Raw genomic sequence first — 115,343 nt, 5'->3', positions numbered from 1 at the left:
GCCGAGCACGTCGCCGGGGACGAGGACCTCGGCCGCCGCTTCATCGAGCTGATCGACCCGCTGCGCTACCCGCCCGCCGGGCTCGACGAGGACGCGGTCCGCGAGATCAGGCGGCTGAAGGCCCGCATGGAGTCCGAGCGGCTGCCGCGCGGCGCCGACCCGAAGCTGCACGCCAAACTGGGCCCGGGCGGGCTGTCCGACGTGGAGTGGACCGTGCAGCTGCTGCAACTGCGGCACGCGGCCCGCGAGCCGGGACTGCGGACGACGCGGACCCGGCCGGCCCTGACGGCGGCCCGGGAGGCGGGGCTGATCTCCGCCGAGGACGCCGCCACCCTGGACGAGGCGTGGGTCCTGGCCACCCGGGTGCGCAACGCGGTCATGCTGGTCCGGGGGCGGGCCGGTGACACCTTCCCCACCGTCCCCCGGGAACTGGCCGCCGTCGGCCGCTACCTCGGGCACGGCCCCGGCCACGCGGGCGACATGCTCGACGAGTACCGCCGCACGGCCCGGCGGGCGCGGAGCGTCATGGAGGAACTCTTCTACGGCGGGGACTGAACCCGGCCCGTCCCTACGGCCTCCCTGGGGCCGGGGCCGGCCCCGGCGGCCGACCCCTCCGCCGGCACGGCGGCCGACCCCCGCGACCGGGAGAAAGCCGGCCGTCGGCCCGCGTCGCCGTGAGGGCCCCGCGGGCTCCCGCTCCGGCTACGGTGTGCTCCGCCCCGTCCCGGACAGGGCGTCGGCCTCGGAGGCCGTCCCGGGCCGGCCCGTCCCCTCCCCGGTGTCCGTGCCGCTCCCGCCCGCCGCCGATCCCGTGCCCCGGCCCGTGTCCTCGGCTCCGGCGGTGTCCTCCGACGCCCCGGTCGACGGCGGGGCGGCGTCGGCCGTCGTCCGGGCGGCCTGGGCCACGACCGCCGGGGCTGCCGGAGCGGCGGCACTCCCGGCGCCGGTCCCCTCGCCCGTCCGTCCCGGCCGCCGGTCCGCCACCTGCCGGGGCAGCGCGTACGGGCCGCTGCCGTACCAGAGGCGGGCCACCGCGTAGCCGAAGGCCAGGCAGAGCACGCCGCCCACCGCGTCGAGCCAGAAGTGGTTGGCCGTGGCGACGATGACCACCAGCGTGAGCGCCGGGTACAGCAGCCCCAGCACGCGCACCCACGGGACCGACGCCAGCGCGAAGATGGTCAGACCGCACCACACCGACCAGCCGATGTGCATCGACGGCATCGCGGCGTACTGGTTGGACATGTTCTTCAGGTTGCCGGAGGCCATGGAGCCCCACGTCTGGTGCACCATCACGGTGTCGATGAAGCCGCCGCCGTTCATCAGGCGGGGCGGGGCGAGCGGGAACAGGTAGTAGCCGACGAGGGCGACACCCGTGGTCGCGAACAGCACGAGTCTGGTGGCCGCGTACCGCCCGGGGTGGCCACGGTAGAGCCACACCAGCACACCCAGCGTCACCACGAAGTGCAAGGTGGCGTAGTAGTAGTTCATGCCGACGACCAGCCATGTCACGGAGTTCACGGCGTGGTTGACGGACTGCTCGACCGCGATGCCCAGGTTCTGCTGGACCTCCCAGATCCAGTCGGCGTTGCGCAGGGCCTGCGCCTTCTGCTCGGGCACGGCGTTGCGGACGAGGGAGTACGTCCAGTAACTCACCGCGATCAGAAGGATCTCGAACCAGAGGCGGGGACGCCGTGGCCTGCGCATCCGGCGCAGGAACGCCCGCCCCGTCCGGTCACCGACGGGACGGGGAGCGGCCGATGTCCGGCCGTTCGGCGCAGTCACGGTCGTGTCACCCATAGGCACAGAGTCTGCCAGAAAAGACCTTGCCCACAGATCATCCCTCCGTCCGGCAGCGCCCGCATGTTCTGCCCCGGTCCGGGCAACGCCAACTTCTGCTGACGGCAGGTCCGGTCGGCGGCGCCGGGCACGATGTCCCCGCATGCCTCAGGAGTTGCTGACCGTCCTCAGCCAGGTGTCCCAGCGAGGTGCCCCAGCCCCGAATGTTGCCGCAGCCAGGAGTCGCTGACGGGCGTCACAGCTGGGAGAGTCCCTTCTGCAGGTCCTCCGCGTTCATCACCGGAATCAGCTCGACCTCCGCGCCGAGCTGTGCGAAGAAGGGCTCGCCGGTGGTCGCGATCTGCGAGCTGTCCTGCAGGTCGAGCACGAGCAGGCAGGTCCGCCGGCCGCCGAGCGGCCCGAAATAGGCGGCCTCGGGGTGCAGCCGCCCCAGGGTCTCCTTCATCAGCTCGGGCATCTTCCCGCTGCGGATGACCTCGTTCGACTTCTCCGTGTCCAGCGTCGCCTTGAGCATCACGCGCATCGCACTCACCTTCTCCGGTCGACGCACGCTGCGGTATCACCCCAGGCTATGCCCGGGTGCCGGGGTGCGCGCGGGCACCGGCGCACCGTGGGGCGGGCCCGTCAGGGCCTGTCGGCCGGCCGGTTCCGTTCCCCGGGGGCTCCGGGGGCGGAGGCGGTCGAGCCGCGTACCACCAGTTCCGGCATGAACACGAACTCGCTGTGCGGGGCCGGGGTTCCGCCGATCTCCTCCAGCAGGGTGCGCACCGCGGCCTGGCCCATGGCCGGGACCGGCTTGCGGACGGTGGTCAGCGGCGGGTCGGTGAAGGCGATCAGCGGGGAGTCGTCGAAGCCGACCACCGAGATGTCCCTCGGCACGTCCAGACCGCGCTGCCGGGCGGCCCGTATCGCGCCCAGCGCCATCATGTCGCTCGCGCACACCACGGCCGTGCAGTCGCGGTCCATGAGCGAGGCCGCCGCGGCCTGCCCGCCCTCCAGCGTGTACAGCGAGTGCTGGATCAGTTCCGTCTCCACGGTCTCGGCGGCGAGGCCGAGTTGCTCCTGCACGATGCGCACGAAGCCCTCGATCTTGCGCTGCACCGGCACGAACCGCTTCGGTCCGAGGGCCAGGCCGATCCGGGTGTGGCCGAGGGAGGCGAGGTGGGTGACGGCGAGGGCCATGGCCGCGCGGTCGTCGGGGGAGATGAACGGCGCCTGCACCTTCGGCGAGAAGCCGTCCACCAGCACGAACGGCACGCCCTGGGCCCGCAGCCGGTCGTAGCGCTGGGTGTCGGCGGTGGTGTCCGCGTGCAGTCCGGAGACGTAGATGATGCCGGCGACGCCGCGGTCCACGAGCATCTCGGTGAGCTCGTCCTCCGTCGATCCGCCGGGCGTCTGGGTGGCGAGCACCGGGGTGTAGCCCTGCCGGGTCAGTGCCTGGCCGATGACCTGGGCCAGGGCCGGGAAGATGGGGTTCTCCAGCTCCGGGGTGATCAGCCCGACCAGGCCCTCGCTGCGCTGCCGCAGCCGGACCGGCCGTTCGTAGCCGAGGACGTCGAGGGCGGCGAGGACGGACTGGCGCGTGGTGGCGGCGACGCCCGGCTTGCCGTTGAGGACGCGGCTGACGGTGGCCTCGCTCACCCCCGCCTGGGCAGCGATGTCGGCAAGGCGTGTGGTCACAGCACCGGACTGTATCGGCCGCACCTCTCCCCGCGCACCGGCGGGACGCCTGGCCCGTGCCGTGGAACGGCTCGTAGCGGGCTGCTGGGTCATCGCGGTCCTCACCTCGTGGTCGGCGTCCTCGCAACGGATGATTCCCGCGGCGGCAACGGATGGCAAGTGTTTGCAGAGTCTTGCACAAGCGTCCGAACCCGTGTCGTACCGGTGATGATCCGGGTTGCGCGGGGGTCTAGGAGAGGTCACGGCGGAGTAACCTTCGGCGCTTCTTGCAAAATTTTTCAGCAAGGGCTTTTGTAGCGCTTGCATCGCTGTTACTTTCCAGTCGCCCGGCGGAACCGCGATTCCCGGCCAGTTCCGAGGACGCGGGGCCGCGGCGGCAAGCCGGCAAGCCGGCAGGGCGGCAGACGGGGCCGCTCCCTGTGCACGGCTTTCACCCTCAAGGAGAACTCATGCGGCGTGGCATAGCGGCCACCGCGCTGGTGGCGTCCCTCGCCCTCGCGGCGACGGCCTGCGGCGGAGACAGCGACAGCGGCGACAAGGCCGACGGCCCGGTCACCATCACCTGGTGGGACACCTCCAACGCGACCAACGAGGCGCCGACGTACAAGGCCCTGGTCAAGGAGTTCGAGGCCGCCAACAAGGACATCAAGGTCAACTTCGTCAACGTCCCCTTCGACCAGGCGCAGAACAAGTTCGACACCGCCGCCGGTTCCAAGGGCGCCCCCGACGTGCTGCGCTCCGAGGTCGGCTGGACCCCCGCCTTCGCCAAGAAGGGCTTCTTCCTGCCGCTGGACGGCACCGAGGCCCTCGCCGACCAGGACAAGTTCAAGTCCAACCTGATCGAGCAGGCCAAGTACGAGGGCAAGACCTACGGCGTCCCCTTCACCACAGACACCCTGGCCTTCGTCTACAACAAGGAACTGTTCGAGAAGGCCGGCGTCGAGGTCCCCAAGACCTGGGACGACCTGAAGAAGGCCGCCGCCACCATCAAGGACGAGACCGGCGTCGACGGCTACTGGGGCTCCACCCAGTCCTACTACGCCCAGTCGTTCCTCTACGGCGAGGGCACCGACACGGTCGACGCCGACGCCAAGAAGATCACCGTCAAGTCGCCCGAGGCCGTGAAGGCCTACGGCACCTGGCTGAGCCTGTTCAAGGGCAAGGGCCTGCACAAGGCCGACACCACCGCCGACGCCTACGCCCACATCCAGGACGCGTTCGTCAACGGCAAGGTCGCCTCGATCATCCAGGGCCCGTGGGAGATCACCAACTTCTACAAGGGCACCGCGTTCAAGGACAAGAACAACCTCGGCGTCGCCACCGTCCCGGCCGGTTCCGCCGGCAAGGCGGGCGCCCCGACCGGCGGCCACAACCTGTCCGTGTACGCCGGGTCCACCGAGGCCAAGCAGAAGGCCGCGCTGAAGTTCGTCAACTTCATGACCTCGGCCAAGGCGCAGGAGACCATCGCGCTGAAGAACTCCACGCTGCCCACGCGGGACGACGCCTACACCGACGAGGTCAAGGCCGACCCGGGCATCGCCGGCTACCAGACGGTCCTCGAGGCCGCCCAGCCGCGCCCGGCACTGCCTGAGTACAGCTCCCTGTGGGGCCCGCTGGACGACGAACTGCCGCAGATCGCCGGCGGCAAGAAGTCCCTGGACAAGGGGCTGACCGACGCGGAGACCGCGATCGCGAAGCTGGTGCCGGACTTCAGCAAGTAATGCCCGCGTGGCCGCCGGACCCCCTCCCCGCACGACGGGTCCGGCGGCCACCGGCCTGTGTGCCTACCCCTTGACCACCCAGAAGGTGCCGAACCATGACAGTCGCCATCGACCGCGCGACCGGCAAGCGCCGCGGTGACCGCGCGCCCCGCCCCGGACCGGTCCGCAGGCTGAAGCACGCCTACCAGAAGCACTGGTACGCCTACGCCATGATCCTGCCGGTGGTCGTCGTGCTCGGCGTCATCGTGCTGTATCCCCTGGCGTACGGCCTCTACCTCACCCTCACCGATGCGGACAGCCTCAACTCGGCCCGCACCATCGGCGTCAACGAGATCGAGGCCACCTACAAGTTCATCGGCCTGGACAACTACGCCGAGATCCTGTGGGGCGAGACCGCCTACGAGCGCTTCTGGTCCAAGTTCCTCTGGACGATCTTCTGGACCGCGGCCTGCGTCACCCTGCACTACGGCATCGGCCTGGGCCTCGCCCTGCTGCTGAACCAGAAGCTGCGGGGCCGCACCCTCTACCGGCTGATCCTCATCCTGCCGTGGGCCGTGCCGACCTTCGTCACCGTCTTCGGCTGGCGCTTCATGCTCGCCGACGCCGGCATCATCAACTCGGGCCTCGACTTCCTCGGCCTGCCGACCCCGCTGTGGCTGGAGGACACCTTCTGGCAGCGGTTCGCCGCCATCATGGTCAACACCTGGTGCGGAGTGCCGTTCATGATGGTCTCCCTGCTCGGCGGCCTGCAGTCCATCGACGCCAGCCTGTACGAGGCGGCCGAGATGGACGGCGCGAACGCCTGGCAGCGCTTCCGCCACGTCACCCTGCCCGGCCTGCGCTCGGTCAGCTCCACCGTGGTGCTGCTCGGCGTCATCTGGACCTTCAACCAGTTCGCGATCATCTTCCTGCTGTTCGGCAACACCGCCCCGGACGCCCAGATCCTCGTGACCTGGGCCTACCAGCTCGGCTTCGGGCAGCAGCCGCGCGAGTTCGCCGAGTCCGCCGCCTACGGCATGCTGCTGCTGGCCGTCCTCGTCGTCTTCACCTCCTTCTACCGCCGCTGGCTGAACCGCAATGACCAGCAGCTCGCGATCTGAGGCAGGAGCCCCCATGAGCACCACTACCGTCACCAAGGCCGCCCCGGCGGACCTGCCCGCCGGAGCGCCGGCCCCCACCGGGAAGGCGCGTCGGCGGGGGGAGACAGGCCCGCTCGGCAGGCTCACCTCGCACGGCATCCTGATCGTGGCGAGCCTCATCGCGCTGTTCCCGGTCGCCTGGCTGGTCTACCTGTCCCTCGGCCCGGACAAGGACGACTACCTGCGTCCCGGCGGCATCTGGAACAAGATGACGCTGGACAACTACGTCTTCGTGCTCCAGGAGTCGAACTTCTTCCACTGGCTCAAGAGCTCGCTGATCGTCTCCCTGGGCACCACCGTCATCGGGGTGATGGTGGCCGCCACCACGGGGTACGCGGTGTCCCGGATGAGGTTTCCGGGATACAAGAAGTTCATGTGGGTACTCCTGGTGACCCAGATGTTCCCGGTGGCCGTCCTGATGGTCCCGATGTACCAGATCCTGTCGCAGTTCGCGCTCATCGACAGCTACCTCGGACTCATCCTCGTGTACTGCTCGACGGCGGTGCCCTACTGCGCCTGGCTGATGAAGGGCTACTTCGACACCATCCCGTTCGAGATCGACGAGGCGGGACGGGTCGACGGGCTGAACCCCTTCGGCACGTTCGTGCGGCTGATCCTGCCGCTCGCCAAGCCGGGGCTCGCGGTCGCCGCCTTCTACAGCTTCATCACGGCGTTCGGCGAGGTCGCGTTCGCCACGACGTTCATGCTGGACGATCAGAAGTACACACTCGCCGTCGGTCTGCAGAGCTTCATCAGCGAGCACGACGCCCAGCGCAACCTCATGGCCGCCACCGCGGTCCTGATCGCGATACCCGTCTCCGCGTTCTTCTACCTCGTGCAGAAGAACCTGGTGACCGGCCTCACGGCCGGCGGAACGAAGGGCTGACCTCCTTCGCGGACGACTCCCGCGCGCCTGACGCGCGGGGTGGCGGCCGCGGTGTCGATTCCGACCCCGCAGGCACCGCGGCCGTCACGTCCCCACCGCCTTCCCCACAAGCCTCTTGAGTACAAGGACGACATGAGCCAGCAGCACTCCACCCCGGACCCCTCGACCGACTCGGCCGTCGCCACCGTCGACGGGCACCGTGACTGGTGGCGGGACGCGGTGATCTACCAGGTGTACCCGCGCAGCTTCGCCGACAGCAACGGCGACGGCATGGGGGACCTGGAAGGCATCCGCTCCCGCCTGCCGTACCTGCGCGACCTCGGCGTGGACGCGGTGTGGCTGAGCCCGTTCTACGCCTCCCCGCAGGCCGACGCGGGCTACGACGTCTCCGACTACCGGGCCGTCGACCCGATGTTCGGCAACCTGCTCGACGCCGACGCCCTGATCCGCGACGCCCACGCCCTGGGCCTGAGGATCATCGTCGACCTCGTGCCCAACCACTCCTCCGACCAGCACGAATGGTTCAAGCGCGCGATCGCCGAGGGCCCCGGCTCGCCGCTGCGGGAGCGGTACTACTTCCGACCGGGCAAGGGCGAGAACGGGGAGCTGCCGCCCAACGACTGGGAGTCGATCTTCGGCGGCCCGGCCTGGACGCGCGTCACCGAACCCGACGGCACGCCCGGCGAGTGGTACCTGCACCTGTTCGCGCCGGAGCAGCCCGACTTCAACTGGGAGCACCCGGCGGTCGGCGACGAGTTCCGCTCCATCCTGCGGTTCTGGCTCGACATGGGCGTGGACGGCTTCCGCATCGACGTCGCCCACGGCATGGTGAAGGCCGAGGGCCTGCCCGACCTGGGGTCCCACGAGCAGCTGAAGTTGCTGGGCAACGACGTCATGCCGTTCTTCGACCAGGACGGCGTCCACGACATCTACCGCGAGTGGCGGCTGGTGCTGGAGGAGTACGCGGGGGAGCGCATTTTCGTCGCCGAGGCGTGGACGCCGACGGTGGAGCGCACCGCCAACTACGTGCGCCCCGACGAGCTGCACCAGGCGTTCAACTTCCAGTACCTCTCCACCCCCTGGGACGCCGAGGAGCTGCGCGCCGTCATCGACCGCACGCTGGACTCGATGCGCCCGGTCGGCGCCCCCGCCACCTGGGTGCTGTCGAACCACGACGTCACCCGGCACGCCACCCGCTTCGGCAACCCGCCCGGCCTGGGCACCCAGCTCCGGGAGCCCGGCGATCGCGAGCTGGGCCTGCGCCGGGCCCGCGCGGCGACCCTGCTGATGCTGGCGCTGCCGGGGTCGGCGTACATCTACCAGGGTGAGGAGCTGGGCCTGCCGGACGTCGTGGACCTGCCGGACGAGGTGCGCCAGGACCCGGCGTACTTCCGCGGCGCGGGCCAGGACGGCTTCCGCGACGGCTGCCGCGTGCCGATCCCGTGGACCCGCGAGGGGTCGTCGTTCGGCTTCGGGGACGGCGGCAGCTGGCTCCCGCAGCCGGACAGCTGGGGCGAGCTGAGTGTCGAGGCGCAGACCGGTGTGCCGGGCTCCACCCTGGAGCTGTACCGGGCGGCGCTGGCCGTCCGGCGGGAGCAGCCCGACCTGGGGGCGGGGGAGTCCGTGGAGTGGCTGCGGGCCCCCGAAGGGGTGCTGGCCTTCCGGCGCGGTGACTTCGTGTGCGTGGCGAACACCACCGGCGAGTCGGTGACCGTGCCGTCCTACGGGCGGGTGCTCATCAGCAACGCCGAGGTCGGCGAGACGGCGTCCGAGGCGAAGGTGCCGGCGGACACGACCGTGTGGTGGACCCGCGCCTGACCTCCCGCTCCGCGAAGAGGTCCGTCCGGCAACTTTCTTGCTTCAACTTCGTACGGCCCGCTGCCCTTTCGGGTGGCGGGCCCTTAACATCTGCGTAGCCGCAAGGTTTCTGAAGGTTTCTGCAAGCGCCTTCACCCGGAAACCGGGCGGTTCCCCACATGCCTTCGACGAAGAAGGAACCCCACATGGCACGCAGAACCCTCTCCGGGGTGGCCGCCCTCGCCGCGGCCGCCCTTGTCATGACCCCGACGCAAGCGTCGGCCTCCCCTCCCGGCTCGAAGGACGTCACGGCCGTCCTCTTCGAGTGGAACTTCGCCTCCGTCGCCCGCGAGTGCACCACCACCCTCGGGCCGGCCGGATACGGCTACGTCCAGGTCTCCCCGCCCGCCGAGCACATACAGGGCTCGCAGTGGTGGACGTCCTACCAGCCGGTGAGCTACAAGATCGCCGGACGCCTCGGCGACCGCACCGCGTTCCGGAACATGGTGAACACCTGCCACGCGGCCGGCGTGAAGGTCGTCGTCGACACCGTCATCAACCACATGTCCGCGGGCGCCGGCAACGGCACCGGCACCGGCGGTTCGCGGTACACCAAGTACGACTACCCCGGCCTGTACTCGTCGTACGACTTCGACGACTGCACCACGCAGATCACCGACTACCGCAACCGGTGGAACGTCCAGAACTGCGAACTGGTCGGCCTCGCCGACCTCGACACCGGTGAGGAGTACGTCCGCCGGACCATTGCCGGGTACATGAACGACCTGCTCTCCCTCGGCGTGGACGGCTTCCGCATCGACGCGGCCAAGCACATGCCCGCCGCCGACCTGGCGAACATCAAGTCCCGGCTGACCAACCCGTCCGCCTACTGGAAGCAGGAGGTCATCTACGGCGCGGGCGAGGCGGTCCAGCCCGGCGAGTACACCGGCACCGGCGACGTCCAGGAGTTCCGCTACGCCTACGACCTCAAGCGGGTCTTCAACAACGAGAACCTCGCCTACCTGAAGAACTACGGTGAGGGCTGGGGCTACCTCAAGAGCTCCAGCGCCGGCGTCTTCGTCGACAACCACGACACCGAGCGCAACGGCAGCACCCTGTCCTACAAGGACAACGCCACCTACACCCTGGCCAACGTCTTCATGCTGGCCTGGCCCTACGGCGCACCGGACATCAACTCCGGCTACGAGTTCACGAACCACGATGCCGGACCGCCCAACGGCGGCCGGGTGGACGCCTGCTGGCAGAACGGCTGGAAGTGCCAGCACAACTGGCCCGAGATCAAGGCCATGGTCGGCTTCCGCAACGCCACCCGCGGCCAGGCGGTCACCAACTGGTGGGACAACGGCGGCGACGCCATCGCCTTCGGCCGGGGCAGCAAGGGCTTCGTGGCCATCAACCACGAGTCCGGCTCCCTGACCCGCACCTACCAGACCTCCCTGCCCGCGGGCACGTACTGCAACGTGCAGAACAACACCCCGGTCACGGTGAACGGTTCGGGACAGCTCACCGCCACCCTGGGCGCCCACACCGCCCTCGCGGTCCACGCGGACCGTCGCGGCTGCTGAACCCCGCCCGGCCGCCCCTCCGTTGACCGGACGGAGGGGCGGCCGGCCCCCGGTCTGCAAATGCTTGCCGTTTCTTTCACAACCCTTGCTGTAAACCTTTCAACGGCGGTACGGTCACGGCCGGTGCCCCGGCGATGTGGCCGAAACAGGCCGTCGCCGCGGCGTGGGGTCGGACCCAACGAGCCGTACGCACAGGGAGTTCACGCCTTGATACCCAGATGGCCCGCGCCCCCGGGGCGCCGCACCGCACGGGGCCGGCGCATCGCCGCCGTCACCGTCGCCGCCCTCGCCGCGGCGCTCGTGCAGCCGCTCGCCGCCCGCGCGGACGCCCCGCCGGCGCCGCCCTCGGACGCGGCCCTCGCCAAAGCCCCGGCCCGGCACGACCTGACCCGCGAGCAGTTCTACTTCGTCCTGCCGGACCGTTTCGCCAACGGTGACCGCACGAACGACCGCGGCGGACTGACCGGCTCCCGCCTCACCCACGGATACGACCCCACCGACAAGGGGTTCTACCAGGGCGGCGACCTCAAGGGCCTGACGCAGAAGCTGGACTACATCAAGGGCCTGGGCACCACCGCCATCTGGATGGCCCCGATCTTCAAGAACCAGCCCGTCCAGGGCACCGGCAAGGACGCCTCGGCCGGCTACCACGGGTACTGGATCACCGACTTCACCCAGGTCGACCCGCACTTCGGCACCAACAAGGACCTCGAGAGACTCATCGACAAGGCCCACGCCAAGGGCATGAAGGTCTTCTTCGACGTCATCACCAACCACACCGCCGACGTCATCGACTACGAGGAGAAGTCCTACGAGTACCTCTCCAAGGGCGCCTTCCCGTACCTGACGAAGGACGGCCGGCCCTTCGACGACTCCGACTACGCCGACGGCACGCGCCGTTTCCCGCGCGTCGACGCCGGCTCCTTCCCCCGCACCCCCGTCGTCCCCGCCGACAAGAAGCGGCTGAAGGTCCCGTCCTGGCTCAACGACCCGGCGATGTACCACAACCGGGGCGACTCCACCTTCGCCGGGGAGTCCAGCGAGTACGGCGACTTCTCCGGCCTCGACGACCTGTGGACCGAGCGTCCCGAGGTCGTCCGCGGCATGGAGAAGATCTACCAGCGGTGGGTCAAGGACTTCGACATCGACGGCTTCCGGATCGACACCGTGAAGCACGTCAACATGGAGTTCTGGACCCAGTGGGCCACCGCCCTGGACGCCTACGCGGCGAAGCAGGGCCGCAAGGACTTCTTCATGTTCGGCGAGGTCTACTCCGCCGACCCGGACGTCACCGCCCCCTACGTCACCGAGGGCCGCCTCGACGCCACCCTGGACTTCCCCTTCCAGGAGGCGGCACGCCAGTACGCCTCCCAGGGCGGCAGCGCGAAGAAGCTCGCCGCCGTCTTCGGCGCCGACCACAAGTACACGACCGACAAGGCCAACGCCTACGAACAGGTCACCTTCCTCGGCAACCACGACATGGGCCGCATCGGGACCTTCCTGAAGCAGGACAACCCGAAGGCGTCCGACGCGGAACTGCTGAAGAAGGGCCGGCTCGCCAACGAGCTGATGTTCCTCAACCGGGGCAACCCGGTCGTCTACTACGGCGACGAGCAGGGCTTCACCGGCGCCGGCGGCGACAAGGACGCCCGCCAGACCCTCTTCGCGTCCCGCACCGCCGACTACCTCGACGACGACCTGATCGGCACCGACCGCACCCACGCCGAGGACACCTACGACACCCGCTCGCCGTTCTACCGGCAGATCAGCGCCCTCGCCAAGCTCCGCAAGGCGCACCCCGCCCTCACCGACGGCATCCAGCAGGAGCGCCACGCCGCCGACGGACCCGGCGTCTACGCCGTCTCCCGCACCGCCACCGGCAAGGACACCACCGAGTACGTCGTCGCCTTCAACAACGCCGACGAGGCGAAGAAGGCCACCTTCGCCACCGGCTCCGCCCGCATGCCGTTCAAGGGCATCCACGGCACCGACGCCACCGTCACCAGCGGCGCCGACCGGAACATCACCGTCACCGTCCCGGCGAACTCGGCGATCGTCCTCAAGGCCGCCCGCCCGCTCGCGAAGCCGGACGCCAAGCCCACGATCTCCCTGAAGGCCCCCGAGGCCGGCGCCACCGGCACCGTCGAACTCACCGCCGACGTCGAGGGCGGCCAGCTCAACCGGGTCGTCTTCGCCGCCCAGACCGGCAACGGAAAGTGGCGCGTCCTCGGCTCGTCCGACCACGCCCCGCACAAGGTCACCCACACCATCGGCGAGGACGTCCCCGCCGGTACCGCCCTGCGCTACAAGGCCGTCGTCATCGACTCCGCCGGCCGCACCGCGAGCGCCCTCGCCACCTCCACCACCGGCACCCCGCCCGTGGAGACCCCGCCGTCCGCCGCCTCCCGCGACTACGCGATCGTGCACTACAAGCGGGCCGACGGCGACTACGACGACTGGGGCCTGTACGCCTGGGGCGACCTCGCCGAGGGCGAGGCCACCGAATGGCCAGCCAGCCACCCCTTCACCGGCCGCGACGCCTACGGCGCCTTCGCGTACGTCAAGCTGAAGCCGGGCGCCTCCGACCTCGGCTTCCTGGTCGTCGACAAGGACGGCACCAAGGACGTCGACACCGACCGCACCATCGACCTCACCCGCACCGGCGAGGTCTGGATCGAACAGGGCAAGGAGACCGTCACCACCGAACGGCCCGAGTACCCCGCCCAGGACACCACCAAGGCCGTCCTGCACTACCACCGCGCCGACGGCGACTACGACGGCTGGGGCCTGCACACCTGGACCGGTGCCGCCGAGCCCACCGACTGGTCGAAGCCCCTGGAACCGGTGAAGACTGATGCCTATGGCGCGGTCTTCGAGGTGCCGCTCGCCGAGGGTGCCACCAGCCTCAGCTACATCGTCCACAAGGGCGACGAGAAGGACCTCCCGTCCGACCAGTCGCTCGACCTCAGGGCCAACGGCCACGAGGTGTGGCTGTTGAGCGGCCAGGAGAAGTATCTGCTGCCGCAGCCCGCCGGGTCCGCGGCAGCCCTCGACCTGTCCACCTCCAAGGCGGTCTGGATCGACCGGAACACCCTGGTCTGGGGTGGCTCCGACGCCGCCGCCTCCACCCAGCTCCTCGCCTCGCCCACCGGCACCGTCACGGTCGAGGACGGCACGCTCCGCACCGGCGACGCCCGCTGGCTGCGCCTGGCGCGGACCACCCTCACTGACGCCCAGAAGGCCCGCTTCCCGCACCTGAAGGACGGCACCGCCTGGTCCGTCGACCCGCGCGACCGGGACCGGGTGCGCGCTGCCCTGCGCGGCCAGGTCGTCGCCACCCAGCACGCGGCCAACGGCGCCGTGCTCGCCGCCACCGGCGTACAGCTCGCCGGGGTCCTCGACGACCTCTACGCCGCCCGTGCCACCAAGGCGGACCTGGGACCGGTGTTCCGCAACGGTCGGCCGACGCTGTCCGTGTGGGCGCCCACCGCGCGCGACGTCGCCCTGGAGATCGACGGCCGCACCGTCCGCATGCACCGCGACGACGCCACCGGCGTCTGGTCCGCCACCGGCCCCGCCTCCTGGAAGGGCAAGCCGTACCGGTACGCCGTCACGGTGTGGGCGCCCAGCACCCGGAAGATCGTCACCAACAAGGTCACCGACCCCTACTCCGTCGCCCTCACCACCGACTCCGAGCGCAGCCTCGTCGTCGACCTCGGCGACCGGAGCCTCGCCCCCAAGGGCTGGTCGGGGCTGACCAAGCCGAAGGCGGTGCCGCTCAAGGACGCCCAGATCCAGGAACTGCACATCCGCGACTTCTCCGTCGAGGACCGCACGGCGAAGCACCCGGGCACCTATCTCGCGTTCACCGACAAGGACAGCGACGGCAGCCGGCACCTGCGGAAGCTGGCGCGGTCCGGCACCTCCCACGTGCACCTGCTGCCCGCCTTCGACATCGCCACCATCCCCGAGAAGAAGTCCGACCGGGCGAGGGTCGACTGCGACCTCGCCGCCTACCCGGCCGACTCCCCGAAGCAGCAGGAGTGCGTGGCGAAGACCGCCGCCAAGGACGCCTACAACTGGGGCTACGACCCGTACCACTACACGGTCCCCGAGGGCTCCTACGCCACCGACCCGGAGGGCACCGCCCGCACCGTCGAGTTCCGCCGCATGGTCAAGGCGCTCAACGAGGAGGGCCTCGGCGTCGTCCTCGACGTGGTCTACAACCACACCGCGGCCCACGGCCAGGCGAAGACCTCCGTCCTGGACCGGCTCGTGCCCGGCTACTACCAGCGGCTGCTCGCCGACGGCTCCGTCGCCGACAGCACCTGCTGCTCCAACACGGCGCCCGAGAACGCCATGATGGGCAAGCTGGTCGTCGACTCCGTCGTCACCTGGGCCAAGGAGTACAAGGTCGACGGCTTCCGCTTCGACCTCATGGGCCACCACCCGAAGGCGAACATGCTCGCCGTCCGCAAGGCCCTCGACGCCCTCACCCTCAAGAAGGACGGCGTCGACGGCAAGAAGATCATCCTGTACGGCGAGGGCTGGAACTTCGGCGAGATCGCCGACGACGCCCGCTTCGAGCAGGCCACCCAGGCCAACATGGCCGGCACCGGCATCGCCACCTTCTCCGACCGGGCCCGGGACGCCGTGCGCGGCGGCGGTCCCTTCGACGAGGACCCCGGCGTGCAGGGCTTCGCCTCCGGCCTCTACACCGACCCCAACACCTCGACGGCCAACGGCACCGAGGCCGAGCAGAAGGCCCGCCTGCTGCACTACCAGGACCTCATCAAGGTCGGCCTCTCCGGCAACCTCGCCGACTACACCTTCACCGACACCAGCGGCAAGGAGGTCAAGGGCTCCCAGGTCGACTACAACGGCTCACCCGCCGGATACGCGGCCGTCCCCGGCGACGCCCTCGCCTACGCGGACGCCCACGACAACGAGTCCCTGTTCGACGCGCTCGCCTTCAAGCTGCCGAAGGACACCCCGGCCGGCGACCGGGCCCGCATGCAGGTCCTCGCCATGGCGACGGCCACCCTCTCGCAGGGCCCGGCCCTCTCCCAGGCGGGCACCGACCTGCTGCGCTCCAAGTCCCTGGACCGCAACTCCTACGACAGCGGCGACTGGTTCAACGCCATCCACTGGAACTGCGCGGCGGGCAACGGCTTCGGCCGCGGGCTGCCGCCGGCCGCCGACAACGAGGACAAGTGGCCCTACGCCAAGCCCCTGCTGGGCACGGTGAAGGTCGGCTGCCCGCAGATCGAGGGCGCCTCGGCCGCCTACCGGGACCTGCTGAGGATCCGCACGACGGAGAAGGTCTTCTCCCTCGGCACCGCGGACCGGGTGCAGTCCCGGCTCTCCTTCCCGCTGTCCGGCAAGGACGAGACCCCCGGCGTGATCACCATGCGCCTCGGTGACCTGGTCGTGGTCTTCAACGCCACGCCCGAGGCGCAGGACCAGCGCGTCACCGCCCTCGCCGGGACCGGCCACCGGCTGCACCCCGTGCAGGCGAAGGGCGGGGACCCGGTGGTCAGGACGGCGTCCTACGAGCGGAGCACCGGCACGTTCACCGTCCCGGCCCGCACGGTCGCCGTGTTCACCGCGGCGGGCTGACCCGCCGGGCATCACGGACACGACGTAGGCTGAGCCCTCCTGGAACCATCGCAGGAGGGCTCATGCCGCAGATCACCGTCGACTACTCCGACAGCCTGGCGGACGGCTTCGACCGGCCCGGCTTCGCGCGGGCCCTGCACACCGCCGTGGTCGACATCGCCGCCGCCAGGCCCCCGGCGTGCAAGACCCAGTTCCGCCGGACCGAGGACACCGTCGTCGGCCCCGACACCACGGGCCACGCCGTCGTCCACGTCACCCTCGGGCTGCTCGCGGGCCGCACCGAGGAGACCAAGGCACGGCTCACCGAGGCCGTGCTGGACCTGCTGCGGCAGTTCGTGAAGCCCGGCGGGGGAGTGGCCCTGCACGCCTCCGCCGAGGTGCGCGAACTGGACCCGTCCTACCGGAAGTACGAGGGCGAGTAACCGGGCGCCCCCGGCGGGCCCGTGCCCTCAGAGGTCCGGTCGGCCCAGCCACGACGGGCGGACGGGGACGCCGTCCTCGTCCAACTCGCCGGCAGCGTCCGGCCCGCCCGGGGACGGCCCGCCGACGGTGTCGGGCCCGCCCGGGGGCGACTCGTCCGGGGACGGCGGGTCCTGGGGTGCCGGGGCGGAGCCGGGCGCGGGGGCGGCCGGCGCGGGTTCCCGGGTCCCCCCGGGGCCCGGGTCCGGGGCGGCGGGCGCGTCCGAGTCCGCCAGCAGCTCCGCCACCGTGAACCGGGTGCCGAACGACTGGTACGCCCCGTCGACGACGAGCAGGAAGCCGTCGTCCACCCGCAGCAGCCGGCGGCGCTTCGGGCTCGTCGGGTGCCACGGCTGGTAGGCCCGGGCCCGCCGCTCCAGCTCCTCCAGCGCCTCCGCCCGGGAGCCGGTGACGTGGGCCACCACCTGTGCCTCGGTGTGCTTGCGCTGCCCGGTGCCCACGGTCGTCTCCACGACCAGGCCCCACGTGACCGTCCCGCTCACCCCGAGGCCAGGTGGACCAGCCGGGTGACCAGATCGGTGAACGGGCCGTCTCCCGGCTCGTGCCGGAGCAGGTCCCGCAGCAGCGCGGCCAGTTCGGCGTCGGCGGCGGCGGCCACCGCGGCCAGCGCGGCGAAGTCCTGCACCAACTGCTTCTCCAGCTCGGCGCGCGGGATCCGCCGGCCGTCCAGCCAGATCAGGGCCGTCGACTCGGCGAGCGAGATCCAGGACCGCACCACGAGCTCCAGGCGCGCCGGGGCCGGGCCCGCCACCCCCAGGTGCGACAGCATCTGCTCGTACGCGGCCTGCCGGACGGCGTCGATCATCGCGTTGGTGGTCGAGGAACCGACCGCCGGGCCGCCGCGCATCAGCGCGGAGAAGCCCGGGCCGTGCTCGTCGACGAAGTCGAAGTAGCGGCCCATCACCCGCCGCAGCCGCGCGCCCAGCGGCCCCTCGTGCGGCTCCACGAACCGCGACGCCAGATCGTCCGCGGCCCGCTGCAACGCGGCCTCGTACAGGCTGAGTTTGCCGGGGAAGTAGTGGTACACCAGCGGGCGCGAGATGCCCGCCGCCGACGCTATCTCGTCGATGGACACCTCGTCGGGCGAGCGGCGGCTGAACAGTTCGAGGGCCACGCCGATCAACTGCTGCCGCCGCTCGTCGACTCCCATTCTGCGGCGTACCCCGGTAGTCATGCGAACACCATACCGATCGATTCCAGCCGCGAACGGTCCGGACCGAGCGCGGGTGTTCGGCGACCGGTCAGCCGAGCCCCCGGAGGGTCCCGCCGTCCTTCAGGGTGCCCTCCAGGTCGGCACGGGCGCCCTCTTCGGCCTCGACGGACAACAGGTTGCCCCGCGCGGTGCCCCGGACGCCGCCCGTCGCCGTCACCGACGCCACGTCGCGGCTCCCGGCGGCCAGCAGGTGCCAGGTCCCCGTCTCCTCCGCCTTCCACAGCACCCCGGCCAGCACATGCGGGGAGCGCGCCCCGCACGCCGGGACGTCCTCGGCCTTCGCCGTCACCGCGCCGGTCGACCCGCCCGGCGTGCGGAACTGCGCCATCACCCGCGCCCCTTCGCCCCGCCAGGTCTCGCCCCGGGTGCACACCCACTGCGCCGTCGCCGCCGCGGACCCGGGGAGCGCGGCGGCTCCGCCCGCCCCCTGCGCGCCGGGCATCGGCTGCTCGGCGAACGCCCAGGCGTTCACGCTGCGCACGCCCGCCGCCCGCATCGCGGTCAGCGAGCAGGCGTACGGCGCCCAGGTGCGCAGTGCCGCCGCGCCGGACGCCTCACGCGGCGCGGAGGGCCGGCCGGCCGTCAGGTGGGCCGGGACCACCTCGCCGAGGTCGGTGACCAGCCGGCTGCCGGTGCCGTCGGTCAGCTCCAGCACGTTCCACGACGAGCACGCCCCCTGCTGCAGGGCCGGGCTGGCCAGGGGTGACGTCACCCCGTCGGTCAGCGGGAGGTCCATCGCCGCGGCCTCCGGCTCGCGCAGGTCCCGCTCGCCCGCCGACCGCACCCACGGCGCCGTCAGATAGCGCACGTTGCCGTCGGCCCGGCTCAGCACCACCGCGCTCGCCTCCGCCCGGCCGGCACCGTCGACCCGGGCGAAGTCCAGGGCGGCGCCGTCGGTGCCGTCCTTGGGTTCCGCGTACCGGACGACGCGCAGCCCGTCGTGCAGGATCACCACCCGCGCGTTGTCCACCGCGCCCGCGTACAGCAGCTGGGGCGGCCCGGCCGGCCCGCCGGTGGGCGTCCCGGGCGTCGCGGACACCTGCACCCGCTCGCCCGGGCGGGCCCACACCGCCAGGGCGCGGCGCAGCAGGGCGTCGTCGTCCACGCCGTCACCGCGGGCGGGCCAGACGGAGAAGTCGGTGCGCGCGGACGTCTTCCACGTGCTGGGGGCGACCCGGGTGAGCTGCCCGGGTTCCAGGGCGGCCTGCGCGGCCGGGTTCTGCGCGTACGGCGGCGCCGCGGCCCCGTCGGGACCCCAGCCCTCGCCGGGCAGCCCCAGCAGCGCACCGCACACCACGAGCGCCGCCCCGGCGACCAGGGCGGCCTTCAGGTGCTGCCGGCGGCGCAGCAGGTCGGTGGGGCGGGCCTGGAGCGCGCACGGGTCGAACTCCGGGGAGCCGAGCAGCCGGTACTCCGCCGGCACCCGGTCCGCCTCCCGCAGCGCGGCGTCCGGGTCGGCCACCCCGGCCTCGGTCAGCGCCGCGCGCACCTCGGCGTCCGGCAGCCGCTCCAGGCCACGCAGCACGTACGCGGCACGCGCCGCCCCGGACAGCTCGCCCAGCCGCTGCTCCAGGGCGAGTTCCCCGGCGCCGCCCGAGCGGGGGAACAGCCGCAGGCCCCACACCTGGGGCAGCAGCGGCGGCAGCTGGGCCCGCTTCGGCCACGCCCGGCGCTTCAGCGGCCGTCCGGCCTCCAGCGCCGCCCGCAGCACCTTCAGCCGCACCAGCGCGTACCCGGGGTCGGCGGCCCGGCCGGTGGACTGGGCGGGGATGACGGGCGCCGACGTACGGCTCCGGGGCAGCGCCCGCTGGGTCAGCGCGTGCGCGGTCAGCACCCGGCGGCTGCGGCCGACGCCGGGCGGCAGCACCAGGTAGGCGAGCCGGACGAGCCGCGGGTAGTGCTCGACGAGGGCGGCCTCGGCATGCTCGACGTCGACGGCCGGACCGGCGGGCGAGGAGGCTGCGGGGCGCTGGGCGACATCCTGTGACTGCACGTATCGCAGAACGAGCGAACCCGTGCTTGGTCACCCGGACGGCACGTGTCACCACCGCCCGCTCCCGGCCGCACGGGGCGTGGGCTCCGGTCCCGGCCCGGTCGGCGGGGGCCCGGTCGGCAGGTGTTCCGCGGCCGGGCGTGCCCGGATTTTGAGCGTCCCGGGCGTTCGATCCGTATCTGAGGCGGAGAGCCCCTCGCCGGGGCTCCGTGCGGCATGTCGCCGGAAGGACCGGAGGAACATCATGAGGCTGACCCGACCGACGCTCGCGCTGACCGGCGTGGTGACGGCACTGGCGCTGGCGGGCTGCGGGGCCGGCGACGACGGGGAGCGGGACGTGCCGCCCACCGCCACCGGAAGCCTGGAGCACCTGGCCAGCGAGGTGAAGTGCGACCCGGACATGCAGACCGACGCGGACACGATCCGCCAGGCGATCTGCAAGAAGGGCAAGGAGAAGTACATCCTCGCCACCTTCGCCACCGACCGCGGTCAGCGCGAGTGGATCGACACGGCCAAGGACTACGGCGGTCTCTACCTCGTCGGCCGCAAGTGGGTCGTCGTGGGCCACGAGAAGGTGCTGGAGGACCTGCAGGGCCGGCTCGGCGGCGACGTCGAGGAGGGCATCGACCACAGCGGCCACGGCGGCGGTGACGGCGGCGACCAGAAGGGCGGGCACGGCGAGCACGCCTCCGGCCACGCCGGGCACGGCGGCTGAGCCGTTCGCCGCGCGCGGGGTCGGGAGAACGCCGGCCCCCCGCCCCACCACCTCGCCCGCGGCCGTGCGCCGCGCGCGGGACGGGGAAACGCCGGAGGGCCGGTGGCGGGAGATCACTCCCGCCACCGGCCCTCCCGTCTGTGCGACGAGGGTGGAACCGCGACTACGTGCAGTCCCTACCGGTGTTGATGCACTCCACCACCTCGTTCATCAGGTCCTCGTCCATGACGTTGATGAAGTCGTTGTGGTCGGTGATCGGCTTGTGCAGCTGCTCCGGGAAGCTGTCCACGGCGTACGGGTTCTGCACCTGACCGTTCTCGATGGTCGGGGTGGGGATGTCGTACACCAGCTTGACCTGGAGCTGCGGGATGGCCTGGAAGCCGTTCGGGCAGCTGCCGTCGGCCTGGACGAAGGCCATGTGGTCCCGGTGGTTGGCGCTGTCGATGTTCTGGCCGTCCCAGCAGCTCTGGAAGTTGGACGTCCGGACCACCTGGCTGCCCTCGGGGCACAGCGGGTACTTGTCCGTCGACTGCCGGTCCTCGAAGCCGGTGCAGCTCCACGAGGTGTTGGCGTTCGCGGTGCCGTTGACGAAGGACTTGGCGTCACCGGTGATGATGCGCAGGAACCTCGGCATCGCGACGACGTCGCCCTGCTTGTTGCCGACGAACTTCAGCTCGGCCTGGGCCGGCTTGAGGATCCGGCCGATGTTGCCCTCGGCGCCGCCGCCCTGGTCGTTGGCGTCGAACTCCTCGGTGCCGTCCTGGAGGCGCAGCACCGGCCAGTAGTAGGTCGACTTGTCGCCCTGGTTCTGGCAGGAGGTGTCGGCGTTGGCGAGGTCCTCGTCGCTGGAGAACGCGTCGTTGTCCTGGTTGCCGACGTAGTCGTGCACGTGGTGCGCGCCGTTGTCGACGCCCGGGGCGGCGATCAGGTTGTCGCTGTTGAACAGGTTGTTCTCGTTGGTTCCGCAGTCCGTGGTGAACGTGCCGGTGGAGCCGCTGTCGCCGTTGGCGGGCAGCCCGTTCGGCAGATTGCGGGAGTTGGGCTGGACGTCCTCGATCTTGATGAAGTCGTCCGCGACCGGCCCGGCGACGCCGTTGCCGTTGTCGTCCGGCTGACCGCCGCCGTCCTGGCCTCCGTCGTTCTGGCCGCCGTCGTTCTGGCCTCCGCCGTTCTGACCGCCGGCCGGGCGGCCGGTGCACCGTGCCAGCCGGTCCAGGTCGCCGGGAGCCTTGCCGCCGGCCCGGTTGATCTGCAGCTTGATGCGGTCGATCAGCACCTTCCGCCGGTCCTTGAGCGGACCCAGAATGGAGTTCTGGACGAAGTTCGCGTCCCCGGCCTGCGCGCGGCGCGTGGTGACCAGGCGCTGGTAGGCGTCGGTGATCTGCTGGTCCATCGAGGCCAGTTCACCGTCGACCTCGCCACGGGCCCGGTCCGGCACGTTCCGGAGCTTCTGGCCCACGTCCGGACAGTAGATCGTGACGACCTGCGACACGTTCCGTTTCGTCCGGTTGTCCGGCGCCTTCTCGTGCGCCGAAGCGTAGAAGTTCGCCCAGATCAGCCCGCCCCCACCGAGCGCTAGGGCCGCCGATGCGGCAATGGCCTTGGTGGCCAGCGGCGTACGGCGTTTTCTTGTGTTGCGTCCCATGGAACTCCTCTGACTTCCTTGCGGGGCATCCCATTGCGGGGCATCGAGGCGCCCGACAGGAGTGAAGCGGCGCCCTTGAATACGGGAGCCGCCTCGGGGGTGTTCACCCGTCCCGGAAATCGCCGACAACTTCGTACGGACCAGGGGTTTCAACGGCCCCTGTAATACCGGGAGTTGTGAATCACCCACCCGGAGTGGGGGACTGGGTCCGCCATCACCGTCCACGGCCGGTGATGCCGGACCCCACGGGTGAATAGCGGGACAACGGCCCCCGCGCGCCGGTTGTCGCTGTCCGGGAGACCCGTTCCGGTTCGCGGAGTATGTGCCTCCCGGGGTACGGCCGGCCTCCTACGCCCGGCCGGTCCGTGCGAGCACCCTCGCCTCCACCTCCGGGTCCAGCCAGGTGTAGGTCCGCTCCGGATGCCGGGGGACCGTGCCGCCGAGGCCACGCAGCCATCGCCAGGTGTCGGCGACGGTGTCGGCCACCGGACGGCAGCGCAGACCGGCGGCGACGGCCCGGGACACGTCCGCCCCGTAGAGGGCGTCGTACCCCTCGCTGCCCGGCGGCACCCACACCGGCAGCCCGGTCCACGGCTCGATGCCCGCCGCGAGGATCACCTCCGGGTCGGTCCAGCGCAGTTCGGCCGCCCCGCCGGTCACCTCGGCACACGCCCGCAGCAGTTCCTCCGTCGTCGCGTGGCCCTGCGGGGACGACAGGTTGTACGGCCCGCTCAGCCCTTGCTCGGCGGCACCGAGGATCCAGGCGGCCAGATCGCGGGCGTCGACGTACTGCAACGGCAACTCCCGCGGGCCCGGGGCGAGGACCGGGCCGCCGCGCGCCATGCGGGTCAGCCACCACGGCAGCCGGCCCACGTTCTCGTACGGCCCGAGGATCAGCCCGGCCCGCACCAGCACCGACCGGTCCGCGCCGAAGGCGTCCACGGCGGCCAGCTCCCCGCCCCGCTTGTCGCGCGCGTAGTCGGTGCGGTCCGCGTCGGCACGGGCGCCGTCCACCACCGGGGCCCGCTCGGTGTACCCGGCGGGCGGCGCCCACGCGTACACCGAGCAGCTCGACACGTACACGTACCGGGCCGCGCGGTTTCGCAGCAGTCGTGCCGTGTCCCGCACGGCCTGCGGCGCGGTGGACCAGGTGTCGACGACGACGTCCCAGTCACCGGGCGCCTCCTCCAGTGCGGCGAGCCCGTCCGGGGCGGTGCGGTCGCCTCGCAGGGACCGCACGCCCGGCGGCGCCTCCTGCCGCCCCCGGTTGAGGACGGTCACCTCCCAGCCGCGGCCGAGGGCTGCCTCCACCACGCTCCGCCCGACGAACTCCGTACCGCCCAGCATCAGAAGTCTCATGCCGGTGACTCTGCCCGGCCGGGCGGCCGGGACGAACGGCACTCTGCCGACGGCAGACGGCAGACGGCAGACGGCAGACGGCGGGCGCCTCGCGGGGCCTTCGGCGTGCCCGGGGTCAGTGTCCGGCCGGCGGCACGTACTGGTAGCCCACGCGACGCACCGTGCGGATGGCCCCGCGGTGCTCGGCCCCCAGCTTGCGGCGCAGCCGCGCGATGTGGACGTCGACGGTGCGGCCGTCGCCCACGTGGCCGTAGCCCCACACCGTGCCGACCAGCTGCTCCCGGGTGTGCACCCGGTGGGGGTGGCCGACGAGATGGGCCAGCAGCTCGAACTCCAGGTAGGTGAGGTCGAGTTCGCGGCCGTCCACGGAGGCGGTGCGCCGGGCGGCGTCGATGCGGATCAGGTCGTCGCCCCCGGGAACGGCGCCGTCGGCACCGGTCCGGTCCGCCGGGTCCGGCCCGGCCACCGGGAACGGCGGCTGCTGGTCGGCGGGGACCAGCACCAGGTAGCCGACCATCGGCGGCTGCCCGGGCAGGACCGGCAGGGTGTGCCGGGGCGCGGGCAGCCAGGTGGCCCCCGGCGGCAGCAGGTCCGCGACGGTGACCACGTCGTCCCGGTCGACGGCGCGCAGCCGGTGCCGGGGACGGCCCGCTGACGCGGCGGGGGAGACGGCGGAGGAGACGGCGGGGGGCGCCTCGCGGGTGGCGGTGGCGGTGGACAGGGGACGGGGGAGGGAACGGGGGGTCGCCATGACGGATCAGCTCTTTCGCGCGGAGGGACGTGCGTCGGGAGGGACGACGGCCGCGCGAGGAGAGGACCGGGGCGGACCGTCGTGGACGTACGCGGTGCGCGCCGGGAGACCGGAGGGGGTGGTGCGGTGCTCTACCGGGCCGGCGCGTGGGACGCGCGACAACACACCCGGTCGAAGTCGTGGTGCTGCCGGGAGGGCCAGAAGGGCTCGAGGTCGTGGCGACCCGTCGCGACGGACTTCCGGTGGCTGGCCATGCCCCCATTGAAGCAGACCCGGCCCGCCCGCAGGAGCCCGTTCCCACGGCTCGGACACCCGCCCGGCCCGCGACGCCGCGAGGGGACGCCCGCCGGTACGGCGGACGCCCCCTCACGGACGGCTGACGGTACGAACCGCGGAGATCAGACCTGGCCGGCCTTCTCCAGCGCGGTGCAGCAGGTGTCGACCAGCAGGCGCGTCACCACGTACGGGTCGACGTTGGCGTTGGGGCGGCGGTCCTCGATGTAGCCCTTGCCGTCCTTCTCCACCTGCCACGGGATGCGCACCGAGGCACCGCGGTCCGAGACGCCGTAGGAGTACTGGTCCCAGGGGGCCGTCTCGTGCAGGCCGGTGAGACGGTCGTCGATGCCGGAACCGTAGTTCTTGACGTGGTCCAGCGGCTTGGAGCCCTCGCCCAGCGACTCGCAGGCCGTGATGATGGCGTCGTAGCCCTCGCGCATGGCCTTGGTGGAGAAGTTGGTGTGGGCGCCCGCGCCGTTCCAGTCGCCCTTGACCGGCTTGGGGTCGAGGGTCGCGGCGACGCCGAAGTCCTCCGCGGTGCGGTACAGCAGCCAGCGGGCCACCCACAGCTGGTCGGCGACCTCCAGCGGGGCCAGCGGGCCGACCTGGAACTCCCACTGGCCGGGCATGACCTCGGCGTTGATGCCGCTGATGCCGAGCCCCGCCTTCAGGCAGTTGTCCAGGTGCGCCTCGACGACGTCCCGGCCGAAGATCTCGTCGGAGCCGACACCGCAGTAGTAGCCGCCCTGCGGCGCGGGGAAGCCGCCCTTGGGGAAGCCCAGCGGGTGGCCGTCCCGGAAGAAGGTGTACTCCTGCTCGATGCCGAAGATCGGCTCCTGGGCGGCGAACCGCTCGGCCACCTCGGCCAGGGCGGCCCGGGTGTTGGACTCGTGCGGCGTCATGTCGGTGTGCAGGACCTCGCACAGCACCAGCACGTCGTCGCCGCCGCGGATCGGGTCCGGGCACACGAAGACCGGCTTGAGGACGCGGTCCGAGGCGTGGCCCTCGGCCTGGTTGGTGGACGACCCGTCGAAGCCCCAGACCGGCAGGTCGGCGCCCTTGTCGCCGTCGGTGAGGATCTTCGTCTTGGACCGCAGCTTGGCGGTCGGCTCGGTGCCGTCGATCCAGATGTACTCGGCCTTGAAGCTCACGGTCCACATCCTTCGGGGAGGTCGGGGCGCTGGTGCGGGTGCTGCCGCGCCGCGCCCGGCGGGCGCCACGCTGATGTCCCACAGCGTGTCAACAGGCGATTTCCCGTCCATTGCCCGCACGTGAATGCCGTGTTACCGACTCCGCCGCGCCCGCCTCGCCGTACGCCGTCCGGCGTACGCCGCCGCTGGTGGGGCCTCCCGGGCCTCGTACGCCGTACGGCTGTCGTATGCCGTGCGGCCGGCGCGGGCCCGGGGGACACGGGCGGGGGCCCGCCGCTCCTGGCCGGAGCGGCGGGCCCCCGTGGGACGGCGGTCCTGAGCCGAGACGTGGCCGAAAAACACGCCTCGCCCCCCGCGAGGGGACCGCCGTCGGGGAATTCCTGACGGCCCGGGCGTCACCCCACCTTCTCGATCACGGCCCGGCGGATCAGGAACCTGCCGGGCTCCCGGACCTGCTCGAAGGCGGCGTCGTTGAGCAGGACACAGCTCCCGGAGGTGGAGGTGACCTCCACCGTCGTGGACTTGTTGTTGTCCAGGTTGGTGACCTTCAGCTTCGTCCCGGCCGGGAACTGGTTGCTGGACGCGGCCGGGGCGCCCGGCTCGCCGGAGAGGGTGACCGTCGAGCCGTTGCACACCTGCTCGCCCACGGCCGCGGCGCCGTCACCGCCCGGGTTCTGCGCGGCGTCACCGCCGCCCGCCTGCTCACCCGGCGCGGGCTGGGAGGGCGCCGCCGGCTGACCACCGGCCTGGGAGCCCTGAGCCGACTCCCCCACCGTGCACCCGGATGCCTCCTGCTTGCGCTTGATCTCCTCGATGACCGCCTCGCGGTTGGCGATCCTGGCCTCCGACTGGGCGTCGGGGGCCGCCCGCTGGCCTTCGATGAACTTCTGGTTGTTGCCGAGCGCGGTGGCCAGGCCCTGACACACGGTCGAGTCGCCCGCCGCCTTGACGGACGGCGTCTGGGCGGCGTTCGACGTCGTCGCCATGAAGAAGGCGCCGCCTCCCGCCACCGTCGCAGCGCTCAGCAACAGCGCCAGCTTCTTCTTCGGACCGAGAGTTCTCCTACGCGACATGCGCGCCTCCTGGAAAGGATGGGGGGAGCGGACGTCGCTATGTACGAGATACCGAACGGAGTTGCTCACCGGCCGGGGCAAGTCCACGAAGTAACCTGCGTCACACGGTCGTTGAGGGGCGTCCGTGCTACCGGGACAGCGCGTCCCGCACCGCCTCCTCGCTGCGGCCGACCACCGCCGTGCCGTCGTCGGCCGTGATGATGGGCCGCTGGATCAGCTTGGGGTGCTCCGAGAGCGCCGCGATCCACCGGTCCCGCGCGCCGGCGTCGCGCGGCCAGTCCTTGAGCCCCAGTTCCTTGGCCGCGGCCTCCTGGGTGCGCGTGATGTCCCACGGCTCCAGTCCGAGCCGTCCGAGCACCTCGCGGATCTCGTCCTCGCTCGGTACGTCCTCCAGGTAGCGCCGGACGGTGTACTCGGCACCCTCCGCGTCGAGCAGGCCGATCGCGCTGCGGCACTTGGAACAGGCCGGGTTGATCCAGATCTCCATGGGCCCACCGTACGCCCGCCCGCACGGATCCGCTCTGTTCGAATTCCAGACGCCCCGCGCGCCTCCCTCGAACCACCCGTGACGTGTCCTCAAATCGCGATCTGAGCAGGGCTTTTGTGGTTGTCCGCAGGCCCCCGGAATGTCAGTGCCGGGCAGTACACTGGAAGCAGTGTTCGAGGGAATCGCCGGGGTCGCCGTCGACTCCGGAGCCTGCCCCGACCGCGACTGGAGGATGCCCGTGCCCGCTGCCGCCCTGAAGCCGAAGCCCCTGCCCACCCAGTCCACCGCCCAGCGCCCCGTCCTGCTCGAACTGCCCTGCGCCCCCGTCGAGAAGCGCCCGCTCCCGCCCGGCCGCCCCCGCGACTGGTACGTCACGCACAACCGCCGGCTGAAGGCGATGCGCCTGGCCATAGCCCTGCTCGACTCCGGCGTCTACCTGCCCGCCCAGGCACTCAACGAGACGATCCGCAGCGCCGCGGAGATGATCGGCGTGCACCCGCCGTCGGACACCACGTGCCACATGGTCCGCGCCTTCATGCGCTACAACCGCTGAAGGCGGCGGGGCTCCGGGGCCGGTCCCCGCACCGGTCCTCGGGCTCCGGGCCCCGCCCCGGGCCGTCGGCCCGCCGTGGTCCGGGCCCTCGGCCGGCGGAGCGCCCGGGTTCAGTGGGTCCGGCGGCCCGGGTCCGGCCCGGGTCCCGGCGGATCGGAGCCACGGCACCGCGGCTCCCGGGGACGGCCGGTCACCCCCGGGACCACCCGGCGGCTCCCGTGAGCCGAGCACCGGGTCACCGGGTCACCGGGCCGCGGGGGACCCGGGTCACCGGGCCGCGGGGGACCCGGGTCACCGCGTCACCGGGGCAGGCCCGCCATCCACCTGCGCCGGGCGAAGGCGTCCTCGTCGAAGAGGTGCCTGACGCCCTCCAGCAGGGCACCCATCTCCGGGTTCCCGAGCTCCGTCGGCCTCCACCGCCGGACCGCCCGCTCCGCCCGCTCCCGCAGCCCGTCGTCCGCGTCCCCCAGCAGTTCCACCGCCGTCCGCAGCCCCACCACATCCCCGCGGGCTGCCAGCAGCCGGAACGCACCCACCCGGGTCGCCCGGGGCCGGTGACCCGCCAGGCGGTCCGTCAGCGCCCCGTCCGGCAGCGACCGGGCGGAGGGCAGCAGCGCGGCCACCACCTCCCGCACCACACCGGGCGCCGGGTCGTCGAGCAGCGGCAGCAGTCGTGCCGTGTCGGCCGCGTCCAGGACCCGCAGTCCGGCCACCGCCCGCGCCCGGACCCGAGGCTCCGCATGGCCGAGCAAGGGCTCCAGCACGGCGGTGTCCCCCCGCTGCCCGCACTCCGCCAGCCCGATCACCGCGCCCGGCGGGACCTCCGGGCCGGCGCACCGCTCCCGGTACCAGACCAGCGGGTCCCGGCCGTCCTGCCGCACCACGTACCGAGCACAGGCCCGGACGAGCGCCGACCGGTCGGCCAGGAAGTCCTGGGCGCGCCGGGGCAGTCCCGCCCGCCGCAGCGCCGTGACACCGGCCGCCCGCACCCGCGGAGCGCGGGCGGTCAGCAGCGGTTCCAGCACCCCGTCCGGGTCGTCCCCGTGCGCCAGGGCGGCCAGCGCGGCGTCGGCGCACACCGACTGGACGACGACGTCGGAGTCCGCGTGGGCGCGCCGGGCCAGCTCGGCGGGGGAGAACCGCCCCTCCTCGACGGCCAGCCGGACGGCGAACCGGCGCACGGCCCGTTCCGGGTGGGCGCAGACCCGCAGCATCTCCTCGCGCGGCGCCTGGCGCAGCACGGCGCCCAGCAGCCCGACCGCGAACGTCCCGCGCTCGCGCTCCCCGGTCCGCAGGACCACCGGCGCCAGGGCGACCGCCGACCGCACGTCGAGCACCCCGGTCAGCAGCCGGCGGGCCCGCTCCCGCACCGGTGCGACCCAGTCGGCCGCCCGCAGGACCAGCAGCGGCAGCAGCACCGGGTGCGCCACGGCCTCGCCGAGGGCCGCCTCGCGCACGCGGCCGTCCGGATGGCAGAGCGCCCGCGCGGCCCGCGCCACCGGGTCCGGACCGAGAGCGTCCGGACCGTCGGACGGCGCCGACCCGTACCGGATGTCCCACCGGACCTCCAGGTCGAAGGCCGCCCAGGCCCCGGCATCACCACTGTCCAGGCCGCCCGCCGGGAACGGCCCGCCGAGCAGCCGCACCGCCGCCGCCTCTTCACGCCCCACGTCCACCACGCCCCCCCCGTGCGCTGTCGTTCCGGCCGATCCTAGAAGCAGGGGGAGCGGCTGTCGCGGAAGAATCAGTACGGCCGGAAGCCGATGTACCCGAGCAGCAGGATCACCGCGACGATCCCGCCGAGGACGAGGACGGTCGACGTCCAACGGGAGCGCCCGGCCGACCCGCGGTGCTCCGGTTCGGGGCGGAAGGGGACCGGCCCGGGAGGGTTGTCCTTCCACCGGGCGGCGAGCATGCGGGCCCGCGCCGACGGCTCCTTGTGCGGGGCGTCGTCGGCCCACCTGATGTCGAACTCCCGCTCCTCTTCGTCCCTCTCCGGCATCCCCGTGACCTCTCTCGAACAACAGTGTCAGGACCCATGGTCCCCCGACACCCGCCCGCGGCGGAAGTGTTCCGGCCACGGGCGGCCGCCGGCGCCCACCGGAGCGCCCCGGCCGGGAGACACCCGGGGCGGGTGCGTCACATCTGCTCGACGAAGAGCGGAGTACCCACCACCACCTGCCGGATGCCGCCGATGCCGGCACGCCTGACCTGTTGCCTCTGTGCATCGACGACGGCCACGGTGACCGCGATGCCCTGCACCGTGGGCAGGTTCGCGGCGTTCTGGCCGTTGACCCGCATCACCGCCTGCCAGGCGTAGGAGCATGCGCCGGGGAGGTCGTCGTGGACCGGGGACGATGCCTCTTCGGCCTTCTCCGTGATGGCCCGGAACGGATCGGGGCGCGCCCGCGGCGTCCGTCCGTTCTTCCCGGCCGGAACGGGCGTCGGCCGTGTCCCCACCACGGGAGGGAACACGGCCGACGGACCCGGAAGGCGGCCGGGCCGGAAGCGGTTGCCCGTTCCGGCCCGGGGCGCTGTCACACGTCGAAGTACAGCTCGAACTCGTGCGGGTGCGGGCGCAGCTGCAGCGGGGCGATCTCGCTGGTGCGCTTGAGGTCGATCCACGTCTCGATCAGGTCGGGGGTGAAGACGTCGCCCTGGAGGAGGAACTCGTGGTCGGCCTCGAGGTGGTCGAGGACGGCGGGGAGCGAGGTCGGGACCTGGGCCACGTTGGCGTGCTCCTCGGGAGCCAGCTCGTAGAGGTCCTTGTCGATCGGCTCGGCCGGCTCGATCTTGTTCTTGATGCCGTCCAGGCCGGCCAGCAGCAGCGCGGAGAACGCCAGGTACGGGTTGCCGGAGGCGTCCGGGGCGCGGAACTCGACGCGCTTGGCCTTCGGGTTGGACCCGGTGATCGGGATGCGCATCGCGGCGGAGCGGTTGCGCTGCGAGTACACCAGGTTGACGGGGGCCTCGAAGCCCGGCACCAGGCGGTGGTACGAGTTCACCGTCGGGTTGGTGAACGCCAGCAGCGACGGGGCGTGCTTGAGGATGCCGCCGATGTAGTACCGGGCGGTGTCCGACAGGCCGGCGTAGCCCTGCTCGTCGTAGAACAGCGGCTCGCCGCCCGTCCACAGGGACTGGTGGACGTGCATGCCCGAGCCGTTGTCACCGAAGATCGGCTTCGGCATGAAGGTCGCGGTCTTGCCGTTGCGCCAGGCGACGTTCTTCACGATGTACTTGAAGAGCTGGAGGTCGTCGGCGGCGGCGAGCAGCGTGTTGAACTTGTAGTTGATCTCGGCCTGGCCGGCGGTGCCCACCTCGTGGTGCTGGCGCTCGACCTTCAGGCCGGCCTTGGCCAGCTCCAGGGAGATCTCGGCGCGCAGGTCGGCGAAGTGGTCGACCGGCGGGACCGGGAAGTAGCCGCCCTTGTAGCGGACCTTGTAGCCGCGGTTGTCCTCCAGCGCACCGGTGTTCCAGGCGCCCGCCTCGGAGTCGATGTGGTAGAAGGACTCGTTCTCGGAGGTCTTGAAGCGCACGCTGTCGAAGACGTAGAACTCGGCCTCGGGACCGAAGAACGCGGTGTCCGCGATGCCGGTGGAGGCCAGGTACGCCTCGGCCTTGCGGGCCACGTTCCGCGGGTCGCGGGAGTACTGCTCGCCCGTGATCGGGTCGTGGATGAAGAAGTTGATGTTCAGCGTCTTGTCGCGGCGGAACGAGTCGACGCGGGCCGTGGACAGGTCGGCGCGCAGCGACATGTCGGACTCGTGGATGGCCTGGAACCCGCGGATCGAGGATCCGTCGAAGGCCAGCTCCTCGTCCGGGTCGAACGCCTCGGCAGGGACCGTGACGTGCTGCATCACACCCGGGAGGTCGCAGAACCGGACGTCGATGAACTTGACGTCCTCGTCCGCGATGAACTTCTTGGCCTCGTCGGCGTTCTGGAACATCCAGCTCCTCCTACTCCCGACCGTCCCGCCGGGGTGGTAGATCGTTCGTGCGGCCAGTGCGGGTGGCACACGCTGTGTTCGACCCTAAGGACGGGTGATTTCTCGGGCGTGACCCATTTGTTTCGCACACGTTAACCGGGCCCTCCGCGGCGAGGTCCCGGACACACCCCGCCCTGCTCCGGTCATATGCGGGCGCAGTACCGTGGACGGGTGGACAACAGGCAAGCAATCGGATCATGGCTCTCCGGCCCCCGTGCGGCCATGGAGGACGCCGGTGCCGACTTCGGGTACCGGGGCGAGCAGCTCGGGCTGCCCGAGGACGGGCCGGGCTCGATCGCCCGCCCCGGCCGCAGGCTCGGCGCGCTGGCGGTGGACTGGGCGATGTGCGCGCTGATCGCGTCCCAGCTGATCACCGGCAGCTACGGCCAGACCTCGTCGAACTGGGCGCTGCTCATCTTCTTCGTCATGAGCGTGCTCACCGTCGGGACGATCGGCTGCACGCCGGGCAAGCGGCTGTTCGGGCTGCGCGTGGTGGCCCTGAACACCGGGGGCGTCCAGCCGGCGCGTGCGCTGCTGCGCAGCCTGCTGCTCTGCCTGGCCCTGCCCGCGCTGATCTGGGACCGCGACGGCCGGGGTCTGCACGACCGGATGGCCGGCACGGTCGAGGTGCGGATCTGAGGCTCCCGGCGGACCGGGTGCGGCTTCGAAGGTCCGGGACGGACCGTCCCCTGACCTCCTGACCCGCTGCACCACTCGATTGCACCACCCGCGGCCACCGCCCGGGATGCCGGTATGGGCCCTGGTCAGTACCGCGAAACACTGGTCCCCGGTCATGGCGTCGTGAGATCAGCGCATGGGGGCCGGACCGTGAGATGCCGTCGACCGGGCGGCCGACGGACCGGACAGTGGCGTATTCGGCGCGGATGCGGCCGGACGGCCGTGGGGAACGCCTTCTCCCCCCATGGTGGGAGGGATCCATGGCGCGGCCCTGGGTTTTCCTGAGCGATCAGGACGGGGCAGAACCGCCGTCAACCGGCGTGCGCTGACGTCTGTAGTGACGAGCTGCCCGGGCGCGGTTTCCGCATGACGGCTTGCACCACTCCTGCCGCCCGTGGCTCTTGACGAAGTAGCGCACGCAGCGGGGCGCGGTGCAGGATCGCAACCGGGTGCACTGCGGGCCGCTGAGAAAGTCGATGGCGGCTCGGGCGAGGGCCGCGACAAGCCGGACGTACGGATCGTTCTCCACCGATGTCAACCGGGCGGTCGGGGCCCCTCCGGCGGGCCAGTCGATCTGCGGGGCGACCAGTTCCCGCGCGGCAGCAGTGTTGAGGTGGGCCATTGCCTGGTCGGCAGTCATCAGGCGATGGGCGTCCGCCGGGCTGGGGGGAGCCGGACTGACCGCTCGGGCGAACAGGGCCCGGACCGCCTGCCGGAGCTCGATGATCCCCAGCCTGAGGTTTTCGTCCGCCACGAGTTCTCCGGCCGGAATCTGGTGGGCCAGCAGATCCCGCTGCTCGTGGATCCAGTGCGTTGTTCCCTCGACTGTGGCGAGGTCGTCGGCGACGCCGCCGTCTCCGTCGTGGCGGATCGTGCTCGCCAGTTCCAGTGCAAGCCAGCGCTCCACAGGACGTTCCCTCCCATCTCGGTGCCCGGTCGTCAACCTCTTGATCACATCCCTGGGTACACCGTAGTGTCCCTAACGGAAAAACCAAAAACTTCCGTTAGGTGGAGTGGGTGGGGACACCTGCCCCGGCACACTACGGCGCCTGGGCGCGCCCTGGGAGGCAACTGCGAATGACGCTGCTTGCACAGATCAGCGACCTGCACCTGGACGGCAGCGAGAGGGCAACGCGACGCGCCACCCGCGTCATGGACTACTTACGAGCCCTGCCTCGCCCGGTCGACGCGCTCCTGGTCACCGGCGACATCGCCGATCACGGCGAGGAGGCCGAGTACGAGGAAGCGACACAGATCCTGGCCGCCCCCTTCCCGGTGCTCACCTGCCCCGGAAACCACGACGTGCGACCCGCCTACCGCAAGGCCCTGCTCGGAGAAGCCCCCGACCATGGCCCCGTCAATCGGGCCCACGACATCGGCGGTACCGCCATCCTGATGTGCGACTCCACCATCCCGGGCCGCGACGAGGGACGCCTTGACGCCCAGACACTCTCCTGGATCGACACCACCCTCACCGCGCTGCCACAGGACACCGCTGCACTGATCGCCTTCCACCAGCCGCCGGTCGAACTCCACCACCCCCTGCCCGACTCCGGCATGCTCGAAGAGCCCGAACAATTGGCCGACCTGCTCGACGCGCACCCGCAGGTCGCCGCCGTCCTCACCGGCCACGCCCACACCGCGGCCGCCTCGATCTTCGCCTCGCGTCCGCTGATCGTCGGACCAGCCATCACCTGGACCCTGCGCATGCCCTGGGAAGGCGACACGGCCGCAGACCGTGACCAGCCGCCCGGCCTCGCGTTCCACGTCCTGTCCGACGACCGGCGCCTGACCACCCACTACCGCGTCGTCACGTGATCACCCGCTCGCACGGTCCGGAGGCATCGTGGTCCACCCCTACGCCATCGCCGGGTTCCTGGTGGCGGTCCTTCCTCTGATCGCCGCCCCCGGAGCCAGTCTGGCCCTGCTGATCCGACATGTCACCGACAGCGGGCGCCATCAGGCTCTTCCCGTCATCCTCGGCACGGTCACCGGCCTGTACATCCACGCTGCTCTCGCCACTGCCGGCCTGTCAGCCCTGGTCATGCACTCCAGCCTGGCCTTCACCGCCGTCAAGCTCGTCGGTGCCGCGTATCTCATCGGCCTGGGCATATGGACGTGGCGTTCCGCCCCACCGAACGCGGCACCCGTCCCCCTCCGCGAACGTCGGCCGAAGGGTTCGGACTCCGTCTTCGCCCAAGCGCTCCTCGCCAACGTCCTCAACCCGAAGGCAGCAGCCATCTACTTGACCTTGGTCCCCCAGTTCATCGCACCTCACCAGCCCTTCGGCGGCCAGATCCTCACGATGGCCACCGCCCACGCGCTGCTGATCGCACTCTGGCTCGCCGTTTGGACCTTCCTCGTCCTGCGTGCCTCACATGCCCTGCGCACGCCCCGTTTCAAGCAAGCTGCCGCCAGGACGACGTCAGTGGTCCTCATCGCCCTCGGCATTCGGAGCGCCGTGACGTAGTCCGAGAGCGCCAGCAGCTCCACGGCGCCCGGACAGGACTGTCCAGCAGATTGCCGACATGCTCAGTGGCTCGTGCCACGGTGCACGGACACCTCGACACGACCAGGACGATTTCCGCCGGCCGACGAAGACCGCCGTCGCGTAGCACTGAAGCCACCGGCGGGTTACTTGCTCTTTGGTGTCCGAGTCGACTGGGCCGTATACGACCGGCCGGGACGGGACACGGAACGACACAGGGCGCCGCTGTGCCCCGACTCCCCTACGACGGCCCCGCACGACGTCCCGCACGACTGCCCCGCACGAGCGTCACACGCGACCGCCCCCGCACAGCTGTCACACGCAGCGCCCGCGCACCGCGCAGCGCCGCCCCGCGCGGCACCGTACCCACGGGCAACGCGAAACGCTGAGGGGCGCCCGGATCACTCCGGGCGCCCCTCAGCGCGTCGTGTACGGCAGCGACAGGAGGTCAGCGCGGCCGGGGGCCGCCCTTCGGCAGCTTCATGCCCTTGGGCATCGGGCCCTTCGGCAGCGGCATGTTGTTCATCAGGTCGCCGAGCGCGCGCAGCCGGTCGTTGGTCGCGGTGACCTGGGGGCCGGTGAGCACCCGGGGCTTCTTCAGCATGGTCGTGCGCAGCTTCTTCAGCGGGACCTGGCCCTCGCCCGTGCCCACGATCAGGTCGTGCACCGGGACGTCGGCGACGATGCGGTTCATCCGCTTCTTCTCCGCCGCCAGCAGGGTCTTCACCCGGTTCGGGTTGCCCTCGGCGACCAGGATGATGCCGGCCTTGCCGACCGCGCGGTGCACCACGTCCTGGTTGCGGTTCATGGCCACCGCCGGGGTGGTCGTCCAGCCCCGGCCGATGTTGTCCAGCACGGCCGCGGCGGCGCCCGGCTGGCCCTCCATCTGACCGAACGCGGCCCGCTCGGCCCGGCGCCCGAACACGATCGCCGTCGCGAGGAAGGCGAGCAGGAAGCCCAGGATGCCGAGATAGATGGGGTGCCCGATCAAGAAACCGATCGCGAGGAAGACACCGAAGGTGACGATTCCGACAGCCGCGAGTACAAGACCGATCTTCTTGTCGGCCCTGCGGGTCATCTTGTAGGTCAGGGCGATCTGCTTCAGTCGCCCGGGGTTCGCAGCGTCCGCTGCGGTTTCCTTCCTCGCCATGCCCAGAAGTCTACGTGTCCCCCGGAGCGCGATCGACGGCAGTGCCCGGCCGGGGAGCCTCCGGGCGGGACACGGGCGGGCCAGAGGTGCCCCGGGCGGCGGGACGCGGTGGGCTCGCGGGACGGGACACCTCCGGCCCGCGTGACGGGGCGCGGCCGGATCAGGGGCGCGTGAGCAGCGACTGCTGCAGCGCGCGCTCGCTCTCGACCCGGTCCTTGGCGCGGCGGCGGTCCTCCTGGACGGAGGTCCAGGCGTTGCGGCGGGCCGTGCGCTGGCCGCTGCTCATCAGCAGCGACTCGACGGCTCGCAGGGCGGTGGTGAAGGACGGGATGGCGGTGGCGCGGACGGGCGCGGCCTGCATGACGGGTGTCCCTCTCGGTACGGTTCCGTTGTCGGATGCACTGGTCGGATGCACGTGGTCGGACGCACGTGGGTGACGCGGTGCCGGGAGGCACGGGCGGGTACGTGCGGTGTACGTGCTGTCATTCCAGGGTCACTGTTTGGTGTTACCAGGACGTGACCCGCCGGTCAAACACCCGTGAAGGCCCGGTACCGGGCCCGCGAACGAGGACGCGGCCCCGCCGTGCGCCCTCATCTGCGAGGACGAGCGGGACCGCGTGCTCTCGGCCATTACTGGCCGGTAGTTTCTTGTGCGCGATTTCACAGGCATACCCGGCGGCCGGAACGCCACGGTGCTGGGGCGGCGGTTGCCCCGCCCGGTCACGGCGATGGGGCGCCGGGGCGTCGTCAGACCGCCTGGGCGGCGACGTAGCTGCCGCGCTTCTCCACGGCCATCTGGTAGAGCCGCCCCGCGCGGTACGAGGAGCGCACCAGCGGGCCGGACATGACGCCGGAGAAGCCGATCTGCTCGGCCTCCTCCTTCAGCTCCACGAACTCGTGCGGCTTCACCCAGCGCTCCACCGGGTGGTGGCGCACCGACGGGCGCAGGTACTGGGTGATGGTCACCAGCTCGCAGCCCGCGTCGTGCAGCTGCTTCAGCGCCTCGCTGACCTCCTCGCGGGTCTCGCCCATGCCGAGGATCAGGTTGGACTTGGTGACCAGGCCGACGTCACGGGCCTCGGTGATGACCTTCAGCGAGCGCTCGTAGCGGAAGCCGGGGCGGATCCGCTTGAAGATCCGGGGCACCGTCTCCACGTTGTGCGCGAACACCTCGGGCCGGGAGGAGAAGACCTCGGCCAGCTGCTCGGGCACGGCGTTGAAGTCGGGGGCCAGCAGCTCGACCTTGGTGCGGCCGTCGGCGCGCTGCGCGGTCTGGGCGTGGATCTGGCGCACGGTCTCCGCGTAGAGCCAGGCGCCGCCGTCCTCCAGGTCGTCGCGGGCGACGCCGGTGATGGTGGCGTAGTTCAGGTCCATGGTGACCACGGACTCGCCCACCCGGCGCGGCTCGTCACGGTCGAGCGCCTCCGGCTTGCCGGTGTCGATCTGGCAGAAGTCGCAGCGCCGGGTGCACTGGTCGCCGCCGATCAGGAAGGTGGCCTCGCGGTCCTCCCAGCACTCGTAGATGTTCGGGCAGCCGGCTTCCTGGCAGACCGTGTGCAGACCCTCGCTCTTGACCAGGTTCTGCATCTTGGAGTATTCGGGGCCCATTTTGGCCCGGGTCTTGATCCACTCGGGCTTGCGCTCGATGGGGGTCTGGCTGTTGCGGACCTCCAGGCGCAGCATCTTGCGTCCGTCGGGTGCGACTGCGGACACATCGGCTCCCTAGCGTTTGATTCTTCGGCGTTCCCCAGGGTACGCCCGTTGATCTGGTGGCCGGAGGCGGCGTCCGCCCCTCCGACCGGGGCCCTCAGGCCGCCGGTGTCCTCTCGATCTCGCGCGGCTTGAGGTCCGCGTTCTCCAGGATGTCCTTCAGGTGCCGCTCGACCACGGGCAGCACCTCGTCCAGGGTGACGTCGCGCCCCAGCTCGTTCGCCAGGGAGGTCACGCCGGCGTCGCGGATGCCGCACGGGATGATGCGGTCGAACCAGACGTTGTCCGGGTTCACGTTGAGCGCGAAGCCGTGCATGGTGACGCCCTTGGCCACCCGGATCCCGATGGCGGCGATCTTGCGGTCCTCGCGCCGCTGTCCGGCGTTGGACGGGGCGTACTCCGGGCCGTTCAGCCGGGGGTCGAACTCCTCGTCCTGCAGCCGGGGGTCGAAGTCGAGGGAGAGCCCGCCGAGCGCGGGGCGCTGCTCGACCGGGTCGCCGAGCACCCACACCCCGCTGCGCCCCTCGACCCGGGTGGTCGCCAGGCCGAAGTCGGCGCAGGTGCGGATGAGGGCTTCCTCCAGGCGGCGCACGTGGGCGACCACGTCCACCGGGCGGGGCAGCTTCTGGATCGGGTAGCCCACCAGCTGGCCGGGACCGTGCCAGGTGATCTTGCCGCCGCGGTCCACGTCGATCACGGGGGTGCCGTCGAGGGGGCGTTCGCTCTCCTCGGTCCGGCGGCCGGCCGTGTAGACCGGGGGGTGCTCCAGGAGGAGCACGGTGTCGGGCACCTCGTCGGCGAAGCGGGCCGCGTGCACCCGGCGCTGTTCGTCCCAGGCCACCTGATAGTCGACGGCTTCGGCTCCGAAGCCCATCCGGACGAACCGCACCTCACCCACGGCAAGCGCCTCCTTGGAAAGCTCGTAAGGCACGCAACGCGCCCACGCCACTGTACGTCCGTCAGCCTTCCGGCCAATCCTCACACGATCGGATGAATGCCTGACGGAATGTGCGACCGCCCGCTTACTCTCCGCTACATTCGCGCCGACCGTGAGGCCATTCGGGCTGCTCACAGGCACCCCGGCTCACAGCTCGCCCGGAAGGCAGGAGACCGCACAGCAGATGACGGAACGACCCGCGCAGCGCACCCCCAACCGCCAGCTCGCCGCGCTCATCGCAGAAGCGGGGTTCTCCAACGCGGGGCTCGCCCGTCGCGTGGACCAGCTCGGTCTCGAACACGGGCTGGACCTGAGATACGACAAGACGTCCGTCACCCGCTGGCTGCGCGGACAGCAGCCCCGCGGCACCACGCCCGCCCTCATCGCCGAGGTCTTCACCCGGCGACTCGGCCGCCGGCTCACCGCCCAGGACCTGGGTTTGGACGCCTGCGCGCCCGTCTACGCGGGCCTGGAGTTCGCGGCCACCCCCGAGGAGGCCGTCGACATCGTCAGCGGGCTCTGGCGCAAGGACTCCGGCAGCCACGCCGAACTCCGCAAGATCGCCTTCACCTCCGCGGGGCTCGTCGTCCCGAGCCGGGACTGGCTGATCGGCCGTCCCGACGAGAAGGTCGCCCGCGCGGAACCCCCCGTCCGGGTCCCCGCCCAGGGCCGCCCCGCCGTCCGGCCCCCCGGGGCACCGGGGCTCGTCCCGCGCCGCGCCCGCGGCGCCGAACGCGGGCCGGGCCAGCGGGTCAGCGGCGGCGACATCGCCGCCCTGCGCTCCGTCGGCGAGCTGTTCCGCACCCTCGACGACGCCTACGGCGGCGGCCACGCCCGGCAGGCACTGGTGCGCTACCTGGAGCACGAGTGCGAGCCGATGCTGCGCGGCACCTACGGCGAGCAGACCGGCCGCCGGCTGTTCGCCGCCGCCGCCGACCTGACCCGGCTGGCCGGCTGGACCTCGTACGACATCGCCGCGCACGGGCTCGCCCAGCGCTACTTCGTCCAGGCGCTGCGGCTCGCCCAGGCCGCCGGGGACCGGGCCTACGGCGCCTACGTGCTGGTGACGATGAGCCGCCAGGCCGTGTACCTCGGGCACGGGCGCGAGGCGGTGCAGCTCGCCCGGGTCGCCCAGCAGGGCGCGGGCGGCTCCGTCCCGCCGGCCGTGCAGGCGCTGCTGCACGCCGCCGAGGCCCGCGGACACGGGGTGCTCGGCGAGGTGCGCGCCTGCACCACCGCGCTGGTGCGCGCGGAACGCGCCCTGGCGGGTGCCCGGCCCGGCGACGAGGTGCCGCACTGGGCGCGGTTCTTCGACGAGGCGCAGCTCGCCGACGAGTTCGGCCACTGCCACCGCGACCTCCAGCAGTTCCGCGCCGCCGCCCAGCACGCCGAGCGCTCCCTGCAACTGCGCGCTCCGGCGTACGCCCGCAGTCGGCTGTTCAGCCGGGTCGTCCTGGCCACCGCCCGCCTCGGCCTCGGCGAACTCGACCAGGCGTGCCAGCTCGCGGTGGAGGCGGCCGGCCAGGCGGCGGAGATGCGGTCGGTGCGGGCCGTGGAGTACGTGCGCGACTTCGAGCGCCGTCTGGAGCCGTACCGCGACGCGGGCCCGGTGCGCACCTACCGGGACAAGGTGGCGGCCCTCGGATAGCGGACCGCCGGACAGCCGGACAGCGACCGGGCCGCCGTCGGGCGGCCGGACAGCCGCCGGACCGCCGCCGGGCGGCGGCCCCGGGCCCGGTAAGCGCCCGCGCCCGGCTCCGTCCGCCCGCGCGCACCCGCCGACCGCCCGGCGCCGCGCGGGGTTTGGCCCGCGGGCCGGGAGCCGGGACGCGGCTCCGGGCCCGCGGAGGTCCGTCACCGCCGCGTCAGGCCGCCCGCGGGGCCGTCGGCAGCGGGTCCGACGTGTGCAGGGGGCGGCCCGCGCCGAGGTCGGTCAGCAGGGCGGTGGCCGCCCGGCGGCCGGAGTGCAGCGCGCCCTGCACGGTGCTGGTGTCCCGGTGGTCGCCGCACACGTACAGCCCCGCCAGCAGCCGGACCGGCCGGCGCAGGTCGTGCGGGACCCGCATGGCCGGGACGGCGTGCGGGGCGTGGTGCACGGCCAGCGTCTCCCAGCGAGTGGTCGACGTGCCGTAGAGCCGGTTCAGGTGTGTCCGGACGGCGGTGTCCACCTGGGCCGGGGGAGCGCCGAGCACGGTCGAGGTGACCAGCGCGCGGCCGGCCGGTGCCCGCGTGGGGTCGATCCGGCTCACCACGGCGGTGTGGCTCACCGGCCCGCCCCGGTCCGCGTCGAGCAGCAGCGCGGTGCCGGTGGCGGGCGGCTCGTCGGTCGCGTGGTGCACCACGGTCACCGGGTGGAAGTCCGGCACCCGCAGCCCCGGCAGCAGCTCCGCCGCGGAGCGGGCGTCGGTCGCGACGAGCACCGCGCGGCAGCGGAACTCGCCGTGCTCGGCGGTGGTCACCGAGGTGGTGGACACCGACGTGACCCGCACGCCGGTGTGCACGGTGCCCGGCGGCAGCCCCCGCAGCAGCAGCTCCGGCAGCGCCTCGGCGCCGCCCTCCGGCAGGCACAGCCGCCCCCGCGCGAAGGAGCGCAGGGCGAGGTCCGCGCACCGGCTCGACGTGGTGAGGTCCGGGTCGCACAACAGCGCGGCCAGCAGCGGACGCAGGAAGCCGTCGACGGTGCGGGCCGGCAGGCCCCGCGCCACCAGCGCCTCCGCGGCGGTCAGTTCCGGCCGGGCCAGCAGCCGCTCCACGGGCGTCCCCGCGAGCCGGGTGAACGCGGCCCCCAGCCGGGCCTGGTCCACCGCCGTGCCCAGCGGTGCGCCGGTGCGGCTGCGGGGGACCGAGACCTGACGGCCCGGCACCGCGGCCGGCCGCCGGGGCCCGCCCCGGGGATGGGGAGCGCTCGCAAAGGCGCGCACCGCATGGAGTGCGCCCCTTGCGCCCCCGGCGCCCGCCGGAGCGCCCGCGCGGTGGTGCCGTCCGTCGCTGTGCAGCAGGACACCGGGTGCGAAGGGGTGCAGGACGAGGCCGTCCAGGCCCGCGTTCAGCCGTAGTTCGGGATACGCCGTGGACAGCAACTGCCCGATCCGGTCGAGCCGGAAGCCGTCGATCTTCTCGGTCGCCATGCGGCCGCCCACCTGCCGGGCGGTCTCCAGGACCATGGTGCCGACTCCTGCGCTGGTCAGCCGACGCGCCGCGGCGAGGCCGGCGACACCGGCCCCCACGACGACGACGTCCGCCTGGTGCGTGGGCTCAAGCACGTGCCCCTCCTCGAGGTTGCGCGGGCGCTGGAGACGTCATGCCCTCAACAGGCCCCAGGGATACCCGAGTTCAGGTCGAGGTTAGGCACCTGACCGGTCCGGGACAGTCGCGCATCGACAGGGCACGGGCGCACGGCGGTCGCATGCCGACCGCACCCGTACCGGAAGAGGTCACAGGGGGCGCGGACCCGGGGACAGACGGTCGCACCCGCTCACAGAGCCGCCCGCACCGCCCCCTCGACGTCCGGGAAGGCGAACCGGAAACCCGACTCCAGCAGCCGCTTCGGCAGCACCCGGGCACTGCCCAGCACGTCCCCGGACATCTCCCCCAGCACCGTCCGCAGGACCGGCGCGGGCACCGCGAACACCGCGGGACGGCGCAGCACCCGGGCCATCACCCGGGTGATCTCGGCGTTGGTCGCCGGCCGCGGCGCGGTCACGTTGAACGGCCCCGACAGCCCGTCGTGCTCCAACAGATGGCGCAGCGCGGCCACCACGTCGTGCAGGGCCACGAACGACCAGTACTGCCGCCCGTCCCCCAGCCGGCCGCCCAACCCGGCCCGGAACAGCGGGAAGAGACGGCCCCACGCCCCGCCGTCGCGCGACACCACGAGCCCGGTCCGCGGGAACACGGTGCGCACCCCCGCCCGTTCGGCCGGGGCCGCCGCGCCCTCCCACTCCCGGCACACCGACGGCAGGAAGCCCTCCCCGGCCGGGGCGCTCTCGTCGACCTCGCGGTCACCGGTCTCGCCGTAGTAGCCGATCGCGCTCCCGTTGACGAAGACCCGCGGCCGCTCACCCTCCGCTAGCCCGGCGACCGCCGACGCCAGCGCCGCCGTGCCGTGCACCCGGCTCGACCGGATCCGCTCCTTGTACGCGGGCGTCCAGCGCCGGTCGCCGACCCCCGCCCCGGCCAGGTTCACCACCGCGTCGCAGCCGGCCAGCCCGGCCGCGTCCACCGCGCCCGCCTCCGGGTCCCACCGGACCTCGTCCGGGCCGCGCGGCGCCCTGCGCACCAGCCGGACCACCTCGTGCCCGTCCGCGGCCAGCGACCGCACCAGGGCACCACCGATGAGACCGGACGCACCGGCCACCGCGACTCGCGACTGTTCCATGCCGCCCATCCTGCCCTCCCGCACCCCGGAACGGGCGACCGCGGCGGCGCGTCCCGGACGTACAGTGGCCCCCATGCCCGAGCCGCACATACGCCCCGCCCGCTTCGACGACGACGAGCGGCTCGCCCGGCTCGACCGGGACACCTGGTCCCCGCTGCACGCCGTCACCCCGCGGCCGGAGCCGCCGTACGGGCCCTTCTTCACCGAGCGGTGGGGCCCGCCGGACCACCTGGTCGCCGAGTACGCGGGCCGTGTCGTCGGCTACGTGCGGCTCGGCTTCCCCACCCCCCTCGCCTCCAACGCGCACGTCCGCCAGATCGCCGGCCTCGCCGTCGCCGAGGACGCCCGCGGCCTGGGCGTCGGGCGGGCCCTGGTGCGCGCCGCCGTCGCCGAGGCCCGGCGGCAGGGGGCCCGCCGCATCACGCTGCGCGTCCTCGGCCACAACGCGCCGGCCCGCGCGCTCTACGCCTCGGAGGGCTTCGTCGTCGAAGGCGTCCAGCCGGAGGAGTTCCGGGTGGGCGGCGGCTACGCGGACGACGTCCTGATGGGGCGGTCCCTGCTCTGAGACCGGCGTGATCCGGACGAGAGGCCCTACGAGGTGACCAGCTCGCCGGTGTCCACCGGCGCCGTCGCGTCCGCCGCCCGCTCCGCGTCCTCGGCGACCTCCGCCGCCGTCAGCACGTAGCCCGTCTCCGCGTCGGACGTCGAACGGGCGAACACCACCCCGTACACCTTGCCGTCCGTGGTCAGCAGCGGCCCGCCGGAGTTGCCCGGTCGGACGGTGGAGCGGATCGAGTAGATCTCGCGGGTGACGGTGGCGTCGTTGTAGATGGTGCGGCCCCGGGCCTGCACGCGGTTGGCGACCGTCGCCGCCCGGAGGTCGAGGTCCCCGTCCTGCGGGTAGCCCGCCACGACCGCCGCGTCGCCGCGCCGGGCGTCGTCCTCGAACCGCAGCACCGGCGCCCGGAGCCCCGGCACCTCCAGCACCGCGACGTCCTTCGCCGGGTCGAACAGCACCACCTGCGCCCGGTACGTCCGCCCGACCCCGCCCACCTGCACCGTCGGCCGGTCGATGCCCGCCACCACGTGCGCGTTGGTCATCACCCGCTCCGGCGCGTACACGAAGCCGCTGCCCTCCCGGCCCTGCGTGCCGGCCACGCCCTCGACCTTCACCGTGCTGCGCTGGGCGGCCCGGGTGGCGGCGGCCGTGACGCTGTCCCCGGAGGGTTCGGCGACCTCGGCCGTCGACTCGTTCTCGAACGGGTTGAACACCTGCGGGAACCCGGCCTCGGTCAACGCCGAGGTGGCCCGCGAGAACCAGCTCGGGGTGGTGTCCGGCATCGCGTCCTGCACCGCGCCGAGCAGCCGGGAGTCCCGGATCGCCGAGGTGACCACCGGCGAGGAGGAGGCGCCCAGCACCGACGCGGCCACCCACGCCACGATCAGCACCGCCACCGCGTTCGCCGCCGCGCCCCCGATCCCGTCCGCCACCCGCAGCGGGCCCCGGTCCAGCTCCCGCCGCAGCCGCAGCGCCAGCCGGCCGGCCAGTTCGTGCCCCACCACGGCCGGCAGCAGCACCGTCAGCACCGCCGTCACCGTCGCCCGGGTCGTGCCCGGCGTCACCAGGTCCATCACCCAGGGCAGGATCCACACGCCGATCACCGCACCGCCCACGAAGCCGGCCAGCGAGACGCAGCCCGCCAGCAGCCCGCGCCGGTAGCCGGACGCCGCGTAGGCCAGGACGATCAGCAACAGCAGGATGTCGAGCAGGTCCACGCACGCCGCCTTTCTCTCGGACCCCCTCATACGTGGGGGAGGGGCCCGGTGATCAGCCACGCGCGCGAACGGCCGTCGAAGCGGGCCGCCCCGCGCGCGTACACCCGGGAAAACGCCGCGGACCCGGACGATGGTTCCACCGGGTGGCACAGTACACATCGCGGGCGGAGCCGATCGGTCCCACAGTGGACCCATGCGTGTCCCCAGGAGACCGCGAGGGGCGCGGAAGCGCCGCGCCTCCCGGATACCCGGCCGGCCCGGTACCCCGGGCCCGCCCAGGGCGGTCACGGTGCCGCTCGCCTGCCTGCCGGGCGCGGCAGCCGCCGTCGCCCTGGTGCTGTGCGCCCACGGCGTCGAACGCGCCGCCGAACCCTCCGCGCAGCCCGCCGCACGTCAGGCGCCCGCCCACACGGCGCCCCGGCCCCACATCCTGCCGCGCGCCACCTGGGTGGGCGAAGAGGCGCGGAAGCAGCCGCCGCCGCGCTACGACGACGGCGTCGTCGCCGTCTTCGTCCACCACACCGACTCGCCCAACGACTACGCCTGCGCCGAGACGCCCGACGTCATCCGTCACCTGTACGAGGGGCAGATCCTCGGCCGGGACTTCGACGACATCGGCTACAACTTCCTCGTCGACCGCTGCGGCGTGATCTACGAGGGCCGGGCCGGCGGCACCGACCGGCCCGTCACCGGAGCCCACACCCAGGGCTTCAACCACCGCACCGTCGGCATCGCCGCCATCGGCACCTTCACCGCCGGCACCCCGGTGCCCAAGCCGATGATGCACGCCATCGCCACCCTCGCGGCCTGGAAGCTGGGCCCCGCCGGCACCGACCCGCGGGCCGAGGTACGGCTGGTGTCGAGCAACGGCGGCAGCCGGTACGCGGCCGGCACCGCCGCCACCCTGCCCGCCGTCGCGGGTCACAACGACGGCTACGAGACCAGCTGCCCGGGCGCCGCCCTGCACGCCCGACTCCCGCAGATCCGGGAGATGGCAGCCGAGATGCAGGGGCGCGCGTCCGACGTGCGACGAGAGACCCGCCGGATCGGGGAGGCGTCCGCCGCCCTGCCGTCCGGCACGCAAGCAGACCGGAGAAGGGCCGATGAACGACAGTCATGATCGAAGTACCGTCCGGACCGGCGCCCTGCGCGCCCCCTGGACGGTCCTGTGCGCCGCCGCGGCCGTCATCCTGGGCCCCCCGGCCCACACCGCCTCCACACTCACCCAGGCCAACGCCGCGCCCCGCCACCCGGCCCTCACCCCGGTCCCGGCCCGTCACCGCCATCCGGTGCACTGACCCGGCCGCGTCGGAGGTCCCTTCCCCGGCCCCGCACGGAGGCCGGGGGGAGACCGCCCGCCCACCGCCACCGGGAGCCGTCCGAACGGCCCGGCCCCGGTACCGCACCCGGGGACCGGCCCGACGCGCCCGAAGGCGCTCCGGCAACCGTGACAGGGCCCGGATGGTCTCAGCGCCACCCGCGGTGCCCGGGGCGCCGGGCGGGCGGATCCGGTGCCGACCCGTGCGGTTCGCGGGCGGGCGGTTCCGGCACCGACCCGTGCGCGGCTCGCCGGGCGGCCTCAGTCCCGGAAGCGGTCCCACAGGCGGGGATAGCGCTCCGCCAGGACGTTCTCGTCCTCGAAGTCGAGCGGAACCCCCTCCGGCTCGGCGGGGCCCGGGGGCAGCCCGAGGTCGGGGGCGACCGAGCCGGTGAGCTGCTCGTACGCCTCGTCCGCCGCGTAGCCCAGCTCCTCCCCGTCGCCGTCGACCTCCTCGTCGAAGTCGTCGTCCAGGAGGTCGGCCAGTGCGTCCGGGTCGTGCAGGGCGCCCTCGAAGACCTCGCGGCCCTGGCCGATCAGCCAGCAGCGGAAGGAGTCGAACGCGTCGTCGCTCGCCCCGTCCAGCAGCACCCAGGCGGCGCCCCACAGGTCCCAGCGGTAGGCGCGGTGGTAGCGGGCCTCGAAGTGACGGGCGAAGTCCACGACCGCGTCCGGATCGAGCCCCAGCAGCCGCTCCACCAGCAGGTCGGCCTGCTCCTCCGGGTCGCCTTCGGCGTCCTCCCGGGCGGCGTCCACCAGCTCCCAGAACTCCGTCTCGTCCATCACGCTGTCCAGCATCGGCCCTGGGCCCCACCGACGCACCCGCAGTGCGCCACCTCCGGGACGGACCCCGCCCACCGGTCGGCGCACCGGGAGCACGTCGGCACCGGGCCGGCGCACGCCCCCGGAGCCCTTCGATGCCGGCCCGGCAGGACGCCCCTCAGCGCCGGTACAGACCGGCCTGCCGCGCCGCCTGCTCGGCGAACCGCTCCCGCAGCGACGCCGGGGCCAGCACCTCCGCCTCCGCTCCCAGAGCCGTCAGCTGCGTGTGCGCGACGTCCTCGGACTCCACCGGCAGGGTCACCGTCACCCACCCGGTCCCGTCCGGGCCCTCCGCCGCCGCCAGCGCCTCCCGCGCGGACAGCGGGTCCACGGCGTGCGGCAGCCGGCGCACCCCCTCGGCGGAGAGCCGTACGACGACCTCCGCCCGCAGGATCGACCGCGCGAACTGCTCGGCCCGCTCCTCCCAGAACGCCGGGAGGTCGAAGTCCGCCGCCCGCTCGAAGCGGTCCCCGGACGCCTCCACGGCCGTGAACCGGTCGATGCGGTACACCCGGAACGACCCCTGCCCCGCCACCCGCGCGCACAGGTACCAGACGCCCGCCTTCAGCACCAGGCCGTACGGCTCCAGGTGCCGCTCGACCTCGGCCTCCCCGCGCCGGTAGCGGGCGGTGACCGGCCGGTCGTCCCACACCGCGTCGGCGACGGCGGGCAGCAGCTCGGGGGTCGGCGGCTCGCGGAACCAGTTCGGCGCGTCCAGGTGGAAGCGCTGGGCCGCCGTCCGGGGGGCGTCCCGCAGCGAGGGCAGCAGCGCGGCCGACACCTTCAGCCGGGCCGCCGAGGCCGCGTCCTGAAGTCCCATCTCCCGCAGCGCGCCCGGCACCCCGGACAGGAACAACGCCTCCGCCTCCCCGCGGGCCAGCCCGGTCAGCCGAGTGCGGTAGCCGCCGATCAGCCGGTAGCCGCCGGCCCGCCCCCGGTCCGCGTACACCGGCACCCCGGCCTCCGACAGGGCCTGGGCGTCCCGGGTGACGGTGCGCTCGGACACCTCCAGCTCCCGCGCCAGTTCGGCCGCGGTCATGGACGGGCGGGACTGGAGCAGCAGCACCATCTTGATCAGCCGGGCAGCACGCATGCGCCCATCATGCAAGAAAGGTGAGAAGGCCCCCGCCGGAGCGGGGGCCTTCTCACCGGGGCACGGTCACACCGTCACCCGGCCGCGGTCACGCGGATGCGGTCACACGGCCGTTCCGGCGCCGGCCGTCACAGGCCGTACTGCTCGCGCGCCTCCTTCACGGCGGTCGCCCGCACCTCGCCGCGCCGGGCGAGCTGGGCGAGCGCCGCGACGACGATCGACTCGGCGTCGACGCCGAAGTGGCGGCGGGCGGCCTCCCGGGTGTCCGACAGGCCGAAGCCGTCGGCACCCAGCGAGGAGTAGTCCTGCTCGACCCACTGCGCGATCTGGTCGGGCACCTGGCGCATGTAGTCGGAGACCGCCAGCACCGGGCCCTGGGCCCCCTGGAGCGCCTGGCGCACGTACGGCACCCGATCCTCGCCGCGCAGCAGCGCCTCGTCCGCCTCCATGGCGTCCCGGCGCAGCTCCGTCCAGGAGGTGGCGGACCAGACGTCGGCGGCCACGCCCCACTCCTCGGCGAGCAGCCGCTGCGCCTTCAGCGCCCAGTGGATGGCCGTGCCGGAGCCCAGGAGCTGGATCCGCGGGGCGTTCGCCGCCGGGGTGAGCCCGGCGGACTCGGCCGTGTTGAAGCGGTACAGGCCCTTGACGATGCCCTCGTCGATGCCCGGCACCGACGGCTTGGCGGGCTGCGGCAGCGGCTCGTTGTAGACCGTCAGGTAGTAGAAGACGTTCTGGTCCTCGTCCGGCCGGCCCTCGCCGAACATCCGGCGCAGGCCCTCCTTGACGACGACCGCGAGCTCGTAGGCGAACGCCGGGTCGTAGGTCAGCGCGGCCGGGTTGGTCGCCGCGATGACCGGCGAGTGGCCGTCGGCGTGCTGGAGGCCCTCGCCCGTCAGCGTGGTGCGGCCCGCCGTGGCGCCGACCAGGAAGCCGCGGCCGAGTTGGTCGCCGAGCTGCCACATCTGGTCGCCGGTGCGCTGCCAGCCGAACATCGAGTAGTAGATGTAGAACGGGATCATCGTCTCGCCGTGCGTCGCGTACGACGTCGAGGCGGCGATGAACTCGGCCATGGCCCCGGCCTCGGTGATCCCCTCGTTGAGGATCTGGCCGTTCTTGGCCTCCTTGTAGTACATCAGCTGGTCGCGGTCGACCGGCTCGTACGTCTGGCCCGCGGGCGAGTAGATGCCCAGCGACGGGAACAGCGACTCCATGCCGAAGGTGCGCGCCTCGTCGGGCACGATCGGCACCCAGCGCTTCCCGGTCTCCTTGTCGCGCACCAGGTCCTTGACCAGGCGGACGAACGCCATGGTGGTGGCGACGTTCTGCGAGCCGGAGCCCTTGTCGAAGGCGGTGAACGCCTTGTCGGCGGGCTGGGGCAGCGGCGCGACCGGGTGGACGCGGCGGGCCGGGGCCGGACCGCCGAGGGCGGCACGGCGCTCCTGGAGGTAGCGGACCTCGGGGGAGTCGGCGCCCGGGTGGGCGTAGGGGACCTCGCCGTCGGCGAAGGCGGAGTCGCTGATCGGCAGGCCGAGGCGGTCGCGCATCGCCTTGAACTCGTCCACCGAGAGCTTCTTCATCTGGTGGTTGGCGTTCTTCGAGGCGAAGCCCTCACCGAGGGTGTGGCCCTTGACCGTCTGGGCCAGGATCACCGTCGGCGCGCCCTTGTGGGACACCGCGGCGCGGTAGGCGGCGTAGACCTTGCGGGCCTCGTGGCCGCCGCGCGAGACGTGGAAGCACTCGAGGATCCTGTCGTCGCTCAGCAGCTTCGCCATCTCGGCGAGCGCCGGGTCCTTGCCGAAGAAGTCCTCGCGGATGTAGGCCGCGTCGCGCGTCTGGTACGTCTGCACCTGCGCGTCCGGTACCTCGCGCAGCCGGCGGACCAGGGCGCCGGTGGTGTCCAGCTGGAACAGCTCGTCCCAGGCGGTGCCCCACAGCGTCTTGATCACGTTCCAGCCGGCGCCGCGGAACTGGGCCTCCAGCTCCTGCACGATCTTGAAGTTGGCGCGGACCGGACCGTCGAGGCGCTGCAGGTTGCAGTTGATGACGAAGGTCAGGTTGTCCAGGCCCTCGCGGGAGGCGAGGGTCAGGGCGCTGGTCGACTCCGGCTCGTCCATCTCGCCGTCGCCGAGGAACGCCCAGACGTGCGAGTTCGACAGGTCCTTGATGCCGCGGCTGGTCAGGTAGCGGTTGAACCGCGCCTGGTAGACCGCGGAGATCGGGCCGAGGCCCATCGAGACCGTGGGGAACTCCCACAGCCAGGGCAGGCGCCGCGGGTGCGGGTACGACGGCAGGCCGTCGCCGCCGGCCTCGCGGCGGAAGTTGTCGAGCTGCCGCTCGCCGATCCGGCCGTCGAGGAACGCGCGGGCGTAGATGCCGGGGGAGGCGTGGCCCTGGATGTAGAGCTGGTCGCCGGAGCCGTCCGCCTCCTTGCCCTTGAAGAAGTGGTTGAAGCCGGTCTCGTAGAGCCAGGCCGCGGAGGCGAAGGTGGCGATGTGGCCGCCGACGCCGTACTTGCTGCCGCGGGTGACCATCGCGGCCGCGTTCCAGCGGTTCCACGCGGTGATCCGGGACTCCAGCTCCTCGTCACCGTCCACGGCGGGCTCGGCCGACGTGGGGATGGAGTTGACGTAGTCGGTCTCCAGCAGCTTCGGCAGCGGCAGGCCGGCGCCCTCGGCGTGCTCCAGGGTGCGGCGCATCAGGTACGCGGCACGGTGCGGGCCGGCCGCCTCGGTGACGGCGTCCAGGGAGGCCCGCCACTCGGCGGTCTCCTCGGGGTCGCGGTCCGGAAGCTGGTCGAGCTCGCTCGGACGGACAGCCTTGGGGTCGGTCATGTCGCCGCCTTCCTCAGTCGAAGGGGGTTCCCTCACAGCAGGGGTTCGGGGGTGCCCTAGGTCTTTGGCAGGACAGGGCTGGTGGCTCGGGTGTGAGCCCGCTGGCGACAATAACCCGCTGATCGATGATCGATCAAAGGTTCCAGGGCGAAAATCTCTTGATGACGAGAAAGTCGGCACGCGGTGCCTTGGAAGCTGGCACTCGGTGACCGCGAAACGCCTTGTTTTCGCAGGTCGGACGGCGTATGAGCGCCCCCGCGCCCGTTTGGCGACCTGGGCCACCGCGACCCCGGCGAGGGAGCGCGACCCGGGCCTGCGACTCCGACCCGGGCCCGAGCCCCGACGGCCGGTCCCGGCGGGTGTTCAGGCCCGCGGGGCGCACCCGAGCACGTGGGCCTTGACCAGCTCGGCGATCCGCGGGTCCCGGCGCCGGAACGCGGCCACCAGTTCCTCGTGCTCCTCGGCGTAGGACTGCTGGACGGTGCCCAGCCAGCGGATCGACAGCGCCGTGAACACCTCGATGCCCAGGCCCTCCCAGGTGTGCAGCAGCACCGAGTTGCCGGCCGCGCGGACCAGCTCCCGGTGGAAGGCGACCGTGTGCCGCACCTGACCGGTGCCGTCCGCCAGACGGTCGGCCTCGTAGAGGGCCGCGACGTGCGGCTCCAGCGCCGAGCAGTCCTCGGCCAGCCGGTCCGCCGCCAGCTCCGCCGCGATCGCCTCCAGGCCGGCGCGGACCGGGTAGCTCTCCTCCAGGTCGGCGGCCGTCAGGTTGCGGACCCGCACCCCTTTGTTCGGCGCCGACTCGATCAGCCGCAGCGACTCCAGCTCCCGCAGCGCCTCGCGCACCGGCGTCTGGCTGACCTCCAGCTCCGTCGCGATCCGCCGCTCCACGATCCGCTCACCCGGCTGCCAGCGCCCGCTGATGATCCCTTCCAGGATGTGCTCGCGGATCTGTTCGCGCAGCGAGTGGACGACGGGCGCGGTCATGAGAGCTCCTTACGCGGGGGCCCCACCGGTCCCCTGAGGGCGTTCGACGCTAAAGACAATACGGCCGCCGCGCCGGACCGGTGGGGCGCACGGGGGAGCTTTCGCCCAGGTGAGACGAGACTTACACGACGACTGTGACGTCGCCCGGCCCGTGCCGCGCGTCTCCCGCCCCCGTACGGCAGGTGCCCCCGCCCGGAGACTCCGGACGGGGGCACCTGTTCCGCTGTGCGGCGCCGGCTACAGGCCGAGCTCGACCTCGAACTCGCCCGCCTCCAGGATCGCCTTGACGGCCGTCAGGTAACGGGCCGCGTCGGCGCCGTCCACCAGACGGTGGTCGTAGGAGAGCGTCAGGTAGGTCATGTCGCGGACGCCGATGACCGTGCCCTCCTCCGTCTCGATGACGGCCGGACGCTTGACCGTGGCACCGATGCCGAGGATGGCGACCTGGCCCGGCGGCACGATGATCGTGTCGAACAGCGCGCCGCGCGACCCGGTGTTGCTGATGGTGAAGGTCGCGCCGGACAGCTCGTCCGGAGTGATCTTGCTGCCGCGGACCTTGCCCGCCAGCTCGGCCGTGGCCTTGGCGATGCCGGCGATGTTGAGGTCACCGGCGTTCTTGATGACCGGGGTCATCAGGCCCTTCTCGGAGTCCACCGCGATACCGATGTTCTCGGTGTCGAAGTAGGTGATGGTCCCCTCGGCCTCGTTGATCTTGGCGTTGATGACCGGGTGGGCCTTCAGCGCCTGCGCGGCGGCCTTGACGAAGAACGGCATCGGGGAGAGCTTGACGCCCTCGCGCGCCGCGAACGCGTCCTTGGCCTGGCCGCGCAGCTTCATCAGCCGGGTGACGTCGACCTCGACGACCGAGGACAGCTGGGCCTGCTCCCGCAGGGCCTTGACCATGTTGTCGCCGATGACCTTGCGGATCCGCGGCATCTTCACGGTCTGGCCGCGCAGCGGGGACGCCTCCAGCACCGGGGCCTTGCGGCCGGCGGCCGGAGCGGCTGCGGCCGGAGCGGCGGCCGGGGCGGCCTTCGCGGCCTCGGCGGCGGCCTCCACGTCCTGCTTGCGGATCCGGCCGCCGACGCCGCTGCCCTTGACGGTGGACAGGTCGACGCCCTTCTCGGCGGCCAGCTTGCGCACCAGCGGGGTCACGTAGGCACCCTCGTCGGCCGGCTTCGCGGCGGCCGGAGCGGGCTGCTGCGGGGCCGGGGCGGGAGCGGCCGGCGCGGGAGCCGGTGCGGCCTGCTGCGGAGCCGGAGCCGGAGCCGGCGCCGGGGCGGCCTGCTGCTGCGGGGCCGGAGCGGGCTCGGGCTGGGCCGGAGCGGGCTGCTGCGGGGCCGGGGCGGGCTCGGGCTGGGCCGGGGCCTGCGGCTCGGCCGGGGCGGGAGCGGCCGCCGGAGCGGCACCCGCCTCGCCGATGACGGCCAGCTTGGCGCCGACCTCGGCGGTCTCGTCCTCGCCGACCACGATCTCCAGCAGCGTGCCGGAGGCGGGGGCGGGGATCTCGGTGTCGACCTTGTCCGTCGACACCTCCAGCAGCGGCTCGTCGGCCTCGACGCTGTCACCGACCGACTTCAGCCAGCGGGTGACGGTGCCCTCGGTGACGGACTCGCCGAGCGCGGGCAGGACCACGTCCGTGCCCTCGGCGGAACCGCCGCCCGCCGAGGCGTCGGCGGTAGGGGCCGGCGCGGGGGCGGACTGCTCGGTGGACGGCTGGGCCTGCGGCTCGGGGGCCGGGGCCGGGGGAGCGGCCTGCTCGGCCGCCGGGGCCTGCTCGGCGGCGGGCGCCTCGGCCGCGCCACCACCGCCGCTGCCGTCGTCGATCAGGGCCAGCTCGGCGCCGACCTCGACCGTCTCGTCCTCCGCGACCTTGATGGAGGACAGCACGCCGGACGCGGGCGCCGGGATCTCGGTGTCGACCTTGTCGGTGGAGACCTCGAGCAGCGGCTCGTCGGCCTCGACGCGCTCACCCTCGGCCTTCAGCCAACGAGTGACAGTGCCCTCGGTGACGCTCTCGCCGAGCGCCGGAAGGGTTACGGAAACCGCCATGGTTTCGGTTGCTCCTTACGAATTGCGGAAGTCTGTGTCGTCGCGCCCGAAGACGGAAGGCGTCAGTCGTGGGAGTGGAGGGGCTTGCCGGCCAGTGCCAGGTGGGCCTCCCCGAGCGCCTCGTTCTGCGTCGGGTGGGCGTGGATCAGCTGCGCGACCTCGGCCGGCAGCGCCTCCCAGTTGTAGATCAGCTGCGCCTCGCCGACCTGCTCGCCCATGCGGTCGCCGACCATGTGGACGCCGACCACGGCGCCGTCCTTGACCTGGACCAGCTTGATCTCGCCCGCGGTCTTGAGGATCTTGCTCTTGCCGTTGCCCGCCAGGTTGTACTTCAGGGCGACGACCTTGTCCGCGCCGTAGATCTCCTTGGCCTTCGCCTCGGTGATGCCCACGGAGGCGACCTCGGGGTGGCAGTACGTCACCCGCGGGACCCCGTCGTAGTCGATCGGAACGGTCTTCAGGCCGGCCAGACGCTCCGCCACCAGGATGCCCTCGGCGAAGCCGACGTGCGCGAGCTGGAGCGTGGGCACCAGGTCACCGACGGCCGAGATGGTCGGGACGTTGGTGCGCATGTACTCGTCGACCAGGACGAAGCCGCGGTCCATGGCGACCCCGGCCTCCTCGTAGCCCAGGCCCTGGGAGACCGGGCCGCGGCCGATGGCGACGAGCAGGACCTCCGCCTCGAACTCCTTGCCGTCGGCGAGGGTGACCTTGACGCCGTCCTGGGTGTACTCGGCCTTCTCGAAGAAGGTGCCCAGGTTGAACTTGATGCCCCGCTTGCGGAAGGCGCGCTCCAGCAGCTTCGAGCTGTTCTCGTCCTCGACCGGCACGAGGTGCTTCAGGCCCTCGATGATGGTGACCTCGGTGCCGAAGGACTTCCACGCGGAGGCGAACTCGACGCCGATGACGCCGCCGCCCAGCACGATCGCGGACTTCGGCACGCGGTCCATGACGAGCGCGTGGTCCGAGGAGAGGATGCGGTTGCCGTCGATCTCCAGGCCCGGCAGCGACTTCGGCACGGAACCGGTCGCCAGCAGGACGTGGCGGCCCTCGACCCGCTGACCGTTGACGTCGACGGAGGTCGGCGAGGACAGCCGGCCCTCACCCTCGATGTAGGTGACCTTGCGCGAGGCGATCAGCCCCTGCAGGCCCTTGTACAGGCCGGCGATCACGTCGTCCTTGTACTTGTTGACGGCCGCCATGTCGATGCCCTCGAAGGTGGCCTTCACACCGAACTGCTCGCTCTCGCGCGCCTGGTCGGCGATCTCGCCCGCGTGCAGCAGGGCCTTCGTGGGGATGCAACCGTTGTGCAGGCAGGTACCGCCGACCTTGCCCTTCTCGATCAGGGCGACGTCCAGGCCCAGCTGAGCCCCGCGCAGCGCCGCGGCGTACCCACCGCTGCCACCGCCGAGAATCACTAGGTCGAAAACGGTGCTGGCGTCGTTCGCCACGTCACGTCCTCCATGCATGTGCGCCACGCCGGTCTCCAGTGACCGGTCGGCGGCTGGTGTCCGGCCGCTTTTAGGTTTTCGGCCCTTCGGTGGGGCCCTGTCCTGCCGAGCCCTATCCTCGCACTTGTCGAGGCCGTTCGAGACGTGGGGCCGTGGTGTGAGACACCCCACGTCCGCCACCGGGGCCTCGCCCTACCCGCGTGCGAGGCCCCGGCGGCCGGACGTCAGGCCAGGTCGCCGGACGCGGTCAGCTCCGCGAGCCGGACCAGCGTGCGGACGGCCGTGCCCGTGCCGCCCTTGGGCGTGTACCCGAAGGGGCCGCCTTCATTGAAGGCCGGTCCGGCGATGTCGAGGTGGGCCCAGGTGATGCCCTCGCCGACGAACTCGCGCAGGAACAGGCCGGCGACCAGTCCGCCGCCCATCCGCTCGCCCATGTTCGCGATGTCCGCGGTGGCCGAGTCCATGCCCTTGCGCAGGTGCTCGGGCAGCGGCATCGGCCAGGCCGGCTCGCCGACCTCCTCGGCGGCCTCGTGGACCGCGGCGCGGAAGGCGTCGTCGTTCGCCATGATGCCGAACGTGCGGTTGCCCAGCGCCAGCATCATGGCGCCGGTCAGGGTCGCCACGTCCACGATGGCGTCCGGCTTCTCCTGGGAGGCGGCCCACAGGGCGTCGGCGAGGACCAGCCGGCCCTCGGCGTCGGTGTTGAGCACCTCCACCGTCTTGCCGCTGAACATGCGCAGCACGTCACCGGGGCGGGTGGCGGAACCGGAGGGCATGTTCTCGGCCAGCGCCAGCCAGCCGGTGACGTTGACGTCCAGGCCCAGGCGGGCGGCGGCGACGACCGCGGCGAACACGGCGGCGGCGCCGCTCATGTCGCACTTCATCGTCTCGTTGTGACCGGCCGGCTTCAGCGAGATGCCGCCCGAGTCGTAGGTGATGCCCTTGCCGACGAACGCGAGGTGCTTCTTCGCCTTGCTGGAGGTGTACGACAGCTTCACCAGGCGCGGACCGGAGGCGGAGCCGGCGCCGACCCCGAGGATGCCGCCGTAGCCGCCCTTGGTGAGGGCCTTCTCGTCGAGCACCTGCACCTTGATGCCGTGCTCCTTGGCCGCCGCCTGCGCGACGGCCGCGAACGCCTCCGGATTCAGGTCGTTGGGCGGGGTGTTGATCAGGTCGCGGGCCCGGTTCAGCTCCTCGGCGACCGCGGTGGCCCGCTCCAGGGCGGCCTTGTACGCGCGGTCGCGCGGCTTGCCGCCGAGCAGGACGGCCTCGGCGAGCGGCGCCTTGCCGTCCTTGCCGTCCTTGGCACCGGCCTGGTCCTTGTACGCGTCGAAGGAGTACGCGCCGAGCAGGGCGCCCTCGGCGACCGCACCGGCGTCGGCGGCGTCCGTGAGGGGCAGGGCGAAGGCGGCCTTCTTGGTGCCCGTCAGCGCCCGGGCCGCGACACCGGCCGCCTTGCGCAGGGCCTCCGCGGCGTAACCGGAGTCCTTCTCGGGCTGGGCGCCCAGGCCCACCGCCACCACGAGGGGGGCCTTGAAGCCGGACGGCGCGGGGAGCTTCGTCACCTCGCCCTCGGCACCGGACGCGCCGAGCGTCTCCAGGACGCCGGCGAGCCCGCCGTCGTACGCGTGGTCCACGGCCTCGGCGCCCGGTGCGACGACCGGCGTCCCGGACCCGGACGCGGTGCCCTTGGCGACACCGATCACGATCGCGTCGGCCCGCAGGCCGGGCACCGCGGCGGTGCTGAGAGTGAGAGCAGTCACGGTGGTGAATTCTCGCTTCCGATGTGAAGTTGCAGTGGCCGAAAGGTGTGGGTCGACCGGGCCCGGCAGCCGACCCTAATTGCGACGCGAGGGCGCGGTCACGGCGGGGCCTTCCCCCGGTACGGCGAACACCCGGGACGAGCCTACGCGCGTATGTACGCTCGCTCATTCCTGCGGTCCCACATCCACGGGGTGCCCTCCCGCCCGCCCGCGCACCGCTCCGCGCCCCCCTGTGCCGCCTCGTCCCGACTCTCCTTCCACGTCCGCGAAAGGCCACCGGTGAGACGACCCGCCCTGCCCGCCCTCCTGTTCGTCCTGCTCCTCCTGGCGGGCTGCGGCTCCGCGCCCGGCCGGCCGGCGCCCGAGGACGACGGACGCTGGCAGCCCCGGCCGGGAACCGGCTGGCAGTGGCAGCTCAGCGGACGGCTGGACACTGCCGTCGACGTGCCGGTCTACGACATCGACGGCTTCGACCACTCCCGGCGGACCGTCGCCGCCCTGCACCGCGACGGCCGGAAGGTCGTCTGCTACCTGTCCACCGGCGCCTGGGAGGACTTCCGGCCGGACGCCGACGCCTTCCCGGAGTCCGTGATCGGCCGCGGCAACGGCTGGGAGGGCGAGCGCTGGCTGGACATCCGCCGCACCGACGTCCTGGAGCCGCTGATGGCGAAGCGCCTCGACATGTGCCGCGACAAGGGCTTCGACGCGGTGGAACCGGACAACATGGACGGCTACCGCAACCGCACCGGCTTCCCCCTCACCGCCGCCGACCAGCTCCGCTACAACCGCCTGATCGCCCGGCTCGCCCACGAACGCGGCCTGTCGGTGGGCCTGAAGAACGACCTGGACCAGATCCCGGAGCTGGTCGGCGACTTCGACTTCGCGGTCAACGAGCAGTGCGCCCAGTACGGGGAGTGTGCCGAGCTGACCCCCTTCGTCGAGGCGGGCAAGGCCGTCTTCCACGTCGAGTACGAACTGCCCACCGCCCGCTTCTGCGCCGACTCCCGTCGTCTGGGCCTGAGTTCGCTGCTCAAGAAGTACGACCTGGGGGCCTGGCGCCGCGCCTGCTGAACCGCCGGGTCACCCCCGGCCGCCGCCGGCCGGGCCGCGCGGGCGCGCAGCACGGTGCGGCCTCGTCGAGCCGGTTCGGCCCGTGCTCCCCGAGCCGCCGGGCCGTCACCGCCACCTGCGAGGACGGTCCCGTCTCCGGGTCGACATCGAGCCGTCCGGTCACGTCCGGGGCGGGCAGGGCGTGCCAGGGAGGGGGCGAGTCGCTGCCGGGGGAGGACGCCATGCCCGCATCGGGTCGGGGCGGGCCGGAGCGCGGCATGCGCCCGGTGGCCCGAGGGGGTCCGGGCAGGGGCGAGAACCGGCCACCGCTCACGACGGTGCGTCACGTCCGACAGCCCTCGTCACTCGAACGCCGTACGCCGGTCAACTGGACGCGCGCCACGACGCGCCGTTCCGCCAGGAGTTCTGACAGAGTCGGTCGCGGTCGCGCCATGCTGCCTTCCGGAAGCATCCCGAGCCCTCAGCGAGGAGCGGAACAGTGGCGAACGAGAGCACGGTGGGCTCCCTCGACAAGGAGCCCACGGAGTCCTACGAGGACGAGCTGCCGGTCCGCAGCAGAAAGCCCGGCGCGGTCGTGGTCTCGTGGCTGACCACGACCGACCACAAGACGATCGGCACGCTGTATCTCGGCACCTCGTTCTCGTTCTTCGTCATCGGCGGCATCATGGCGCTGATCATCCGCGCCGAACTGGCCCGTCCGGGCCTGCAGATCGTGTCGAACGAGCAGTACAACCAGATGTTCACCATGCACGGCACGCTGATGCTGCTGATGTTCGCCACCCCGCTGTTCGTCGGCTTCGCGAACTGGATCATGCCGCTGCAGATCGGCGCGCCCGACGTGGCGTTCCCACGGCTGAACATGTTCTCGTACTGGCTGTTCCTGTTCGGCTCGCTGATCGCGATCGCCGGGTTCCTCACGCCGGACGGCGCCGCCAGCTTCGGCTGGACCGGCTACACCCCGCTGTCCGACGCGACCCGCTCGCCGGGCCTGGGGTCCGACCTGTGGATCATGGGCCTGGCCTTCCAGGGCTTCGGCACCATCCTCGGCTCGGTCAACTTCATCACCACGATCATCTGCATGCGGGCCCCCGGCATGACGATGTTCCGCATGCCGATCTTCACCTGGAACGTGCTGCTGACCGGTGTCCTGGTCCTGCTCGCCTTCCCGGTGCTGGCCGCCGCGCTGCTGACCCTGGAGGTGGACCGCAAGTTCGGTGCCCATGTCTTCGACGCGTCGAACGGCGGCGCGCTGCTGTGGCAGCACCTGTTCTGGTTCTTCGGCCACCCCGAGGTGTACATCATCGCGCTGCCGTTCTTCGGCATCGTCAGTGAGGTCATCCCGGTCTTCGCGCGCAAGCCGATCTTCGGCTACCTCGGGCTGATCGGTGCCACCATCGCCATCGCGGGCCTGTCGGTCACGGTGTGGGCGCACCACATGTTCGCCACCGGCGGGGTGCTGCTGCCGTTCTTCTCGTTCATGACCTTCCTCATCGCGATCCCCACGGGCGTGAAGTTCTTCAACTGGGCCGGCACCATGTGGAAGGGCTCCCTCAGTTTCGAGACACCGATGCTGTGGTCGCTGGGCTTCCTGCTCACGTTCCTCTTCGGCGGCCTGACCGGCGTCATCCTGGCGTCGCCGCCGCTGGACTTCCACGTGACCGACTCCTACTTCGTGGTCGCCCACTTCCACTACGTCGTCTTCGGCACCGTCGTCTTCGCGATGTTCGCCGGATTCCACTTCTGGTGGCCGAAGTTCACCGGCAAGATGCTCGACGAGCGGCTCGGCAAGATCACCTTCTGGACGCTGTTCATCGGCTTCCACGGCACCTTCCTGATCCAGCACTGGCTGGGCGCCGAGGGCATGCCCCGCCGGTACTCGGACTACCTGGCCGCCGACGGCTTCACCGCGCTCAACACGGCCTCGACGATCTCCGCCTTCCTGCTCGGCATGTCGCTGCTGCCGTTCTTCTACAACATCTGGAAGACGGCCAAGTACGGCAAGCCGGTCGGCGTCGACGACCCGTGGGGCTACGGCCGCTCCCTGGAGTGGGCCACCTCCTGCCCGCCGCCCCGGCACAACTTCGTCACCCTCCCCCGGGTGCGCAGCGAGTCCCCCGCCTTCGACCTGCACCACCCGCAGATCGCCGCGATCGACTGGGCGGACAACCGGCCCGACACCTCCGAGACGGTGGCCCCCGGGGACAAGCAGCGCTGACACCCACCGACCGGAGCGTGGAGGAAGCCCGTGGATCCCAGTCAGGAGAGCGCCCAAGGTCTGGTCCGGCTCGAAGGCCACCTCCTGTGGGCCGCGGAACTCGAGGACGCCCGGCGGCGGGCCGCCGCCTTCGCCGAACAGCTGCCCTGGCTGACGACCGCTCAGCGCGAGGACGTGGAACGCGTCTACACCGCCGAGCGCGTGGAGGCGTCCCGCGCGTACCTGCTGCGGATCCGCGACCGGGTGGCCGGGCTCCGGCTGGAGTACGAGGAGCGCTACCGGCGGCTGCGGGCCCGCTGCGTGGCCGCCGCGCTGGTGGCCGCCGCGAGCGGTGTCGGCACGGCCGCCGTGGCGCTCGCCACCCGCAACTGACCGGCCCCTGACGGGCGGTGCCGCTTCCCGGTGCCGCCCGTCGCCGCTCGGCTCAGCCGGGGCCGGGACGTCAGCCCAGCGCGGCGACGACGAGCGCCGTGGTCGCCGCCGTCTCCGCGAGCCCGCCGAACACGTCACCCGTCACACCGCCGAACCGGCGCACACAGTGCCGAAGGAGCAGGTCGGCGGCGGCGACCGACAGGGCGACCGCCAGGACCGCGCGGACCACGCCGTCCGCCCCGAGCAGCGTGCCGCCGGCCGCCGCCGCCAGCGCCACGGCCACGGCGGCCCCGGCCGCGCCCGCCACCGGCACGACCCCCGCCACCGCCGCGCCCAGCCCCTCCGGGCGGGCGGACGGCACGGCCGGGCGGGCGGCCAGCGTCAGCACCAGCCGGGCCACCACCCCCGCGACGACCGCGGCCAGCGCCCCGCGCGCCCACGTGTCGTCGTAGGCGCGGGCCAGGGCGGCCGTCTGGGCCGCCAGCACCAGGACCAGGGTGATGACCCCGAACGGCCCGATGTCCGACTGCTTCATGATCCGCAGCGCGTCCCCGGCCGGTTTCCCGCTGCCCAGCCCGTCCGCGGTGTCTGCCAGTCCGTCCAGGTGCAGCCCGCGGGTCAGTACGGCCGGCACGGCGACGGTGGCGACGGCGGCGAGCGCGGACCCCGATCCGAGGAACAGCAGCAGCAGGCCGGTGGCGGCGGCCACGGCGCCGACCGCCAGCCCGGCCAGCGGGGCGCACAGCATCCCGGCCCGCGCGGCGGGGCGGTCCCAGCGGGGCACCCGGACCGGGAACACGGTGAGGGTGCCGAAGGCGAAGCGGAGGCCGTCGGTCAACGGAGCGAAGGAGGGCGCGGGCACCGGCGCAGATTACCCGGCGGTCAACAGGGCAGCCGGGGCGGGCCCGGATAAAGTTCGCATATGGGACAGTGGTGGGAGCGGAACATCATCGAACCGGGCAAGCTGCCGCTGCTCCTCGCGCTCACCGCCTTCGTCCTCACCTTCGTGATCACCCGGGTCATCACCCGCATGATCCGGGCGGGCAAGGGCCCCTTCGGCAACGTCAAGGCCGGTGACCTGCACATCCACCACGTCGTGCCCGGCGTCATCCTCACCATCGTCGGCGGCTTCGCCGCGGTGGCCGGCGGGCGGCACGGCTTCGGCTCGGCCGTGGCGGCGGTGGTCTTCGGCATCGGCGCGGGCCTGGTGCTGGACGAGTTCGCGCTGATCCTGCACCTCGACGACGTGTACTGGACCGAGGCGGGACGGCAGAGCGTGGAGGTGGTCGTCCTCACCGCCGCCCTGGTCGGCCTGCTGCTGGGCGGCTTCTCCCCGTTCGGCGTCGACGACCTCGACGCGGAGGAACAGCAGAACCGCGCGAACCTCATCACCACCGTCACGGCGAACTTCCTCTTCTCCCTGATCGCCCTCAGCAAGGGCAAGGCGAGGATCGCCGTCCTCGGGGTCGTCGTCCCCCTCATCGCCCTGATCGGCGCGATCCGGCTGGCCCGGCCCGATTCGCCGTGGGCCAAGCGCTTCTACCGGCGCCGCCACCGGGCCCGCGCCAAGGCCGTGCTGCGCGCCTACCACCACGACCGCCGCTGGTCCGGGCCCCGGCGCGCCGTGCAGGACTGGATCGGCGGCAGACCCGACCCCGACCCGCCGCGGTCCCTCGAACACCGCTGAGCCGGCCGGACACCGCCACCGGCACCGCGGGGGCCACGCGCCGAAGTGCCGTTGCCCACGGGGCGGGTTCGCGTGCGGTCGGGCAGCGCCGGTGCGCGGCCGGGTCCGGTGCGCCCGGCGGGAGTGCCGGGCGGACGGCGGGGCGGGGCCTCCCCGGAGCGGCGGCCGGCTCCCGCGGCGGCGGGTGGCAGGGCCGTGCGCCGCCGCGGCTGGGCGGTGGCGTTCGCGGCTTGGGGTGACCGGGCCGCGTCACGGCCGTCATCGGCCGCTTCGGCCCCGGCCTTCGCTTCCGCTTCGGCCCCGGCCTGCGCGTCTGTCTACGCCCCCGTCTACGCCTCCGCCTCCGGGCCCGTCCCCGTCTACGCCTTCGCCTCCGCGTCCGCGTCCGCCTCCGCTTCCGCGCCGGCCTCCCTCTCGGCCGGGTCCGTCGGTCCGGACGGGACCGCCGGCTCCGGGCGCACCGGAAGGTCCGCGGCCAGCGCGGCCGCCGCCTGCACCAGGGGGAGGGCCAGCAGGCCGCCCGTGCCCTCGCCGACGGTGACGCCGTGGGTGAGCAGCGGCTCCAGGGCCATCCGGTCCAGCGCCTTGGCCTGGCCCGGCTCACCGCTGTCGTGGGCGGCCAGCCACCAGTCCGGGGCCCGGAACGCCACCCGCTGGCCCACCAGCGCGCACGCCGTCGTCACCACGCCGTCCAGCAGCACCGGCATCCGCCGCACGGCCGCCTGGAGCAGGAACCCCGTGATCGCGGCGAAGTCCGCACCGCCGACCGTCGCCAGCAGCCGCAGCTGGTCGCCGAGCACCGGCCGGGCCCGCCGCAGGGTGTCCCGGATCGCCGCGCACTTGCGCATCCACGCCAGGTCGTCGATGGCCAGGCCGCCCCGCCCGGTCACCACGGACGCGTCGGTCCCGCACAGGGCCGCCACGAGCACGCCCGCCACGGTGGTTCCGCCGACGCTCACATCGCCCAGCACCACCAGGTCCGTACCGGAGTCGGCCTCCTCGTCGGCCACCGTCATCCCGGCCCGGAACGCCGCCTCGGCCTCCGCGAGGGTCAGCGCGTCCTCCTGGTCCACGCGACCGCTGCCGCGCCGCACCCGGTGCCGCACGACGTCGGCGGGCAGGGACCCGGGGTCGCAGTCCAGGGCCATGTCGACCACCCGCACCGGCACGCCGAGGCGCCGGGCCAGCACGGCCACCGGACGGCCGCCCTCCAGCACCTCCCGCACCAGCTCCCCGGCGCTGCCCGCCGGTCGGGCCGACACCCCCAGCTCGGCGATGCCGTGGTCACCGGCGAAGAGCACGACCCGCGGCCGCTCGACCGGCCGCACCGGCACCGAGGACTGGGCGGCAGCCAGCCATTCACCCAGTTCGTCGAGGCGCCCCAGGGAACCGGGCGGCACGGCCAGGCGCTCGCGGCGCGCCTCCGCGTCACGGCGCACTCCGCCGTCCGGGCGCTCGATCAGGTCGGTGAAGTCGTCGAGATTAAGCGAGCTCATTCGCCGAACAGTACCGGCCCGCGTCGCGCCGGGCCGAGCCCCGGCCGTCCGTCCCCGCCACCCGTCCCGGTCACCCGTCCCCGCCACCCGTCCCGGCCGTCCGTCCCCGCCACCCGTCCCGGCCGCTCCCCGGGTGCGTCTGCGGGGACCTGCTCCGCTCCGGTGCCGGCCCACCACGCCGCCCCGGCGTCGTTGCACCCCGCAGGGCTGCCCGGTACGTAATGCTTTGCGGTGGATTTGCCGTACGCCCACCGCTCGGGAGCCGCCCATGTCCGTCCTGCCGCCCGTGCCCCCGGTGCCCCCGGTACCTCCCGTCCCCCCGATGCCGACCGTCCCTCCGGCGACCGTCCCTCCGGCCACCGTCCCTCCGGCGTCCGCCGCACCCCCCGCGCCGCCCGTGCCCCCTGCGCCGCCCGTGCCCCCGGCGCGGCCCGCACCGCCGGCCCCGGCCGTGCCGCCGGCGGTCCTCGCGCCCGCGGTGAGCACACGGGTGCACGAGCCGCGCCGCGAGGACTGCCCCTGGTGCGGTTCCGCACGGCTGCGGAACCGACTGCGCACCGGCGACCTGCGACGGCACCGGCCGGGCCTGTTCACCGTCGACGCGTGCCGGGACTGCGGCCACACCTTCCAGAACCCCCGGCTCACCGCGGAGGGGCTGGCCTTCTACCGGCGGGCCGTGCGCGGCGCGCCCCGCGACCCCGCCACCGAGTGGGTCCTCAGGCTGAGCACCGCCCCGCACCGCCACCGCGCCGCCGCGCGCGCCATGCTGCCCTTCGGCGAACCGGAGAGCTGGCTGGACGTCGGCACCGGCCACGCCCGGTTCCCCGACCTCGCCCGGGAGTTCTTCCCCTACACGGCCTTCGACGGCACCGACCTCACCGCGCGCGTCGAACGCGCCCGCGGCCTCGGCCGGGTGGAGGAGGCCCACGTCGGCCCGCTGACCCACCCGCGCCTGCGCGCCCGCCTGGCCGGCCGCTACGACGTGGTCAGCGTGCTCCACCACCTGGAACACGTCCCCGACCCCCGCGCGGAGCTCCACGCGGCCCTCGACGCGGTGCGCCCCGGCGGACACCTGCTCGTCGAGACCCTGGACCCGCGCTGCCTGTTCGCCACCCTGTTCGGCCGCTGGTGGCTGCCCTACGACCAGCCCCGCCGCCTCCACCTGCTGCCCCCGCGCAACCTCCGCGCCGTCCTGGAGGAACGCGGGTGCGTGATCGTCTCCGCCGGACGCCGCGCCGCCCATGTGCCGCACGACCTCGCGGGCGCCGCCGCGCTGGCCCTCGCCCACTCCCTGCCCGCCCCGGACACCCCCTGGCGCGCCGTCCCGCCCGCCGCGTTCGACCGGCACCTGCGCACGGTCGTGCTGCGCGCCGGCACGCCGCTGGTGGCGGGTGCCCTGGCTGCCGACCTCGCCCTGGCCCCTCTGCTGCGGCACACCCCGTTCGCCAACGGCCACCGGATCATCGCCCGCACACCGGGCCGGACGGCCGGCTGACGCCCCCGGGGGACGCGGCTCCGGCCGGCGGGGTCACCCCCGCAGCACGACCGCCTGGCCCGCCACCACCAGCAGCACCTGCTCGCACTCCTCGGCGAACGCCGCGTTCAGCCGCCCCAGTTCGTCCCGGTAGCGGCGGCCGGACGCGGTGGCCGGCACGATGCCCGACCCGACCTCGTTGGAGACGGCGACCACGGTCCGCCGGGTCTCCCGGACCGCGTCCGTCAGCTCCCGCACCCGCTCCCGCAGCGCCTTCTCGCCGCCGCCCGCCCACTCCGCGTCGTCCCACGCCCCGACCGCGTCCATCGCGTCCGTCAGCCACAGCGACAGGCAGTCCACCAGCAGCGGCGGCCCGTCGTCCTTGAGCAGCGGCACCAGATCGCACGTCTCGACGGTCCGCCACGACCCCGGCCGCCGCTCCTGGTGCAGGCACACCCGCGCCGCCCACTCGGTGTCCCCGTTGCGCGACCCGCCGGTCGCCACGTACAGCACCTCGGGGAAGGTCTCCAGCCGCCGCTCCGCCTCCACCGACTTGCCCGACCGGGCCCCGCCCAGCACCAGCGTGCGCTGCGGGACGTCCGGCACCTCCTCGTAGGCGCCCACCTCCAGCGTGGTGCCGTCGGGTACGGCCCGGGCCCCGGCCGCCGCCAGCCGCCGCCGGGTCTCCGCGCCCGGCGGCACGTCGTGGCCGAGGTGGACGGCGATCACGTCGGTCGCCGCGCCGACCGCGCCCACCGCCCGCAGCCGGGCCAGCGCGTCGGGGCGCCCCACCACGTCCAGCAGCACCAGGCCGTACGGCTCCGCCGGCTCCTCCAGCCCGGCCGGCGCCCCGCCCGGCGGCAGGTACAGCAGCCGCCGGCCGTCCGGGCCGGTCACCGCGTACCCGGTGCCGGGCGCGTCCAGGGCCACCGCCCGCACCCGGTGCCCTGTCATCAGCGCCAGTTCGCGCCCGTCCGGCACCCGTCCGGGCTGTGGCAGCCCCGCGGGCACCTCCACGGCCGGACCGTCGTGCGGGTGCGACAGCAGCACCTGGCGCACGCCGCCGAGGGAGCGGCCCGCCCGGGCCGCCGCGAGGGCCGCGCCGGGCGTCAGGTCCAGCAGCAGCGCGCCGTCCAGGAGCAGTGAGGTGGCCGCCCGCGCGTCCGGCCCGAGGGCGCGGGCGCAGGCCGCACAGGGGCAGTCGGGGCGGGGCAGGCCCGCGGGGGCACCGGTGCCGAGCAGAGTGAGTTCCACGCCCCGATTTTCACCCCTCCCCACAGGCCCTGCCCGCCCGACTAGGCTTCGGGCAGGAGCCGGACCGTGATCCGGCTCCCGTTGCGCAGTGTGTTCACACCTCTGGGAGGCGTACGTGGCGGCATGGACGTGGCGGTTCGAGAAGGCCGACGGGACGCAGGTCGAGCCCGCGGTGCGGCCGGAGGACTTCACGACCCAGGGGGACGCCGAGTCCTGGATCGGGGAGAACTGGAAGGAGCTGCTGGAGGGTGGCGCCGATCAGGTGCGGCTCTTCGAGGACTCCACCGAGATCTACGGACCGATGAGTCTGCACGCCCAGGACGCGTGAGCCGGGGGCGGGGGCCGACGGGCCCTCGCCCCGCACCCGCCGCCCTCCGTGGCGTCGCCCGCGCCGGGGACGTCGCGGGGTCACCGCTCCGTGGGGTCAGCCGCGCACGCCGCACAGGTGCAGCAGCGCCGCCACCCCGCGGTACGGGTCCGTGCGGCCCGCCTTCTCCTCCACCGCGAGCAGGGTCTGGAGGTCCTCCGGGAGACCGGCGCCGTCCGCGGCGGTGTCCGTGAAGACCCGGACGCCGTACCAGGTCTGCAGCGGGGCGCCGATGCCCGAGAGGGTGGCCGTCATCTTCTGCAGCCGGTCGGCCCGGCCCTCCGCCCCGGGGCGGGGCGGTGCCTCCTCCTCGGAGCCGGTGCGCGAGTGCGGCAGCCGGGCGGTCGCGCGGAAGGCGGCCAGCGCGCCGGACCAGTCGCCCGACAGACCGGGACGCATCGCCAGGGCGTCGCCGTTGCGCACCAGCAGCGACAGCAGGCCGCCGGGCGCGAGCATCCGGGCCAGCCCCGCGACCAGCGGGTCCGGCTCCGCCTCGTACATCAGCACGCCGTGGCAGAGCACCACGTCGAAACTACCGGGCAGGAAGTGCACGCCGGTGTCCCGGCCGTCGCCCTCGACGATCCGCATCCGCTCCCGGATGCCCTCGGGCTCCCCGGCCAGCGCCTCACGGGCCGCGGCGATCCGCCCCGGCTCCCGCTCCAGCCCGGTCACCTGGTGACCGGCCCGGGCGAGCCGCAGCGCCTGCGCGCCCCGGCCCATGCCGACGTCCAGCACGCGCAGCCGGCGGCCGACCGGGAAACGCGCGACGATCTGCTCCTCCAGCTGGCGGGCGACCAGCTCCTGCCGGACGACGTCCCGCAACGCGCCGGCCGGGGCCGGCCGGGTGTCCGCGGCGCCGTCCGCGAACGGCGTCGCGCTCAGGGCCGTTCCCCGCGCTTCACCTGGGGCTTGGGCAGCCGCAGCCGCCGCATCTGCAGCGACCGCATCAGCGCGTAGGGGACGGCGCCGCGGCGGTGTTCGTCGGGGAAGCGCTCCGCCAGCCGCTTCTTCAGCCGGAAGCCGGTGACGATCGAGTCGAGCACGATCATCACGATGACGACCAGCCAGAGCAGGAGCGCCGCGTTCTGGATCTGCGGCACCCGGATCACGCTGAGCACCAGGATGATCACGGCCATCGGCAGGAAGTACTCGGCGATGTTGAACCGCGAGTCGACGAAGTCACGGGCGAACCGCCGCACCGGGCCCTTGTCCCGGGCGGGCAGGTAACGCTCGTCGCCGGTGGCCAGCGCCTGGCGCTGCCGCTCCAGCGCGGCTCGGCGCTCCTCGCGCTGCCGCTTGGCGGCCTCCTTGCGCGTCATCGTGGTGTTGGCCACGCTGCGGCGCTGGGACTGGGCCACACTCCGCTTCGGCGTGGGACGCCCCTTGGGGGCCTCCGGGTGACGGGGCTGCTTGGAGTCGGTCACCGTCGCCTTGTCGGCGGCCGGAGCCTTCTCTTCCTTGGCACGGCTTCGGAACACAAAACCCAAGGGTACGGGGTACCCGGGGTTGGACCACAGTCCGGTGGGGAACGATCCGGCAACACCGGACGTCTGTAGGGGGACAGAGGGAACGTCGTGGGCACGCCGTACCCGGCCTCCGGGTGCGTCACCGGGGCCGGTACCCGGGGATCACCTACTCCTTGCGCGGGATCGGCAGGGCGGTCAGTCGTCCTTGGGGAGGAGCCCATCCGTCCCCGGACAGTGCGGTAATGGATGCAGGGCCCGTACTGTGGGTCTTGTCGCAGACCTGTGAGCTGGAGTCCGTCAGAAGGGGGCGCGCGAAGCCCATGAGCGGTGTCATGAAGCGTATGGGGATGATCTTCCGCGCGAAGGCGAACAAGGCCCTTGACCGGGCCGAGGACCCGCGCGAAACCCTCGATTACTCGTACCAGAAGCAGCTGGAGCTGCTCCAGAAGGTCCGCCGCGGTGTCGCCGACGTGGCGACGAGCCGCAAGCGTCTGGAGCTCCAGCTGAACCAGCTCCAGTCGCAGTCCTCCAAGCTGGAGGACCAGGGCCGCAAGGCGCTCGCGCTGGGCCGCGAGGACCTGGCCCGTGAGGCGCTGTCCCGCCGTGCCGCGCTCCAGCAGCAGGTGACGGACCTGGAGACGCAGCACGCGACGCTCCAGGGCGAGGAGGAGAAACTCACCCTCGCGGCCCAGCGGCTGCAGGCCAAGGTGGACGCCTTCCGCACCAAGAAGGAGACCATCAAGGCGACCTACACCGCCGCCCAGGCGCAGACCCGGATCGGCGAGGCCTTCTCCGGCATCTCCGAGGAGATGGGCGACGTCGGACTGGCCATCCAGCGGGCGGAGGACAAGACGGCGCAGCTCCAGGCGCGGGCCGGCGCCATCGACGAGCTGCTCGCCTCCGGCGCCCTGGACGACCCGTCCGGCACGCACAAGGACGACCTCCAGGCCGAGCTGGACCGGCTCTCCGGTGGTACGGATGTGGAACTGGAACTGCAGCGGATGAAGGCCGAGCTGGCGGGCGGCCCGAGCGCGGGGCAGCAGGCCATCGAGGGCGGCACCGGCCAGGCCGACCCCCGCACCCAGCAGCAGCCGCAGGACACCCCGCGCTTCGACAAGCAGTAGCACCGCCGGCCGCCGGGATCCACGCCTGAGGAGGGCGACGTGATCGTACGGATCATGGGGGAGGGGCAGGTGGCTCTCGCCGAGAGCCACCTCTCCGAGCTCGACAAACTGGACGAGGAACTGCTCGCCGAGATGGACAACGGCGACGGTCCGGGCTTCCGGACCACGCTCCGGGCGCTGCTCGACAAGGTCCACGAACTCGGTGAGCCCCTGCCGGACGACTCCCTGGAGCCGTCCGACCTCATCCTGCCGTCCCCGGACGCGACCATCGAGGAGGTCAGGGACCTGCTGAACGACGACGGGCTGATCCCCGGCGTCTGACGTTCCCCGGCAGCCCTCGGCGGTCGGTCCCCGGCGGTCGGTTCCTGACAGTCGGTTCCTGACGGTCCGGCCGCCACGGCCGGTCCCCGACGGCTCCGACGGCGTCCCACACCGCTGCGACGGCGTCGCACGACACCGAGTCGCCTCCGCGAAGTCCGGGGGCGGCTCCGTGCCGGCGCGGGTACTCGGCGCTCACCGAGAGTTTCGGTGGGCTTCATGGGTTCCACGGGCGTCTGTGGGATGGGCTGCGCGGGCTCCGTCGACCTCAGCTTCGTGGGCCTCCCCGGGCCTCGGTGGCCTCTCAGGTCCCGCTGTCCCACCGACCCCATGCGTTGCACCGGACCCTGCGGCCCCCGAACCTGCCGGCTCTCCCAGCCGCTTTCCGGGCCCTGCCGCCCGCGGCCTGTTCGGATGGGATGGTCCGGGTGCGCCGGACGGTCCGGACGGTCCGGACGCGGGCGCCGCGCCCCGCTCGGCGTGGAGGCCACCGTCCCGACACCAGTGCCCGCCCCCGGCGGTCGTCGCCCCTCCCTGGCATGGGAGTCCGCCCCCGCCCCGGCAGGCCGAGCCCGCCCGGGCGCCGTGCCGGCGGGGCTACCGTAGACGCCCGTGAGCACCTTGACGCGCGCCCGGTGCCGGCTGCGGGCCCACCCCTTCGCCCTCGACGCCGCGCTGGCCGCGGCCGTCCTGGTCTGCATGGTGGTCGGCTCCTTCGTGGACCCGCACGGCCCCGAAGGCGTCACCTGGAGCCTGCGCACCCCCGGCCCGCTCGGGCTGGCGCTGATGGCCCTCGGCGCCGTCGCCCTGGCCTTCCGGCGCCGTGCCCCGCGGACCGTCCTCGCCGTCACCGGCGCCGCCTCCGTGCTCGACTCCCTCACCGGCGACCCCCGCGCCCCCGTCGCCATGTGCGCGGTGATCGCGCTCTACACCGTCGCCTCCGCCACCGACCGGCCCACCACCTGGCGTCTCGGGCTGCTCACCATGACGGTCCTGACCGGCACCGCGATGGCCGCCGGGCCCCTGCCCTGGTACGCGCAGGAGAACCTGGCGATCTTCGCCTGGACCGGCATCGGCGCCTCCGCCGGCGACGCCGTCCGCAGCCGCCGCGCGGTCGTCCGGGCGATCCGGGAACGCGCCGAGCGCGCCGAACGCACCCGCGAGGAGGAGGCCCGGCGCCGGGTCGCCGAGGAGCGCCTGCGCATCGCCCGGGACCTGCACGACGTCGTCGCCCACCACATCGCCCTGGTCAACGTCCAGGCCGGGGTCGCCTCGCACGTCATGGACAGGCGGCCCGACCAGGCCAGGGAGGCGCTCGCCCACGTCCGCGAGGCCAGCCGCTCCGCGCTGGAGGAACTGCGCGCCACCGTGGGCCTGCTCCGGCAGTCGGGTGACCCCGAGGCGCCGACCGAGCCGGCCCCCGGCCTGGACCGCCTCGACGAGCTGGCGGGCACGTTCCGCAGTGCCGGGCTCCGGGTCGAGGTGGCCCGCGACCTGCGGGACACCACGCTGCCCGCCACCGTCGACTCGGCCGCCTACCGGATCGTGCAGGAGGCCCTCACCAACGTGCAGAAGCACGCCGGCAGCGGGGCCAGGGCGGAGATCAGCATCGTCCGCGTCGGCCGGAACGTCGAGATCACCGTGCTGGACGACGGCACCGACGAGGACCCTGCCCCCGCCCCCGGCGGCGGGCACGGGCTGCTGGGCATGCGGGAACGGGTCACCGCCCTGCGCGGCACCCTCACCACCGGCCCCCGCTACGGCGGCGGCTTCCGCGTCCATGCGATCCTGCCCCTCCAGACCCGCACCGCGCCCGCCGACGCCACCACGGCCACCCGCACCGGCCCTGAGGCCGCCACCGACGCCCCGGCCACCACCACGGCCACCCGCACCGACGACACCACGAGACCGCCCACCGCGACGGCCGCCGACGGCCCGTGACCCGCGCATCCCCGGGGGAGACCGCATGACCATCCGTGTCCTGCTCGCCGACGACCAGGCCCTGCTGCGCAGCGCCTTCCGCGTCCTCGTCGACTCCGAGCCGGACATGGAGGTGGTGGGAGAGGCGTCCGACGGGGCGGAGGCGGTCCGGCTGGCCCGCGAGCAGCGCGCCGACGTGGTCCTCATGGACATCCGGATGCCCGGCACCGACGGACTCGCCGCCACCCGTCTGATCAGCGCGGACCCCGACCTCGCCGCGGTCCGCGTGGTCATACTGACCACCTTCGAGGTCGACGACTACGTGGTGCAGTCGCTGCGCGCCGGCGCCTCCGGCTTCCTCGGCAAGGGCTCCGAACCCGAGGAACTGCTCAACGCCATCCGCATCGCCGCCGACGGCGAGGCCCTGCTGTCCCCGGCCGCCACCAAGGGCTTGATCGCCCGCTTCCTCGCCCAGCGCGACCCGGCCGACGGCACCCACCGCGACCCGGCCCGCGCCGAACGGCTCGACTCGCTCACCGTCCGGGAGCGCGAGGTGCTGGTCCAGGTGGCCGGGGGCCACTCCAACGACGAGATCGCCGAGCGCCTCGAGGTGAGCCCGCTCACCGTGAAGACGCACGTCAACCGGGCCATGAGCAAGCTGGGTGCCCGCGACCGGGCCCAACTGGTCGTCATCGCCTACGAGTCCGGCCTGGTACGTCCGAAGGCGGACTGACCTCACCCCGGTGTACTGCGGGGGGAGTAGGGGCTGTAGAAGGAAATGGACCACGGGGCGACGGATCGCCCGTCGCCGATGGCCCAGTGTGTACAGCGGGCGCCGCCACGCCCGTCCACGCACTTCTGCCGCTCACAGAAGAGAGACCCGTAACCCATGTCCTGGCTGTCCAGATTCAGCCTCGCGCAACGGGCGCTGATCGGACTGATGTCGATCGTCGCGCTCGTCTTCGGGGCGATCGCGATACCCCAACTCAAGCAGCAGCTGCTGCCCACCATCGAACTCCCGATGGTGTCCGTCCTCGCGCCCTACCAGGGCGCGTCCCCGGAGGTCGTCGAGAAGCAGGTCGTCGAGCCCCTCGAGGACAACCTCGAAGCCGTCGACGGCATCTCCGGCGTCACCTCCACCGCCGGCGAGGGCAACGCCGTCATCATGGCGTCCTTCGACTACGGCAACGACACCAAGCAGCTCGTCGCCGACGTCCAGCAGGCCGTCAACCGGGCCCGGGTCATGCTGCCGGACTCGGTCGATCCGCAGGTCGTGGCCGGTTCCACGGACGACATCCCGGCCGTGGTCCTCGCCGTCACCTCCGACAAGGACCAGCAGGCCCTCGCCGACCAGCTCGACCGGACCGTGGTGCCCGCCCTGAAGGACATCGACGGCGTCGGCCAGGTCATGGTCGACGGCGTGCGCGACCTCCAGGTCACCGTCACCCCCGACCCGAAGAAGCTCGCCGAGGCGGGGCTCACCCCGCAGTCGCTGGCCCAGGCGCTCCAGGCCGGCGGGGCGACCGTCCCGGCCGGATCCTTCGACGAGGACGGCGCCAACCGCACCGTCCAGGTCGGCGGCGGCTTCACCTCGCTGAAGCAGATCGAGGACCTCCGGGTCACCGCCGAGCCGGGCAAGGGCAAGCCGGTCCGGCTCGCCTCGGTCGCCGAGGTGAAGCAGGAGGAGGCCCGCGCCACCTCCCTGACCCGCACCAACGGCCGGCCCAGCCTCGCCGTGATGGTCACCATGGACCACGACGGCAGCGCGGTCGCCATCTCGGAGGCCGTCCAGGACAAGCTGCCCGAGCTGCGCGAGGACCTCGGGTCCGGGGCCTCCCTCACCGTCGTCAGCGACCAGGGCCCGGCCGTCTCCCAGGCCATCGAGGGCCTCACCACCGAGGGCGCCCTCGGCCTGGTCTTCGCCGTCCTGGTCATCCTGGTCTTCCTGGCCTCGATCCGGTCGACCCTGGTGACCGCGGTGTCCATCCCGCTGTCCGTGGTGCTCGCCCTGATCGTGCTGTGGACGCGCGACCTGTCGCTGAACATGCTGACGCTGGGTGCGCTGACCATCGCCATCGGCCGCGTGGTGGACGACTCCATCGTGGTCCTGGAGAACATCAAGCGGCACCTCGGCTACGGCGAGGAGCGCCACGAGGCGATCATGAAGGCCGTGCGGGAGGTGGCCGGGGCGGTGACGTCCGCGACGCTCACCACCGTCGCCGTTTTCCTGCCGATCGGTCTGGTCGGCGGCATGGTGGGCGAGCTGTTCGGCTCCTTCAGCCTCACCGTGACGGCCGCGCTGCTGGCGTCCCTGCTGGTGTCGCTGACGGTCGTGCCGGTGCTGTCGTACTGGTTCCTGCGCCCGCCGAAGGGCACCCCCGAGGACGCGGCGGAGGCCCGCCGGCTGGCCGAGGAGAAGGAGGCGAAGAGCAGGCTCCAGCGCGGCTACCTGGCCGTCCTGCGCTTCGCCACCCGCCGCCGGCTGGCCAGCCTGGCCATCGCCGTGGTCGTGCTGATCGGCACGCTCGCCATGGCCCCGCTGCTCAAGACCAACTTCTTCGACCAGGGCGAGCAGAAGGTCCTCACCGTGCGGCAGGAGCTGGACCCCGGCACCAGCCTCGCGGCGACCGACGCCCAGGCGAAGAAGGTCGAGAAGCTGCTCGGCGACACCGAGGGCGTCAAGGACTTCCAGGTGACGGTCGGCTCGTCCGGCTTCATGGCCGCCTTCGGCGGCGGTACGGACACCAACCAGGCGACCTACCAGGTGATGCTGGAGGACTCCGCGTCCTCCGACGACGTCCGGGACGCCCTGAAGAAGGGCCTCGCCGGTCTCGACGGCCTCGGCACCACGACCGTGGCCGCCGGGGACGGCTTCTCCAGCCAGGACCTCAGCGTCGTCGTCAAGGCGGCCGACGCCCAGGTGCTGCGCAAGGCCACCGACCAGGTCCAGGAGGCCGTCGCCTCCCTGGACGACGTCACCGACGTGAGCAGCGACCTGGCGCAAAGCGTGCCCCGCATCTCGGTGCGCGCCAACGAGAAGGCCGCCGCGGCGGGCTTCGACGACCAGAGCCTCGGCGGCGTCGTCGCCCAGGCGGTGCGCGGGACCCCGGCCGCCAAGGTGGTCCTGGACGACGCCGAGCGTGACGTCGTCATCCGTTCGGCGCAGTCGGCCGGCACCCTGGCCGAGCTGAAGAAGCTGCCGCTGGGCCCGGTGGAGCTGGGTGACATCGCCACCGTCGAGCTGGTGGACGGCCCGGTCTCCATGACCCGGATCGACGGCCAGCGGTCGGCCACCGTCACCGCGACGCCGACCGGCGACAACACCGGCGCGGTCGGGACGGCCCTCCAGGCGAAGATCAAGTCGCTGACGCTGCCGGCGGGTGCCTCCGCCGAGATCGGCGGCGTCACCGAGGACCAGGACGAGGCGTTCCTCAACCTGGGCCTGGCGATGCTCGCGGCGATCGCGATCGTCTTCATGCTGCTGGTGGGCACCTTCCGGTCGCTGGCCCAGCCGCTGATCCTGCTGGTGTCCGTGCCGTTCGCTGCGACCGGCGCCCTGGGCCTGCTGCTCGTCACCGGCACCCCGATGGGCGTCCCGGCGATGATCGGCATGCTGATGCTGATCGGCATCGTGGTCACCAACGCGATCGTGCTGATCGACCTGATCAACCAGTACCGCGCACGGGGCCACGGCGTCATCGAGGCGGTCCTGGAGGGTGGCCGCCACCGGCTGCGGCCCATCCTGATGACGGCGCTGGCGACGATCTTCGCCCTGCTGCCGATGGCGCTCGGCGTCACCGGCGAGGGCGGCTTCATCGCCCAGCCGCTGGCCGTGGTGGTGATCGGCGGTCTGATCACGTCGACGCTGCTCACCCTGCTCCTGGTGCCGACGCTCTACGCGATGCTGGAGCTGCGCAAGGAGCGGCGCGCGAAGAAGAAGGCGCTGAAGAAGGGCACGGCCGGTCCGGAGGAGGCGGAGTCCTCCGCGGACACCTCCGGGGATGCTGCCGCCTCGGACGAGGCGGCCCCGGCGCAGGTCTGACCCGGAGCACGAACGGCCCCGCACCGGTGCGTTCCGGTGCGGGGCCGCTCCGGTCGCCAGGGGAGGCCGTGCCCGTCCGGCGGCAGCCGTGCCCGTCCGGCGGCACACGGGAAGCCGCGGGAAGCCGCGTCCGTCCGTCCGGCCGCACCGGGGGCCGTGTCCGTCCGGCCCCGCGCACGGCGGACGGTGCCCGTCCCGCCGCACACGGAAGAAGGCCCACCCGGCATCGAGGTTCCGGGTGGGCCTTCGTCATGGGCGGCCGGGCACGGGGGCCCGGGCCGTCACGGCAGCGCCAGCATGCGCTCCAGCGCGAGCTTGGCGAAGGACTCCGTCTCCTTGTCGACCTCGATGCGGTTGACCAGGTTGCCCTCGGCGAGGGACTCCAGGGCCCACACCAGGTGCGGCAGGTCGATGCGGTTCATGGTGGAGCAGAAGCACACCGTGCGGTCGAGGAAGACGACTTCCTTGCCCTCGGGCGCGAACCGGTTCGCCAGCCGGCGGACCAGGTTCAGCTCGGTGCCGATGGCCCACTTGGAGCCGGCCGGGGCCGCCTCCAGCGTCCTGATGATGTACTCGGTCGACCCGACGTAGTCGGCCGCGGCGACGACCTCGTGCCGGCACTCGGGGTGGACCAGCACGTTGACGTCCGGGATGCGCTCGCGCACGTCGTTGACCGAGTCCAGGCTGAACCGGCCGTGCACCGAGCAGTGGCCGCGCCACAGGATCATCTTCGCGGAGCGCAGTTCGTCGGCGGTCAGGCCGCCGTTCGGCTTGTGCGGGTTGTAGACGACGCAGTCCTCCAGCGACATGCCCATGTCCCGCACCGCGGTGTTGCGGCCCAGGTGCTGGTCGGGCAGGAACAGCACCTTCTCGCCCTGCTCGAACGCCCAGTCGAGGGCGCGGCGGGCGTTGGAGGAGGTGCAGATCGTGCCGCCGTGCTTGCCCGTGAACGCCTTGATGTCGGCGGACGAGTTCATGTACGAGACGGGCACGACCTGCTCGGCTATGCCGGCCTCGGTCAGCACGTCCCAGCACTCGGCGACCTGCTCGGCGGTGGCCATGTCGGCCATGGAGCAGCCGGCCGCCAGGTCCGGGAGGACCACCTTCTGGTCGTCGCCGGTCAGGATGTCGGCCGACTCGGCCATGAAGTGCACACCGCAGAAGACGATGTACTCGGCCTGCGGGCGGGCGGCGGCGTCCCGGGCCAGCTTGAAGGAGTCGCCCGTGACGTCGGCGAACTGGATGACCTCGTCGCGCTGGTAGTGGTGGCCGAGGACGAAGACCTTGTCGCCCAGCTTCTCCTTGGCCGCGCGGGCGCGTTCCACCAGGTCCGGGTCGGAGGGCGAGGGCAGGTCGCCGGGACACTCCACACCGCGCTCGCTCTTCGGGTCGGCCTCACGGCCGAGGAGCAGCAGGGCGAGGGGCGTCGGCTGTACGTCGAGCTCCTGGGTCTGGGCGGTGGTCACGACACGCACCCTTTCTGTTCTGCGGCTCGCCGGGCCCGTCAGGACCGGATCCGGCGGGACATGCGGGACACCGTTGCGACTTTTCGTCGGATTGACGCTATCTATCATAACCGCTTCACGTCACTTTGACGACGGCCATAGCGTCCATGTGACGTGAATCCCGGCCCGGGGCACGGGTATTCCCGGAACGGGCAGCAAGGGCCGTTCTCCCCACACGGGGGCGTGTGCGAGCATGAAGACGGAGCGGGAAAACGAGCTCCCGGCCCGGAATGAATCCGCGGCCCCGCCGGTTGCAACCGTCGGCAAGCAGTCTCCGTACAACCCGGGAGAGATGTAGATGTCCGTATCGGACGAGACCACCACCGTCACCGACGGCATCGTTCTGACCGACGCCGCCGCGGGCAAGGTCAAGGCCCTGCTCGACCAGGAAGGCCGTGACGACCTCGCCCTGCGCGTCGCCGTCCAGCCCGGCGGCTGCTCCGGCCTGCGGTACCAGCTCTTCTTCGACGAGCGCTCCCTCGACGGTGACGTGGTCAAGGACTTCGACGGCGTGAAGGTCGTCACCGACCGCATGAGCGCCCCGTACCTCGGCGGCGCCACCATCGACTTCGTGGACACCATCGAGAAGCAGGGCTTCACCATCGACAACCCGAACGCGACCGGCTCCTGCGCCTGCGGCGACTCCTTCAGCTGACCCGCACCGCGGCCGGGCGGTAGCCGGGCCGGGACCTCCCGGAACGGCGCGCACGACGCGTACGACGAAGGCGGCGGCCCCCTCCACGGGGGTCGCCGCCTTCGTGTGTCCTCCCGGCCGCCGGGCCGCGCGTCAGCTGCGCTCGCCGGACGGTGCCGGGAGCCGCGCGCCGTCCTTGTGCAGCGGCACGGCGTCGCCGTCCCGGTCCACGACCTCGCGGTCGCCGAGCGGGGCGTCGAGCCTCACCGTCTGCTGGTACTGCTTGGCGATCAGGATGCAGACCTCGCCGGGCCGCGTCTTCTCCGTGACGGTCACCGTCACCTTGCCGCCGCTCTCACGCGCCGTCGTGGTGTAGTCCGCGCACACCCCGCCGGTGAACGTCACGGTCAGCTCGTCGCCCTCGGCCGTGTAGCCCTCCACGTCCACGGGGCGCTCGGCGGGCGCCGAGGTCGGCTCGTCGCCCGGCCCCGAGGGCGCCGCACTGCCCTCACCGGAGCGGGTGGCGGAGGCCAGGTACTCCGGGTCCACCGCGGGGTACGTCACCGTCGAGGTCTCCCGCACACCCGGCGTGCGCACCTCGAACAGCCAGGACGGCACCAGGGCCGGCTGCCCGTCCACGGAGTGCGAGGCCAGCCCGAACACGGCCCGGTCGACGGTCAGCGTCTCCTTGCCGTCCGTGCCGCCCCCCTCGTCCTTCGGCGGTACCGCGGAGGTCTCCTGGCAGGGCACCCCGCCGTTCTCCCCGCCCTCGTCCAGCGGCGCGGGAGTGGCGCAGCCGCCGATGCCGCCGCGCCGGTCGGCTCCCGGCGCCGCGTTCATCAGCTTCAGCGCCCGCTCGGCTCCCACCACCGGGTAGGTGTCCGACTTCGCCGGCTTCAGCAGCCGCCCCTGGGCGCCGCCCACGGCGCCGTCGGAGCCGACCGTGACCACCGTGTCCCAGCCGTGGGTCGGCAGCCCGCCGACCTCCGGAGCGGCGTTCACCGTCCGGTCGGTGCCCACGGCCCGGCTCGCGTCCAGCTTGGCCGTGTCCTGGCCCAGCGCCTTCAGCAGCGGCAGGGCGGCCTTCTCGGCGGCCTCCTCGGACACCGGCGGCGCGTCGGCCGGCGGCACCTTGCAGGTGGCCCCCTTGCAGTTGTCGGTGCTCAGGGCGTTCCGGCTGAACGTCCAGGCGCCGGGCGCCTTCTGGTCCACCCGGAGCACGGGCCCCGAGCCGTCCTTGCCGCCGATCCGCCAGCTCCCGCCCTCGGCCACCGGCCGGCCCTCGACGCCGAGCGCCTTCGCCAGGCCGCTCACCTGCTCCTGCGTGACCGGTCCCGGCGTCCGGTACACCGGGGCCGAGCCGGGCCCCTTCGGCAGCGGACCGTCGGCGCGGTAGACGGCCCCGTAGGGGTTGGGCTCGCCCGGCGCGATACCGGGCACCCCGCCCTCGGCGTAGCCGTCCAGGGCGAGCGGCGGGGGAGTGGGGTCGCCGTTGGCCCCCGGGGTCGTGTCGGCGCCGGAACCGGACCCGCCGGCCAGCCCCGTGGCGAGGTACGCCCCACCGCCCCCGACCAGCAGTACGGCGGCGGCCACGGAGGCGATCAGCACGGGCGTCCGCCGCGCCGCCCCCGTCCGGTGCCCCTTCCCGTCCGGGTCGTCCGCCCGCGAGGCGTCACCGGAGCCATCAGAGCCGCCGGGGGAGCCGACGGAGTCGGAGGAACGAGACGGTTCCGAGGACTCGGGCGAGTCGGGGAAGCGAGACGGTTCCGAGGACTCGGGCGAGTCGAGGGAGTCGGGAGACTTGGTGGAGCCGGGGGAGCTGGGGGAGTCGGCGGAGCCGGACGGCTCGGGCGAGCCGGCGGGACGCGACGGCGAAGCCCCGGCCGAACCGTTTCCGCCCGGCTTCTCCGCGTCCGCGGCCGGGGTGTCCTCGGCGGACGCGGACCCGGCGGTGCCAGGCTCACCGTCCCTGTCCCTGTCCCTGTCCCTGTCCCTGCCCCCGTCGTCCGGCGCATGGTCGTCCGGCGCACCGGCGTCCGGCGCGCCCTCGGCCCGGGCGTCCTCCGGGCCGTCGCCGGAGCTTCCGGAACCCTCCGGGTCCTCGGTGTCACCCGAGCGCGCCGGGCCCTCCTCGGACCCGCCGGTGCCCCCGGGCTCGCCGAGTCCGCCCGCACCGCCGCTCGCGTCACCGGACTGCCCGGCCCCGGAGCCGACGTCCGTCGCCCCGCCCCCGTCCACGGCCCCGGGCCGCTCGGCGGACTCCCCGCCGCCCCCGCGCGCTCCGGGCTCCGGCTGCTCCGCCCGCTCCCTCTGCTCCCGGCCCCGGGCGGCGGCGTTCCCGTCGTCGCCGACGCCGCCCGCCGGAGCGCCCCCGGTGTCGCGCGCGTTGCCGGCGGCCCGTGCCTCGGCGCCGGCGTCGTCGTTGTCGGGTCGCTCGGTGTTCACCGCATCGCTCCTTCGGCTGCACAGCTGTCCCGGAAGACCCTGCCCGGTCGTGCCGGGACTGCTGAGGGGTCGTATCCCGCATCCCCTTTACGGGGGACAGCGATGGGACGCAGCGGGGGAGCGCACGGTTCCACCCGGCCTGCCGGGCAGGTCCGGGCCGCCCGCCGGACGGGGCCCCGGGACCTGACCGCCAAGGACGCCGTACGGGGCCGTCGCGGCGGGGACCGCCTCAGTCGCCGTAGTCCGACATGGCGTCCAGCAGGCGGGCCGACGAGGTCGGCACCGACACACCGTGGATCAGGGAGGGGGACACCGGGTGGTGGGCGCCCCGGTCGGGCACCGCCCAGTGCCCAGCCATCCGGGCGCAGTCACCGCGCAGCGACGCCAGGTCGCCCTCGACATCGGCCTGCGTGGTCGTGTGGACCTTGAGGTTCGTCATGTTCGCACCGTAGGCACGCCGGAGGTCACGAAGAAAGATCTACTATCGGGTAGTTTTGGCTGCTTCTACGGGCGGTCCCCACCCGGTAGCGTGAAGTGTCAAGCCCCCTCCCCCTGGAGAGTCCACGCCGTGCGCATCGCAGTCACCGGCTCCATCGCCACCGACCACCTCATGACGTTCCCCGGCCGCTTCGCCGACCAGCTCGTCGCGGACCAGTTGCACACGGTCTCGCTGTCCTTCCTGGTCGACAACCTGGACGTGCGCCGGGGAGGTGTGGGCGCGAACATCGCCTTCGGCATGGGCCAGCTCGGCACCGAGCCGATCCTCGTCGGCGCCGCGGGTGCCGACTTCGACGAGTACCGGGCCTGGCTCGACCGGCACGGCGTCGACACCGACTCCGTCCGCATCTCCGAGACCCTGCACACCGCCCGGTTCGTGTGCACCACGGACGCCGACCACAACCAGATCGGCTCCTTCTACACCGGCGCCATGAGCGAGGCCCGCCTCATCGAGCTGAAGACCGTCGCCGACCGGGTGGGCGGACTCGACCTGGTCCTCATCGGCGCCGACGACCCGGAGGGCATGCTCCGGCACACCGAGGAGTGCCGGGCCCGGAACATCCCCTTCGCCGCCGACTTCTCCCAGCAGATCGCCCGGATGAGCGGGGAGGAGATCCGGATACTGCTGGACGGGGCGACCTACCTCTTCTCCAACGAGTACGAGAAGGGGCTCATCGAGAGCAAGACGGGCTGGAGCGACGCCGAGATCCTCGACCGGGTCGGCCACCGCGTCACCACCCTCGGCGCGCGCGGCGTCCGCATCGAGCGGGCCGGCGAGCAGCCCGTCGAGGTCGGCTGCCCCGAGGAGGAGCGCAAGGTCGACCCGACCGGTGTCGGCGACGCCTTCCGCGCGGGCTTCCTGTCCGGACTGGCCTGGGGCGTCTCCCTGGAACGCGCCGCCCAGGTCGGCTGCATGCTCGCCACCCTGGTCATCGAGACCGTCGGCACCCAGGAGTACCAGCTGCGCCGCGCCCACTTCATGGACCGCTTCGCGCGGGCCTACGGCGACGAGGCCGCGGCCGAGGTGCAGAAGCACCTCTCCTGACGGCCCCCCTGCCGGAAGGTGCTACGACAGCCGGCGGACCACATGGGCCGAGCCCCGGTCCGCCGGCTCCTCGCCGACGTACTCCTGGCCGCGCATCTCGCACCACGCGGGGATGTCCAGCCGGGCCGCCTCGTCGTCGGAGAGCACCCGGACCGTGCCGCCCACCGGCACGTCCCCGATCACCTTGGCGAGCTCGATCACCGGGATCGGGCAGCGCCGCCCGAGCGCGTCCACGACCAGCGCGTCGTCCCCGCCGCCCACCGGGGCGGAGCCGACGGCGCCCGGGGCGCCCAGCTGCTCCCGCACCCGGGCCACCACCGGGGGCAGCTCGGCCAGGAACCGCTCGACGTCCTCCTCCGGCGTCCCCGGCGGCAGCGAGACGCGGACGTTGCCCTCGCTGAGCACCCCCATCGCCTTCAGCACGTGGCTCGGCGTCAGGGTGCTGCTGGTGCAGGAGGAACCGGACGAGACGGAGAAACCGGCGCGGTCCAGCTCGTGCAGCACCGTCTCCCCGTCGACGTAGAGGCAGGAGAAGGTGACGGTCCCCGGCAGCCGCCGCACCGGGTCGCCCACCACCTCGACGTCCGCCACCAGCCGCGGCACCCGCTCCCGGATCCGGTCCGTCAGCTCCCGCAGCCGCGCGGCCTCCTGGGCCGCCTCCGCGCGCACCGCCCGCAGCGAGGCCGCCGCCGCGACGATCGCCGGGATGTTCTCGAAGCCGGCGGCCCGCCCCGACTCCCGCTCGTCGGCGGGCCCCCGGGGCGCGAAGCGCACCCCCTTGCGCACCGCCAGCAGGCCCACCCCGGGCGGTCCGCCCCACTTGTGGGCGCTCGCCGCCAGCAGCGACCAGCCCTCCGGCACCGGGCCCCAGCCCAGCGACTGGGCCGCGTCCACCAGCAGGGGGACGCCCGCCGCCCGGCAGTGCGCGGCCACCTCGGCCACCGGCTGCTCGGTGCCCACCTCGTGGTTGGCGGACTGCAGACAGGCCAGCGCGGTGTCCGGGCGCAGGGCGGCGGCGTAGCCGGCGGGGTCGACGGCGCCCGTCCGGTCCACCGCCACCTCGGTGACCTCGCCGCCGTCGGCGCGGTGAACGTCCGCCGCGTGCAGCACCGAAGAGTGTTCGACCGCCGACACGATCAGGTGACGGCCGGTCCGCCGCCGCCCGGCCAGCGCGCCCGCCATGCCGGAGTGCACCGCCAGGGTGCCGGAGGAGGTGAACGTCAGTTCGTCGGGACGGCACCCCACGGCCTCCGCCGCCGCCTCGCGGGCCGCGTCGAGCAGCATCCGCGCCCGCCGGCCCTCCCGGTACAGCCGCGCGGGGTCGGCCCATCCCTCGTCGAGGGAGGCCAACAGCGCCTGACGGGCCACGGGATGGAGGGGAGCGGCGGAAGCGGCGTCGAAGTAACCCACACGGCAACGGTAGAGCGTGCGGGGCCCTCCCGGCAGCGCGGGGGAGTCGTAGGATCGACCCGGCGGGGGCTCCGTCCGGCTTCTCCGACGGGACCCGCCCGGGCTCCGCCGGCCTCCCGAACGGGCCCTGGCGGGCGGTTCGTCCCACCCGTTCAGGGTGACCCGCGGCGCGTATGCCACCCTCCCCGCGACCCCCCGAAGGGCGTCGGCTAGGGTTTGGTCCGCATAAACATCCAAACCCCTGCCCGACGCAGGGCGGCGACCGACCAGCGAGAAGGCCAGGCCGCAGCCGTACAGCGCGGGCGAGACTCTCGGGAAGGCGCTACGTGAGTCCCAACGGCTCCGACCTCCCCCACCGCCTGAAGGGCGTGGGCGGTACCCCCAAGCCGCGGCGCCCGATGCGGCGGAAGCTGCTGCAGGCATCGACCGCGGGCCTGGTCCTGGCGACCGCCACCGGTTGCACCTGGGAGGACTTCCCCCGCCTTGGTATGCCCACCCCGACCACGGAAGAGGCTCCCCGGATCCTCTCCCTGTGGCAGGGCTCGTGGGCGGCCGCGCTCGCCGTGGGCGTTCTGGTGTGGGGTCTGATCCTGTGGAGTGCTTTCTTCCACAGGCGCAGCCGCACCAAGGTGGAGGTCCCTCCGCAGACCCGGTACAACATGCCTCTCGAGGCGCTGTACACGGTGGTCCCCCTCCTCATCGTCTCGGTGCTGTTCTATTTCACGGCCCGTGACGAATCCGAGCTGATGAAGCTCGAAAGCAAGCCCGATGTCACGGTCAACGTGGTCGGCTTCCAGTGGAGCTGGTGCTTCAACTACGTCGAGAACGTGGACGGTTCCACCGGCGACGCCAAGACCGCCAAGGAACTGGACGCGATCCCGGACCGCTACAGGGACGCCTTCCCGGCCGACGCCGGCGGTGTCCACGACTGCGGTACCCCCTCGACGAGGAACCCGCAGACCAACAACCCGGGCCCCACCATGTGGCTGCCCGAGGGCAAGCGGGTGCGCTTCATCCTGACGTCGCGCGATGTCATCCACTCCTTCTGGGTGGTGCCGTTCCTGATGAAGCAGGACGTCATCCCGGGCCACACCAACGCCTTCGAGGTGACCCCCAGCCGTGAGGGCACCTTCCTCGGCAAGTGCGCCGAGCTGTGCGGTGTGGACCACGCCCGGATGCTGTTCAACGTGAAGGTCGTCTCGCCGGAGCGCTACGAGCAGCACCTCAACGACCTCGTCAAGAAGGGGCAGACCGGTTATGTGCCCGCGGGCATCGAGCAGTCGGGTCCCGAGAAGAACCGGGAGGTGAGCGTCCTGTGAGCATCATCAACGAACCCCAGGGCGTCACGGCGGCCGAGGGCTCCTACGAGAGCGAGCTGCCGGTCCGCGCCAAGCGGCCGGGCAGCGTCGTGGTGAAGTGGCTGACGACCACCGACCACAAGACCATCGGCACGATGTACCTGACGACGTCGTTCATCTTCTTCGTCATCGGCGGCATCATGGCGCTGGTCATGCGCGCCGAACTGGCCCGTCCGGGCCTGCAGATCCTGTCGAACGAGCAGTTCAACCAGGCGTTCACCATGCATGGCACGCTCATGCTGCTGATGTTCGCCACCCCGCTGTTCGTCGGCTTCGCGAACTGGATCATGCCGCTGCAGATCGGCGCGCCCGACGTGGCGTTCCCGCGGCTGAACATGTTCGCCTACTGGCTCTACCTGTTCGGCTCGCTGATCGCGCTCGCCGGCTTCCTCACGCCGGACGGCGCCGCCAGCTTCGGCTGGACCGGTTACGCCCCGCTCTCGGACGCGATCCGCTCGCCCGGCATGGGGTCCGACCTGTGGATCATGGGCCTGGCCTTCCAGGGCTTCGGCACCATCCTCGGCTCGGTCAACTTCATCACCACGATCATCTGCATGCGCGCACCGGGACTCACCATGTTCCGGCTGCCGATCTTCACCTGGAACGTGCTGCTGACCGGTGTCCTGGTCCTGCTCGCCTTCCCGGTGCTGGCGGCGGCACTGCTCGCGCTGGAGGTGGACCGCAAGTTCGGGGCGCACATCTTCGACCCGACCAACGGCGGGGCGCTGCTGTGGCAGCACCTGTTCTGGTTCTTCGGCCACCCCGAGGTGTACATCATCGCGCTGCCGTTCTTCGGCATCGTCAGTGAGATCGTCCCGGTCTTCGCGCGCAAGCCGATCTTCGGCTACATGGGCCTGGTCGGCGCGACCATCGCGATCGCCGGTCTGTCGGTGACGGTGTGGGCGCACCACATGTACGCCACGGGCGGCGTGCTGCTCCCGTTCTTCTCCTTCATGACCTTCCTGATCGCGGTTCCGACCGGTGTGAAGTTCTTCAACTGGGTCGGCACCATGTGGCGGGGCTCGCTGAGCTTCGAGACGCCGATGCTGTGGTCGCTGGGCTTCCTGGTCACCTTCCTCTTCGGTGGTCTGACCGGCGTCATCCTGGCGTCGCCGCCGCTGGACTTCCACGTGACCGACTCCTACTTCGTGGTGGCGCACTTCCACTACGTGGTGTTCGGCACCGTCGTCTTCGCGATGTTCGCCGGATTCCACTTCTGGTGGCCGAAGTTCACCGGCAAGATGCTCGACGAGCGGCTCGGCAAGATCACCTTCTGGACGCTGTTCATCGGCTTCCACGGCACCTTCCTGGTCCAGCACTGGCTGGGTGCCGAGGGCATGCCGCGCCGGTACTCGGACTACCTGGCGGCCGACGGCTTCACCGCCCTGAACACGGTCTCCACGATCGCCTCGTTCCTGCTCGGCATGTCGCTGCTGCCGTTCTTCTACAACGTCTGGAAGACGGCCAAGTACGGCAAGATGGTCGGCGTCGACGACCCGTGGGGCTACGGCCGCTCCCTGGAGTGGGCCACGTCCTGCCCGCCGCCCCGGCACAACTTCCTCACGCTGCCGCGCATCCGCAGTGAATCCCCGGCCTTCGACCTCCACCACCCGGAGATCGCCGCCCTCGACGAGCTCGAGAACGTCGGTCACGGAGAGAAGGCCCTCTCCGGCGGCAAGGAGGCCGGCAAGTGAAGATCCAGGGCAAGATGTTCATGTGGCTGAGCGTCTTCCTGCTCATCGTGGCGGTCGTCTACGGTGTGTGGTCCAAGGAAGCGGTCGGCACCACAGCCCTCTTCCTGGCCTTCGGCCTGGCCGTCATGATCGGCTTCTACCTCGGCTTCACGGCCAAGCGGGTCGACGTCGGCGCTCAGGACAACAAGGAAGCGGACGTCGCGGACGACGCCGGCGAGGTCGGGTTCTTCAGCCCGCACAGCTGGCAGCCGCTGTTCCTGGCGCTCGGCTGTGCCCTCGGCTTCATGGCGATCGCCGTGGGCTGGTGGCTGATGTACTTCTCCATCCCGCTGATCGCGGCGGGCATCTGGGGCTGGACCTTCGAGTACTACCGCGGCGAGAACCGCACCCAGTAGGTCCCGTACCACGCCCGAGGCACCCAGGGGCCCGGACACTCCGTCAGGAGCGTCCGGGCCCCTGCGTCTGCCGCAATCCGCATCACTCGTTCGAGGCGTCCAGCGCGCCGCGATTGACGCGGCTCCCTAGCGTGAGGTCATGAGAAACGACCCGCGCATCCGCACCGTCGTCGGCTGCACGCTGCTGGTGATCGCACTCGGTGCGGGCGTCACCGGCTGCTCCTCCGACGGCAACCCGCTGTCCGGCGAGCCCTACGACGCGGCGGACCAGATCTCCTTCAACGGCCCCACCGGCGACGACCGGCCGGCCGACCCCGACAAGCCGCTGGAGATCGTCGCCGAGGACTCCGACGGGCGCATCACCGACGTCACCGCCGTCGACGCCTCCGGCCGCTACCTGGCGGGCGAACTCGCCGCCGACGGCAGCCGCTGGCACAGCACCTCGCCGCTGGCCGCCGACTCCGCCTACACGGTGCGGGTGAGCACGGAGGACGGCGACGGGGCCCCCGGCCGCAGGGTGCTCACCTTCACCACCGGCAAGCCCTCCAAGACCAAGCGCCTCGGGGTCGCCTTCGGGCCGAAGCCCGGCACCTACGGCGTCGGCCAGCCCGTCACCGCGGAACTCGACGCGCCCGTCCAGGACCCCGCCCAGCGGGCCGTGGTCGAACGCGCCCTCAAGGTCGAGTCCACCCCCGCCGTGAGCGGCGCCTGGCACTGGGTGGACGACAAGAAGCTGCACTACCGCCCCAAGGACTACTGGCCCGCCGACGCCACCGTCCGGGTCCGCAGCACCCTGGAGGGCATCAAGGTCAACGACCGCCTGCGCGGAGGCAAGGCCGAGCCGCTGACCTTCAACACCGGCGACCGTGTCATAGCCGTGACCGACGCCGCCGCGCACCGGCTGACGGTCTACAAGAACGGCGAGGAGGTCAAGTCGATCCCCGTCACCACCGGCAAGCCCGGCTTCGAGACCCGCAACGGCGTCAAGGTGGTCCTCGCCAAGGAACGCTTCGTGCGGATGCGCAGCAGCACCGTCGGCATCGCCGAGGGCTCCTCCGAGTCCTACGACCTGAACGTCAGCTTCGCCACCCGCGTCACATGGAGCGGCGAGTACGTGCACGCCGCCCCCTGGTCCGTCGGCTCCCAGGGCTACGCCAACGTCAGCCACGGCTGCGTGGGCATGAGCACCGGCAACGCGCAGTGGTTCTTCGACACCGTCCGGGAGGGCGACCTCGTCGAGGTCGTGAACTCCGACGGCGACACCATGGAGCCCTTCGGCAACGGCTTCGGGGACTGGAACCTCACCTGGGCCCAGTGGCGCCAGGGCAGCGCCCTGGTCACCGGCAACCCGGAGTCCGCCGGCCCGCAGGAACAGGCCCGGCTGCGCCCCCAGTCGGTCTGAGCCCCGGCCGCGGACGTGAGCCCCCGCCAGGCACGCGCGGCGTTCCCAGGGCCGCCGGCGCGGGTCGCGCGAGGCTCACGGGGGCCGGCCCGACCCGGACGGAAGGGCTCAGGCGCTCTGCAGCCGCTTCTGACGCAGCAGGGACGCCAGGGCCGAGGCGAACTCCACGGGCTCCACCGGCAGCGTCACAGCGGCCTCCGCACGGCTCCAGGTGGCCAGCCAGGCGTCCTGGGGCCGTCCGATGAGCAGCAGCACCGGCGGGCTGTTGAAGATCTCGTCCTTGATCTGCTTGGAGAGCCCCATGCCGCCGATGGGCGTGGCCTCACCGTCGAACACGCAGACGTCGATGCCGCCGCGCTCCAGCTCCTTGATGACGGCCGCCTGGGTCGCGCACTCGACGAACTCCACGACGGGCACGTCCGGAGCGGGCCGCCGGCCGGTGGCGAGGCGCACCTGCTCCCGCGTGTTGGCGTTGTCGCTGTAGACCAGCACGGTGGCGGTCGCCTGCATGGTTCCTCCACACTCCGAGTGAGGGCAGCCTCGTCGGGGACGTCGGGTCCCCGATGGCGCGGATGCTACCCCTTCCGCACGCTCGTCAACACCGGTTCGGACAGGGCTTCGATGGGCCATCCGGGCAGTCCAGGAGGGGCGGACACTCCGAACGGCACCCCCCGGGGTGAGGGCGGGATAAGCGACCGACATAATGTCGGCGTGGCGACAGCAACGACAGTAGATACCGGGCACGCGCACCCGTCGGTCAACCGACCGAACCTCACCAGCGTCGGAACCATCATCTGGCTGAGTTCCGAGCTGATGTTCTTCGCGGCCCTCTTCGCGATGTACTTCACCCTGCGATCGGTGACCGGACCAGACTTCTGGTCGGAGAAGGCCGACACGCTGAACTTCCCGTTCGCGGCGACGAACACCACGATCCTGGTGCTCTCCTCGCTCACCTGCCAGCTCGGCGTGTTCGCCGCCGAGCGCGGTGACGTGAAGAAGCTCCGGATGTGGTTCATCGTCACCTTCATCATGGGATCGGTCTTCATCGGCGGTCAGATCGTCGAGTACACCGAGCTGGTCAAGCACGAGGGCCTGTCCCTCAGCTCCGACCCGTACGGCTCGGTGTTCTACCTGACCACCGGCTTCCACGGCCTGCACGTGACGGGCGGTCTCATCGCCTTCCTGCTGGTCCTGGGCCGCACCTATGCCGCTCGGAGGTTCACCCACGATCAGGCCACAGCCGCCATCGTCGTGTCCTACTACTGGCACTTCGTCGATGTCGTCTGGATCGGTCTGTTCGCGACGATCTACATGATCAAGTAGCCGGGCTCATCACCGCGCGCGCTCCTGACGCGCACCAACCAGAAGCATCGACGCAGAAGATCCTGACACCGGGGTAATCCGTGAAAAAGCTCTCCGCACGACGACGCCACCCGTTGGCGGCGCTCGTGGTTCTCCTCCTCGCGCTGGCATGCACCGGGGGGCTGTACGCCGTGTTCGCGCCCGCGGACAAGGCGCAGGCCGAAGAAACCGCCCAGTCCCTCACCATCGAGGAGGGAAAGAAGCTCTACGCGGTCGGCTGCGCCAGCTGCCACGGCACCGGCGGTCAGGGGACCTCCGACGGGCCGAGCCTGGTGGGCGTGGGCGCCGCGGCCGTGGACTTCCAGGTGGCCACCGGCCGCATGCCGGCCGCCACCTCGCAGAGCGCCCAGGCGCCGCGCAAGCCGGCGGTGTACAGCCAGGCCGAGATCGACCAGCTGGCCGCCTACGTGGCCTCGCTGGGCGCCGGCCCCGCCGTCCCGACGGAGGAGGAGTACGGCCCTCAGGGCGCCGACATCGCCAAGGGCGGTGAACTGTTCCGTACCAACTGCGCGCAGTGCCACAACTTCACCGGTAAGGGTGGCGCCCTGACGCACGGCAAGTACGCTCCGGACCTCGAGGACGTCGATCCGAAGCACGTGTACCAGGCCATGCTCACCGGCCCGCAGAACATGCCCTCGTTCCCCGACAGCGTGCTGACGGTGCAGAACAAGAAGGACATCATCGCGTACCTCCAGGAGGTCAACAGCGACGACTCCGAGAGCCCGGGCGGCCTCGCGCTGGGCTCGCTGGGCCCGGTCGCCGAAGGCCTCTTCGGCTGGGTCTTCGGCCTCGGCGGGCTGATCGCCGTCGCTGTGTGGGTCGCCGCTCGGACCGCAAAGGCCAAGAAGTCATGAGTAGCCAAGACATTCCCGAAGAGAACCTGCCCACCGCGCAGGACACCGCTCACGGCACCGTCGGCGTCGCGGACCAGAAGGACCCGTTCGCCGACCCGGGGCTGCCGCCCCACGAGCACCGGATCCAGGACATCGACGAGCGGGCCGCCAAGCGGTCCGAGCGCACGGTCGCCCTGATGTTCACGGTGTCGATGCTGGCGACCATCGGCTTCATCGTCGCCTTCGTGGCGATCCCGGTCGACAAGATCGTCTACATCTGGACGCTGGGCCACATCAGCGCGCTGAACCTCGCGCTCGGCGTGACGCTCGGCATCGCGCTGTTCGCCATCGGCGCCGGCGCCGTGCACTGGGCCCGCACCCTGATGTCGGACGAGGAGCTCACCGACGAACGGCACCCGATCCAGGCCGCGCCGGACGTCAAGGCCAAGGTCATGGACGACTTCCGGCAGGGCGCCAAGGAGTCGGCCATCGGCCGCCGCAAGCTCATCCGCAACACGATGTTCGGCGCGCTGACCCTGGTGCCGCTGTCCGGTGTCGTGCTGCTGCGCGACCTCGGCCCGCTGCCCGAGGACAAGCTGCGCCACACCGCCTGGTCGAAGGGCAAGCTGCTCATCAACCAGAACACCAACGAGCCGCTGCGCCCGTCCGACATCATCGTCGGCTCGCTCACCTTCGCCCAGCCCGAGGGCCTGGACCCGCACGAGCACGGGTTCCAGAACGAGATCGCCAAGGCAGCGCTGATGCTCGTCCGGATCCAGCCGGAGAACATCAAGGACAAGCGCGCTCTCGAGTGGTCGCACGAGGGGATCCTCGCGTACTCGAAGATCTGCACCCACGTCGGTTGCCCGATCTCCCTGTACGAGCAGCAGACGCACCACGCGCTGTGCCCCTGCCACCAGTCCACCTTCGATCTCTCCGACGGCGCCAAGGTGATCTTCGGTCCCGCCGGTCACGCGCTGCCGCAGCTGCGCATCGGCGTGAACGACGAGGGTTACCTCGAAGCGCACAGCGACTTCGACGAGCCCGTCGGCCCTTCATTCTGGGAGCGCGGATGAGCACCACGACGACCACCGACTCCCGCTCTCGCGGGAAGGCACCGGCCGGCGAGCGCGTCGCCGACTGGGCCGACGGCCGGCTGGGGATCTACTCCCTGGCCAAGGCCAACATGCGGAAGATCTTCCCGGACCACTGGTCCTTCATGCTCGGTGAGATCTGCCTCTACAGCTTCATCATCATCATCCTCACGGGTGTGTACCTGACGCTGTTCTTCCACCCGTCGATGGCCGAGGTGGAGTACCACGGCAGCTACGTCCCGATGCAGGGCCAGCTGATGTCGCAGGCCTACGCCTCGACCCTCGACATCAGCTTCGACGTGCGCGGTGGCCTGCTCATCCGGCAGATCCACCACTGGGCCGCGGTCATCTTCCTGGCCGGCATGTTCGTGCACATGATGCGCGTCTTCTTCACCGGCGCGTTCCGCAAGCCGCGCGAGATCAACTGGCTGTTCGGCTTCCTGCTGTTCGTGCTGGGCATGTTCACCGGCTTCACCGGCTACTCGCTCCCGGACGACCTGCTGTCCGGTACGGGTGTCCGCTTCACGCAGGGCGCGATCCTGTCCGTGCCGATCGTCGGCACGTACATCTCGATGTTCCTGTTCGGCGGGGAGTTCCCGGGGACGGACTTCGTCGCCCGGTTCTACTCGATCCACATCCTGCTGCTGCCGGGCATCATGCTGGGTCTGGTGGTCGCCCACCTGATCCTGGTCTTCTACCACAAGCACACGCAGTTCGCGGGTCCCGGCCGGACCAACAAGAACGTCGTCGGCATGCCGCTGCTGCCGGTGTACATGGCCAAGGCGGGAGGCTTCTTCTTCCTGGTCTTCGGCTTCATCTCGCTGATCGCCGGCCTGGTCACCATCAACCCGATCTGGAACCTGGGCCCGTACCGGCCGGACCTCGTCTCGACGGGTGCCCAGCCGGACTGGTACATGGGCTTCGCCGAGGGTCTGGTCCGCGCCATGCCGGGCTGGGAGATCAACTTCTGGGGCCACACGCTGGTCCTGGGCGTCTTCGTCCCGCTGGTGCTGTTCGGCCTGTTCCTCGGGGTCCTGGCGCTCTACCCGTTCATCGAGTCCTGGATCACCGGGGACAAGCGCGAGCACCACATCCTGGACCGCCCGCGCAACGCCCCGACCCGGACCGGTCTCGGCGTCGCCTGGATCACCGCGTACCTGATCATGCTGGTGGGCGGTGGCAACGACATCGTCGCCACGCACTTCCACCTGTCGATCAACGCGGTCACCTGGTTCGTGCGCATCGGGTTCTTCCTCGGCCCGGTCGTGGCGTTCATCGTCACCAAGCGGATCTGCCTCGGCCTCCAGCGCCGGGACAAGGACAAGGTGCTGCACGGCCGCGAGGCCGGCATCATCAAGCGCCTGCCGCACGGTGAGTTCATCGAGGTGCACGAGCCGCTCAGCCAGGAGCAGCTCCACACGCTCACCGCGCACGAGCAGTACAAGCCGGCGGAGATCGGCCCGACGGTCGACGAGAACGGCGTCGAGCGCAAGGTGAAGGCCACCGAGAAGCTGCGTGCCAAGCTCAGCAAGGCGTACTACGGCCAGGAGTCGCAGATTCCGAAGCCGACCGCCGAGGAGTACAAGGAGATCACCAGCGGCCACGGCCACCACTGATCCCTTCCACCGCTGAGCGAAGCGTCGCCACACCACGGTCGAAGGCCCCCGTCCGGTCCGCGGACGGGGGCCTTCGCCGTGTCCGGGGCTGGATAGGGTGGGGGGCGGACATGCGTGTGACGACCACAGGAGCGGCTGATGAGCGCTGTGACCCCCGCTGGAGGCGACACCGCGGCGGGCCGCTCCTGGCCCGCCCTGCTGAACGGCCTGCTGGAGGGCCGTGACCTGTCGGCCGACGACACCGCCTGGGCGATGGACCTGATCATGCGCGGGGAGGCCACCGACGCCCAGATCGCCGGCTTCGCGGTGTCCCTGCGCGCCAAGGGCGAGACCGTCGAGGAGATCTCCGGCTGCGTCCGCGCCCTGTACGACCACGCCAACGTGATCGAGGTGCCGGGCGCCACCGTCGACATCGTCGGGACCGGCGGGGACGGCGCCAAGACGGTGAACATCTCCACCATGTCCTCCATCGTCGTCGCCGGCACCGGCGCGAAGGTCGTCAAGCACGGCAACCGGGCCGCCTCCTCCGCGTCCGGCGCCTCCGACGTGCTGGAGAAGCTCGGCGTCAACCTGGAGCTGACCCCGCGACGGGTCGCCGAGGTCGCCGAGGAGGCCGGGATCACCTTCTGCTTCGCGGTGAAGTTCCACCCGGCGCTGCGCCATGTGGCGGCGGCACGCGGCCAGCTGGGCATCCGCACGGTGTTCAACTTCCTGGGCCCGCTCGCCAATCCGGCCCGGGTGACCGCGCAGGCGGTCGGGGTGGCCGACGCGCGGATGGCGCCCATCATGGCCGGGGTGTTCGCCGGGCGCGGCCACTCCTCGCTGGTGTTCCGCGGCGACGACGGCCTGGACGAGCTGACCACGACCGGCACCTCCCGGGTCTGGGTGGTCCGGGACGGCACGGTCACCGAGGAGGTGTTCGACCCGCGCGAGGTGGGCCTCGGCCTGGTCGACATCTCGGCCCTGCGCGGCGCCGACGCCTCCTACAACGCGGAGGTCGCCCGGCGGCTGCTGGACGGCGAACGCGGCCCGGTGCGCGACGCCGTGCTGCTGAACTCGGCGGCGGCGCTGGTGGCGCTGGAGCCCGGCACGGGCACGCTCACGGAGCAGATCCGGGCCGGGATGGAGAAGGCGGCCGAGTCGATCGACTCGGGGTCGGCCCGGCGCGTCCTGGACCGGTGGGTGGCCGTCAGCAACGCCTGAGACACCGCACGTGCGGGGTCCCGCGATCCGGAACCGGGTTGCGGGACCCCGTTTTCTTCCCGTACGTTCCTGTGCAGGTCATGAGTGACAGCCATCAGGCCCCGGCCGGCTGTCCGGCAACCCTCCGTCCGTGGCGGGGTGCCCCGGGTGAGGACCAGGCCGTGGACAGCAGGGTCCACGGCAAGCGCGGACCCCTCGCGAGCCAGGGGTCCTGGTCGTCGAGGAGTCTCCCGTGAGCCGTCGAATGCAGTAGGGCCGCAGCGCCCCGCCTCCGCGTTCCCCTCGCTTTCCCCTTCTTCGCCCCTTCTTCGCCCCTCTTCCGGCTTTCCGCCGTTCCTTCCGCCGTTCCGACGGGCTGGAGCCACCGCTGCTCGCCCTGGGGAACCGGCGTGCCACCTACGGGAGTTCAGCATGTCCGTCACCGCCGTCGCCACCGCCCCCGTCACCGCGTGCGCTGCCGCCGCCCCGGCCGCCGCCGCCCCGGCCGCCGCCGCCCCGGCCGCCGCCGCCCCGGCCGCCGCCGCCCCGGCCGCCGCCGCCCCGGCCGCCGCCGCGGCCGCCGCGGCCCCGGAGGACCGCGCCCCGCTGCCCGTCCTCGGGCGGGACGTCACCGTCCCGCTCGTCACCGGCGGCGAGGTGACCTACGCGGCGCTCGACCACGCGGCCAGCGCGCCCGCCCTCCAGCAGGTCTGGGACGACGTAGCCGCCTACGCGCCGTACTACGGCAGCGTCCACCGCGGCGCCGGGTACCTCTCCCGGCTCTCCACGGAGCTGTTCGAGGACGCCCGCCGGACCGTCGCCGCGTTCCTCGACTGCCGCCGTGCGGACGAGGTGGTCTTCACCCGGTCCACCACCGACTCCCTCAACCTGCTCGCCGGCGCGCTGCCCGAGGGCTGCCGGGTCTTCGTCTTCGAGACCGAGCACCACGCCGCCCTGCTGCCCTGGCGGGGCTCCGAGGTGACCGTCCTGGACGCGCCCGGCAGCCCCGGGCAGGCCGTCGAGACCCTGGAGCGCGCCCTCGCCGCCCGCGCGCCGCACGGGCCGGCGCTGGTCTGCGTCACCGGCGCCTCCAACGTCACCGGCGAGCTGTGGCCGGTGCGCGAACTGGCCGCCGCCGCCCACGCGCACGGCGCCCGGATCGTCCTGGACGCCGCCCAGCTCGCCCCGCACCACCCGGTGAGCGTGCGGGACCTGGACGTCGACTGGGTCGCCTTCTCGGGCCACAAGCTGTACGCCCCCTTCGGCACCGGGGTGCTGGCCGGGCGGGCGGACTGGCTGCGGACGGCCGAGCCGTACCTCGCGGGCGGCGGTGCGAGCCGCCGGGTCGTCCGGCGCGGGGACGGGGGAGTGGACGTCCGGTGGCACACCGACGCCGCCCGCCACGAGGCCGGTTCGCCCAACGTCATCGGCGCGCACGCCGTCGCCTCGGCCTGCCGGGCGCTCACCGCGGCCGGGTTCGACACCCTCGTCGCCCGCGAGCGGCGGCTGGTCCGCGCGGTGCGCGAGGGGCTGGCCGACGTGCCCGAGGTGCGGTTCCTGTCCCTGTTCGGGGACGACGCCCCCCGGGTCGGGGTGCTGTCCTTCGTCGTCGACGGCTTCGACAGCTCGCACTTCGCCGCCGCGCTGTCCGCCGAGTACGGCATCGGTGTCCGGGACGGCCTGTTCTGCGCCCACCCCCTGCTCGCGAGGCTGCTCGGCGACACGCCGCAGCCGGGCGGGTGCGGGGCCCCGGCCTCCGGGGAGCGGTCCGCGCACGCCGTCCGGGTCAGCTTCGGCGCGGGCACCCCGGACGAGCACGTGCAGCGGTTCGTCCGCGCCGTGCGGGAACTCGTCCGGGACGGCGCCCGCTGGACCTACCGCACGGTGGACGGCCGCTGCGTCCCGGACGCCCCCGCAGCCTGAGGCGGCACCGCGTCCCGGACCGGCGGCATCCCGTCCAGGAGCGCCGGTCCGGGGGGTCCCGCCGGGCGGTGACTCAGTTGTCCAGCCCGATGGCGAACGCCGCCTCCAGGTCGTGCTGGGAGTACGTACGGAACGCCACGTGCGTGTCGGTGCCCTCGACGCCCGGGATCTTGCTGATCCGGCCGGGGATGACCTCGGCCAGGTCCTCGTGCTCCCGGACCCGGACCATGGCGATCAGGTCGTAGGTCCCGGTGACCGAGAAGACCTCGCTGACGCTGTCCAGCGCGGCGATCCGCTCCGCGATCTCGGGGATCCGGTCCACGCTGGTCTTGATGAGGACGATCGCGGTGATCACGGCTGGTTCTCTCCCTCGGGGGCCGGAGCAGGGGGCGCCTTCACTGTAGTCGTCCGGCCCGAGCAGACCCACGCGCAGCCGAGGCCCAGCCCGAAGCCCACCAGGTGCGCGAGGTAGGCGACCCCCGGCCCGTCGGAGGCCCGCCCCGCCCCCAGCCACTGCAGGGCCGCCCAGAACGGCAGCACCACCCAGGCGGGGAGGCGGACCGGCAGGAAGAGCAGGAACGGCAGGAGACTGGTCACCCGGGCGCGGGGGAACAGGAACAGGAACGCGCCGAGCACCGCCGAGATCGCCCCCGAGGCCCCCACCAGGGACTGTTCCGAGTCCGGGTGGGCGACGGCGTAGCCGAGCAGGGCGAGGTAGCCGCAGCAGACGTAGAACAGGGTGAAGCGCAGGGGGCCCATCCGTGCCTCGGTCATCGTGCCGAAGACGTGGAGGAACAGCATGTTGCCCAGCAGGTGCACCCAGCTGCCGTGCACGAAGAGGGCGGTGGCCGGTGTCAGGACCGCGCGGAAGGACCCGTCGAACAGGTCTGCGGGGATCACCCCCCACTGCCGGAAGTACGCCCGTTGCACGGCGAGCAGCTCCTCGCCCGTCCCGTGGACCGGGTTCAGGCCCGAGGCCGGGCCGATCAGGAAGACCACGCAGCAGACGACGACCAGGGTGTGGGTCACCGGCGCCGACGGCCGCCGGACCGCCCGCGCGAGGGGTGCTCTCCAGTGGGGGACCATGGACACAGAGCATGACGTAACGGGACGCACCCGCGCGGACCGCCTCGCCGCCGTGGACGGGCGGGCGGCGCGGACCCGCCAGGCCGTAGGGTTACGACCCTGACCCACCCGGGGCGCCCGGCGCGCCCCGAGACCGGAAGGAAGGCGAACAGCCACGATGACGGTTCCCCTGCCGACCGCCGCCACGCGGTGGCGCTGCACCCTCTGCGGCAACCTCACGCGCTTCGACGTGACCCGCTCCTCGAAGGTCGTCGAGTACGTCCACCTCGACCTGGCCGGGGAGCCGAAGGTCGAGGAGCGCGAGGTGCTCAGTGAGACCATCGAGTCGGTGCGGTGCCGCTGGTGCAACGCCGTGGACCAGGTGGAACTCGTGGACAGGCCGGATGCCGGTTCCTGAGCGAAGGGGGTCCCTCCCGCTCGCGCGACGTCGTCGGCGGGGGACGGCCCCGCTGACGGTGACCCCGTACGCGGGGCGGCAAGGCGATGGGGTGTGACGGATGGTGGAGACCACGGGCGGGGGGCCGCAGGACGGCGCCGCTGAGGTGCTCGACCGTCCGCTGCCCGACGGCGTGCGCCGCCGGGTCGTCCAGATCGTCTCGGACGGCTTCGGCGGCCTGACCGTCGCCGAGCTGCCCGCCCAGCTGCGCCAGTACGCGCGGTTCACGCCGAACCGCCGCGTCAAGTTCGCCGGGAACGCGATGGCCTCCGCCCTGGAGACCGACCCGCTGTTCCGGCAGCGCATCGGCGAGAAGCTCAGGCAGGCGCAGCCGGAACTGACCGGCGCCCTGGACTCCGGCTCCCCGCCCGCGGCCGCCGACCCCCTGGACGTGGCGGCCGCGGCCTACGTGCTGCGCCCGCCCGGATGGGTGAAGCTGGTCGCCGCGGCCGGCGAGGAGGCCCAGCGCGCCGACGCCGAACGCGCCGACGAGGAGAACCGGGCCGAGCTGGAGCGGCTGCGCGCCGAGCTCGCGCGCGCTCGCGAGCACACCCGTACCGAGACCGAGCGGCTGCGCTCGGAACTGGACGCGGCGCGCAAAGAGGCCGAGTCGCTGCACCGCAAGCTGCGGTCCGCGCTCAGCGACGTCAAACGGGGTCAGGCGGCCCTGCGCAAAGTGCAGGCGGAGCTGGAGACGGTCCGTTCCGACAGCCATGCGCAGGTGTCGGCCGCGGAGAGCGAGACCCGGCGGATCAAAGGGCGCCTCGGTGAGACGGAGGCCGCCCTGGAGGCCGCCCGCCGCGCGGCCCGCGAAGGACGCAGCGTCGAGGACATGCGGGTGCGCCTGCTGCTGGACACCGTCCTGGACGCCGCCCAGGGGCTCCGGCGCGAACTGGCCCTGCCCCCGGTGTCCGTGCGGCCCGCCGAGACCGTGGACGCGGTGGAGCCCGGCCGGATGACCCCCAAGGACATCGCCGCCCGCGCGCTGTCCGAGGACGACCCGGCGATCCTCGACCAGTTGCTGGCGCTGCCGCAGGCCCATCTCGTGGTCGACGGCTACAACGTCACCAAGACCGGCTATCCCCAGATGCCGCTGGAGAAGCAGCGGTTGCGGCTGCTGGGCCAGCTCGCCCAGGTCGCCGCGCAGACCGGCGCCGAGGTGACCTGTGTCTTCGACGGCGCCGAACTGGCCGCGCCGGTGCTGCTGGCCCCGCCGCGCGGGGTGCGGGTGCTGTTCTCCAAGCCGGGCGTCACCGCCGACGAGCTGATCCGCCAGCTGGTGCGCGCCGAGCCGCCGGGCCGGCCGGTCATCGTCGTCTCCACCGACCGCGAGGTCGCCGACGGGGTGGCCCGCGTCGGCGCCCGCCCGGTGGCCTCCGCGGTGCTCCTGAAGCGCTTCACCAAGGCGTAGCCCTCCGGCCGGTGCGCACCGGGAGCGGCCCGCGAGACCCCGCGGGACCCGGTGGGCCCAAGGGGCGTTAACCGCCCCTACGCCCCATCAGGACCGTAAGGCCCAACCGCAACGTACCCGCCGATTGCCCGAATTGGCGGGATCGTCACGCAACGTAGCGTCAGCTCCATATCACTGCACGTGAGTTCATGGCAAAGAAACGCGCTGTGACGGAGATTTCGGGTCCAGGGATTTGAACTGATCACAAGAGAATCACTAGGGTCGGGCCTCGAACCTCCGCTCGGGTGATCGTTCACATGGGGTGGCGACGGCGGAGGCCCCCGCCCACCGGCGTGTCGGTAGGCGGCTGGAGGAAGAAGGAGCTCGCCTCCGTGGCGTCCCACCGTCGTCCCAAGCAGCCGAACCGCGCACGTGTGACCGTGCTCACCACCGCTGCCGCCGCTGCCGTCGTCCTCAGCTCGCAGGCCGCCAACGCCGCGCCCAGCGAGAAGCCGAGCAAGGACGAGGTGAAGGCCAAGGTCGACAAGCTCTACGAGCAGGCGGAGCAGGCCACCGAGAAGTACAACGGCGCCAAGGAGAAGCAGGAGAAGCTCCAGAAGGAGATCTCCACCATCCAGGACAACGTCGCCCGCGGCCAGCAGGAGCTCAACGAGCTGCGCGACGGCCTCGGTTCGATGGCGAGCGCCCAGTACCGCAGCGGCGGCATCGACCCCTCGGTGCAGCTGTTCCTCTCCGCCGACCCGGACGACTACCTCGACAAGGCGTCCACCCTCGACCAGCTCAGCACCCAGCAGGTCGACGCGCTGAAGAAGATCCAGAAGAAGCAGCGCGAACTCGCCCAGCAGCGGTCCGAGGCCGGCGAGAAGCTCAAGGACCTCGCCTCCACGCGCACCGAACTGGGCAACAAGAAGAAGGAGGTCCAGGGCAAGCTGGCCTCCGCGCAGAAGCTGCTGAACAGCCTCACCGCCGAGCAGAAGGCCCAGATCGCCCAGGAGGAGGACCGCGCCACCCGCACCAGCCAGCGCGAGGCGCTCTCCGCCAAGGTCCCGGCCGGCTCCGGCCGCGCCGCCGCCGCCTTCGCCGCCGCCCAGAGCAAGCTGGGCACCCCGTACGTCTACGGCGCCACCGGCCCGTCCTCCTTCGACTGCTCGGGCCTGACCTCCTGGGCCTACGCCCAGGCCGGCGTCGGCATCCCGCGCACCTCCGAGGCGCAGACCGGGGCCGGCACCAGGATCTACTCGGTCGGCGACCTCAAGGTCGGCGACCTGGTGTTCTTCTTCAACGACCTGCACCACGTGGGCCTCTACGCGGGCAACGGCCAGATCATCCACGCGCCCCGCACCGGCACCGTCGTGCGCTACGAGTCGATGAACACCATCGGCGGCCCGTTCATGTTCGGCGTCCGCGTCTGACCGGACCGACCCCGACCCCTCCGCACCACCACCGCCGCCCGGCCGCCGCACCCGGCCGCACACCGGCACGAGGTACCCCCGTTCGGGGGAATCACCACGTCGCCGTACGGCCCACGCCCCGCCCGTGACCTGCGTCAGCGGCGGGGCGTCACCGTGTGTGCCCGCCGGGGTCGTTGGCCCGCCCACCGCCGCGGGGTTACTGTCTGCCGCGTTTCCCCGTCCGCCAGCGGAAGGAGCGCGGCTTCCCGTGGGGTCCCACCGCCGCCTTGCACCGTCCTCCGGTACCGACCGGAGCACCACCGTCGCCGTCGGGCTGCTCTCCGCGGCCGCCGCCGTCCTGGGCGCCGTACCGGCCGCCGCCGCACCGCACGACGACGCCCGGGCCGAGGTGGACCGGCTCTACGAGGAGGCCGAGAAGGCCACCGAGGCGTACAACGCGGCCGACGAACGCGCCGACACCCTGCGCCGGCAGGTCCGCACCGCCCAGGACGGCCTCGCCCGGCAGCAGGAACGCGTCAACACCCTGCGCGACGCCCTCGGTTCGATGGCCGGCGCCCAGTACCGCTCCGGCGGCCTCGACCCGTCCTTGGAACTGCTGCTCTCCGACGATCCCGAGGACTACCTCGACAAGGCCTCCGTCCTCGACCGCATCGGGACCCGCCGGGCCGGTGAACTGCGCACCCTCCAGGAGGCCCTGCGCACCCTGGCCCAGGACCGTGCCGAGACCGCCCGCAAGCTGGGCGACCTGGAACGCAGCCGCAAGGCCGTATCGCGCCACAAGAAGACCGTCGAGCGCAAACTCGCCGAGGCGCGGCGGCTGCTGAACTCCCTCCCGGACGACGCCCGCGCCGCCCACGACCGGGCCACCCGCTCCGGCCGCACCGGCCTGCCCGTCCCCGGCGACGCCGAACCGGCCTCCGGCCGCGCCGGTGCCGCCCTCGCCGCCGCCCGCTCCGCCCTCGGCAAGCCGTACGTCTGGGGCGCCAACGGCCCCAACGGCTTCGACTGTTCGGGCCTGATGCAGTGGTCCTACGCGCAGGCCGGCATCGCCCTCCCGCGCACCTCCCAGGCCCAGCGGTACGCCGGACGCCAGGTCCCGCTCTCCCAGGCCCGCCCCGGCGACCTGGTCGTCTACCGCTCCGACGCCAGCCATGTCGGCATGTACGTGGGCAACGGCCAGGTGATCCACGCCCCCTACCCCGGCGCCCCCGTGCGCTACGACCCGGTCGGGATGATGCCCGTCTCCTCGGTCACCAGGGTCTGACCGGAGCCGGCCCCGCGCCCGTACCCTCGGAGAGCCCCGCGCCCGTACCCTCGGAGACGTGGCAGGTCGTGTGCGGGGTCCGGGGGCGTCCGTGGTGGCGCTGTGCCTGCTGCTGGTGTCGCTGGTCGCGTGCGGCGGGCCCGCCGACGGCACCCGGGCCGAGGTGCAGTCCCTGCTGGACCGGCGCGCGCGGGCCCTGCTCGACGCCGACGCCGCCGCCCACGCCCGCACCGGCACCCGCGCCGGGTACGACAACCTGCGCGCCGTGCCGCTGGCCGACTGGTCCTACCGGGTGACCGCCGTGCACCGCACCGGTGACACCGCCACGGCCGACGCCGACCTCCGCTACCGCATCGAGGGCTACGACCGCTCGCCCGTCACCACCGCCCGCACCCTGCGCCTCACCCGGGACGACGCCGGCCGGTGGAGCGTCGACACCGAACGGCCGGGCGAGGCGTCGGGGGAGCAGCTGTGGGACCAGGGACGGGTCCGGGCCGTCCGCGGCGCGGGCAGCCTGGTGCTCGGCGTCGGACAGTCACGGGAGCGGTTGCGCGAGTACGCCCGGCTGGCCGACCGGGCGGTGCCCGCGGTGTCCGACGCCTGGGGCCGGGAGTGGTCCCGGCGCCTCGTCGTCCTGGTGCCCACCTCCCTGGAGGGCATGGCCGGGCTGCTGAACTCGCCCGCCTCGTCCTACCGGGGCATCGCCGCCGTCACCACCGGCGAGACCGGTGCGCGCGAGCGGTCACCGGCGGACCGGATCATCGTCAACCCCGACGCGTTCGGGGTGCTCGGCGAGTCCGGACGCCAGGTGGTGCTCACCCACGAGGCGACCCACGTCGCCACCCGCGCCCACACCGGCGCCGCCACCCCGCTGTGGCTGTCGGAGGGCTTCGCCGACTGGGTCGGCTACCGCGGCGGCGACCGCACCCCGGCCCGGGCCGCGCCCGAACTGGCCCGCGCGGTGGCCCGCGGCGACGTCCCCGCCGCCCTGCCCACCGACGACGACTTCGGCTTCTCCGACGACTCCGGGAGCCTGGCCCAGGCCTACGAGAGCGGCTGGATGGCCTGCCGCCTCATGGCCGACCGGTGGGGCGAGGACCGCCTGCGCGCCTTCTACCGGGCGGTGGGTGCCCACGACCGGCGCGAGGGCGCGGTCGAACAGGCCCTGCACGAGGTCCTGGGCACCACCCTCGCGGACTTCACCGCCCAGTGGCGCGAGGACCTGCGGCGCACCCTGGGCTGAGCGGGGGGCGAGGTGGGGGGTGGGGGGTGTGTCGTGTCTCGGCCGGGAGGGCGCCTGGGGCTCCGGTCGGTCAGGACGACACCTGGGTACCGTCCGTACGGCTCGTCCGATCCGGCGACGAGGGTGACGGCGACTGCGACGGCGACTGCGCCTGCGACGGCGAGGCCGGACGGTGGGACACGGTCGACGACCACAGGGCCCGGGCCGCCAGCAGCGTCGCGGCGACCAGGAGGCCGTTGCGCACCACCAGCAGCCCGATGCCGAGCCGGTCACTGGCCACCACGTGCGCGAACCACACCGGGAACTCCAGCACCGTCACCAGGCACGCGACCAGTACCAGCCCCACCGGCAGCCGCATCCGGCCGCCTGCCCGGAAGCACAGGCACACCGCCCCGAGGCCGACCAGCCACACCATGTACTGCGGGCTGATCACCCGGCTCGTGGTGGTGAACACCAGCACCGCCGTGAACGCCGCGTCGGCCACGGTGTGCGGCGCGAACCGGGTCGCCCGCAGCCGCCACAGCACCAGCCAGCCGAACCCGGCCGCGCTCAGCAGCAGCGCGCCGGTGCTCACCCAGCCCACGTACGGGCCGACGAACTCCACCGAGCCGTAGTTGAGCAGCACCTGGCCCTCCCAGCCGAAGTGCCGTGCCGCGTGCAGGACCAGCGCGCCCAGCGACTCAACCTCGGTGCCCCGGTCCCGCTGGAACGTCAGGAACGCGAACGCCCCCGGCATCGCCGCCGCGAACAGCGCCGCCAGGCCCGCGCCGGTCAGCACCGCCGACACCCAGGCGGAGCGCCGCCGCACCCCGAGCAGCAGCAGCGCCGGCCAGCCCTTCAGCAGCGCCCCGAACGCCACCAGCGCCCCCATCAGCCGGGGCCGGCCGGCCCCGGCCAGCAGCGCCGCCACCGCCACGGCGGTCACCATCACGTCGTACCGCGCGTACACCGTCGGCCCGAGCAGCGGGACGCCCGCCACCCACACCCAGGCACCGGCCCACGACCGCCCGGGGCGGGTGGCGGCCCGGCACAGCAGGCCCAGGGTGACCAGGTCGGCCGCGCACACCAGGACGAAGAACGCGGTCGCGTACTCCAGGAACGGCAGCAGCGCGGGGGAGAGGATCGCCAGGGCCGCGGCGGGCGGGTACTGCCAGGTGACGTCGTTCAGCGGAAACGTTCCGGTACGCAGCACCGCGAACCAGTCGTGGTAGATCACCGACACGTCGCTGGTGACGTCGGGACCGGGGAAGACGACGACCTTCAGCACGCACAGCAGAAGAAACGTTCTGGTCAAGGCCCAGACGGTCAGCAGTCCAAAGAGGGGCCGTGCCGCGCCCGTCGTCTTCACGTCGATCCTGTCCGTCGGTGTGGGGGTCCCGGTGGGAGGCCCGGTGTGGGGGGTGCCGAGGGGGCCATGATGTCCCGGAGCCCGCCCCCGGTGCCACAGCGGCCGGGCCCCGGGCGTGCCCCGAGGACGCCGCCGCGACCGGCCCCGGCCGCGGTTCGGTAGGGTCTGCGGCGATGCACAAGACCCTGATCGTGACCAACGACTTCCCGCCCCGCCCGGGCGGCATCCAGGCGTTCCTGCACAACATGGCGCTGCGCCTGGACCCCGGCCGGCTGGTCGTCTACGCCTCCACCTGGAAGCGGTCCCGGGAGGGCGTCGAGGCGACCGCCGCCTTCGACGCCGAGCAGCCGTTCATCGTCGTGCGCGACCGCACGACGATGCTGCTGCCGACCCCGGCGGTCACCCGGCGGGCCGTCGGCCTGCTGCGCGAGCACGAGTGCCGCTCGGTCTGGTTCGGGGCGGCGGCCCCCCTCGGCCTGATGGCCCCGGCACTGCGCCGGGCCGGCGCCGAACGGATCGTGGCCACCACCCACGGCCACGAGGCGGGCTGGGCGCAGCTCCCCGCGGCCCGGCAGCTGCTGCGCCGCATCGGGGACTCCACCGACACCCTCACCTACCTCGGCGCGTACACGCGTGAGCGCATCGCCGGGGCCCTGACGCCCGACGCGGCGGCCCGGATGGTGCAGCTGCCGCCCGGCGTGGACGAGAAGACCTTCCACCCGGGCTCGGGCGGCGACGAGGTCCGCGCCCGGCTCGGCCTGACGGACCGGCCGGTGGTGGTCTGCGTGTCCCGGCTGGTGCCGCGCAAGGGCCAGGACACCCTGATCCGCGCCCTGCCCGCGGTCCTGGCCGCCGAGCCGGACACCGTGCTGCTGATCGTCGGCGGCGGCCCCTACGAGAAGGACCTGCGCCGCCTGGCCCACGACACGGGGGTCGCCGCCTCGGTCCGCTTCACCGGCTCCGTCCCCTGGTCCGAGCTGCCCGCCCACTACGGTGCCGGGGACGTCTTCGCGATGCCGTGCCGCACCAGGCGGCGGGGCCTGGACGTGGAAGGGCTCGGCATCGTCTACCTGGAGGCCTCCGCGACCGGCCTCCCCGTCGTCGCCGGCGACTCCGGCGGGGCCCCCGACGCGGTCCTGGACGGCGAGACCGGCTGGGTCGTCCCCGGCGCCACCCCCGGACCCACCGCCGACCGCCTCATCGCCCTCCTCGGCGACGCGGACCTGCGCCGCAGGATGGGCGAGCGCGGCCGGGAGTGGGTCGAACAGAAGTGGCGCTGGGACCTCCTGGCAGAACACCTGAAGACCCTGCTGTAACCCCCGGGCCGCCGTCTCACCCGATGGCTCCGTGGGCGCGGGGAACCGCGCGCCCAGCCCCGGCCCCGGTCTGATCCGACGGCCGGCGCCGAACCCCCGGCCCGGGTCTGATCCGACGGTGGGGCAATCACCCTCCAGGGGCGCGGGGAACTGCGCGTCCAGCCCCAACGAGCCGGGCCGTCGCCCGACCACACCCGCCACGATCCCCGGCCGGCGCCGAACCCCCGGCCCCGGTCTGACCCGACGGCGGGGCAAACCGCCCCCAGGGGCCGCGGGGAACTGCGCAAACCCGCAGCCCCCTACTTCGCGTAGATCGCCTCGATCTCGTGCGCGTAGTCCTTGGCCACCACGTTCCGCTTCAGCTTCAGCGACGGAGTCAGGTGCCCCGACTCCTCCGTGAACTGCGCCGGCAGCACCCGGAACTTCCGTACCGACTCCGCCTTGGACACCGCCGCGTTCCCGTCGTCGATCGCCGTCTGGATCGCGGCCAGCAGCTCCGGGTCGTCCCGCAGTTCCGCCGCCGTGGACCCGGCCGGCTTGCCGTGCTCGGCGCACCAGCGGCCCAGGAACTCCTCGTCGATGGTGACCAGCGCGCCCACGAAGGGCCGCCCGTCGCCGACGACCATGCACTCGGCGACCAGCGCGTGCGCCCGGATCCGGTCCTCGATCACCGCCGGGGCGACGTTCTTGCCGCCCGCGGTGACCAGGATCTCCTTCTTGCGGCCGGTGATCCGCAGGTAGCCGTCCTCGTCCAGGGTGCCGATGTCGCCGGTGTGGAACCAGCCGTCGGCCAGCGCCTCGGCGGTCGCGGCCGGGTTGTTCCAGTACTCCTTGAACAGGTGCTCGCCGTGCAGCAGCACCTCGCCGTCGTCGGCGATGCGCACCACCGAGCCGGGCAGCGGCTGGCCCACGGTGCCGATCTTCTGCCGGTCCCACGGGTTGAACGCGGTGGCCGCGCAGGACTCGGTGAGGCCGTAGCCCTCCAGGACGCTGAAGCCGATGCCACGGAAGAAGTGGCCGAGGCGCTCACCGAGCGGGGCGCCGCCAGAGATGGCGTACTCGCCGCGCCCGCCGAGGACCGCGCGCAGCTTGCCGTAGACGAGCCGGTCGAAGACCTTGTGCTTCAGCTTCAGGCCGAGCGACGGCCCGGACGGCGTGTCCAGCGCGCGGCTGTAGGCGATCGCGGTGTCGGCCGCCTTGTCGAAGATCTTGCCCTTGCCGTCGGCCTGCGCCTTGGCGCGCGCCGAGTTGTAGACCTTCTCGAAGACCCGGGGCACGCCCAGGATCAGGGTCGGCCGGAAGGAGGCCAGCTCGTCGGTGAGGTTCTTGATGTCGGGCACGAGGCCGAGCTTGATCGGCGCGACCATCGGCGCGATCTGCACCATCCGCCCGAAGACGTGGGCGAGGGGCAGGAACAGCAGCACGGAGCACTCGCCGGTGCGGAACAGCGGGCGCAGCCGCTCCACGATGTTGCCGCACTCCGCGAAGAAGCTGCGGTGGGTGAGCACGCAGCCCTTGGGGCGGCCGGTGGTGCCGGAGGTGTAGACGATGGTGGCCGGGTCGTCGGCCTTGGCGACGGAGCTGCGCTCGTCGACCGTGGCGTCGGTGACGTCCTGGCCCAGGCGGCCGAGCTCCTCCACGGCGCCCGCCTCGATCTGCCACACGTGCTTCAGCTCGGGCAGCCGGTCGCGCACCGACTCCACGGCGGCCTCGTGCACGCCGAGTTCGACCACGCAGGCGGTCGCGCCGGAGTCGCCGAGGATCCAGGCCACCTGCTCGGCGGAGCTGGTCTCGTACACCGGCACGGTGATCGCGCCCGCGCTCCAGATCGCGAAGTCCAGCAGCGTCCACTCGTACCGGGTCCGGGACATCAGCGCCACCCGGTCGCCGGGCTGCACTCCGGCGGCGATCAGCCCCTTGGCGGCGGACCGCACCTCGGCGAGGAACGCCGTCGCCGTCACGTCCTGCCAGTCACCGTCGACCTTGCGGGCGATGACCGCGACATCGGGGTGCTGCGCGGCGTTGCGGCGGACGATGTCACTCAGGTTTCCGTCCGCGGGGACCTCGTACAAAGCCGGAAGGCTGAACTCGCGCAAGACTGCTGCTCCTCTTAGGGCGCCGGCGCCACGACGTTGTGCGATGCGACGGTGCGGTCCAAGGCTCGGGAGAGTGCTCGCGAAGTCAACGGTTGAAATCCCGAGCACGACTGGACTGCCCGGACGTTACCCGCCGGTATGGCCTCCACGACAGGGGGTCCCGGTGAGATGTTCGCTGCGTCACACAGGCTGGTGTTTCTTTGCGGAGCGTAGTCCACCCCCCGGGCGACGGGCCAACGACGACGGCGCCGGGAGCCGCCACTGTTCACCACCGGAAACGCTGTTTACGCTTGATCGGCATGGCAACCGCACAGCCCGCGAACGGGCGGACCCGGGTCCACGTGGTCAGCGACGTGCACGGCAACGCCCGTGACCTCGCCCGGGCGGGGGAGGGTGCCGACGCCCTGATCTGCCTGGGCGACCTGGTGCTCTTCCTCGACTACGCCGACCACTCCCGCGGCATCTTCCCCGACCTGTTCGGCCAGGAGAACGCCGACCGCATCGTCGAGCTGCGCACCGCGCGCCGCTTCGAGGAGGCCCGCGCGTTCGGCGCCCGGCTGTGGGCGGGCATCGAGGGGGACCGGGCCACCGCGATCGAGACGGCCGTGCGCAAGCAGTACGCCGAGCTGTTCGCCGCCTTCCCCACGCCGACGTACGCCACGTACGGCAACGTCGACATGCCCCCGCTCTGGCAGGAGTACGCCGGGCCCGGCGTCACCGTCCTCGACGGCGAACGGGTCGAGATCGGCGGCCGGGTCTTCGGCTTCGTCGGCGGGGGACTGCGCACCCCGATGCGCACGCCCTACGAGATCAGCGACGAGGAGTACGCGGCGAAGATCGAGGCGGTCGGCGAGGTCGACGTGCTGTGCACCCACATCCCGCCCGAGGTGCCGGAACTGGTCTACGACACCGTCGCCCGCCGCTTCGAACGCGGCAGCCGCGCCCTGCTGGACGCCATCCACCGCACCCGGCCCCGCTACGCCCTGTTCGGCCACGTCCACCAGCCGCTGGTGCGCCGGATGCGGGTCGGCGCCACCGAGTGCGTGAACGTCGGGCACTTCGCGAGCAGCGGCCGGCCCTGGGCCCTCGAGTGGTGAGCCGCTCTCCCGGGCCTTCGGCCGAGTCCAAGGGGCGTCCCGGGGCCACTCGGCTGTGAGCCCGGCCCGTTCCGGGGCCACTCGGCCGTGAGCCCGGCCCGTTCCGCGGTCACTCGGCCGTGAGCGCCTGCCCCGGTGCGCCCCGGCCGGGGGACGCCCGGCCCGCGCCGGTGATCCGGATCCGGCCAGGATGTCCCAGGTCGGGTGCGTTGTGCCGGTCGGCTGCGCGGTAGCCTTCCGCTGCACGGGCGTGCGCGGGGAGCCCGTGCACGGCGATCCGACGACCGGCCCGCACCTGGAGGAGCCACGGCGATGGCGGAACACACCAGCTCGAGCATCACGATCGAGGCGGCTCCGGCCGAGGTCATGGGGGTGATCGCCGACTTCGCCCGCTATCCGGACTGGACCGGCGAGGTGAAGGAGGCGGAGGTCCTCGAGACCGACGGTCAGGGCCGGGCCGAGCAGGTGCGCCTCGTCATGGACGCCGGTGCGATCAAGGACGACCAGACCCTCGCCTACACCTGGACCGGTGAGCACGAGGTCTCCTGGACCCTGGTGAAGTCCCAGATGCTGCGGTCCCTGGACGGTTCCTACGTCCTGCGGCCCGCGGGCGCGGCCACCACCGAGGTGACCTACCGGCTCACCGTGGACGTCAAGATCCCGATGCTCGGCATGATCAAGCGCAAGGCCGAGAAGGTCATCATCGACCGGGCCCTGGCCGGCCTGAAGAAGCGGGTCGAAGGCGGGGCGAAGTAGGGCGCCCGGAGCGCTGGCGGGGCGCGCACGCGTACCGTTCGCGCCGGTCGGCACCCGGGTACCGTTCACCCTCATGCGTACCCTCCTGATCACCGGCCCCGGCGGCAGCGGCCGTACCACCGTCGCGGCCGGCACCGCGCTCGCCGCCGCACGCGCGGGCGCCCGCACCCTCGTCCTCGGCACCGACCGGACGGACACCCTGGGCGCGGTGCTGGGGGTACCGGTCGGCGCCGGGCCCGTCGAGGCCGCCCCGGGGCTCACCGCCCGCCGGGTCGACCCCGACGCGACGTTCCGGGACGACCTGCTCTCCCTCCAGGACCGCGCGGGCGCCGCCCTCGACCTGCTCGGCGCCTCCCGCCTCGAACCCGAGGAGCTCACCCCGCTGCCCGGCGCCGAGGAACTCGCCCTGCTGCGCGCCCTGCGGGACGCGGTTCTGTCCGAGGCGTACGACGTCCTCGTCGTCGACCTCCCGCCGAGCGAACGTGCCCTCGCGCTGTTCGCCCTCCCGGCGGAACTCCGCCGCTACCTGCGCCGCCTCCTCCCGCCCGAGCGGCAGGCGGCCCGTGCCCTGCGTCCCGTGCTCGGCCGCCTCGCCGGGGTGCCGCTGCCCGCAGAGCGGCTGTACGAGACCGCCGCCCGCTGGGACCTGGAGCTGGCCGCCGTCGAGGCCGTCCTCGCCGACCGCTCCACCACCGTGCGCCTGGTCGCCGCGCCCTCCCCGGCCGGTGCCGACGCGGTGCGCACCGCCGTCCTCGGCCTCGCCCTGCGCGGACTGCGCGCCGACGGCCTCGTCGCCAGCCGGGTCCTGCCCGAGGACCTCGACGACAGCTGGCTCGCCGGCCCCGTCGCCCAGCAGCGCAAGACCCTCGCCGACTGGCGGGAGACGTTCACCGTCCACCCCGTCGCCCACCTCGGACGCGACCCGCGCGGCACCGACGACCTCGCCGCCCTCGGCCTGCCCGGCGCGGGCGCGGCCCCGGCCGCCGTCGACTGGCCCGTCACCGACCGCCTCGCCGACGACGGGGTCCTGGTCTGGGGCATCCCGCTGCCCGGCGCCCGGCGCGAGGACCTGGACCTGATCCGGCGCGGCGACGAACTCGTCCTCGCCGCCGGACCGTTCCGCCGCGTCGTCGCCCTGCCCTCCGTGCTGCGCCGCTGCACCGTCGACGGCGCCGCGCTGCGCGAGGGCGAGCTGCGCATCCGGTTCCGGCCCGACCCGGGACTGTGGCCGCAGGGCCGGTGAAGCCGGTCGGAGCCGGCAGGCGGGCCGTTCCCGTCCGGTGGCGGGTGCCGCGGGGGAGACGCGGACTCCCGGGGCGGCACCCCGCAGGGACCTGCCGGTTCCGGCGGCACCCCGAGGGATCTGCCGGATCGGGCGGCACCCCGCAGGGACCTGCCGCATCCGGCAGCACCCCGCAGGGACCTGCCGGATCCGGCCTGCGCGTCGTCGTCCCCGGCCGGGCGCCGAGGCCGTTCGGGTACCGTCGTAAGGGCCTATCCGTAGTCAGGAGTCCGTCATGAGCGAACAGCTCCCCCCGTCCGACGACGCATGGGGCGAGGCCGTGCACGAGGCGCGGGACGCGGACGAGAAGCGGCCCGCCGACGACGCCCGGCCCGCCCCGGCGGCCGACGTCCCGGTCGTCGACCACCCGGCCGCCGAGGCCCCGGTGGCCGACGGCCCGGCCGAAGCCCCGGCCTCCGCCGGCGCCCGCCCCGCCGCCGACCGGGGCGCACCCGCCGACGCCGACGCCTGGGCGACCGCCTGCGCCGAGGACCTGGAGGCCGAGAAGGCCCGCCGCCGCGCCCAGTACGGCCCGCCCGCCGGATCGGCCGCCGAGGAACTGAGGAAGCTGGTCGACGCCGTCGCGGACAGGCTCTCCGGTCTGCAGTCCCCGCTGCTCGGCGCGGTCGCCGGGCCGGCGGCCCAGCAGGTGGTGCGGCAGGTCGTCCAGCAGGCGAAGGCCGCCGTGGAGCCCGTCATCGAACGCAACCCGGACGTCTTCGACCACCTCGCCGCCGCGGGCGGCGAACTCCTCGCCGCCTACCGTGCCGCGGTCCAGGACCAGGAGCGCCGCTGGACCTCCCGCGACACCGGCGTCCGCGACACCCGCGACCTGGACGAGGGCCGGGACGGCGACGACGGCCCCGGCCCCGGCGAACGCATCGACCTCGACTGACCGGCAGCCGCCGGGAGCCCTCCCCGGCCGGCCGCCGCACCGTCCGCACCCCGGCCCGGACCGGCCCACCGTGCGGACGCCGCGTAACCGCCCGCAGTGCCTCGGGTACCGTGGGCGGTAGCGGGGCTCGACCGAAACTGAGGGATTCATGGGACTCACCATCGGCGTCGACATCGGCGGCACGAAGATCGCGGCCGGCGTGGTCGACGAGGAAGGCAACATCCTCTCGACCCACAAGGTGCCGACCCCGGGCACACCCGAGGGCATCGTGGACGCCATCGCCTCCGCGGTGGAGGGCGCGCGGGCCGGGCACGACATCGTCGGCGTGGGGATCGGTGCGGCCGGTTACGTCAACCGCCAGCGGTCCGAGGTCTACTTCGCCCCCAACATCGACTGGCGCAACGAGCCGCTGAAGGCGAAGGTCGAGGCCCGCGTCGACCTCCCGGTCGTCGTGGAGAACGACGCCAACGCGGCCGCCTGGGGCGAGTACAAGTTCGGTGCCGGCAAGGGCCACCGCAACGTCATCTGCATCACCCTCGGCACCGGCCTCGGCGGCGGCGTCATCATCGGCAACAAGCTGCGCCGCGGCCACTTCGGCGTGGCCGCCGAGTTCGGCCACATCCGCATGGTGCCCGACGGCCTCCTCTGCGGCTGCGGCTCCCAGGGCTGCTGGGAGCAGTACGCCTCCGGCCGCGCCCTGGTCCGCTACGCGCGGCAGCGCGCCAACGCCACGCCCGAGAACGCCGAGACGCTGCTCGCCCTGGGCGACGGCACGCCCGACGGCATCGAGGGCAAGCACGTGTCCATGGCCGCCCGCCAGGGCGACCGGGTGGCCGTCGACTCCTACCGCGAGCTGGCCCGCTGGGTCGGCGCGGGCCTCGCCGACCTCGCCTCCCTCTTCGACCCGTCCGCCTTCATCGTCGGCGGCGGGCTCTCCGAGGAGGGCGAGCTGGTCCTGGAGCCGATCCGCAAGTCCTACAAGCGGTGGCTGGTCGGCGGCAACTGGCGCCCGGTCGCCGACGTCCTCGGAGCCCGCCTCGGCAACAAGGCCGGCCTCGTCGGCGCCGCCGACCTGGCCCGCGAGCCCGACCCCATCATGTGACCGTCCCCCACCCAGCCCGGCAGCGCCCGCCCCACCCCGCCCTCGGGGACGGCGGGCGCAGCCGTTCCGGCCGCGTGCGGGCGTGACCGTGAGGAACGAGGACCGCCACTGACCTACTCGCGCGTTACGTTCCCCGGAGCCGGCCGCCGAGGGCCGGCCCAGCGAGAGGGAGCGCGATGTCCGAGCAGCACAGCGCGGCACCGGCCGGCCGCACCACCGTCGAGCCCTGGGTCGTCACCGACGACACGGGCGCCTTCCTGGACTTCGTCACCCGGGCGTTCGACGGGAAGGAACTCGGCCGGGTCGAGACCGAGGACGGCTCGGTCGGCCACGGCGAGGTGCGGATCGGGGACACCGTCGTCTCGGCCTTCGACCGGCGCCCGGACTGGCCGGTGATGCCGAGCCTGCTCACCGTCTTCGTCCCCGACGCGGACCGCGCCTGCGCACGGGCCGTCGAGGCCGGCGCCCACGTCGTCACACCGGTGGCCGACGACGCCTTCGGGCAGCGCGGAGGGCGGGTGAGGGACCCGTTCGGCACCATCTGGTGGGTGACCAGCCACGTCGAGGACCTCAGCGAGGACGAGATGTGGCAGCGGCTTCAGCAGCCCGGGTACGCCGAGGCGATGCGGGTGGCCCAGGAGACCCTCGACGCCGAACTCGGCGGCCGTCACCGGGGACGGGCCAGTGCGCCCGTCCGGCCCACGTCCGGCTGAGGCGGTCCGACGGACCCGTACCGGCGCGCCTGTACGGGCCGTTGCCGCGCCTTGCGCGTAACCCCACCTCGACGACCGGGCGTTGTACGCCGTGCAAGGTGTGCACCAGCACGGCAAGGGAGTCGTGATCCATGGCGAACGGCAGCAGCAGCACACTCGACTCGTCCGACAGTCTCAAGGCGTTCGGGGCGGCCCTGAAGACCTTCCGGGAACGCGCCCTGCTCACCCAGGAACAGCTCGCGCAGCGGCTCAACTACTCGTACGCCTCGGTGGCCTCCGTCGAGCAGGGCCGGCGGATGCCGAGCGCGGCCTTCGTCGAACGCGCGGAGGAGGAACTGGAGGCGTTCGGCGTGCTGCGGGCCATGGTCCGCCACCTCGGGCGGCAACGGGGGCTCGCGGTCTGGTTCCGGGAGTGGGCGCGCCTGGAGGAGGCCGCGGTCACCCTGTGCACGTACGAGTGCCGGGTGGTGCCGGGGCTCCTCCAGACCGAGGCGTACACCCGCGCGGTCATGCTCAACGTCCCGCCCCCGCCGAGCGAGGAGCAACTGGAGCAGCGGATCGCCGCCCGTCGGGCCCGGCAGGAACTGCTCGGACGCAGACCGCCGATCGCGTTCAGCTTCATCGTCGAGGAGTCGGTCCTGCTGCGGCACACGGGCGGCGAGGAGGTCACCCGTGACCTCGTCGGCCACCTGCTGGCGTGCATGGAGCTGTGGAACGTGGAGCTGCAGATCATGCCGCTGCGCCAGCCGTACCACGCGGGGACGGATGGGCCCATGCAGCTTCTGGAGACGCCGGAACATCAGTGGGTGGGTTACGCGGAAGGCCAGAAGACGGGGCAGCTCATTCTTGACCGAGAAGCGGTGAGCGTCATGCAGATGCGCTATGCCAAGATGCGCTCGCAGGCCCTGTCCCCGGCGGACTCGGCCGAGTTGTTGCAGCGGATGCGAGGAGCGCTATGAGCACCCAGGGCGGGCTTGACTGGTTCAAGAGCAGCTACAGCGGCTCCGAAGGCGACAGCTGTGTGGAGGTGGCTGTCGTGCCGGGGACCGTGCATGTGCGGGATTCCAAGTCGGAGAACGGGCCGCGGTTCGAGGTGTCCGGTTCCGCCTGGCGTGAGTTCGTCGCGTTCGTGGACTGTTGAGGGGGCCAGATGGGTCACGGTGAGCCGGTCTGGTTCAAGAGCAGCTACAGCGGCTCCGAAGGGGACGACTGTGTGGAGGTGGCCGTCGCCGCCGATTCCGTGCACGTGCGGGATTCCAAGTCGGAGAACGGGCCGCGGTTCGAGGTGTCCGGTTCCGCCTGGCGTGAGTTCGTCGCGTTCGTGGACTGTTGAGGGGGCCAGA

The 115,343-nt window shown here is 72.7% G+C and carries 100 protein-coding genes and 1 riboswitch (1 of these 101 running past the window's edge); of the genes, 55 read left to right on the top strand and 45 right to left on the bottom strand.

What is annotated here, in order from left to right; translation table 11 throughout:
* Positions 1 to 555, top strand: partial view of a bifunctional [glutamine synthetase] adenylyltransferase/[glutamine synthetase]-adenylyl-L-tyrosine phosphorylase gene (locus AB0F01_RS02050; protein WP_362089170.1) — the 3' portion only. 2,448 nt of this gene lie to the left of the window's left edge; 555 of the gene's 3,003 nt are visible here — the last part of the coding sequence; its start codon lies beyond the left edge, outside the window; its stop codon occupies positions 553 to 555.
* 147 nt (positions 556 to 702) lie between these two features.
* Here AB0F01_RS02050 and AB0F01_RS02045 read toward each other — a convergent pair whose 3' ends face one another.
* From AB0F01_RS02045 to AB0F01_RS02035, 3 genes are all read right to left on the bottom strand, one after another.
* Positions 703 to 1,797, bottom strand: a complete 1,095-nt coding sequence (locus tag AB0F01_RS02045) for a phosphatase PAP2 family protein (RefSeq protein ID WP_362089169.1) — start codon at positions 1,795 to 1,797, stop codon at positions 703 to 705.
* Between the two features lie 235 nt (positions 1,798 to 2,032).
* Positions 2,033 to 2,320, bottom strand: a complete 288-nt coding sequence (locus tag AB0F01_RS02040) for a hypothetical protein (protein ID WP_362089168.1) — start codon at positions 2,318 to 2,320, stop codon at positions 2,033 to 2,035.
* A gap of 101 nt (positions 2,321 to 2,421) precedes the next feature.
* Positions 2,422 to 3,477: a LacI family DNA-binding transcriptional regulator gene (locus AB0F01_RS02035; RefSeq protein ID WP_362089167.1), complete on the bottom strand. Its 1,056-nt coding sequence runs from the start codon at positions 3,475 to 3,477 to the stop codon at positions 2,422 to 2,424.
* Positions 3,478 to 3,926: 449 nt separating this feature from the next.
* Here AB0F01_RS02035 and AB0F01_RS02030 point away from each other — a divergent pair, with 449 nt between their 5' ends.
* The 7 genes from AB0F01_RS02030 to AB0F01_RS02000 all read left to right on the top strand — a co-directional run bounded on the left by AB0F01_RS02030 (position 3,927) and on the right by AB0F01_RS02000 (position 16,647).
* Positions 3,927 to 5,198 carry an extracellular solute-binding protein gene (locus AB0F01_RS02030; RefSeq protein ID WP_362089166.1) on the top strand — a complete coding sequence of 424 codons (1,272 nt, stop codon included), beginning with the start codon at positions 3,927 to 3,929 and terminating at the stop codon, positions 5,196 to 5,198.
* Between the two features lie 95 nt (positions 5,199 to 5,293).
* Positions 5,294 to 6,298 carry a sugar ABC transporter permease gene (locus AB0F01_RS02025; RefSeq protein WP_362089165.1) on the top strand — a complete coding sequence of 335 codons (1,005 nt, stop codon included), beginning with the start codon at positions 5,294 to 5,296 and terminating at the stop codon, positions 6,296 to 6,298.
* Between the two features lie 13 nt (positions 6,299 to 6,311).
* Positions 6,312 to 7,223 (top strand): sugar ABC transporter permease, encoded by a 912-nt coding sequence (locus tag AB0F01_RS02020; protein WP_362089164.1) that lies wholly within the window; start codon positions 6,312 to 6,314, stop codon positions 7,221 to 7,223.
* 132 nt (positions 7,224 to 7,355) lie between these two features.
* Positions 7,356 to 9,041, top strand: coding sequence for a glycoside hydrolase family 13 protein (locus AB0F01_RS02015; RefSeq protein ID WP_362089163.1), 1,686 nt, complete (start codon positions 7,356 to 7,358; stop codon positions 9,039 to 9,041).
* A gap of 185 nt (positions 9,042 to 9,226) precedes the next feature.
* On the top strand, positions 9,227 to 10,606 hold the full coding sequence (locus AB0F01_RS02010; RefSeq protein ID WP_362089162.1) for an alpha-amylase family protein: 1,380 nt from the start codon (positions 9,227 to 9,229) through the stop codon (positions 10,604 to 10,606).
* A gap of 207 nt (positions 10,607 to 10,813) precedes the next feature.
* Positions 10,814 to 16,225 (top strand): pullulanase-type alpha-1,6-glucosidase, encoded by a 5,412-nt coding sequence (gene pulA / locus AB0F01_RS02005; protein WP_362089161.1) that lies wholly within the window; start codon positions 10,814 to 10,816, stop codon positions 16,223 to 16,225.
* A gap of 62 nt (positions 16,226 to 16,287) precedes the next feature.
* Entirely contained in the window at positions 16,288 to 16,647 is a 360-nt protein-coding gene (locus AB0F01_RS02000) for a 5-carboxymethyl-2-hydroxymuconate Delta-isomerase (protein ID WP_362089160.1), read from the top strand.
* A 27-nt stretch (positions 16,648 to 16,674) separates the two neighbouring features.
* Here the strand turns inward: AB0F01_RS02000 and AB0F01_RS01995 are convergent, their stop codons facing one another.
* The 3 genes from AB0F01_RS01995 to AB0F01_RS01985 all read right to left on the bottom strand — a co-directional run bounded on the left by AB0F01_RS01995 (position 16,675) and on the right by AB0F01_RS01985 (position 19,911).
* Complete coding sequence (locus tag AB0F01_RS01995) at positions 16,675 to 17,187, bottom strand: hypothetical protein (protein WP_362089159.1); 513 nt, start codon at positions 17,185 to 17,187, stop codon at positions 16,675 to 16,677.
* The gene (locus AB0F01_RS01990; RefSeq protein WP_362089158.1) at positions 17,184 to 17,879 is read right to left on the bottom strand and encodes a TetR/AcrR family transcriptional regulator; all 696 of its coding nucleotides are present in this window, start codon (positions 17,877 to 17,879) and stop codon (positions 17,184 to 17,186) included. Before AB0F01_RS01990 ends, AB0F01_RS01995 begins: the two co-directional genes overlap by 4 nt.
* A gap of 67 nt (positions 17,880 to 17,946) precedes the next feature.
* Entirely contained in the window at positions 17,947 to 19,911 is a 1,965-nt protein-coding gene (locus AB0F01_RS01985; protein WP_362089157.1) for a hypothetical protein, read from the bottom strand.
* 244 nt (positions 19,912 to 20,155) lie between these two features.
* On the opposite strand from AB0F01_RS01985, the gene AB0F01_RS01980 reads away from it, so the two are divergent.
* Positions 20,156 to 20,626: a hypothetical protein gene (locus AB0F01_RS01980; protein ID WP_362089156.1), complete on the top strand. Its 471-nt coding sequence runs from the start codon at positions 20,156 to 20,158 to the stop codon at positions 20,624 to 20,626.
* A gap of 163 nt (positions 20,627 to 20,789) precedes the next feature.
* On the opposite strand, the gene AB0F01_RS01975 is transcribed toward AB0F01_RS01980, so the two are convergent.
* The 6 genes from AB0F01_RS01975 to AB0F01_RS01950 form a co-directional block, all read right to left on the bottom strand.
* The gene (locus AB0F01_RS01975; RefSeq protein ID WP_362089155.1) at positions 20,790 to 22,271 is read right to left on the bottom strand and encodes a DUF1996 domain-containing protein; all 1,482 of its coding nucleotides are present in this window, start codon (positions 22,269 to 22,271) and stop codon (positions 20,790 to 20,792) included.
* 348 nt (positions 22,272 to 22,619) lie between these two features.
* Positions 22,620 to 23,630, bottom strand: a complete 1,011-nt coding sequence (locus AB0F01_RS01970) for an SDR family oxidoreductase (protein ID WP_362089154.1) — start codon at positions 23,628 to 23,630, stop codon at positions 22,620 to 22,622.
* Positions 23,631 to 23,745: 115 nt separating this feature from the next.
* Positions 23,746 to 24,381 (bottom strand): winged helix-turn-helix domain-containing protein, encoded by a 636-nt coding sequence (locus tag AB0F01_RS01965; protein WP_362089153.1) that lies wholly within the window; start codon positions 24,379 to 24,381, stop codon positions 23,746 to 23,748.
* A gap of 398 nt (positions 24,382 to 24,779) precedes the next feature.
* Positions 24,780 to 25,808, bottom strand: coding sequence for a glutamine synthetase (glnII, locus tag AB0F01_RS01960; RefSeq protein ID WP_362089152.1), 1,029 nt, complete (start codon positions 25,806 to 25,808; stop codon positions 24,780 to 24,782).
* A gap of 395 nt (positions 25,809 to 26,203) precedes the next feature.
* The gene (locus AB0F01_RS01955; protein WP_362089151.1) at positions 26,204 to 26,881 is read right to left on the bottom strand and encodes a hypothetical protein; all 678 of its coding nucleotides are present in this window, start codon (positions 26,879 to 26,881) and stop codon (positions 26,204 to 26,206) included.
* A gap of 127 nt (positions 26,882 to 27,008) precedes the next feature.
* Positions 27,009 to 27,368: an arsenate reductase family protein gene (locus AB0F01_RS01950; protein WP_362089150.1), complete on the bottom strand. Its 360-nt coding sequence runs from the start codon at positions 27,366 to 27,368 to the stop codon at positions 27,009 to 27,011.
* Positions 27,369 to 27,606: 238 nt separating this feature from the next.
* Between AB0F01_RS01950 and AB0F01_RS01945 the strand changes: the two genes are divergently transcribed.
* Positions 27,607 to 27,921: a hypothetical protein gene (locus AB0F01_RS01945; RefSeq protein WP_362090183.1), complete on the top strand. Its 315-nt coding sequence runs from the start codon at positions 27,607 to 27,609 to the stop codon at positions 27,919 to 27,921.
* A 299-nt stretch (positions 27,922 to 28,220) separates the two neighbouring features.
* On the opposite strand, the gene AB0F01_RS01940 is transcribed toward AB0F01_RS01945, so the two are convergent.
* From AB0F01_RS01940 to glnA, 4 genes are all read right to left on the bottom strand, one after another.
* On the bottom strand, positions 28,221 to 29,600 hold the full coding sequence (locus tag AB0F01_RS01940; RefSeq protein WP_362089149.1) for a hypothetical protein: 1,380 nt from the start codon (positions 29,598 to 29,600) through the stop codon (positions 28,221 to 28,223).
* A 65-nt stretch (positions 29,601 to 29,665) separates the two neighbouring features.
* Positions 29,666 to 29,923 carry a hypothetical protein gene (locus tag AB0F01_RS01935; protein ID WP_362089148.1) on the bottom strand — a complete coding sequence of 86 codons (258 nt, stop codon included), beginning with the start codon at positions 29,921 to 29,923 and terminating at the stop codon, positions 29,666 to 29,668.
* A 137-nt stretch (positions 29,924 to 30,060) separates the two neighbouring features.
* On the bottom strand, positions 30,061 to 30,381 hold the full coding sequence (locus AB0F01_RS01930; RefSeq protein ID WP_362089147.1) for a hypothetical protein: 321 nt from the start codon (positions 30,379 to 30,381) through the stop codon (positions 30,061 to 30,063).
* Between the two features lie 77 nt (positions 30,382 to 30,458).
* Positions 30,459 to 31,868: a type I glutamate--ammonia ligase gene (gene glnA, locus AB0F01_RS01925; protein WP_362089146.1), complete on the bottom strand. Its 1,410-nt coding sequence runs from the start codon at positions 31,866 to 31,868 to the stop codon at positions 30,459 to 30,461.
* 210 nt (positions 31,869 to 32,078) lie between these two features.
* Here glnA and AB0F01_RS01920 point away from each other — a divergent pair, with 210 nt between their 5' ends.
* Entirely contained in the window at positions 32,079 to 32,546 is a 468-nt protein-coding gene (locus AB0F01_RS01920; protein ID WP_362089145.1) for an RDD family protein, read from the top strand.
* A 328-nt stretch (positions 32,547 to 32,874) separates the two neighbouring features.
* Here the strand turns inward: AB0F01_RS01920 and AB0F01_RS01915 are convergent, their stop codons facing one another.
* Positions 32,875 to 33,492: a CGNR zinc finger domain-containing protein gene (locus tag AB0F01_RS01915; protein WP_362089144.1), complete on the bottom strand. Its 618-nt coding sequence runs from the start codon at positions 33,490 to 33,492 to the stop codon at positions 32,875 to 32,877.
* Positions 33,493 to 33,662: 170 nt separating this feature from the next.
* On the opposite strand from AB0F01_RS01915, the gene AB0F01_RS01910 reads away from it, so the two are divergent.
* On the top strand, positions 33,663 to 34,403 hold the full coding sequence (locus tag AB0F01_RS01910) for a metallophosphoesterase (RefSeq protein WP_362089143.1): 741 nt from the start codon (positions 33,663 to 33,665) through the stop codon (positions 34,401 to 34,403).
* 28 nt (positions 34,404 to 34,431) lie between these two features.
* A complete protein-coding gene (locus AB0F01_RS01905; protein ID WP_362089142.1) occupies positions 34,432 to 35,055 on the top strand; it encodes a LysE family translocator in 624 nt (207 codons plus the stop codon).
* Between the two features lie 466 nt (positions 35,056 to 35,521).
* Here AB0F01_RS01905 and AB0F01_RS01900 read toward each other — a convergent pair whose 3' ends face one another.
* The 4 genes from AB0F01_RS01900 to lipB form a co-directional block, all read right to left on the bottom strand.
* Positions 35,522 to 36,223 (bottom strand): DUF4191 domain-containing protein, encoded by a 702-nt coding sequence (locus AB0F01_RS01900; protein WP_362089141.1) that lies wholly within the window; start codon positions 36,221 to 36,223, stop codon positions 35,522 to 35,524.
* A 160-nt stretch (positions 36,224 to 36,383) separates the two neighbouring features.
* Entirely contained in the window at positions 36,384 to 36,584 is a 201-nt protein-coding gene (locus tag AB0F01_RS01895) for a hypothetical protein (protein WP_362089140.1), read from the bottom strand.
* 386 nt (positions 36,585 to 36,970) lie between these two features.
* Positions 36,971 to 37,936, bottom strand: coding sequence for a lipoyl synthase (lipA, locus tag AB0F01_RS01890; protein ID WP_362089139.1), 966 nt, complete (start codon positions 37,934 to 37,936; stop codon positions 36,971 to 36,973).
* A gap of 94 nt (positions 37,937 to 38,030) precedes the next feature.
* Positions 38,031 to 38,831 carry a lipoyl(octanoyl) transferase LipB gene (lipB, locus tag AB0F01_RS01885; RefSeq protein ID WP_362089138.1) on the bottom strand — a complete coding sequence of 267 codons (801 nt, stop codon included), beginning with the start codon at positions 38,829 to 38,831 and terminating at the stop codon, positions 38,031 to 38,033.
* A gap of 223 nt (positions 38,832 to 39,054) precedes the next feature.
* On the opposite strand from lipB, the gene AB0F01_RS01880 reads away from it, so the two are divergent.
* Positions 39,055 to 40,518, top strand: coding sequence for a regulator (locus tag AB0F01_RS01880; protein WP_362089137.1), 1,464 nt, complete (start codon positions 39,055 to 39,057; stop codon positions 40,516 to 40,518).
* Positions 40,519 to 40,735: 217 nt separating this feature from the next.
* On the opposite strand, the gene AB0F01_RS01875 is transcribed toward AB0F01_RS01880, so the two are convergent.
* Both AB0F01_RS01875 and AB0F01_RS01870 read right to left on the bottom strand, forming a co-directional pair.
* Positions 40,736 to 42,133 (bottom strand): NAD(P)/FAD-dependent oxidoreductase, encoded by a 1,398-nt coding sequence (locus AB0F01_RS01875; RefSeq protein WP_362089136.1) that lies wholly within the window; start codon positions 42,131 to 42,133, stop codon positions 40,736 to 40,738.
* A 212-nt stretch (positions 42,134 to 42,345) separates the two neighbouring features.
* The gene (locus AB0F01_RS01870) at positions 42,346 to 43,248 is read right to left on the bottom strand and encodes a TIGR01777 family oxidoreductase (RefSeq protein WP_362089135.1); all 903 of its coding nucleotides are present in this window, start codon (positions 43,246 to 43,248) and stop codon (positions 42,346 to 42,348) included.
* A gap of 73 nt (positions 43,249 to 43,321) precedes the next feature.
* On the opposite strand from AB0F01_RS01870, the gene AB0F01_RS01865 reads away from it, so the two are divergent.
* Positions 43,322 to 43,813 carry a GNAT family N-acetyltransferase gene (locus AB0F01_RS01865; protein ID WP_362089134.1) on the top strand — a complete coding sequence of 164 codons (492 nt, stop codon included), beginning with the start codon at positions 43,322 to 43,324 and terminating at the stop codon, positions 43,811 to 43,813.
* 26 nt (positions 43,814 to 43,839) lie between these two features.
* On the opposite strand, the gene AB0F01_RS01860 is transcribed toward AB0F01_RS01865, so the two are convergent.
* Positions 43,840 to 45,024, bottom strand: a complete 1,185-nt coding sequence (locus AB0F01_RS01860) for a MarP family serine protease (RefSeq protein ID WP_362089133.1) — start codon at positions 45,022 to 45,024, stop codon at positions 43,840 to 43,842.
* Positions 45,025 to 45,217: 193 nt separating this feature from the next.
* Between AB0F01_RS01860 and AB0F01_RS01855 the strand changes: the two genes are divergently transcribed.
* Together AB0F01_RS01855 and AB0F01_RS01850 are read left to right on the top strand one after the other, a co-directional pair.
* Positions 45,218 to 46,144 (top strand): peptidoglycan recognition protein, encoded by a 927-nt coding sequence (locus AB0F01_RS01855; RefSeq protein ID WP_362089132.1) that lies wholly within the window; start codon positions 45,218 to 45,220, stop codon positions 46,142 to 46,144.
* On the top strand, positions 46,128 to 46,322 hold the full coding sequence (locus tag AB0F01_RS01850; protein ID WP_362089131.1) for a hypothetical protein: 195 nt from the start codon (positions 46,128 to 46,130) through the stop codon (positions 46,320 to 46,322). Before AB0F01_RS01855 ends, AB0F01_RS01850 begins: the two co-directional genes overlap by 17 nt.
* A gap of 281 nt (positions 46,323 to 46,603) precedes the next feature.
* Here the strand turns inward: AB0F01_RS01850 and AB0F01_RS01845 are convergent, their stop codons facing one another.
* The 7 genes from AB0F01_RS01845 to AB0F01_RS01815 form a co-directional block, all read right to left on the bottom strand.
* Positions 46,604 to 47,125, bottom strand: coding sequence for a DUF4240 domain-containing protein (locus tag AB0F01_RS01845; protein WP_362090182.1), 522 nt, complete (start codon positions 47,123 to 47,125; stop codon positions 46,604 to 46,606).
* A gap of 157 nt (positions 47,126 to 47,282) precedes the next feature.
* Positions 47,283 to 48,257, bottom strand: a complete 975-nt coding sequence (locus AB0F01_RS01840) for a YafY family protein (protein WP_362089130.1) — start codon at positions 48,255 to 48,257, stop codon at positions 47,283 to 47,285.
* Positions 48,258 to 48,385: 128 nt separating this feature from the next.
* Complete coding sequence (aceE, locus tag AB0F01_RS01835) at positions 48,386 to 51,088, bottom strand: pyruvate dehydrogenase (acetyl-transferring), homodimeric type (RefSeq protein ID WP_362089129.1); 2,703 nt, start codon at positions 51,086 to 51,088, stop codon at positions 48,386 to 48,388.
* Between the two features lie 363 nt (positions 51,089 to 51,451).
* Positions 51,452 to 52,075, bottom strand: a complete 624-nt coding sequence (locus AB0F01_RS01830; protein WP_362089128.1) for a GntR family transcriptional regulator — start codon at positions 52,073 to 52,075, stop codon at positions 51,452 to 51,454.
* A gap of 237 nt (positions 52,076 to 52,312) precedes the next feature.
* The gene (sucB, locus tag AB0F01_RS01825; protein WP_362089127.1) at positions 52,313 to 54,127 is read right to left on the bottom strand and encodes a 2-oxoglutarate dehydrogenase, E2 component, dihydrolipoamide succinyltransferase; all 1,815 of its coding nucleotides are present in this window, start codon (positions 54,125 to 54,127) and stop codon (positions 52,313 to 52,315) included.
* A 62-nt stretch (positions 54,128 to 54,189) separates the two neighbouring features.
* Complete coding sequence (gene lpdA / locus AB0F01_RS01820) at positions 54,190 to 55,578, bottom strand: dihydrolipoyl dehydrogenase (protein ID WP_362089126.1); 1,389 nt, start codon at positions 55,576 to 55,578, stop codon at positions 54,190 to 54,192.
* A gap of 224 nt (positions 55,579 to 55,802) precedes the next feature.
* On the bottom strand, positions 55,803 to 57,341 hold the full coding sequence (locus tag AB0F01_RS01815) for a leucyl aminopeptidase (RefSeq protein WP_362089125.1): 1,539 nt from the start codon (positions 57,339 to 57,341) through the stop codon (positions 55,803 to 55,805).
* 279 nt (positions 57,342 to 57,620) lie between these two features.
* On the opposite strand from AB0F01_RS01815, the gene AB0F01_RS01810 reads away from it, so the two are divergent.
* From AB0F01_RS01810 to AB0F01_RS01800, 3 genes are all read left to right on the top strand, one after another.
* Positions 57,621 to 58,412: an endo alpha-1,4 polygalactosaminidase gene (locus tag AB0F01_RS01810; RefSeq protein WP_362089124.1), complete on the top strand. Its 792-nt coding sequence runs from the start codon at positions 57,621 to 57,623 to the stop codon at positions 58,410 to 58,412.
* Between the two features lie 541 nt (positions 58,413 to 58,953).
* The gene (gene ctaD, locus AB0F01_RS01805) at positions 58,954 to 60,627 is read left to right on the top strand and encodes a cytochrome c oxidase subunit I (RefSeq protein ID WP_362090180.1); all 1,674 of its coding nucleotides are present in this window, start codon (positions 58,954 to 58,956) and stop codon (positions 60,625 to 60,627) included.
* A 30-nt stretch (positions 60,628 to 60,657) separates the two neighbouring features.
* Positions 60,658 to 60,999, top strand: coding sequence for a hypothetical protein (locus AB0F01_RS01800; protein WP_362089123.1), 342 nt, complete (start codon positions 60,658 to 60,660; stop codon positions 60,997 to 60,999).
* A 70-nt stretch (positions 61,000 to 61,069) separates the two neighbouring features.
* Here the strand turns inward: AB0F01_RS01800 and AB0F01_RS01795 are convergent, their stop codons facing one another.
* Positions 61,070 to 61,861, bottom strand: coding sequence for an adenosylcobinamide-GDP ribazoletransferase (locus AB0F01_RS01795; RefSeq protein WP_362089122.1), 792 nt, complete (start codon positions 61,859 to 61,861; stop codon positions 61,070 to 61,072).
* A gap of 60 nt (positions 61,862 to 61,921) precedes the next feature.
* Here AB0F01_RS01795 and AB0F01_RS01790 point away from each other — a divergent pair, with 60 nt between their 5' ends.
* Positions 61,922 to 62,686, top strand: coding sequence for a hypothetical protein (locus tag AB0F01_RS01790; protein ID WP_362089121.1), 765 nt, complete (start codon positions 61,922 to 61,924; stop codon positions 62,684 to 62,686).
* Between the two features lie 359 nt (positions 62,687 to 63,045).
* On the opposite strand, the gene cobT is transcribed toward AB0F01_RS01790, so the two are convergent.
* The gene (cobT, locus tag AB0F01_RS01785; protein WP_362089120.1) at positions 63,046 to 64,182 is read right to left on the bottom strand and encodes a nicotinate-nucleotide--dimethylbenzimidazole phosphoribosyltransferase; all 1,137 of its coding nucleotides are present in this window, start codon (positions 64,180 to 64,182) and stop codon (positions 63,046 to 63,048) included.
* A gap of 490 nt (positions 64,183 to 64,672) precedes the next feature.
* Here cobT and AB0F01_RS01780 point away from each other — a divergent pair, with 490 nt between their 5' ends.
* Complete coding sequence (locus AB0F01_RS01780) at positions 64,673 to 65,677, top strand: class I SAM-dependent methyltransferase (protein WP_362089119.1); 1,005 nt, start codon at positions 64,673 to 64,675, stop codon at positions 65,675 to 65,677.
* Between the two features lie 33 nt (positions 65,678 to 65,710).
* Here AB0F01_RS01780 and AB0F01_RS01775 read toward each other — a convergent pair whose 3' ends face one another.
* Positions 65,711 to 66,910: a bifunctional adenosylcobinamide kinase/adenosylcobinamide-phosphate guanylyltransferase gene (locus AB0F01_RS01775; protein ID WP_362089118.1), complete on the bottom strand. Its 1,200-nt coding sequence runs from the start codon at positions 66,908 to 66,910 to the stop codon at positions 65,711 to 65,713.
* Between the two features lie 115 nt (positions 66,911 to 67,025).
* On the opposite strand from AB0F01_RS01775, the gene AB0F01_RS01770 reads away from it, so the two are divergent.
* On the top strand, positions 67,026 to 67,238 hold the full coding sequence (locus tag AB0F01_RS01770) for a hypothetical protein (protein WP_362089117.1): 213 nt from the start codon (positions 67,026 to 67,028) through the stop codon (positions 67,236 to 67,238).
* A gap of 96 nt (positions 67,239 to 67,334) precedes the next feature.
* On the opposite strand, the gene AB0F01_RS01765 is transcribed toward AB0F01_RS01770, so the two are convergent.
* Positions 67,335 to 68,075, bottom strand: coding sequence for a methyltransferase domain-containing protein (locus AB0F01_RS01765; protein ID WP_362090178.1), 741 nt, complete (start codon positions 68,073 to 68,075; stop codon positions 67,335 to 67,337).
* 80 nt (positions 68,076 to 68,155) lie between these two features.
* Entirely contained in the window at positions 68,156 to 68,794 is a 639-nt protein-coding gene (locus AB0F01_RS01760) for a DUF3043 domain-containing protein (protein ID WP_362090176.1), read from the bottom strand.
* A gap of 281 nt (positions 68,795 to 69,075) precedes the next feature.
* Here AB0F01_RS01760 and AB0F01_RS01755 point away from each other — a divergent pair, with 281 nt between their 5' ends.
* The 5 genes from AB0F01_RS01755 to AB0F01_RS01735 all read left to right on the top strand — a co-directional run bounded on the left by AB0F01_RS01755 (position 69,076) and on the right by AB0F01_RS01735 (position 76,147).
* Positions 69,076 to 69,867, top strand: coding sequence for a PspA/IM30 family protein (locus AB0F01_RS01755; RefSeq protein WP_275404107.1), 792 nt, complete (start codon positions 69,076 to 69,078; stop codon positions 69,865 to 69,867).
* A 39-nt stretch (positions 69,868 to 69,906) separates the two neighbouring features.
* Entirely contained in the window at positions 69,907 to 70,188 is a 282-nt protein-coding gene (locus AB0F01_RS01750; RefSeq protein WP_362089116.1) for a hypothetical protein, read from the top strand.
* Between the two features lie 609 nt (positions 70,189 to 70,797).
* Positions 70,798 to 72,126: a sensor histidine kinase gene (locus AB0F01_RS01745; protein WP_362089115.1), complete on the top strand. Its 1,329-nt coding sequence runs from the start codon at positions 70,798 to 70,800 to the stop codon at positions 72,124 to 72,126.
* Positions 72,127 to 72,151: 25 nt separating this feature from the next.
* On the top strand, positions 72,152 to 72,838 hold the full coding sequence (locus tag AB0F01_RS01740; RefSeq protein ID WP_362089114.1) for a response regulator transcription factor: 687 nt from the start codon (positions 72,152 to 72,154) through the stop codon (positions 72,836 to 72,838).
* A gap of 156 nt (positions 72,839 to 72,994) precedes the next feature.
* Positions 72,995 to 76,147: an efflux RND transporter permease subunit gene (locus AB0F01_RS01735; protein ID WP_362089113.1), complete on the top strand. Its 3,153-nt coding sequence runs from the start codon at positions 72,995 to 72,997 to the stop codon at positions 76,145 to 76,147.
* Positions 76,148 to 76,428: 281 nt separating this feature from the next.
* On the opposite strand, the gene nadA is transcribed toward AB0F01_RS01735, so the two are convergent.
* Positions 76,429 to 77,613 (bottom strand): quinolinate synthase NadA, encoded by a 1,185-nt coding sequence (gene nadA, locus AB0F01_RS01730; protein ID WP_362089112.1) that lies wholly within the window; start codon positions 77,611 to 77,613, stop codon positions 76,429 to 76,431.
* Positions 77,614 to 77,950: 337 nt separating this feature from the next.
* Here nadA and erpA point away from each other — a divergent pair, with 337 nt between their 5' ends.
* A complete protein-coding gene (gene erpA, locus AB0F01_RS01725) occupies positions 77,951 to 78,307 on the top strand; it encodes an iron-sulfur cluster insertion protein ErpA (protein ID WP_164332385.1) in 357 nt (118 codons plus the stop codon).
* Positions 78,308 to 78,439: 132 nt separating this feature from the next.
* Here the strand turns inward: erpA and AB0F01_RS01720 are convergent, their stop codons facing one another.
* Entirely contained in the window at positions 78,440 to 80,731 is a 2,292-nt protein-coding gene (locus tag AB0F01_RS01720; RefSeq protein ID WP_362089111.1) for a hypothetical protein, read from the bottom strand.
* Positions 80,732 to 80,960: 229 nt separating this feature from the next.
* Positions 80,961 to 81,170 (bottom strand): hypothetical protein, encoded by a 210-nt coding sequence (locus AB0F01_RS01715; protein ID WP_362089110.1) that lies wholly within the window; start codon positions 81,168 to 81,170, stop codon positions 80,961 to 80,963.
* A 129-nt stretch (positions 81,171 to 81,299) separates the two neighbouring features.
* Here AB0F01_RS01715 and AB0F01_RS01710 point away from each other — a divergent pair, with 129 nt between their 5' ends.
* Positions 81,300 to 82,274 carry a carbohydrate kinase family protein gene (locus AB0F01_RS01710; RefSeq protein ID WP_362089109.1) on the top strand — a complete coding sequence of 325 codons (975 nt, stop codon included), beginning with the start codon at positions 81,300 to 81,302 and terminating at the stop codon, positions 82,272 to 82,274.
* Positions 82,275 to 82,295: 21 nt separating this feature from the next.
* On the opposite strand, the gene AB0F01_RS01705 is transcribed toward AB0F01_RS01710, so the two are convergent.
* Positions 82,296 to 83,684: an aminotransferase class V-fold PLP-dependent enzyme gene (locus tag AB0F01_RS01705; protein WP_362089108.1), complete on the bottom strand. Its 1,389-nt coding sequence runs from the start codon at positions 83,682 to 83,684 to the stop codon at positions 82,296 to 82,298.
* A gap of 398 nt (positions 83,685 to 84,082) precedes the next feature.
* Here AB0F01_RS01705 and coxB point away from each other — a divergent pair, with 398 nt between their 5' ends.
* From coxB to AB0F01_RS01685, 4 genes are all read left to right on the top strand, one after another.
* Positions 84,083 to 85,003, top strand: coding sequence for a cytochrome c oxidase subunit II (coxB, locus tag AB0F01_RS01700; RefSeq protein WP_362090174.1), 921 nt, complete (start codon positions 84,083 to 84,085; stop codon positions 85,001 to 85,003).
* Positions 85,000 to 86,736 carry a cytochrome c oxidase subunit I gene (gene ctaD, locus AB0F01_RS01695; RefSeq protein WP_362089107.1) on the top strand — a complete coding sequence of 579 codons (1,737 nt, stop codon included), beginning with the start codon at positions 85,000 to 85,002 and terminating at the stop codon, positions 86,734 to 86,736. The genes coxB and ctaD (AB0F01_RS01695) overlap by 4 nt, the downstream gene beginning before the upstream one ends.
* Entirely contained in the window at positions 86,733 to 87,131 is a 399-nt protein-coding gene (locus AB0F01_RS01690; RefSeq protein WP_362089106.1) for a cytochrome c oxidase subunit 4, read from the top strand. The genes ctaD (AB0F01_RS01695) and AB0F01_RS01690 overlap by 4 nt, the downstream gene beginning before the upstream one ends.
* A 139-nt stretch (positions 87,132 to 87,270) precedes the next feature.
* Positions 87,271 to 88,533: an Ig-like domain-containing protein gene (locus AB0F01_RS01685; RefSeq protein WP_362089105.1), complete on the top strand. Its 1,263-nt coding sequence runs from the start codon at positions 87,271 to 87,273 to the stop codon at positions 88,531 to 88,533.
* A gap of 108 nt (positions 88,534 to 88,641) precedes the next feature.
* Here AB0F01_RS01685 and AB0F01_RS01680 read toward each other — a convergent pair whose 3' ends face one another.
* Positions 88,642 to 89,043 (bottom strand): hypothetical protein, encoded by a 402-nt coding sequence (locus AB0F01_RS01680; protein WP_362089104.1) that lies wholly within the window; start codon positions 89,041 to 89,043, stop codon positions 88,642 to 88,644.
* A 201-nt stretch (positions 89,044 to 89,244) separates the two neighbouring features.
* On the opposite strand from AB0F01_RS01680, the gene AB0F01_RS01675 reads away from it, so the two are divergent.
* From AB0F01_RS01675 to AB0F01_RS01650, 6 genes are all read left to right on the top strand, one after another.
* Positions 89,245 to 89,856, top strand: coding sequence for a heme-copper oxidase subunit III (locus tag AB0F01_RS01675; RefSeq protein WP_362089103.1), 612 nt, complete (start codon positions 89,245 to 89,247; stop codon positions 89,854 to 89,856).
* Between the two features lie 80 nt (positions 89,857 to 89,936).
* Complete coding sequence (locus AB0F01_RS01670) at positions 89,937 to 90,749, top strand: c-type cytochrome (RefSeq protein ID WP_164338243.1); 813 nt, start codon at positions 89,937 to 89,939, stop codon at positions 90,747 to 90,749.
* Positions 90,746 to 91,804 carry a Rieske 2Fe-2S domain-containing protein gene (locus tag AB0F01_RS01665; RefSeq protein ID WP_362089102.1) on the top strand — a complete coding sequence of 353 codons (1,059 nt, stop codon included), beginning with the start codon at positions 90,746 to 90,748 and terminating at the stop codon, positions 91,802 to 91,804. The genes AB0F01_RS01670 and AB0F01_RS01665 overlap by 4 nt, the downstream gene beginning before the upstream one ends.
* A complete protein-coding gene (locus AB0F01_RS01660) occupies positions 91,801 to 93,438 on the top strand; it encodes a cytochrome bc complex cytochrome b subunit (protein WP_362089101.1) in 1,638 nt (545 codons plus the stop codon). The genes AB0F01_RS01665 and AB0F01_RS01660 overlap by 4 nt, the downstream gene beginning before the upstream one ends.
* Positions 93,439 to 93,576: 138 nt before the next feature.
* Positions 93,577 to 94,641, top strand: coding sequence for an anthranilate phosphoribosyltransferase (gene trpD, locus AB0F01_RS01655; protein ID WP_362089100.1), 1,065 nt, complete (start codon positions 93,577 to 93,579; stop codon positions 94,639 to 94,641).
* A gap of 76 nt (positions 94,642 to 94,717) precedes the next feature.
* A riboswitch (SAM riboswitch) is annotated at positions 94,718 to 94,834 on the top strand.
* A 218-nt stretch (positions 94,835 to 95,052) separates the two neighbouring features.
* The gene (locus AB0F01_RS01650; protein WP_362089099.1) at positions 95,053 to 96,543 is read left to right on the top strand and encodes an aminotransferase class V-fold PLP-dependent enzyme; all 1,491 of its coding nucleotides are present in this window, start codon (positions 95,053 to 95,055) and stop codon (positions 96,541 to 96,543) included.
* A gap of 73 nt (positions 96,544 to 96,616) precedes the next feature.
* Here the strand turns inward: AB0F01_RS01650 and AB0F01_RS01645 are convergent, their stop codons facing one another.
* Both AB0F01_RS01645 and AB0F01_RS01640 read right to left on the bottom strand, forming a co-directional pair.
* Positions 96,617 to 96,898 (bottom strand): Lrp/AsnC ligand binding domain-containing protein, encoded by a 282-nt coding sequence (locus tag AB0F01_RS01645; protein WP_190095628.1) that lies wholly within the window; start codon positions 96,896 to 96,898, stop codon positions 96,617 to 96,619.
* Positions 96,895 to 97,629 (bottom strand): rhomboid family intramembrane serine protease, encoded by a 735-nt coding sequence (locus AB0F01_RS01640; RefSeq protein ID WP_362089098.1) that lies wholly within the window; start codon positions 97,627 to 97,629, stop codon positions 96,895 to 96,897. Before AB0F01_RS01640 ends, AB0F01_RS01645 begins: the two co-directional genes overlap by 4 nt.
* 157 nt (positions 97,630 to 97,786) lie before the next feature.
* Here AB0F01_RS01640 and AB0F01_RS01635 point away from each other — a divergent pair, with 157 nt between their 5' ends.
* The 5 genes from AB0F01_RS01635 (at position 97,787) to AB0F01_RS01615 (ending at position 103,395) form a co-directional block, all read left to right on the top strand.
* Positions 97,787 to 98,026, top strand: a complete 240-nt coding sequence (locus AB0F01_RS01635) for a hypothetical protein (protein WP_362089097.1) — start codon at positions 97,787 to 97,789, stop codon at positions 98,024 to 98,026.
* Positions 98,027 to 98,126: 100 nt separating this feature from the next.
* Complete coding sequence (locus tag AB0F01_RS01630; RefSeq protein WP_362089096.1) at positions 98,127 to 99,476, top strand: NYN domain-containing protein; 1,350 nt, start codon at positions 98,127 to 98,129, stop codon at positions 99,474 to 99,476.
* 371 nt (positions 99,477 to 99,847) lie between these two features.
* The gene (locus AB0F01_RS01625; protein ID WP_362089095.1) at positions 99,848 to 100,888 is read left to right on the top strand and encodes an NlpC/P60 family protein; all 1,041 of its coding nucleotides are present in this window, start codon (positions 99,848 to 99,850) and stop codon (positions 100,886 to 100,888) included.
* A 247-nt stretch (positions 100,889 to 101,135) separates the two neighbouring features.
* Complete coding sequence (locus AB0F01_RS01620; RefSeq protein WP_362089094.1) at positions 101,136 to 102,152, top strand: NlpC/P60 family protein; 1,017 nt, start codon at positions 101,136 to 101,138, stop codon at positions 102,150 to 102,152.
* A 58-nt stretch (positions 102,153 to 102,210) separates the two neighbouring features.
* Positions 102,211 to 103,395, top strand: coding sequence for a hypothetical protein (locus tag AB0F01_RS01615; protein ID WP_362089093.1), 1,185 nt, complete (start codon positions 102,211 to 102,213; stop codon positions 103,393 to 103,395).
* A 70-nt stretch (positions 103,396 to 103,465) separates the two neighbouring features.
* Here the strand turns inward: AB0F01_RS01615 and AB0F01_RS01610 are convergent, their stop codons facing one another.
* Positions 103,466 to 104,743 (bottom strand): glycosyltransferase family 87 protein, encoded by a 1,278-nt coding sequence (locus AB0F01_RS01610; RefSeq protein WP_362089092.1) that lies wholly within the window; start codon positions 104,741 to 104,743, stop codon positions 103,466 to 103,468.
* Between the two features lie 173 nt (positions 104,744 to 104,916).
* Here AB0F01_RS01610 and AB0F01_RS01605 point away from each other — a divergent pair, with 173 nt between their 5' ends.
* Positions 104,917 to 106,059, top strand: coding sequence for a glycosyltransferase family 4 protein (locus AB0F01_RS01605; protein ID WP_362089091.1), 1,143 nt, complete (start codon positions 104,917 to 104,919; stop codon positions 106,057 to 106,059).
* Between the two features lie 299 nt (positions 106,060 to 106,358).
* On the opposite strand, the gene AB0F01_RS01600 is transcribed toward AB0F01_RS01605, so the two are convergent.
* Entirely contained in the window at positions 106,359 to 108,155 is a 1,797-nt protein-coding gene (locus tag AB0F01_RS01600) for an AMP-dependent synthetase/ligase (RefSeq protein WP_362089090.1), read from the bottom strand.
* Positions 108,156 to 108,454: 299 nt separating this feature from the next.
* On the opposite strand from AB0F01_RS01600, the gene AB0F01_RS01595 reads away from it, so the two are divergent.
* From AB0F01_RS01595 to AB0F01_RS01555, 9 genes are all read left to right on the top strand, one after another.
* On the top strand, positions 108,455 to 109,252 hold the full coding sequence (locus tag AB0F01_RS01595) for a metallophosphoesterase (protein ID WP_362089089.1): 798 nt from the start codon (positions 108,455 to 108,457) through the stop codon (positions 109,250 to 109,252).
* Between the two features lie 312 nt (positions 109,253 to 109,564).
* Positions 109,565 to 110,008, top strand: coding sequence for an SRPBCC family protein (locus AB0F01_RS01590; RefSeq protein ID WP_362089088.1), 444 nt, complete (start codon positions 109,565 to 109,567; stop codon positions 110,006 to 110,008).
* A 73-nt stretch (positions 110,009 to 110,081) separates the two neighbouring features.
* Positions 110,082 to 111,251, top strand: a complete 1,170-nt coding sequence (locus AB0F01_RS01585) for an ArsA-related P-loop ATPase (RefSeq protein WP_362089087.1) — start codon at positions 110,082 to 110,084, stop codon at positions 111,249 to 111,251.
* A 424-nt stretch (positions 111,252 to 111,675) separates the two neighbouring features.
* Positions 111,676 to 112,185: a DUF5304 domain-containing protein gene (locus tag AB0F01_RS01580; RefSeq protein ID WP_362090172.1), complete on the top strand. Its 510-nt coding sequence runs from the start codon at positions 111,676 to 111,678 to the stop codon at positions 112,183 to 112,185.
* A 148-nt stretch (positions 112,186 to 112,333) separates the two neighbouring features.
* Positions 112,334 to 113,287, top strand: a complete 954-nt coding sequence (locus tag AB0F01_RS01575) for an ROK family glucokinase (protein WP_362089086.1) — start codon at positions 112,334 to 112,336, stop codon at positions 113,285 to 113,287.
* Between the two features lie 176 nt (positions 113,288 to 113,463).
* Positions 113,464 to 114,000, top strand: a complete 537-nt coding sequence (locus AB0F01_RS01570; protein WP_362089085.1) for a VOC family protein — start codon at positions 113,464 to 113,466, stop codon at positions 113,998 to 114,000.
* A 131-nt stretch (positions 114,001 to 114,131) separates the two neighbouring features.
* Complete coding sequence (locus AB0F01_RS01565; RefSeq protein ID WP_362089084.1) at positions 114,132 to 114,959, top strand: helix-turn-helix transcriptional regulator; 828 nt, start codon at positions 114,132 to 114,134, stop codon at positions 114,957 to 114,959.
* The gene (locus AB0F01_RS01560) at positions 114,956 to 115,141 is read left to right on the top strand and encodes a DUF397 domain-containing protein (RefSeq protein WP_362089083.1); all 186 of its coding nucleotides are present in this window, start codon (positions 114,956 to 114,958) and stop codon (positions 115,139 to 115,141) included. The genes AB0F01_RS01565 and AB0F01_RS01560 overlap by 4 nt, the downstream gene beginning before the upstream one ends.
* A gap of 9 nt (positions 115,142 to 115,150) precedes the next feature.
* Positions 115,151 to 115,333, top strand: coding sequence for a DUF397 domain-containing protein (locus AB0F01_RS01555; protein WP_362089082.1), 183 nt, complete (start codon positions 115,151 to 115,153; stop codon positions 115,331 to 115,333).
* Positions 115,334 to 115,343 lie beyond the last annotated feature (10 nt).

The sequence above is a fragment of the Streptomyces sp. NPDC029526 genome, from assembly GCF_040637405.1.
GTDB lineage: Bacteria > Actinomycetota > Actinomycetes > Streptomycetales > Streptomycetaceae > Streptomyces.
This window is presented reverse-complemented; position numbering and strand designations above follow the sequence as displayed.

Coding starts and splice junctions, on each gene's coding strand:
- AB0F01_RS01950 (WP_362089150.1), bottom strand. CDS start 27,368: ATGGAGATCTGGATCAACCCGGCCTGTTCCAAGTGCCGCAGCGCGATC.
- AB0F01_RS01685 (WP_362089105.1), top strand. CDS start 87,271: ATGAGAAACGACCCGCGCATCCGCACCGTCGTCGGCTGCACGCTGCTG.
- AB0F01_RS01855 (WP_362089132.1), top strand. CDS start 45,218: ATGCGTGTCCCCAGGAGACCGCGAGGGGCGCGGAAGCGCCGCGCCTCC.
- AB0F01_RS01955 (WP_362089151.1), bottom strand. CDS start 26,881: ATGTCGCGTAGGAGAACTCTCGGTCCGAAGAAGAAGCTGGCGCTGTTG.
- AB0F01_RS01555 (WP_362089082.1), top strand. CDS start 115,151: ATGGGTCACGGTGAGCCGGTCTGGTTCAAGAGCAGCTACAGCGGCTCC.
- AB0F01_RS01755 (WP_275404107.1), top strand. CDS start 69,076: ATGAAGCGTATGGGGATGATCTTCCGCGCGAAGGCGAACAAGGCCCTT.
- AB0F01_RS01840 (WP_362089130.1), bottom strand. CDS start 48,257: ATGCGTGCTGCCCGGCTGATCAAGATGGTGCTGCTGCTCCAGTCCCGC.
- AB0F01_RS01790 (WP_362089121.1), top strand. CDS start 61,922: ATGGGACAGTGGTGGGAGCGGAACATCATCGAACCGGGCAAGCTGCCG.
- AB0F01_RS01715 (WP_362089110.1), bottom strand. CDS start 81,170: ATGACGAACCTCAAGGTCCACACGACCACGCAGGCCGATGTCGAGGGC.
- AB0F01_RS01970 (WP_362089154.1), bottom strand. CDS start 23,630: ATGAGACTTCTGATGCTGGGCGGTACGGAGTTCGTCGGGCGGAGCGTG.
- AB0F01_RS01605 (WP_362089091.1), top strand. CDS start 104,917: ATGCACAAGACCCTGATCGTGACCAACGACTTCCCGCCCCGCCCGGGC.
- AB0F01_RS01565 (WP_362089084.1), top strand. CDS start 114,132: ATGGCGAACGGCAGCAGCAGCACACTCGACTCGTCCGACAGTCTCAAG.
- AB0F01_RS01560 (WP_362089083.1), top strand. CDS start 114,956: ATGAGCACCCAGGGCGGGCTTGACTGGTTCAAGAGCAGCTACAGCGGC.
- AB0F01_RS01735 (WP_362089113.1), top strand. CDS start 72,995: ATGTCCTGGCTGTCCAGATTCAGCCTCGCGCAACGGGCGCTGATCGGA.
- AB0F01_RS01975 (WP_362089155.1), bottom strand. CDS start 22,271: ATGGGACGCAACACAAGAAAACGCCGTACGCCGCTGGCCACCAAGGCC.
- AB0F01_RS01990 (WP_362089158.1), bottom strand. CDS start 17,879: ATGACTACCGGGGTACGCCGCAGAATGGGAGTCGACGAGCGGCGGCAG.
- AB0F01_RS01650 (WP_362089099.1), top strand. CDS start 95,053: ATGTCCGTCACCGCCGTCGCCACCGCCCCCGTCACCGCGTGCGCTGCC.
- AB0F01_RS01640 (WP_362089098.1), bottom strand. CDS start 97,629: ATGGTCCCCCACTGGAGAGCACCCCTCGCGCGGGCGGTCCGGCGGCCG.
- AB0F01_RS01635 (WP_362089097.1), top strand. CDS start 97,787: ATGACGGTTCCCCTGCCGACCGCCGCCACGCGGTGGCGCTGCACCCTC.
- AB0F01_RS01680 (WP_362089104.1), bottom strand. CDS start 89,043: ATGCAGGCGACCGCCACCGTGCTGGTCTACAGCGACAACGCCAACACG.
- AB0F01_RS01965 (WP_362089153.1), bottom strand. CDS start 24,381: ATGGCGACCCCCCGTTCCCTCCCCCGTCCCCTGTCCACCGCCACCGCC.
- AB0F01_RS01740 (WP_362089114.1), top strand. CDS start 72,152: ATGACCATCCGTGTCCTGCTCGCCGACGACCAGGCCCTGCTGCGCAGC.
- AB0F01_RS01830 (WP_362089128.1), bottom strand. CDS start 52,075: ATGACCGCGCCCGTCGTCCACTCGCTGCGCGAACAGATCCGCGAGCAC.
- AB0F01_RS01595 (WP_362089089.1), top strand. CDS start 108,455: ATGGCAACCGCACAGCCCGCGAACGGGCGGACCCGGGTCCACGTGGTC.
- AB0F01_RS02020 (WP_362089164.1), top strand. CDS start 6,312: ATGAGCACCACTACCGTCACCAAGGCCGCCCCGGCGGACCTGCCCGCC.
- AB0F01_RS01895 (WP_362089140.1), bottom strand. CDS start 36,584: ATGCAGGCCGCGCCCGTCCGCGCCACCGCCATCCCGTCCTTCACCACC.
- AB0F01_RS01900 (WP_362089141.1), bottom strand. CDS start 36,223: ATGGCGAGGAAGGAAACCGCAGCGGACGCTGCGAACCCCGGGCGACTG.
- AB0F01_RS01590 (WP_362089088.1), top strand. CDS start 109,565: ATGGCGGAACACACCAGCTCGAGCATCACGATCGAGGCGGCTCCGGCC.
- AB0F01_RS02000 (WP_362089160.1), top strand. CDS start 16,288: ATGCCGCAGATCACCGTCGACTACTCCGACAGCCTGGCGGACGGCTTC.
- AB0F01_RS01865 (WP_362089134.1), top strand. CDS start 43,322: ATGCCCGAGCCGCACATACGCCCCGCCCGCTTCGACGACGACGAGCGG.
- AB0F01_RS01850 (WP_362089131.1), top strand. CDS start 46,128: ATGAACGACAGTCATGATCGAAGTACCGTCCGGACCGGCGCCCTGCGC.
- AB0F01_RS01570 (WP_362089085.1), top strand. CDS start 113,464: ATGTCCGAGCAGCACAGCGCGGCACCGGCCGGCCGCACCACCGTCGAG.
- AB0F01_RS02045 (WP_362089169.1), bottom strand. CDS start 1,797: ATGGGTGACACGACCGTGACTGCGCCGAACGGCCGGACATCGGCCGCT.
- trpD (WP_362089100.1), top strand. CDS start 93,577: ATGAGCGCTGTGACCCCCGCTGGAGGCGACACCGCGGCGGGCCGCTCC.
- AB0F01_RS02030 (WP_362089166.1), top strand. CDS start 3,927: ATGCGGCGTGGCATAGCGGCCACCGCGCTGGTGGCGTCCCTCGCCCTC.
- AB0F01_RS02015 (WP_362089163.1), top strand. CDS start 7,356: ATGAGCCAGCAGCACTCCACCCCGGACCCCTCGACCGACTCGGCCGTC.
- erpA (WP_164332385.1), top strand. CDS start 77,951: ATGTCCGTATCGGACGAGACCACCACCGTCACCGACGGCATCGTTCTG.
- AB0F01_RS01585 (WP_362089087.1), top strand. CDS start 110,082: ATGCGTACCCTCCTGATCACCGGCCCCGGCGGCAGCGGCCGTACCACC.
- AB0F01_RS01980 (WP_362089156.1), top strand. CDS start 20,156: ATGAGGCTGACCCGACCGACGCTCGCGCTGACCGGCGTGGTGACGGCA.
- glnA (WP_362089146.1), bottom strand. CDS start 31,868: ATGTTCCAGAACGCCGACGAGGCCAAGAAGTTCATCGCGGACGAGGAC.
- cobT (WP_362089120.1), bottom strand. CDS start 64,182: ATGAGCTCGCTTAATCTCGACGACTTCACCGACCTGATCGAGCGCCCG.
- AB0F01_RS01665 (WP_362089102.1), top strand. CDS start 90,746: ATGAGTAGCCAAGACATTCCCGAAGAGAACCTGCCCACCGCGCAGGAC.
- sucB (WP_362089127.1), bottom strand. CDS start 54,127: ATGGCGGTTTCCGTAACCCTTCCGGCGCTCGGCGAGAGCGTCACCGAG.
- AB0F01_RS01845 (WP_362090182.1), bottom strand. CDS start 47,125: ATGGACGAGACGGAGTTCTGGGAGCTGGTGGACGCCGCCCGGGAGGAC.
- aceE (WP_362089129.1), bottom strand. CDS start 51,088: ATGACCGACCCCAAGGCTGTCCGTCCGAGCGAGCTCGACCAGCTTCCG.
- AB0F01_RS02040 (WP_362089168.1), bottom strand. CDS start 2,320: ATGCGCGTGATGCTCAAGGCGACGCTGGACACGGAGAAGTCGAACGAG.
- AB0F01_RS01880 (WP_362089137.1), top strand. CDS start 39,055: ATGACGGAACGACCCGCGCAGCGCACCCCCAACCGCCAGCTCGCCGCG.
- AB0F01_RS02025 (WP_362089165.1), top strand. CDS start 5,294: ATGACAGTCGCCATCGACCGCGCGACCGGCAAGCGCCGCGGTGACCGC.
- coxB (WP_362090174.1), top strand. CDS start 84,083: ATGCGGCGGAAGCTGCTGCAGGCATCGACCGCGGGCCTGGTCCTGGCG.
- AB0F01_RS01910 (WP_362089143.1), top strand. CDS start 33,663: ATGACGCTGCTTGCACAGATCAGCGACCTGCACCTGGACGGCAGCGAG.
- AB0F01_RS01630 (WP_362089096.1), top strand. CDS start 98,127: ATGGTGGAGACCACGGGCGGGGGGCCGCAGGACGGCGCCGCTGAGGTG.
- AB0F01_RS01935 (WP_362089148.1), bottom strand. CDS start 29,923: ATGCCGGAGAGGGACGAAGAGGAGCGGGAGTTCGACATCAGGTGGGCC.
- AB0F01_RS01660 (WP_362089101.1), top strand. CDS start 91,801: ATGAGCACCACGACGACCACCGACTCCCGCTCTCGCGGGAAGGCACCG.
- AB0F01_RS01870 (WP_362089135.1), bottom strand. CDS start 43,248: ATGGAACAGTCGCGAGTCGCGGTGGCCGGTGCGTCCGGTCTCATCGGT.
- AB0F01_RS02010 (WP_362089162.1), top strand. CDS start 9,227: ATGGCACGCAGAACCCTCTCCGGGGTGGCCGCCCTCGCCGCGGCCGCC.
- AB0F01_RS01575 (WP_362089086.1), top strand. CDS start 112,334: ATGGGACTCACCATCGGCGTCGACATCGGCGGCACGAAGATCGCGGCC.